The organism is Ruegeria sp. CG8, from assembly GCF_056537165.1.
Genome location: NZ_JBQFRA010000005.1, coordinates 52,445 through 163,967 on the forward strand (window position 1 = coordinate 52,445; position 111,523 = coordinate 163,967).

At 62.0% G+C, this 111,523-nt stretch carries 114 protein-coding genes (2 of these 114 cut by a window edge); 60 read left to right on the forward strand and 54 right to left on the reverse strand.

The features are described 5' to 3' along the window. Positions 1 to 1,964 carry the 3' portion of an ABC transporter permease gene (locus ACR0EF_RS15130; RefSeq protein ID WP_170372159.1) on the forward strand. Its footprint begins 562 nt before the window's first position, so only the last 1,964 of its 2,526 coding nucleotides appear in the window; its start codon lies beyond the left edge, outside the window; the stop codon is at positions 1,962 to 1,964. 2 nt (positions 1,965 to 1,966) lie between these two features. On the opposite strand, the gene ACR0EF_RS15135 is transcribed toward ACR0EF_RS15130, so the two are convergent. Next, on the reverse strand, positions 1,967 to 2,413 hold the full coding sequence (locus tag ACR0EF_RS15135; protein ID WP_093963764.1) for an RrF2 family transcriptional regulator: 447 nt from the start codon (positions 2,411 to 2,413) through the stop codon (positions 1,967 to 1,969). Positions 2,414 to 2,510: 97 nt separating this feature from the next. On the opposite strand from ACR0EF_RS15135, the gene ACR0EF_RS15140 reads away from it, so the two are divergent. Further along, entirely contained in the window at positions 2,511 to 3,080 is a 570-nt protein-coding gene (locus ACR0EF_RS15140; RefSeq protein ID WP_170372161.1) for a gamma-glutamylcyclotransferase family protein, read from the forward strand. Between the two features lie 71 nt (positions 3,081 to 3,151). Here ACR0EF_RS15140 and gltX read toward each other — a convergent pair whose 3' ends face one another. Both gltX and ACR0EF_RS15150 read right to left on the reverse strand, forming a co-directional pair. Continuing rightward, entirely contained in the window at positions 3,152 to 4,477 is a 1,326-nt protein-coding gene (gene gltX / locus ACR0EF_RS15145; RefSeq protein ID WP_170372163.1) for a glutamate--tRNA ligase, read from the reverse strand. 74 nt (positions 4,478 to 4,551) lie between these two features. After that, entirely contained in the window at positions 4,552 to 4,986 is a 435-nt protein-coding gene (locus ACR0EF_RS15150; protein ID WP_170373049.1) for a DUF1801 domain-containing protein, read from the reverse strand. A gap of 115 nt (positions 4,987 to 5,101) precedes the next feature. On the opposite strand from ACR0EF_RS15150, the gene ACR0EF_RS15155 reads away from it, so the two are divergent. Then, a complete protein-coding gene (locus ACR0EF_RS15155; protein ID WP_170372165.1) occupies positions 5,102 to 6,034 on the forward strand; it encodes an MBL fold metallo-hydrolase in 933 nt (310 codons plus the stop codon). On the opposite strand, the gene ACR0EF_RS15160 is transcribed toward ACR0EF_RS15155, so the two are convergent. From ACR0EF_RS15160 to ACR0EF_RS15170, 3 genes are all read right to left on the reverse strand, one after another. After that, positions 6,035 to 7,366, reverse strand: a complete 1,332-nt coding sequence (locus ACR0EF_RS15160) for an NAD(P)/FAD-dependent oxidoreductase (RefSeq protein ID WP_170373050.1) — start codon at positions 7,364 to 7,366, stop codon at positions 6,035 to 6,037. It lies immediately after the preceding gene. A 144-nt stretch (positions 7,367 to 7,510) separates the two neighbouring features. After that, on the reverse strand, positions 7,511 to 7,786 hold the full coding sequence (locus ACR0EF_RS15165; protein WP_170343276.1) for a hypothetical protein: 276 nt from the start codon (positions 7,784 to 7,786) through the stop codon (positions 7,511 to 7,513). A 299-nt stretch (positions 7,787 to 8,085) separates the two neighbouring features. Next, the gene (locus tag ACR0EF_RS15170; RefSeq protein ID WP_170372171.1) at positions 8,086 to 9,744 is read right to left on the reverse strand and encodes an NAD+ synthase; all 1,659 of its coding nucleotides are present in this window, start codon (positions 9,742 to 9,744) and stop codon (positions 8,086 to 8,088) included. A 156-nt stretch (positions 9,745 to 9,900) separates the two neighbouring features. Between ACR0EF_RS15170 and ACR0EF_RS15175 the strand changes: the two genes are divergently transcribed. Next, entirely contained in the window at positions 9,901 to 11,373 is a 1,473-nt protein-coding gene (locus ACR0EF_RS15175) for an MORN repeat-containing protein (protein WP_170373051.1), read from the forward strand. A gap of 4 nt (positions 11,374 to 11,377) precedes the next feature. Here the strand turns inward: ACR0EF_RS15175 and ACR0EF_RS15180 are convergent, their stop codons facing one another. Then, entirely contained in the window at positions 11,378 to 12,043 is a 666-nt protein-coding gene (locus ACR0EF_RS15180) for an SDR family NAD(P)-dependent oxidoreductase (protein ID WP_170372175.1), read from the reverse strand. A gap of 287 nt (positions 12,044 to 12,330) precedes the next feature. Between ACR0EF_RS15180 and ACR0EF_RS15185 the strand changes: the two genes are divergently transcribed. Next, a complete protein-coding gene (locus ACR0EF_RS15185) occupies positions 12,331 to 13,902 on the forward strand; it encodes a 2-isopropylmalate synthase (protein ID WP_170372178.1) in 1,572 nt (523 codons plus the stop codon). A gap of 167 nt (positions 13,903 to 14,069) precedes the next feature. Here the strand turns inward: ACR0EF_RS15185 and ACR0EF_RS15190 are convergent, their stop codons facing one another. After that, positions 14,070 to 14,855: a 23S rRNA (adenine(2030)-N(6))-methyltransferase RlmJ gene (locus ACR0EF_RS15190; protein WP_170373052.1), complete on the reverse strand. Its 786-nt coding sequence runs from the start codon at positions 14,853 to 14,855 to the stop codon at positions 14,070 to 14,072. A gap of 156 nt (positions 14,856 to 15,011) precedes the next feature. On the opposite strand from ACR0EF_RS15190, the gene ACR0EF_RS15195 reads away from it, so the two are divergent. The 6 genes from ACR0EF_RS15195 (at position 15,012) to ACR0EF_RS15220 (ending at position 21,578) form a co-directional block, all read left to right on the forward strand. Beyond that, positions 15,012 to 16,058, forward strand: a complete 1,047-nt coding sequence (locus ACR0EF_RS15195) for a rod shape-determining protein (protein ID WP_093963423.1) — start codon at positions 15,012 to 15,014, stop codon at positions 16,056 to 16,058. Between the two features lie 61 nt (positions 16,059 to 16,119). Beyond that, a complete protein-coding gene (gene mreC, locus ACR0EF_RS15200) occupies positions 16,120 to 17,022 on the forward strand; it encodes a rod shape-determining protein MreC (protein WP_093963424.1) in 903 nt (300 codons plus the stop codon). Then, positions 17,015 to 17,551, forward strand: a complete 537-nt coding sequence (locus tag ACR0EF_RS15205) for a rod shape-determining protein MreD (RefSeq protein WP_170342115.1) — start codon at positions 17,015 to 17,017, stop codon at positions 17,549 to 17,551. The genes mreC and ACR0EF_RS15205 overlap by 8 nt, the downstream gene beginning before the upstream one ends. Then, a complete protein-coding gene (gene mrdA / locus ACR0EF_RS15210) occupies positions 17,548 to 19,494 on the forward strand; it encodes a penicillin-binding protein 2 (RefSeq protein ID WP_170360207.1) in 1,947 nt (648 codons plus the stop codon). Before ACR0EF_RS15205 ends, mrdA begins: the two co-directional genes overlap by 4 nt. Continuing rightward, positions 19,491 to 20,630: a rod shape-determining protein RodA gene (rodA, locus tag ACR0EF_RS15215; RefSeq protein WP_170373053.1), complete on the forward strand. Its 1,140-nt coding sequence runs from the start codon at positions 19,491 to 19,493 to the stop codon at positions 20,628 to 20,630. The genes mrdA and rodA overlap by 4 nt, the downstream gene beginning before the upstream one ends. 15 nt (positions 20,631 to 20,645) lie before the next feature. Continuing rightward, positions 20,646 to 21,578 (forward strand): 2-hydroxyacid dehydrogenase, encoded by a 933-nt coding sequence (locus ACR0EF_RS15220; RefSeq protein ID WP_170373054.1) that lies wholly within the window; start codon positions 20,646 to 20,648, stop codon positions 21,576 to 21,578. Between the two features lie 47 nt (positions 21,579 to 21,625). Here the strand turns inward: ACR0EF_RS15220 and ACR0EF_RS15225 are convergent, their stop codons facing one another. From ACR0EF_RS15225 to ACR0EF_RS15250, 6 genes are all read right to left on the reverse strand, one after another. Then, positions 21,626 to 23,641, reverse strand: coding sequence for a M3 family metallopeptidase (locus ACR0EF_RS15225; RefSeq protein ID WP_170373055.1), 2,016 nt, complete (start codon positions 23,639 to 23,641; stop codon positions 21,626 to 21,628). Between the two features lie 59 nt (positions 23,642 to 23,700). Further along, positions 23,701 to 24,747: a HesA/MoeB/ThiF family protein gene (locus ACR0EF_RS15230; protein ID WP_170373056.1), complete on the reverse strand. Its 1,047-nt coding sequence runs from the start codon at positions 24,745 to 24,747 to the stop codon at positions 23,701 to 23,703. Continuing rightward, positions 24,747 to 25,202 (reverse strand): dUTP diphosphatase, encoded by a 456-nt coding sequence (gene dut, locus ACR0EF_RS15235; RefSeq protein WP_170373125.1) that lies wholly within the window; start codon positions 25,200 to 25,202, stop codon positions 24,747 to 24,749. The genes ACR0EF_RS15230 and dut overlap by 1 nt, the downstream gene beginning before the upstream one ends. 39 nt (positions 25,203 to 25,241) lie before the next feature. Next, the gene (gene coaBC / locus ACR0EF_RS15240) at positions 25,242 to 26,438 is read right to left on the reverse strand and encodes a bifunctional phosphopantothenoylcysteine decarboxylase/phosphopantothenate--cysteine ligase CoaBC (protein WP_170373126.1); all 1,197 of its coding nucleotides are present in this window, start codon (positions 26,436 to 26,438) and stop codon (positions 25,242 to 25,244) included. 64 nt (positions 26,439 to 26,502) lie between these two features. Then, the gene (locus ACR0EF_RS15245) at positions 26,503 to 27,327 is read right to left on the reverse strand and encodes a ChaN family lipoprotein (RefSeq protein WP_170373057.1); all 825 of its coding nucleotides are present in this window, start codon (positions 27,325 to 27,327) and stop codon (positions 26,503 to 26,505) included. Beyond that, a complete protein-coding gene (locus ACR0EF_RS15250) occupies positions 27,324 to 28,202 on the reverse strand; it encodes an RNA polymerase factor sigma-32 (protein WP_170373058.1) in 879 nt (292 codons plus the stop codon). The genes ACR0EF_RS15245 and ACR0EF_RS15250 overlap by 4 nt, the downstream gene beginning before the upstream one ends. A 101-nt stretch (positions 28,203 to 28,303) precedes the next feature. On the opposite strand from ACR0EF_RS15250, the gene cobU reads away from it, so the two are divergent. From cobU to ACR0EF_RS15270, 4 genes are all read left to right on the forward strand, one after another. After that, positions 28,304 to 28,825, forward strand: a complete 522-nt coding sequence (gene cobU / locus ACR0EF_RS15255) for a bifunctional adenosylcobinamide kinase/adenosylcobinamide-phosphate guanylyltransferase (protein ID WP_170373059.1) — start codon at positions 28,304 to 28,306, stop codon at positions 28,823 to 28,825. Next, on the forward strand, positions 28,822 to 29,400 hold the full coding sequence (locus ACR0EF_RS15260; RefSeq protein ID WP_170343290.1) for a histidine phosphatase family protein: 579 nt from the start codon (positions 28,822 to 28,824) through the stop codon (positions 29,398 to 29,400). Before cobU ends, ACR0EF_RS15260 begins: the two co-directional genes overlap by 4 nt. 58 nt (positions 29,401 to 29,458) lie before the next feature. Next, complete coding sequence (locus ACR0EF_RS15265) at positions 29,459 to 30,337, forward strand: glutathione S-transferase (RefSeq protein WP_170343291.1); 879 nt, start codon at positions 29,459 to 29,461, stop codon at positions 30,335 to 30,337. A 64-nt stretch (positions 30,338 to 30,401) separates the two neighbouring features. Beyond that, positions 30,402 to 31,916: a YifB family Mg chelatase-like AAA ATPase gene (locus ACR0EF_RS15270; RefSeq protein ID WP_170373060.1), complete on the forward strand. Its 1,515-nt coding sequence runs from the start codon at positions 30,402 to 30,404 to the stop codon at positions 31,914 to 31,916. On the opposite strand, the gene gshB is transcribed toward ACR0EF_RS15270, so the two are convergent. The 3 genes from gshB to rsmI all read right to left on the reverse strand — a co-directional run bounded on the left by gshB (position 31,913) and on the right by rsmI (position 34,137). Further along, positions 31,913 to 32,845, reverse strand: coding sequence for a glutathione synthase (gshB, locus tag ACR0EF_RS15275; protein ID WP_170343293.1), 933 nt, complete (start codon positions 32,843 to 32,845; stop codon positions 31,913 to 31,915). The two genes, ACR0EF_RS15270 and gshB, sit on opposite strands and share 4 nt — an antisense overlap. 61 nt (positions 32,846 to 32,906) lie before the next feature. Then, positions 32,907 to 33,278 carry a YraN family protein gene (locus ACR0EF_RS15280; RefSeq protein ID WP_170373061.1) on the reverse strand — a complete coding sequence of 124 codons (372 nt, stop codon included), beginning with the start codon at positions 33,276 to 33,278 and terminating at the stop codon, positions 32,907 to 32,909. A gap of 1 nt (position 33,279) precedes the next feature. Beyond that, positions 33,280 to 34,137: a 16S rRNA (cytidine(1402)-2'-O)-methyltransferase gene (rsmI, locus tag ACR0EF_RS15285; RefSeq protein WP_170373062.1), complete on the reverse strand. Its 858-nt coding sequence runs from the start codon at positions 34,135 to 34,137 to the stop codon at positions 33,280 to 33,282. Between the two features lie 88 nt (positions 34,138 to 34,225). Between rsmI and ACR0EF_RS15290 the strand changes: the two genes are divergently transcribed. From ACR0EF_RS15290 to murJ, 3 genes are read left to right on the forward strand one after another with little or no spacing between them, the layout of a single operon-like run. Continuing rightward, on the forward strand, positions 34,226 to 35,386 hold the full coding sequence (locus ACR0EF_RS15290) for a penicillin-binding protein activator (protein ID WP_170372201.1): 1,161 nt from the start codon (positions 34,226 to 34,228) through the stop codon (positions 35,384 to 35,386). Then, on the forward strand, positions 35,346 to 38,165 hold the full coding sequence (locus ACR0EF_RS15295) for a [protein-PII] uridylyltransferase (RefSeq protein WP_170373063.1): 2,820 nt from the start codon (positions 35,346 to 35,348) through the stop codon (positions 38,163 to 38,165). Before ACR0EF_RS15290 ends, ACR0EF_RS15295 begins: the two co-directional genes overlap by 41 nt. Next, positions 38,162 to 39,703 carry a murein biosynthesis integral membrane protein MurJ gene (gene murJ, locus ACR0EF_RS15300; RefSeq protein ID WP_170372205.1) on the forward strand — a complete coding sequence of 514 codons (1,542 nt, stop codon included), beginning with the start codon at positions 38,162 to 38,164 and terminating at the stop codon, positions 39,701 to 39,703. The genes ACR0EF_RS15295 and murJ overlap by 4 nt, the downstream gene beginning before the upstream one ends. A gap of 5 nt (positions 39,704 to 39,708) precedes the next feature. Here the strand turns inward: murJ and ACR0EF_RS15305 are convergent, their stop codons facing one another. Further along, the gene (locus ACR0EF_RS15305) at positions 39,709 to 40,395 is read right to left on the reverse strand and encodes a rhomboid family intramembrane serine protease (RefSeq protein WP_170342144.1); all 687 of its coding nucleotides are present in this window, start codon (positions 40,393 to 40,395) and stop codon (positions 39,709 to 39,711) included. An 86-nt stretch (positions 40,396 to 40,481) separates the two neighbouring features. On the opposite strand from ACR0EF_RS15305, the gene trpS reads away from it, so the two are divergent. Continuing rightward, on the forward strand, positions 40,482 to 41,510 hold the full coding sequence (gene trpS, locus ACR0EF_RS15310) for a tryptophan--tRNA ligase (RefSeq protein ID WP_170373064.1): 1,029 nt from the start codon (positions 40,482 to 40,484) through the stop codon (positions 41,508 to 41,510). 58 nt (positions 41,511 to 41,568) lie between these two features. Here trpS and ACR0EF_RS15315 read toward each other — a convergent pair whose 3' ends face one another. Continuing rightward, positions 41,569 to 42,618: a Glu/Leu/Phe/Val family dehydrogenase gene (locus ACR0EF_RS15315; protein ID WP_170373065.1), complete on the reverse strand. Its 1,050-nt coding sequence runs from the start codon at positions 42,616 to 42,618 to the stop codon at positions 41,569 to 41,571. Between the two features lie 129 nt (positions 42,619 to 42,747). Here ACR0EF_RS15315 and ACR0EF_RS15320 point away from each other — a divergent pair, with 129 nt between their 5' ends. From ACR0EF_RS15320 to ACR0EF_RS15385, 14 genes are all read left to right on the forward strand, one after another. Next, positions 42,748 to 43,209, forward strand: coding sequence for an Lrp/AsnC family transcriptional regulator (locus ACR0EF_RS15320; RefSeq protein WP_170373066.1), 462 nt, complete (start codon positions 42,748 to 42,750; stop codon positions 43,207 to 43,209). Positions 43,210 to 43,267: 58 nt separating this feature from the next. Beyond that, a complete protein-coding gene (locus tag ACR0EF_RS15325) occupies positions 43,268 to 44,131 on the forward strand; it encodes a branched-chain amino acid aminotransferase (RefSeq protein WP_170360171.1) in 864 nt (287 codons plus the stop codon). Positions 44,132 to 44,206: 75 nt separating this feature from the next. Then, the gene (locus ACR0EF_RS15330; RefSeq protein ID WP_170342153.1) at positions 44,207 to 44,662 is read left to right on the forward strand and encodes a universal stress protein; all 456 of its coding nucleotides are present in this window, start codon (positions 44,207 to 44,209) and stop codon (positions 44,660 to 44,662) included. Beyond that, positions 44,662 to 45,255: a 2-hydroxychromene-2-carboxylate isomerase gene (locus ACR0EF_RS15335; protein WP_170373067.1), complete on the forward strand. Its 594-nt coding sequence runs from the start codon at positions 44,662 to 44,664 to the stop codon at positions 45,253 to 45,255. Before ACR0EF_RS15330 ends, ACR0EF_RS15335 begins: the two co-directional genes overlap by 1 nt. Positions 45,256 to 45,323: 68 nt before the next feature. After that, positions 45,324 to 45,887, forward strand: a complete 564-nt coding sequence (locus ACR0EF_RS15340) for a NifU family protein (protein WP_093963451.1) — start codon at positions 45,324 to 45,326, stop codon at positions 45,885 to 45,887. Next, positions 45,877 to 46,467 (forward strand): tRNA (adenosine(37)-N6)-threonylcarbamoyltransferase complex dimerization subunit type 1 TsaB, encoded by a 591-nt coding sequence (gene tsaB, locus ACR0EF_RS15345; protein WP_170373068.1) that lies wholly within the window; start codon positions 45,877 to 45,879, stop codon positions 46,465 to 46,467. The genes ACR0EF_RS15340 and tsaB overlap by 11 nt, the downstream gene beginning before the upstream one ends. Continuing rightward, entirely contained in the window at positions 46,464 to 46,877 is a 414-nt protein-coding gene (rimI, locus tag ACR0EF_RS15350) for a ribosomal protein S18-alanine N-acetyltransferase (protein WP_170360164.1), read from the forward strand. The genes tsaB and rimI overlap by 4 nt, the downstream gene beginning before the upstream one ends. 159 nt (positions 46,878 to 47,036) lie before the next feature. Next, positions 47,037 to 48,035, forward strand: a complete 999-nt coding sequence (locus ACR0EF_RS15355; protein ID WP_093963454.1) for a BMP family lipoprotein — start codon at positions 47,037 to 47,039, stop codon at positions 48,033 to 48,035. A 112-nt stretch (positions 48,036 to 48,147) separates the two neighbouring features. Beyond that, complete coding sequence (locus ACR0EF_RS15360) at positions 48,148 to 49,677, forward strand: ABC transporter ATP-binding protein (RefSeq protein WP_170360163.1); 1,530 nt, start codon at positions 48,148 to 48,150, stop codon at positions 49,675 to 49,677. Position 49,678: 1 nt separating this feature from the next. Then, positions 49,679 to 50,773: an ABC transporter permease gene (locus ACR0EF_RS15365; protein ID WP_170365357.1), complete on the forward strand. Its 1,095-nt coding sequence runs from the start codon at positions 49,679 to 49,681 to the stop codon at positions 50,771 to 50,773. Then, on the forward strand, positions 50,773 to 51,741 hold the full coding sequence (locus ACR0EF_RS15370) for an ABC transporter permease (protein WP_170367643.1): 969 nt from the start codon (positions 50,773 to 50,775) through the stop codon (positions 51,739 to 51,741). Before ACR0EF_RS15365 ends, ACR0EF_RS15370 begins: the two co-directional genes overlap by 1 nt. A gap of 90 nt (positions 51,742 to 51,831) precedes the next feature. Next, complete coding sequence (locus ACR0EF_RS15375) at positions 51,832 to 52,755, forward strand: sulfite exporter TauE/SafE family protein (protein ID WP_170373069.1); 924 nt, start codon at positions 51,832 to 51,834, stop codon at positions 52,753 to 52,755. Positions 52,756 to 52,876: 121 nt separating this feature from the next. Beyond that, a complete protein-coding gene (locus tag ACR0EF_RS15380) occupies positions 52,877 to 53,797 on the forward strand; it encodes a sulfite exporter TauE/SafE family protein (protein ID WP_170343309.1) in 921 nt (306 codons plus the stop codon). Then, on the forward strand, positions 53,784 to 54,563 hold the full coding sequence (locus ACR0EF_RS15385; protein ID WP_174819824.1) for a TIGR02186 family protein: 780 nt from the start codon (positions 53,784 to 53,786) through the stop codon (positions 54,561 to 54,563). Before ACR0EF_RS15380 ends, ACR0EF_RS15385 begins: the two co-directional genes overlap by 14 nt. Positions 54,564 to 54,566: 3 nt before the next feature. Here the strand turns inward: ACR0EF_RS15385 and ACR0EF_RS15390 are convergent, their stop codons facing one another. From ACR0EF_RS15390 to ACR0EF_RS15415, 6 genes are all read right to left on the reverse strand, one after another. Further along, positions 54,567 to 55,295: an SDR family oxidoreductase gene (locus ACR0EF_RS15390; RefSeq protein ID WP_170372221.1), complete on the reverse strand. Its 729-nt coding sequence runs from the start codon at positions 55,293 to 55,295 to the stop codon at positions 54,567 to 54,569. Beyond that, positions 55,292 to 56,824 carry an ATP-dependent DNA helicase gene (locus ACR0EF_RS15395; protein ID WP_170373070.1) on the reverse strand — a complete coding sequence of 511 codons (1,533 nt, stop codon included), beginning with the start codon at positions 56,822 to 56,824 and terminating at the stop codon, positions 55,292 to 55,294. The genes ACR0EF_RS15390 and ACR0EF_RS15395 overlap by 4 nt, the downstream gene beginning before the upstream one ends. A 51-nt stretch (positions 56,825 to 56,875) precedes the next feature. After that, a complete protein-coding gene (locus ACR0EF_RS15400; protein WP_170360153.1) occupies positions 56,876 to 57,514 on the reverse strand; it encodes an acyl-homoserine-lactone synthase in 639 nt (212 codons plus the stop codon). Positions 57,515 to 57,595: 81 nt separating this feature from the next. Beyond that, positions 57,596 to 58,315, reverse strand: a complete 720-nt coding sequence (locus tag ACR0EF_RS15405; protein ID WP_170373071.1) for a helix-turn-helix transcriptional regulator — start codon at positions 58,313 to 58,315, stop codon at positions 57,596 to 57,598. 362 nt (positions 58,316 to 58,677) lie between these two features. Continuing rightward, positions 58,678 to 59,964, reverse strand: a complete 1,287-nt coding sequence (gene ccrA / locus ACR0EF_RS15410) for a crotonyl-CoA carboxylase/reductase (protein WP_170373072.1) — start codon at positions 59,962 to 59,964, stop codon at positions 58,678 to 58,680. Positions 59,965 to 60,076: 112 nt separating this feature from the next. Further along, positions 60,077 to 61,462 carry a 1-acyl-sn-glycerol-3-phosphate acyltransferase gene (locus tag ACR0EF_RS15415; protein WP_170373073.1) on the reverse strand — a complete coding sequence of 462 codons (1,386 nt, stop codon included), beginning with the start codon at positions 61,460 to 61,462 and terminating at the stop codon, positions 60,077 to 60,079. Positions 61,463 to 61,608: 146 nt separating this feature from the next. Here ACR0EF_RS15415 and ACR0EF_RS15420 point away from each other — a divergent pair, with 146 nt between their 5' ends. From ACR0EF_RS15420 to deoD, 3 genes are all read left to right on the forward strand, one after another. After that, positions 61,609 to 63,576, forward strand: coding sequence for a protein meaA (locus tag ACR0EF_RS15420; RefSeq protein WP_170373074.1), 1,968 nt, complete (start codon positions 61,609 to 61,611; stop codon positions 63,574 to 63,576). A 114-nt stretch (positions 63,577 to 63,690) separates the two neighbouring features. Beyond that, entirely contained in the window at positions 63,691 to 64,008 is a 318-nt protein-coding gene (locus ACR0EF_RS15425) for an H-NS histone family protein (protein ID WP_170343317.1), read from the forward strand. Positions 64,009 to 64,025: 17 nt separating this feature from the next. Then, positions 64,026 to 64,736 carry a purine-nucleoside phosphorylase gene (gene deoD / locus ACR0EF_RS15430; RefSeq protein WP_170373075.1) on the forward strand — a complete coding sequence of 237 codons (711 nt, stop codon included), beginning with the start codon at positions 64,026 to 64,028 and terminating at the stop codon, positions 64,734 to 64,736. A 29-nt stretch (positions 64,737 to 64,765) separates the two neighbouring features. On the opposite strand, the gene ACR0EF_RS15435 is transcribed toward deoD, so the two are convergent. The 12 genes from ACR0EF_RS15435 to ACR0EF_RS15490 form a co-directional block, all read right to left on the reverse strand. Then, a complete protein-coding gene (locus ACR0EF_RS15435; RefSeq protein WP_170373076.1) occupies positions 64,766 to 65,611 on the reverse strand; it encodes an urea carboxylase-associated family protein in 846 nt (281 codons plus the stop codon). A 316-nt stretch (positions 65,612 to 65,927) separates the two neighbouring features. Then, a complete protein-coding gene (locus tag ACR0EF_RS15440) occupies positions 65,928 to 66,068 on the reverse strand; it encodes a hypothetical protein (protein ID WP_170343320.1) in 141 nt (46 codons plus the stop codon). 136 nt (positions 66,069 to 66,204) lie between these two features. After that, positions 66,205 to 66,984: a succinate dehydrogenase iron-sulfur subunit gene (locus tag ACR0EF_RS15445; RefSeq protein ID WP_170343321.1), complete on the reverse strand. Its 780-nt coding sequence runs from the start codon at positions 66,982 to 66,984 to the stop codon at positions 66,205 to 66,207. Then, the gene (locus tag ACR0EF_RS15450; protein ID WP_367646418.1) at positions 66,972 to 68,612 is read right to left on the reverse strand and encodes a sulfotransferase; all 1,641 of its coding nucleotides are present in this window, start codon (positions 68,610 to 68,612) and stop codon (positions 66,972 to 66,974) included. The genes ACR0EF_RS15445 and ACR0EF_RS15450 overlap by 13 nt, the downstream gene beginning before the upstream one ends. A gap of 72 nt (positions 68,613 to 68,684) precedes the next feature. Next, positions 68,685 to 70,490 carry a succinate dehydrogenase flavoprotein subunit gene (gene sdhA / locus ACR0EF_RS15455; RefSeq protein ID WP_170343323.1) on the reverse strand — a complete coding sequence of 602 codons (1,806 nt, stop codon included), beginning with the start codon at positions 70,488 to 70,490 and terminating at the stop codon, positions 68,685 to 68,687. Positions 70,491 to 70,509: 19 nt separating this feature from the next. Beyond that, positions 70,510 to 70,881, reverse strand: a complete 372-nt coding sequence (gene sdhD, locus ACR0EF_RS15460; protein WP_093963475.1) for a succinate dehydrogenase, hydrophobic membrane anchor protein — start codon at positions 70,879 to 70,881, stop codon at positions 70,510 to 70,512. Positions 70,882 to 70,892: 11 nt separating this feature from the next. Next, the gene (gene sdhC / locus ACR0EF_RS15465; RefSeq protein WP_170343324.1) at positions 70,893 to 71,279 is read right to left on the reverse strand and encodes a succinate dehydrogenase, cytochrome b556 subunit; all 387 of its coding nucleotides are present in this window, start codon (positions 71,277 to 71,279) and stop codon (positions 70,893 to 70,895) included. A 215-nt stretch (positions 71,280 to 71,494) separates the two neighbouring features. Next, a complete protein-coding gene (locus ACR0EF_RS15470) occupies positions 71,495 to 72,157 on the reverse strand; it encodes a DUF1194 domain-containing protein (RefSeq protein WP_170343325.1) in 663 nt (220 codons plus the stop codon). A gap of 60 nt (positions 72,158 to 72,217) precedes the next feature. Further along, on the reverse strand, positions 72,218 to 73,246 hold the full coding sequence (locus ACR0EF_RS15475) for a MaoC family dehydratase (RefSeq protein WP_170343326.1): 1,029 nt from the start codon (positions 73,244 to 73,246) through the stop codon (positions 72,218 to 72,220). Further along, on the reverse strand, positions 73,246 to 73,452 hold the full coding sequence (locus tag ACR0EF_RS15480) for a DUF1737 domain-containing protein (protein WP_170343327.1): 207 nt from the start codon (positions 73,450 to 73,452) through the stop codon (positions 73,246 to 73,248). The genes ACR0EF_RS15475 and ACR0EF_RS15480 overlap by 1 nt, the downstream gene beginning before the upstream one ends. 12 nt (positions 73,453 to 73,464) lie before the next feature. After that, positions 73,465 to 74,019, reverse strand: a complete 555-nt coding sequence (locus ACR0EF_RS15485) for an NnrU family protein (RefSeq protein WP_170343328.1) — start codon at positions 74,017 to 74,019, stop codon at positions 73,465 to 73,467. A gap of 6 nt (positions 74,020 to 74,025) precedes the next feature. After that, entirely contained in the window at positions 74,026 to 74,883 is an 858-nt protein-coding gene (locus ACR0EF_RS15490; RefSeq protein ID WP_170373078.1) for an HpcH/HpaI aldolase/citrate lyase family protein, read from the reverse strand. Between the two features lie 168 nt (positions 74,884 to 75,051). On the opposite strand from ACR0EF_RS15490, the gene ACR0EF_RS15495 reads away from it, so the two are divergent. Continuing rightward, complete coding sequence (locus ACR0EF_RS15495; RefSeq protein WP_170343330.1) at positions 75,052 to 75,357, forward strand: hypothetical protein; 306 nt, start codon at positions 75,052 to 75,054, stop codon at positions 75,355 to 75,357. A 3-nt stretch (positions 75,358 to 75,360) separates the two neighbouring features. On the opposite strand, the gene ACR0EF_RS15500 is transcribed toward ACR0EF_RS15495, so the two are convergent. Next, positions 75,361 to 76,116 carry a sulfite exporter TauE/SafE family protein gene (locus tag ACR0EF_RS15500; RefSeq protein WP_170342199.1) on the reverse strand — a complete coding sequence of 252 codons (756 nt, stop codon included), beginning with the start codon at positions 76,114 to 76,116 and terminating at the stop codon, positions 75,361 to 75,363. A 160-nt stretch (positions 76,117 to 76,276) separates the two neighbouring features. Between ACR0EF_RS15500 and mdh the strand changes: the two genes are divergently transcribed. Further along, entirely contained in the window at positions 76,277 to 77,239 is a 963-nt protein-coding gene (gene mdh / locus ACR0EF_RS15505; RefSeq protein WP_170342201.1) for a malate dehydrogenase, read from the forward strand. Between the two features lie 105 nt (positions 77,240 to 77,344). Here mdh and ACR0EF_RS15510 read toward each other — a convergent pair whose 3' ends face one another. Continuing rightward, a complete protein-coding gene (locus ACR0EF_RS15510; protein WP_170373079.1) occupies positions 77,345 to 78,337 on the reverse strand; it encodes a zinc transporter ZntB in 993 nt (330 codons plus the stop codon). 372 nt (positions 78,338 to 78,709) lie between these two features. Between ACR0EF_RS15510 and sucC the strand changes: the two genes are divergently transcribed. From sucC to lpdA, 7 genes are all read left to right on the forward strand, one after another. Beyond that, the gene (sucC, locus tag ACR0EF_RS15515; protein ID WP_093963486.1) at positions 78,710 to 79,903 is read left to right on the forward strand and encodes an ADP-forming succinate--CoA ligase subunit beta; all 1,194 of its coding nucleotides are present in this window, start codon (positions 78,710 to 78,712) and stop codon (positions 79,901 to 79,903) included. A gap of 84 nt (positions 79,904 to 79,987) precedes the next feature. Beyond that, entirely contained in the window at positions 79,988 to 80,872 is an 885-nt protein-coding gene (sucD, locus tag ACR0EF_RS15520) for a succinate--CoA ligase subunit alpha (protein ID WP_170360120.1), read from the forward strand. A gap of 44 nt (positions 80,873 to 80,916) precedes the next feature. After that, entirely contained in the window at positions 80,917 to 81,459 is a 543-nt protein-coding gene (locus tag ACR0EF_RS15525) for a DUF805 domain-containing protein (RefSeq protein WP_170373080.1), read from the forward strand. After that, complete coding sequence (locus ACR0EF_RS15530) at positions 81,456 to 84,410, forward strand: 2-oxoglutarate dehydrogenase E1 component (RefSeq protein ID WP_170360118.1); 2,955 nt, start codon at positions 81,456 to 81,458, stop codon at positions 84,408 to 84,410. Before ACR0EF_RS15525 ends, ACR0EF_RS15530 begins: the two co-directional genes overlap by 4 nt. Positions 84,411 to 84,416: 6 nt before the next feature. Next, positions 84,417 to 85,919: a 2-oxoglutarate dehydrogenase complex dihydrolipoyllysine-residue succinyltransferase gene (gene odhB, locus ACR0EF_RS15535; RefSeq protein ID WP_170373081.1), complete on the forward strand. Its 1,503-nt coding sequence runs from the start codon at positions 84,417 to 84,419 to the stop codon at positions 85,917 to 85,919. 2 nt (positions 85,920 to 85,921) lie between these two features. Continuing rightward, positions 85,922 to 86,191, forward strand: coding sequence for a hypothetical protein (locus tag ACR0EF_RS15540; RefSeq protein WP_170342212.1), 270 nt, complete (start codon positions 85,922 to 85,924; stop codon positions 86,189 to 86,191). A gap of 73 nt (positions 86,192 to 86,264) precedes the next feature. Then, complete coding sequence (gene lpdA, locus ACR0EF_RS15545) at positions 86,265 to 87,653, forward strand: dihydrolipoyl dehydrogenase (RefSeq protein WP_170373082.1); 1,389 nt, start codon at positions 86,265 to 86,267, stop codon at positions 87,651 to 87,653. An 18-nt stretch (positions 87,654 to 87,671) separates the two neighbouring features. On the opposite strand, the gene ACR0EF_RS15550 is transcribed toward lpdA, so the two are convergent. Next, entirely contained in the window at positions 87,672 to 88,250 is a 579-nt protein-coding gene (locus tag ACR0EF_RS15550) for a TetR/AcrR family transcriptional regulator (protein WP_170342920.1), read from the reverse strand. 102 nt (positions 88,251 to 88,352) lie between these two features. Here ACR0EF_RS15550 and ACR0EF_RS15555 point away from each other — a divergent pair, with 102 nt between their 5' ends. Further along, positions 88,353 to 88,946 (forward strand): NAD(P)H-dependent oxidoreductase, encoded by a 594-nt coding sequence (locus ACR0EF_RS15555; protein WP_170342923.1) that lies wholly within the window; start codon positions 88,353 to 88,355, stop codon positions 88,944 to 88,946. Here the strand turns inward: ACR0EF_RS15555 and ACR0EF_RS15560 are convergent, their stop codons facing one another. Genes ACR0EF_RS15560 through ACR0EF_RS15575 form a run of 4 tightly spaced genes read right to left on the reverse strand, consistent with a single transcriptional unit; the run spans position 88,947 to position 91,852 of the window. Then, entirely contained in the window at positions 88,947 to 89,552 is a 606-nt protein-coding gene (locus ACR0EF_RS15560; protein WP_170373083.1) for a pyridoxamine 5'-phosphate oxidase family protein, read from the reverse strand. It abuts the gene before it with no gap. Beyond that, positions 89,536 to 90,279, reverse strand: coding sequence for a lysophospholipid acyltransferase family protein (locus tag ACR0EF_RS15565; RefSeq protein ID WP_170373084.1), 744 nt, complete (start codon positions 90,277 to 90,279; stop codon positions 89,536 to 89,538). Before ACR0EF_RS15565 ends, ACR0EF_RS15560 begins: the two co-directional genes overlap by 17 nt. Next, on the reverse strand, positions 90,279 to 91,178 hold the full coding sequence (locus ACR0EF_RS15570; protein WP_170373085.1) for a cell division protein FtsX: 900 nt from the start codon (positions 91,176 to 91,178) through the stop codon (positions 90,279 to 90,281). Before ACR0EF_RS15570 ends, ACR0EF_RS15565 begins: the two co-directional genes overlap by 1 nt. After that, a complete protein-coding gene (locus tag ACR0EF_RS15575; protein ID WP_170342228.1) occupies positions 91,175 to 91,852 on the reverse strand; it encodes a cell division ATP-binding protein FtsE in 678 nt (225 codons plus the stop codon). The genes ACR0EF_RS15570 and ACR0EF_RS15575 overlap by 4 nt, the downstream gene beginning before the upstream one ends. A 181-nt stretch (positions 91,853 to 92,033) precedes the next feature. On the opposite strand from ACR0EF_RS15575, the gene ACR0EF_RS15580 reads away from it, so the two are divergent. Beyond that, positions 92,034 to 92,807, forward strand: a complete 774-nt coding sequence (locus ACR0EF_RS15580) for a zinc-ribbon domain-containing protein (protein ID WP_170373086.1) — start codon at positions 92,034 to 92,036, stop codon at positions 92,805 to 92,807. Positions 92,808 to 92,816: 9 nt separating this feature from the next. Here ACR0EF_RS15580 and ACR0EF_RS15585 read toward each other — a convergent pair whose 3' ends face one another. The 3 genes from ACR0EF_RS15585 to ACR0EF_RS15595 form a co-directional block, all read right to left on the reverse strand. Beyond that, the gene (locus tag ACR0EF_RS15585) at positions 92,817 to 95,360 is read right to left on the reverse strand and encodes a TIGR02302 family protein (protein ID WP_367646419.1); all 2,544 of its coding nucleotides are present in this window, start codon (positions 95,358 to 95,360) and stop codon (positions 92,817 to 92,819) included. A gap of 36 nt (positions 95,361 to 95,396) precedes the next feature. Next, positions 95,397 to 96,662, reverse strand: coding sequence for a diaminopimelate decarboxylase (gene lysA, locus ACR0EF_RS15590; protein WP_170372263.1), 1,266 nt, complete (start codon positions 96,660 to 96,662; stop codon positions 95,397 to 95,399). Positions 96,663 to 96,760: 98 nt separating this feature from the next. Beyond that, positions 96,761 to 97,348, reverse strand: a complete 588-nt coding sequence (locus tag ACR0EF_RS15595; RefSeq protein ID WP_170342937.1) for a TetR/AcrR family transcriptional regulator — start codon at positions 97,346 to 97,348, stop codon at positions 96,761 to 96,763. A gap of 219 nt (positions 97,349 to 97,567) precedes the next feature. On the opposite strand from ACR0EF_RS15595, the gene ACR0EF_RS15600 reads away from it, so the two are divergent. After that, on the forward strand, positions 97,568 to 97,921 hold the full coding sequence (locus ACR0EF_RS15600; RefSeq protein WP_170372265.1) for a DUF8051 family protein: 354 nt from the start codon (positions 97,568 to 97,570) through the stop codon (positions 97,919 to 97,921). 117 nt (positions 97,922 to 98,038) lie between these two features. Beyond that, complete coding sequence (locus ACR0EF_RS15605; RefSeq protein ID WP_254437715.1) at positions 98,039 to 98,401, forward strand: glycine zipper family protein; 363 nt, start codon at positions 98,039 to 98,041, stop codon at positions 98,399 to 98,401. 242 nt (positions 98,402 to 98,643) lie between these two features. On the opposite strand, the gene ACR0EF_RS15610 is transcribed toward ACR0EF_RS15605, so the two are convergent. After that, positions 98,644 to 98,826 carry a hypothetical protein gene (locus tag ACR0EF_RS15610; RefSeq protein WP_170360096.1) on the reverse strand — a complete coding sequence of 61 codons (183 nt, stop codon included), beginning with the start codon at positions 98,824 to 98,826 and terminating at the stop codon, positions 98,644 to 98,646. After that, positions 98,823 to 100,214 (reverse strand): argininosuccinate lyase, encoded by a 1,392-nt coding sequence (gene argH / locus ACR0EF_RS15615; RefSeq protein WP_170373087.1) that lies wholly within the window; start codon positions 100,212 to 100,214, stop codon positions 98,823 to 98,825. The genes ACR0EF_RS15610 and argH overlap by 4 nt, the downstream gene beginning before the upstream one ends. 21 nt (positions 100,215 to 100,235) lie before the next feature. Here argH and ACR0EF_RS15620 point away from each other — a divergent pair, with 21 nt between their 5' ends. The 10 genes from ACR0EF_RS15620 (at position 100,236) to yddG (ending at position 108,236) form a co-directional block, all read left to right on the forward strand. Next, positions 100,236 to 100,802 carry a TlpA disulfide reductase family protein gene (locus tag ACR0EF_RS15620; RefSeq protein WP_170373088.1) on the forward strand — a complete coding sequence of 189 codons (567 nt, stop codon included), beginning with the start codon at positions 100,236 to 100,238 and terminating at the stop codon, positions 100,800 to 100,802. A gap of 81 nt (positions 100,803 to 100,883) precedes the next feature. Beyond that, the gene (locus ACR0EF_RS15625; protein ID WP_170373089.1) at positions 100,884 to 101,213 is read left to right on the forward strand and encodes a hypothetical protein; all 330 of its coding nucleotides are present in this window, start codon (positions 100,884 to 100,886) and stop codon (positions 101,211 to 101,213) included. A 59-nt stretch (positions 101,214 to 101,272) separates the two neighbouring features. Further along, on the forward strand, positions 101,273 to 101,659 hold the full coding sequence (locus ACR0EF_RS15630) for a hypothetical protein (RefSeq protein ID WP_170373090.1): 387 nt from the start codon (positions 101,273 to 101,275) through the stop codon (positions 101,657 to 101,659). Continuing rightward, the gene (locus ACR0EF_RS15635) at positions 101,656 to 102,627 is read left to right on the forward strand and encodes a sterol desaturase family protein (protein ID WP_170373091.1); all 972 of its coding nucleotides are present in this window, start codon (positions 101,656 to 101,658) and stop codon (positions 102,625 to 102,627) included. Before ACR0EF_RS15630 ends, ACR0EF_RS15635 begins: the two co-directional genes overlap by 4 nt. A gap of 92 nt (positions 102,628 to 102,719) precedes the next feature. Next, the gene (locus ACR0EF_RS15640) at positions 102,720 to 102,911 is read left to right on the forward strand and encodes a hypothetical protein (protein WP_093963509.1); all 192 of its coding nucleotides are present in this window, start codon (positions 102,720 to 102,722) and stop codon (positions 102,909 to 102,911) included. 101 nt (positions 102,912 to 103,012) lie between these two features. Further along, the gene (locus tag ACR0EF_RS15645) at positions 103,013 to 103,846 is read left to right on the forward strand and encodes an EAL domain-containing protein (protein ID WP_170360083.1); all 834 of its coding nucleotides are present in this window, start codon (positions 103,013 to 103,015) and stop codon (positions 103,844 to 103,846) included. 196 nt (positions 103,847 to 104,042) lie between these two features. After that, complete coding sequence (locus tag ACR0EF_RS15650; protein WP_093963511.1) at positions 104,043 to 105,218, forward strand: acetyl-CoA C-acetyltransferase; 1,176 nt, start codon at positions 104,043 to 104,045, stop codon at positions 105,216 to 105,218. Between the two features lie 186 nt (positions 105,219 to 105,404). Next, on the forward strand, positions 105,405 to 106,127 hold the full coding sequence (gene phbB, locus ACR0EF_RS15655) for an acetoacetyl-CoA reductase (protein ID WP_170342952.1): 723 nt from the start codon (positions 105,405 to 105,407) through the stop codon (positions 106,125 to 106,127). A 298-nt stretch (positions 106,128 to 106,425) separates the two neighbouring features. Further along, a complete protein-coding gene (locus tag ACR0EF_RS15660) occupies positions 106,426 to 107,373 on the forward strand; it encodes a transcriptional regulator GcvA (protein ID WP_170373092.1) in 948 nt (315 codons plus the stop codon). After that, a complete protein-coding gene (gene yddG, locus ACR0EF_RS15665) occupies positions 107,370 to 108,236 on the forward strand; it encodes an aromatic amino acid exporter YddG (RefSeq protein ID WP_170372283.1) in 867 nt (288 codons plus the stop codon). Before ACR0EF_RS15660 ends, yddG begins: the two co-directional genes overlap by 4 nt. Here the strand turns inward: yddG and ACR0EF_RS15670 are convergent. The 3 genes from ACR0EF_RS15670 to ACR0EF_RS15680 form a co-directional block, all read right to left on the reverse strand. Continuing rightward, the gene (locus tag ACR0EF_RS15670; RefSeq protein ID WP_093963770.1) at positions 108,233 to 108,397 is read right to left on the reverse strand and encodes a YdcH family protein; all 165 of its coding nucleotides are present in this window, start codon (positions 108,395 to 108,397) and stop codon (positions 108,233 to 108,235) included. The two genes, yddG and ACR0EF_RS15670, sit on opposite strands and share 4 nt — an antisense overlap. Before the next feature lie 120 nt (positions 108,398 to 108,517). Then, positions 108,518 to 109,291 carry a tRNA1(Val) (adenine(37)-N6)-methyltransferase gene (locus tag ACR0EF_RS15675; RefSeq protein ID WP_170373093.1) on the reverse strand — a complete coding sequence of 258 codons (774 nt, stop codon included), beginning with the start codon at positions 109,289 to 109,291 and terminating at the stop codon, positions 108,518 to 108,520. After that, on the reverse strand, positions 109,288 to 109,503 hold the full coding sequence (locus tag ACR0EF_RS15680; protein WP_093963516.1) for a putative signal transducing protein: 216 nt from the start codon (positions 109,501 to 109,503) through the stop codon (positions 109,288 to 109,290). Before ACR0EF_RS15680 ends, ACR0EF_RS15675 begins: the two co-directional genes overlap by 4 nt. Before the next feature lie 56 nt (positions 109,504 to 109,559). Between ACR0EF_RS15680 and ACR0EF_RS15685 the strand changes: the two genes are divergently transcribed. Continuing rightward, positions 109,560 to 110,558 (forward strand): polyprenyl synthetase family protein, encoded by a 999-nt coding sequence (locus tag ACR0EF_RS15685; protein WP_170342960.1) that lies wholly within the window; start codon positions 109,560 to 109,562, stop codon positions 110,556 to 110,558. Here ACR0EF_RS15685 and ACR0EF_RS15690 read toward each other — a convergent pair. After that, entirely contained in the window at positions 110,551 to 111,372 is an 822-nt protein-coding gene (locus ACR0EF_RS15690) for a 4-(cytidine 5'-diphospho)-2-C-methyl-D-erythritol kinase (RefSeq protein WP_170373094.1), read from the reverse strand. The genes ACR0EF_RS15685 and ACR0EF_RS15690 overlap by 8 nt on opposite strands. Next, positions 111,362 to 111,523, reverse strand: the 3' end of a protein-coding gene (locus ACR0EF_RS15695) for a tetratricopeptide repeat protein (protein ID WP_170372292.1). Its footprint extends 1,551 nt past the window's final position; 162 of the gene's 1,713 nt are visible here — the last part of the coding sequence; the start codon falls outside the window, past its right edge — the gene reads right to left on this strand; its stop codon occupies positions 111,362 to 111,364. The genes ACR0EF_RS15690 and ACR0EF_RS15695 overlap by 11 nt, the downstream gene beginning before the upstream one ends.

Here is a 111,523-nt window from a genome sequence, read left to right on the forward strand (position 1 = left end):
GCCCGCGCACATTGGTTCGCACAGCCGATCTGAAAGACTCGGGCCTATTGCAGCCCGGCACGCTGTTTTCGACCAAATACCGTATGGACCTGCCGGTCGAGGCCGACCTCGCAGAACTCTCGCAACAGGCCGAGAGCGTTCTGCAAGGCTCAGGGCTGCGCTGGACCGATGCGCGCAACGGCGCACCCGGAATTGCCGAATTCGTCTCGCGCCTCGGCGCGTTCCTGGTGTTGGTGGGTCTCTCGGGTCTGGCAGTGGGCGGCATCGGCGTGTCCGCGGCCGTACGCGCCTATCTCGCCCGAAAGACCGAAACCATCGCCACACTGCGCACCTTGGGCGCAGACCGCGCCACGATCTTTCAGACCTATCTGATCCAGATCGGCGTCCTTTCGGCCGTCGGGATCGCTGCTGGTGTAGCCCTTGGCGGGCTGGCCCCGATTCTCCTGGCACCCCTGATTGAAAGCCGGCTTCCCGTACCGGCCGTTTTCTCTGTATATCCGCAACCGCTGTTCGAGGCGGCATTGTATGGCCTGCTGACCGCCTTGCTTTTCACCCTGTGGCCCCTTGCCCGGGCGGAGGACGTCCGGGCAGCGACCCTGTTCCGCGATGCGCTGAGCAGTGCCCGCAGGTTGCCCCGCGCCGCTTACCTGTTGGCGACGGGCCTTGCCCTGGCGACACTGATCGCCACCGCCGCTTGGTTCAGCGGATCCCCCTGGCTGACCCTCTGGACCGGAGGTGGATTTGTCGGCGCATTGGTGCTGTTGGCGCTGTCGGCCCAAGGCATCCGCTATGTGGCAAAAAGGGCCGCCACACGCGCCCGTGGCCGCCCGACGTTGCGTTGGGCACTTGCCGCAATTTCCGACCCCCGTGAAGGTGCCGCATCGGTGGTCCTGTCTCTGGGATTGGGCCTGTCGGTTCTGGCTGCGGTCGGACAGATCGACGGCACTCTGCGCAATGCGATATCCGGGAACCTGCCAGACGTGGCGCCGTCTTACTTTTTCGTGGACATCCAAAAAGACCAGATGCCCGGCTTCAGCAGCCGGCTTGAAAATGACCCCGGTGTCACACGCGTAGAAAGCGCACCAATGCTGCGCGGAATCATCTCGCAGATCAACGGCCAGCCCGCACATCAGGTTGCGGGCGATCATTGGGTTCTGGAGGGCGATCGCGGCGTGACCTATTCGGACAATGCGCCACAAAACGCCCGCATCACCGCCGGGGAATGGTGGCCAGAGGACTATTCAGGCCCGCCTCAGATCAGCTTTGCTGCGGAAGAGGCCGAGGAAATGGGTCTCAAGCTTGGTGACGAACTGACGGTGAACATTCTCGGGCGTGATATCACCGCGACCATAACATCGCTGCGCGAGGTGGATTTCTCGAACGCGGGCATGGGATTCATCATGTCGATGAACCCGTCCGCACTGGCCGGCGCGCCTCATAGTTTCATTGCAACGGTCTACGCCGAGGAAGAGGCCGAGGCAGCCATCCTTCAAGACCTTGCAACCCAGTTCCCCAACATCACCGCGATCCGGGTTCGGGACGCGATCGACCGTGTCTCGGGGCTGCTTGCCGGCTTGGCCTCGGCCACTTCCTACGGCGCCGGTGTCTCTTTGCTGACCGGTTTTCTGGTCCTGATCGGCGCGGCGGCCGCGGGAGAGCCCGCACGTCGCTACGAGGCCGCAATCCTCAAGACGATCGGCGCAGATCGCCAACGGATACTTCTCAGCTTTGGCTTGCGCTCGGCGCTGCTGGGTGCGGCTGCGGGCTGCGTGGCGCTGCTGGCCGGCATCCTTGGCGGCTGGGCTGTGGCGACATTCATTTTCGATACCAGCTTTGCGGTGATATGGCCTTCGGCATTGGGTATCGTCGCTGCCGGGCTGGCCGTCACGCTGCTGGCGGGGCTGTTCTTCGCCCTCCGCCCCCTATCCGTCAGCCCGGCCCGCGTCTTGCGGGCCAGCGATTGAATTCAACGCGCGCAGGTAACGGGTTGCAGAATTTTCAGCAGCGGATCGTTGTCGCAAACCAAAGCGTCCAGCGATATTTCATCCAGCGACGCAAAGAAGACCTCGGCCGCGTCCTGCAGCGCCAGACGCAGGCGGCAGGCATCGGTCAACGGACAGGTGTTGTCGGCATCCGCAAAACACTCGGCGATCGGCAAACTGCCCTCGACATGGCGGAAGACGGATCCGATCCGGATCTGGTCCGCCGGCCGCCCAAGAGTCATGCCGCCGTTGCGACCGCGCTGCGTACTCAGATACCCCAACTGACCCAGCTGGTTGATGACTTGCGCCAGATGGTTTTCCGAGATGTTGCAGACATCCGCAATCTCGGATTTCGTCACGAGCCGATCCGGATGTGCAGCGCAATACATCAACAGCCGCACGGCGATATTTGTTCGTTTGGTGATCCGCATCAGATCCTCCCCCCGAATTTCAAGATGCAGCCTTATTGCACAGACCGCAAAAAAACGGTTTGACATACATCAATCGTCAAGAAGGACAGCACGCGACATGGCAGAGCCCTATTTCTTTGGCTACGGCAGCCTCGTAAACCTTGCCACGCATGACTTTCCCGACCCGCGCCCGGCGCGACTCAAGGGCTGGCGCCGGGCGTGGCGGCATACCGATCTGCGCCCGGTCGCCTTCTTGACCGCGGTGCCGGATCCCGCCTGCGAGATCGACGGCATGATCGCACATGTCCCCAAAAACGACTGGGCGGCACTGGATGAACGGGAGTGGGCCTATGATCGGATCCCCGCCACCCACGCCATAACTCATTCTCTGAAGACAGAGGTCGAGATTGCGGTCTATGCGGTTCCGGAACAGCACCGCAAGGACCCGACGCACAGCCACCCCGTTTTGCTCAGCTATGTGGACGTTGTGGTGCAGGGGTATTTGCGCGCATTCGGCTTGCCGGGTGTCGAGCGTTACTTCGCCACGACCGACGGGTGGGACGCGCCGATCCTGAATGACCGGAACGCGCCGCGTTATCCGCGCCACCAACAGCTTCACCCCGACGAAACAGCCTTGGTCGATGAGCACCTGTCCCGGGTCTCGGCCCGGATCGTTCAGACCGCGTGAAAAAGGCGGGCGCCTGCAGCACCCGCCTCTGGTTCTTGTTCAGATCGAAGGCGACACCGCTCCGCGGTGTCTTATTTTCGCGCCCGCACGACCTGCAGCAACGGCAGAAAGGTCGCCATCTCGGGGCCACGCTCCATCCCGGTCAGCGCCTTGCGCAACGGCATGAACAGGCCCTTGCCCTTGCGGCCGGTCGCCTCTTTCACTGCCGCGGTCCACTTGCCCCAGGTCTCGCCGTCAAACGGCCCCTCAGGCAGCAGTTCCATCGCCTGCGCAACGAATTCGCGGTCTTCGTCGTCGATCAGCGGCTCGGCCCCGTCGCGGCACAGCTCCCACCAGCCCTTCAGGTCGTTCAGCGTGGTGATGTTCTCGCGCGCCATCATCCAGAACGGCTCGGCCAGTTCATCGGGTACACCTGCCGCGGCCACCGCGTCGGCAACCTTCTCGAGCGGCAGCGTCTGCAGATACCGGGCCGTCAGCGGGAACAGGTCCTGCACGTCGAACTTGGTCGGCGCCGACCCGAACCGGGTCACGTCGAAACCTTCGATCAATTCGGCCATGTCGCTGCGCAGTTCCACCGGGTCGGACGAGCCCAACCGCGCCATCAGGCTCAACAGCGCCATAGGCTGCACACCCTGCTCGCGCAGATCGCGCAGCGCCAGCGTGCCAAGACGCTTGGACAGCGCCTCACCCTGCGGGCCGGTCAGCAACGAGTGATGGGCAAAACGCGGAACGGTTCCGCCCAGCGCCTTGATGATCTGAATCTGGGTCGCTGTGTTGGTGACGTGGTCGGCGCCGCGCACCACGTCGGTCACGCCCATCTCGGTGTCGTCCACGACCGAGGCCAGCGTGTACAGCACCTGCCCGTCGCCACGGATCAGCACCGGATCCGACACCGAGGCCGCGTCGATCGACACGTCACCCAGAATGCCGTCCGTCCACTCGATGCGCTCATGATCCAGCTTGAACCGCCATACACCGTTGCCACGTTCGGCTCGCAGCGCCTCTTTCTCGGCCTCCGACAGGTTCAGGGCGGCCCGATCATAAACCGGCGGCTTGCCCATGTTCAGCTGCTTCTTGCGCTTGAGGTCCAGCTCGGTCGGGGTCTCAAAGGCTTCGTAGAACCTGCCGATCTCGCGCAGCTTGCCGGCGGCTTCCGCATAGCGGTCCAGCCGGTCCGACTGCCGCTCCACCCGGTCCCAGTGCAGACCCAGCCACTCGAGATCCTGCTTGATCGCATCAACATATTCTTCCTTCGACCGTTCGGGGTCGGTGTCGTCGATACGCAGAATGAACGTGCCGCCGGCCTTGCGAGCGATCAGATAGTTCATCAGCGCGGTGCGCAGGTTGCCCACATGAATATAACCGGTGGGCGAAGGGGCGAAACGGGTGGTTGTCATGGATGTCTCCTGTTGGCGCGGCTCATGTCACATGAGCGCATTTTTGTCCAGAAGGCGGTGCGAATGCTTGCCGTTTACTCGGACTTGATCGGCCAACGTGATGACAGGTCATCCAACCCTGCGCGGATCAATTCGGCCAACACGTCCTCGTCAATGTCCGACAGCTTGTTCACGTACAGACATGACTTGCCGGTCTTGTGCTTGCCCAAGCGCGCCAGAATACTGCCGAAATCGGAGTAGCCCGGCATGATATAGATCGAAAACGCGGCCTTGCGTGGGGAAAGTCCGGTGGCAAGAAACGTGCCTTCCCGCCCGGACTTGTAGCGGTAGTCATACCGCCCGTATCCAACGATGGATGGCCCCCACATGACTGGCCGAAACCCGGTGACGGTTTCAAACAGGGTGTTCAGCCTCTGCGCCTCCGTAGCGCGCGCGGCCGGCAGGATCGCCGCCAAGAATTCCTGGACGCTTTGATCCGTCGGAACGGTTTTGTTTCCTGAGCGGGACATGAACAAGATTTAACATGCGATCGGCCAGCGCGCAGCCCATATGGTAGAGTGGAAAGTGGCAATTATCCGAAAGCGTTCTAATTCGTCGCACGTAATCTTACAGGGAGACTTTGAAATGACCATGAAACTGACCCGCCGGGCCGCTTTGGGCACGGCCGTTGCGCTACCTTTTGCATCTATCGCGACACAGTCACTGGCTGCCGGGGCCGAAACCAAGGCCAACTCGACCGTCGCCCGCAGCTTTCAACTGGGCGATTTCACGGTCACGACCCTGTTGGATGGCAGCTTGCCACGAGACGGCGCCCAAGAGATTTTCGGCGGTGGCGCGTCAGACGAGGAGTTTGCCAAGGTATCGGCCGACAATTTCATCTCGCCCGACGTTGCCCAGTTCTTCTTCACGCCAACGCTCGTCAATACCGGATCCGAACTGATCCTGTTTGACACGGGATTGGGCCAAGGCGGTATCCAGAAGGCTCTGGCCGATGCGGGCGTTGGCCCTGAGGCGATCAACGTTGTCGTCCTGACCCACATGCACCCCGACCACATTGGCGGCATGACGACCAACGATGCCGCGACCTTTCCGAACGCACGCTATGTGACCGCCGCGGCCGAGTATGATTTCTGGTCAGCACAGGAGGCCGGCAACCGCGTCGGCGATCTTGTGGCAGCCAAGGTCACTCCGATGGCCGAAAAGATGTCGTTCATCGAAGACGGTGGCGAGGTCGCATCCGGCGTGACCGCCATGGCGGCCTTCGGGCATACGCCCGGCCATATGGTCTATCATCTCGAAAGCAACGGTCAGCGGCTGATCCTGACCGCCGATCTTGCCAATCACTATGTCTGGTCCTTCGCGCATCCGGAATGGGAAGTCCGGTTTGACATGGACAAGGCAGCGGCCACCGCATCGCGTCGGAACGTGTTGGGTATGCTGGCCGCGGACAAGGTCCCGATGATCGGGTACCACATGCCTTTCCCGGCCGCCGGCTATGTCGAGCCGCGTGGCGAAGGCTTCCGCTTTGTACCTGTCAGCTATCAGATGATGGGCTGATCAATACCCCGGGTCCGGCCGTACTTTCGTTCCGTCCGAAAACCGCGACAGTCGAAAGGCGGCCGGGTCCACACAGGGCGCTGTGTTCGTCACCAGATCGGCCACCAGGCGGCCGGCCCCGGGCCCTATGCCAAATCCATGTCCCGAAAATCCGGTTGCGATCACCAGTCCCGGGATTTCCTGCACGTTTGAGATGACCGGGATTGCATCCGGGGTCACATCGATCATCCCTGCCCAGCTCTGCACGATTTCGGCACCAACCAGTGCCGGAAGCGCCTGACGGGCCTTGGCCCATGACTTGCGGAGCGCCCTTTGCGGCGGCTCGGGCTCCAGTATCCGACAGAGTTCGAACGGGGTTACGTCGGTGGGCGCCCATGACCGGCGCTGACGCGCCTCAATGGTCCAGCGGTGCGACAGGCGGAATCTGAGCGATTTCCATTCCTGCGCAAATGCCGGCAGGAATTTCGCGGCCAACCGAAAACTGTCAGGCACGATATCCACCGTGTTTTCATGGCCCGAGGCGATCGTGTACCCGCCGTCGGCGCGTTTGCGAATGGCAAAATCATCCGACCACAGAGCTGTTTCCGGACCCGGTTCCACAGGCGAGGTCCGAAGAACCGTGTTCAGCACCTTCAGCTGTGGCAGGGCAATTCCTTCGTTACCGGCAAACAACCGAGACCAAGCCCCCCCGGCCAGAACCACTTGATCGCAAGCGACCCGCCCCCGTTCCGTGTAAACCCCGGCAACACGACCAGCTTTCAGGTCGAGACAGCGTACCGCGCAATTTGTCATGATGACCGCGCCTTGGTCACGCGCCGCCTCGGCCAACGCCGGAGCAACCCATTGTGGCTCAGCCCGTCCGTCCTGCGGCGTGAAAAGCGCGGCCTTCAACTTGGTCTGGAGGCCGGGCATGTTCTGTTCCAACTCGGAACCGGAAACCATGCGCGCTCCGATCTGGTAGCCCTCGAGGTTTCGCAACCAGCGCTCCATATCAGCTGCGGACCGGTCGGTCCGCGCACCGAACAGAATGCCGGATTGCACATAGCCGGTTTTGCGTCCGATCCGCTCATCAAGCGATTGCCAGATCCTGAGCGACTCGGTCATCAACGGTATTTCGCGCGGGTCGCGCAGCCCCAGGCGAACCCAGCCCCAGTTCCTGGAACTTTGTTCAGCGCCGATCTGGCCCTTTTCACACAAGAGGACGGAATTGCCACGTTCCGCCAGTTCCAGCGCAGTTGAGACACCGATAATCCCTCCGCCGACGATCACGACGTCAACGGATTTGGGCAGGCAAAGATCGGATTCAACAGGGTTGGGCTTGGGGCCGGGCATCAACGGATCTTGTTAGTCAGACACGAGCTTCATCGAGCCTTGGCAAACGTCATCCGGCAATCCTGAATAACGGAAAAAGCATCACTTTGTTCGGCTGTGTGGCGTCGATGCAAACGCCACAATGCAATAAGACCGGCACCCGGTTCAGGCCGCGCCCGAGAACTCGGCCCATTTCTGACGCAACAAAGCTGCGACACCCGAGTTTTGGGTCTCTGTCTCGGTCTCTTCGGGTTGAAGCTCGGGCAATTCCGGGTGTTTGGCTGAAAACTCCTCGGACGGCTCCTCGCTCTCTGCATCAGCCTCGGCCAACACACCGGCGATTGCCGCTTCCAGACGCGCCTCATCCAATTCGCGCGCCGGCGTCTCCATTGTCTTGTACCTCAACGGCGCATGCAGCGGTTTGTCATATCCATCAACCATCGGACCACCTAAACCTTATAACCGGCACCCCACCACGGATGCGTCACCAGAAAACTTGGTCTTCAACTGCGGTTCGGCCGACAAATCAATGCCCGGCCCCCGCGCGCCGATCTTTCAAAATATGTGGCAAGATCGGTCCTAAACTATGGCAAAAAAATGTCCAAAAAACAAGGATTCGGCCAAGCGCCGTCAGCAATTCCGCCCCACCTGCAGAACAGTCAGAGTGGAGTCCCGTCATTGCTACCAATTTGTAAACAAACACCCGGACCCGGGCACGGGGCGCTCAGCCGCAGTTTCCGTCAGCTCGGATCGCGCCAGCGATTCACGATCGGATAGCGCCGGTCCAACCAGAAGGCTCGAGGTGTCAGGCGCGTGCCCGGCGCGGACTGAAAGCGCTTGTATTCGCTGATATAGATCAGATGCTCGACACGTCGGGCATCAGCCTCGTTGTACCCGGCTGCCACACAATCCGCGATCGAGCCGTCCTGATCAACAAGGATGTCGAGAATACCGTCCAGGACCGGGTAATCGGGAAGGCTGTCGCTGTCTTTCTGATCCTCGCGCAGCTCGGCACTGGGTGGTTTGTCGATGACCGAGGGGCGAATGACCTCGCCGGCGGGTCCTTTCATCCAGTCGCGGTGATTGGCATTGCGCCAGCGGCAGGTTTCGAACACCCGGGTCTTGTACAGATCCTTGATCGGGTTGTAGCCGCCATTCATGTCGCCATAGATCGTGGCATACCCGACCGCCACTTCGGATTTGTTGCCGGTGGTCAGCAGCATCTCGCCAAACTTGTTGGACATCGCCATCAACAGCAGACCGCGCAGACGGGACTGGATGTTCTCCTCGGTAATGTCGGCCTGAAGACCATCAAACAGCGGCGCCAGGGTCTCGGTGACGGCGGCGCGGGACTGGCTGATCGGAACATAGTCGTATCGCACACCCAGCGCCTTGGCGACGGCTTCGGCATCCTCCAGCGACTCGGCGCTGGTGTATTCCGACGGCAGCATCACGCAACGCACATTTTCGGCCCCGAGAGCGTCAACCGCGATGGCCGCAACAAGCGCGGAATCGACCCCTCCGGACAGTCCCAGCAGTGCTTTGGAAAATCCGGTCTTGCCCATATAGTCGCGCAACGCCTGCACCATGGCGCGATAGTCCTGCTCCCACGCGTCAGGCTGCTCGGCGATTTCGGCGGGGACGATGGCCCATCCTTCATCACCGCGCCGCAGATCGATCTGCATCACCGCCTCGTCGAAGACTGGCATTCGAAAGGCCAGTTCGCCGCCGGGATTCAGGCCAAATGTCCCGCCATCGAAAACCTGATCATCCTGCCCGCCCACCATGTTGAGGTAGATCACCGGTAGCCCGGTTTCGACCACACGGGCCACCATCTGGTTCAGGCGCACATCGTGCTTGTCGCGGAAATAGGGTGATCCGTTGGGGATCAGAAGAAACTCGGCGCCCGTCTCCTGCAACGTCTCGGCAACATCCTCGTGCCAACCATCCTCGCAGATCGGACTGCCGATGCGTGTGTTGCCCACCGCATAGGGGCCACCCAACGGCCCGGCGTCGAACAACCGAACCTCGTCGAACACAGTTTCGTTGGGCAAATGGTGTTTCAACACCTTGCTGACGATCCGCCCCCGGCTGAGGATCAGATAGGCGTTGTAGAGATTGCCACCTTCGACCCAAGGCCCACCAATGGCCATCGCCGGTCCATCCGCGCAGGATTCCGCCAACTGCTGCACGGCCGCCATGGCAGCCATGTGAAACGACGGCTTCAGAACCAGGTCCTGAGTGTTGTAACCGGTGACGAACATCTCTGGCAGAGCCACCAGATCGGCCCCCGCAGCGCGGCCCTGCTCCCATGCGGAACGGGCTTTTGCGGCGTTGCCTGCAATGTCGCCCACCGTCGGGTTCAGCTGCGCCAGCGTGATGCGGAAATGGTCGGCCATCTTTGCCCTCTTGCCCTCGTCACCTGAAAAGGCATTTAGCAGATCAGGCCGCAAGTGAAAGGCCAATGCGGCAAAACCCGTTGCCCGACCTTCATCAGTGTCATAGTTTTGCACGAACCAATGCACCACGGGACAATCGGGCAGGCAGGGACTACCATGAACGCTTTTCGTACAACGATTGCCGTTGCCGCAATGGGCATCGCCGCACAGAGCGCGTCCGCGCAGCAGAGCCAGATCATCACCGCAGATGACGATGTGGGCGGGGTCTACGAAGGCACCTTTGAAAACGGGCTGCGTCACGGAACCGGCACCTATCGCCTACCCGACGGCTTTGAATACACCGGTGAGTGGGTCGAAGGAGAAATTCAGGGCAAAGGCGTGGCACGTTACGCCAATGGATCGGTCTACGAGGGCGATTTCGTCAAAGGTCGCCCGCACGGCAAAGGCAAGATCACCTTTGCCGATGGCGGCACCTACGAGGGCGACTGGACCGACGGCGCGATAAACGGAACCGGCATCGCGAAATACGCAAACGGAATGCGTTACGAAGGCGGCTTCATGAATGCCCAGCATGACGGCAAAGGCGTCATGACAGACCCCGGCGGCTATGCCTATGATGGCGACTGGGTGGACGGCGTTCGCCAGGGCAAGGCCAAGATCACCTATGCGGACGGCGCGGTATACGAAGGCGACATCGTTGCCGGCCAGCGTCAGGGCAACGGATCGCTGACTTTGCCCGACGGCATGATCTATTCCGGCGAATGGACCGAGGACCGGATCACCGGAACCGGCGTACTGAAACAGGCCAACGGTGACGTTTACGAAGGCGCATTGGTGGACGGGCGCCGGCAGGGCAACGGAAAGGCGACCTACGCGAACGGCGATACCTACGAAGGCGATTTCGTCGACGACCGGCGACACGGCAAGGGAACGTTCACTGGCACCGACGGCTATGTCTACACCGGCGACTGGAAAAACGGTCAGATCGAAGGGTTGGGCGAACTGACCTATCCCGACGGCTCGGTCTATGTCGGTGACTTCAAGGCGGACCTCGCCGATGGCAAAGGCCGGATCACCTATCCCGACGGGTCGTCCTATGACGGCGACTGGGTTGCGGGGGTGATCGAAGGTCAGGGCACCGCGACCTACACGAACGGCACGATCTACAAAGGACAGTTCAAGAATGCCCGAACGCACGGCACCGGCGTTCTGACCCGTGCCGACGGGTCTCGCTACGATGGCGAATGGGTAGACGGCGTGCGTCAAGGCAAGGGCACCGCCACCTACGCGGATGGCACGGTCTACACAGGTGATTTCCAGAACGGTCAGCGCCATGGCGAGGGCGAGGTCGTGATGGCGAATGGCTTCAAGTATTCCGGCCAGTGGACCGACGGCAAAATCACCGGCTCAGGTGTCGCGACATATGCAAATGGCGATGTCTATGAAGGCAACTTCGTGAACGGCAAACGCCAGGGCTCTGGAACAATGCGCTATGCAAATGGCGAAGAGGAAAGCGGCACGTGGGAAAACGGCGCTCTGTCGGAAGCAGGCGCGGCACAACCATCGGGCAACGAGCCGCAGGCGCCGGAGGCCGAACAGGACCCGGAAGTCACCCCATCGGACGGATAGCCCGCTACCAGGGAACCGGTTGTCCGGCCCAGTCGAAGAACTGGCCGGTCTGATCAGCCGTCAGACCATCCACAACCCGCAGAAGGTTTTGGGCGGCGTCACTCGGCTCGACCGCGGGATGGCGGCCCAGGTATTTCTGCGTGAACGGGGTCTTGACCGTTCCGGGGTGCAGGGCGACGCAGATCGCATCCTTGTGGGTTCGGGCCAGTTCAATTGCGGCCGTGTGCACGATCTGGTTCACCGCCGCCTTGGCCGCGCGATAGCTGACCCAGCCGCCCAGACGGTTGTCCCCGATCGAGCCCACGCGCGCCGACAGCACCGCAAACACCGCCCGGCCATTGCGCGGCAACAGGCGATGCGCGTGTTTCAGAACCAGCGCCGGCCCCACTGCGTTCAGGGCGAACTGATCCATCATGGCGTTGGCCGAAACCGCCCGAATGGTCTTTTCCGGTTCCGCCCCGTCGATCTCGAGCGCGCCGGACGCGACCAGAACAAGGTCGAACGGCCCCTTGATCCGGCCCAGCATCTCGTCGGCCAGTTCCGGCTGCATCAGATCCAGCCCGTTTTCCGACCGCGACAGACCAACCACATGGACCGACCGCGACAGAAGCTCGTTGCAGACGGCCCGGCCTATCCCGCCGCTTGCACCTATGACCAAAGCATTTCTCATCGCCCTCCAGCTAGCGGAGTTGCCCACGCAATCAATCCCCGTTTCCGATCCCTTCGCGAAATCAGACGGCCGCGCATTTTCCTTCTTTTCATTCCCGGTTCGGGGTGTATAACCTCGGACCCATGATCAACCGCGCAGATATCCCTTTTGCTTTCGCCGCTTCCGCCGGCGCTGCTCTGCGTGGCCTACTGATCCTAATCCGCCTCTGAGCGTGCCATCCGGCGCGCCCGCTCAGAGGAGGACGCCTGCGCGCCAATGGCTTTAGGACAGACAAGAAAGTGACTCCCATGACCAACGTGACCGACCAAGACCGCGTCTTGATCTTTGACACCACTTTGCGCGACGGCGAGCAAAGCCCCGGCGCCACCATGACCCATGACGAAAAGCTGGAAATCGCCGAGCTTCTGGATGACATGGGCGTCGACATCATCGAGGCCGGCTTTCCGATCGCCTCTGAGGGTGATTTCAAGGCCGTTTCGGAAATCGCGCAGCGGTCCAAGAACGCCCGCATCTGCGGCCTGGCGCGCGCCAATTTCGCCGATATCGACCGCTGCTGGGAGGCGGTGAAACACGCCGAAAAGAACCGGATCCACACCTTCATCGGCACCTCGCCGCTGCACCGCGCCATTCCGAACCTGACGCAGGACGAGATGGCCGAAAAGATCCACGAGACCGTCAGCCACGCCCGCAATCTGTGCGAAGACGTGCAATGGTCGCCGATGGATGCGACCCGGACCGAATGGGACTATCTGTGCCGCGTGATCGAGATTGCGATCAAGGCCGGCGCGACCACGATCAACATTCCCGACACGGTGGGCTATACTGCCCCGATTGAAAGCGCGGACCTGATCAAACGCCTGATCGAAACCGTTCCGGGCGCGGACGAAGTGGTTTTCGCCACCCATTGCCACAACGACCTTGGAATGGCGACTGCCAACTCTCTGGCCGCCGTTGCAGGCGGGGCCCGGCAGATCGAATGCACGATCAATGGGCTGGGCGAACGCGCGGGCAATACCGCGCTGGAAGAGGTCGTGATGGCCCTGCGCACCCGCAACGACATCATGCCATGGAAAACGGGCATCGACACGACCAAGATCATGCACATCTCGCGTCGGGTGGCGACGGTTTCAGGCTTTCCGGTGCAGTTCAACAAGGCGATCGTCGGCAAGAACGCCTTTGCGCATGAAAGCGGCATCCATCAGGATGGCATGCTGAAGAACCGCGAGAATTTCGAGATCATGCGCCCCGAGGATATCGGCCTTTCAGGCACCTCGCTTCCGTTGGGCAAGCATTCCGGCCGGGCCGCGCTGCGCGACAAGCTGGAGACACTCGGCTACGAGGTCGGGGACAACCAGCTCAAGGACATCTTCGTGCGGTTCAAGGATCTGGCCGACCGCAAGAAAGAGGTGTTCGACGACGACCTGATCGCGCTGATGAGTGCAGATGATGAGGCCAACGACCACCTGCAGCTGGTCTCGATGAAAGTCACCTGCGGCACCGGCGGTCAGGCCGAAGCGACGGTCGAACTGGAGGTGGACGGCAAGGATGTCATCGCCACCGAGCACGGCGACGGGCCGGTCGACGCCACCTTCAAGGCGATCCGGGCCATCTACCCGAACAAGGCGCATCTGCAGCTCTACCAGGTGCATGCCGTAACCGAAGGTACCGACGCACAGGCCACGGTTTCTGTCCGCCTCGAGGAAGACGGCATGATCGCCACGGGCCAATCCGCGAACACGGATACCGTGGTGGCGTCGGCCAAGGCCTATATCAGCGCGCTGAACCGTCTGATCATGCGCCGCGAAAAGGCAGGCCCCGGCGCGGATGCGCGCGAGATCAGCTACAAGGATCTGACCTGATCAGACATGGCAGGCAAGGCTCCCTCGCCCGCGGCAGCCCGGCTTCGCCGTGCAACCTGACGGACTTGGGCCCGGCACCGCGCAAAGCGCGGTGCCGGGCCCAACACGTTTGGCGGCATCTTTGATGCTGTCAGACGGGGCGGGAGGCCTTCGCCCCCGAGGCGCCGTCAGATCTTTGCGAACAGGTTGGACAGACGCGCCGCTTCGTCTTCGATCCCGAAGGGCGCGTTGACCACGAACATGCCCGAACCGATCATCCGGTGACCCTCCCGCGCAGGCGGAAACCGAACTTCGTGCACGAACGTTTTGGGCAGGTCCAAGCCCTTCAGCGCCGTCACCATCGGAACCTGCCGATCGTCGGTCAGGATCGGGTACCACAGGGCAATGAGACCCACGTTCCATTTGCGGTGTAACTTGGCGATCAGCCCCGGCAAGCGGCCATAGTCCGCTTTTACCTCGTAGCTGGGGTCAACCAGCATCATCCCGCGCCGAGGCGTGGGCGGCAGAACCGACTGAGCCAGCTCGAACCCGTCCTGTCTGTAGGTCTTGGCACCGCGCCCGGTCAGCGCATTTTTTAACGCTGCGTATTCCTGCGGATGAAGCTCGGCGAAATGCAGACTGTCCTGCGGACGCAGCAGGCTTGCCGCAATCATCGGCGAGCCCGGGTAGGCCGTTTCGCCAAACTGCGCCTGCACCGAGCGCAACGCGCGTGCCAGCGGGTGATCGTCGGCAAACCACCCGTTGCTCAGCGCGCGTCCGATCCCTGCCGCCGCCTCTCCGGTCTGCACGGCCTCGGCCGCATCGAGGTGGTACAGACCGCGCCCCGAATGGGTCTCAAGATAGCTGATCGGCTTGTCCTTGCGGGTCATGTAGTCCAGCATCCATGCCAACAAAGCGTGCTTTTGCACGTCCGCCAGATTTCCCGCGTGGTAAATGTGTTGATATGAGAGCATGTTGCCTTCTAAAGTCCCTGTCAAAGAGGCGGAAAGGTGCTGATTTACGCGGAATCAGGCCTTTAACCGGGCGTCATGGCACCCTATAAGTCATCCGTCCCGGAACCGTCGAGTCGCGGGCAGTAGAAAACATCTGACAGACAGGATCAGGGGAATATGGGGATCTTTGACAGTTTGGGCGGCCTGTTCACAGCGGATATGGCCATCGACCTCGGGACGGCCAACACGCTGGTCTACGTCAAGGGGCGTGGCGTGATCCTGTCTGAACCCTCGGTTGTCGCCTACCATGTCAAGGACGGCGTCAAGAAGGTTCTGGCCGTGGGCGAGGACGCCAAGCTGATGCTGGGCCGCACCCCCGGCTCGATCGAGGCCATCCGCCCCATGCGCGAGGGTGTGATCGCCGATTTCGACACCGCGGAAGAGATGATCAAGCACTTCATCCGCAAGGTGCACAAGCGTTCGACCTTCTCGAAGCCCAAGATCATCGTCTGCGTTCCCCATGGGGCAACGCCGGTTGAAAAACGCGCGATCCGTCAGTCGGTTCTGTCAGCAGGCGCGCGGCGCGCGGGTCTGATCGCCGAGCCGATTGCCGCCGCCATCGGCGCCGGGATGCCGATCACCGATCCCACCGGCAACATGGTCGTGGATATCGGCGGCGGAACCACCGAGGTGGCCGTTCTGTCGCTGGGCGACATCGTCTATGCCCGCTCGGTCCGCGTGGGGGGCGACCGCATGGACGAGGCGATCATCTCGTACCTGCGCCGTCAGCAGAACCTGCTGGTGGGCGAATCCACCGCCGAGCGGATCAAGACCACCATCGGCACCGCCCGGATGCCCGATGACGGGCGCGGGCAGTCGATGCACATCCGCGGACGCGACCTTCTGAACGGCGTCCCCAAAGAAATCGAGATCAGCCAGGCCCAGGTGGCCGAGGCTCTGTCGGAACCCGTCCAGCAGATCTGCGAGGCGGTGATGACCGCGCTGGAAACCACCCCGCCGGATCTGGCCGCGGACATCGTGGACCGGGGCGTGATGCTGACCGGTGGCGGCGCGCTGCTGGGCGATCTGGACCTGGCCCTGCGCGAACAGACCGGATTGGCCGTGTCGATTGCCGACGAAAGCCTGAATTGTGTGGCTTTGGGCACCGGCAAGGCGCTGGAATACGAAAAACAGCTGCGCCACGCGATTGACTACGAAAGCTAAGGCGCGCACCCTCTGATCTGAGGGTTCAAGATCGGGCACGAGCAGCACGGGAAGGAGTCCTGTGGCAAAAGACCGAGCACAGCGCGATGACTACACCACCCCCCTGCGCCGCTTGTTCATGGGGATCGTTGTTCTGTGCCTGCTCGGCATATTCCTGATTTGGCGCATCGACAGCCCGCGGGTCGAAAGGTTCCGGGCCCAAGTGGTTGATGCCGTTGTGCCCTCGATGGAATGGGCGATGGTTCCGGTCACGGCCGCCATAAACCTCGTTCGGGATTTCCAAAGCTACCAAAGGCTGAGCGAGCAGAACCAGGAACTGCGCAGTGAACTGCGCCGCATGCGCGCCTGGAAAGAGGCGGCCCTGCAGCTGGAGCAGGAAAACGCGCGGCTTCTGGACCTGAACAACGTTCGACTGGATCCGCGTCTGACTTATATTACCGGGGTCGTCATGGCCGACAGCGGCTCGCCATTTCGGCAATCTGTCTTGCTGAACGTCGGCGAGCGTGACGGGATCGTCGACGGCTGGGCCGCAATGGACGGCATCGGGCTGGTGGGCCGGATTTCTGGCGTTGGCCCGGATACCGCGCGGGTCATCCTGTTGACCGACGCCTCGAGCGCGATTCCCGCCACGATCCAGCCCTCGGGCCAGACCGCGCTGATTACCGGTGACAATACCCCTGCCCCAGCCGTCGAGTTTCTTGAAAGCCGTGAACTGGTGCGACCCGGCGACCGTGTGGTGACCTCAGGCGACGGCGGCGTATTTCCTGCGGGCCTTCTGATCGGCCAGATCGCCGCCGATCCAGGGGGGCGTCTGCGCGTCCGACTGTCCGCGGATTTCGAGCGTTTGGAATTCCTGCGAGTCCTGCGCTACCACTCGGCCGCCCCGATCCGAGACCCGGGCGGCATCGTCGGACCTCCGCGCCCCGAGGCTCTTCTCCCGACCGAGGAGGCCGCCGATGGATAGCGCCGCGTCACGTCTATGGCTGATGCGGGGCCTGTACCTGTTCCTCGCTCTGACGGTGATGTTCTTTCACCTGTTGCCTCTGAACACGCAACCGGGTCGTCTGCCCTTTCCTGACTTCCTGATCTGCCTGACCTTTGCATGGGTCCTCAGGCGGCCGGAATATGTACCGACACTCAGCATAGCTGCGGTCATGCTGATGGCCGACCTGTTGCTGCAACGGCCGCCGGGGCTGTTGGCGGCATCCGTCGTCATCGGTTCTGCCTATCTGCGATCGGCAGGCCCCGGAATGCGCGACGTCGGCTTCGTGGGCGAGTGGACGACGGTGGGCGTCGTCATCGCGGCGATCTTTGCCTTCAACCGGACGGTTCTGGCCCTGCTGTCCGTCAGTCAGGCCAGCATTGGCCCGGTATTTGTCCAAGTGGTCTTCACGGTCCTGGCCTACCCGCTTGTCGTTGCATTCAGCCAAACCATATTTGGCGTCCGCAGGCCATCTGCGGTAGATGTTGCCACTGTGGGAACACGCTCATGAAACGCACACCCAAAACACAAGGTGCCGCATACAAAAGGCTGACCCGGCGCGCGCTGGTGCTGGGTGGCATGCAATTCGCATTCGTCGGCGGCCTGGCGGCCCGCATGCGTTACATGCAGGTCGATCAGGCCGACCAATATCGCCTGTTGGCCGAAGAAAACCGCATCAACATCCGGCTCATTCCGCCAACCCGAGGGCGCATTTATGACCGCAATGGTCAGATCATCGGGCAGAATGCGCCGTCCTACCGCATCGTGATCGTGCGCGAGGATGCGGGCGACGTCGACAAGGTCATTGCCAAACTGTCACAACTGATTCCGCTGAACGAAGACGAGATCGAGCGGGCCAAAGCCGAGATGAAACGTACAGCGCCGTTTCTGCCGGTTACGCTGGCCGACCAGGTCACCTGGGAAGATATCTCGAAGGTGGCGATCAATGCCCCCGCCCTTCCCGGCGTCACGCCCGAAGTCGGACTGACCCGCCAATATCCCCGCTACGAGGATTTCGCCCATGTGGTCGGGTATGTCGGACCTGTCAGCGACTATGACCTGAGCAAGATGGAAGACCCCGAGCCGGTTCTGATGATCCCGCGCTTTCAGATCGGCAAGGTCGGGCTTGAGGCCAAGAAGGAAGACCTGCTGCGCGGCAAGGCGGGCGCCAAGCGCGTCGAGGTCAACGCGACCGGCCGGGTGATGCGGGAACTTGACCGCCGCGAGGGCCAGCCCGGCGCCGACCTGCAATTGACCATCGACGCCGACCTGCAGGAATACGCACAGGCCCGGCTGGCCGGAGAAAGCGCCGCCGTGGTCGTGATCGACTGTGAGACGGGCGATCTGCGGGCCATCAGCTCGACCCCCAGCTTCGACCCCAATCTGTTCGTGCGAGGGATATCGGTCGCGGATTACCAGGCTCTGACCCAGGACAACCACCGCCCGCTGGCCAACAAGACGGTTCAGGGCACCTACCCGCCAGGTTCGACCTTCAAGATGATCACCGCGCTGGCCGCGCTCGAGGCCGGCGTCGTCGGTCCGGGCAACACCGTCTATTGTCCCGGCTACCTGAAGGTGGGCAGCCGTCGATTCCACTGCTGGAAGCGCGGCGGACACGGGATGGTCGATCTGGAGACCTCGTTGAAGCGCAGTTGCGACGTCTACTATTACGACGTCGCCCTGCGGGTCGGGATCGACAAGATTTCGGACATGGCGCGCAAATTCGGCCTCGGCATCAAACACGACCTGCCGATGTCCGCCGTGGCGGCTGGCCTTGCGCCGAACCAGGAATGGAAACAGACCACCCACGGACAGGACTGGCTGGTCGGCGACACGGCAAATGCCTCGATTGGGCAGGGCTTCATGTTGGCCTCGCCGATGCAACTGGCCGTCATGACTGCACGCATCGCGACCGGCCGATCGGTGACACCGCGTCTGATCCGCAGTGTCGACGGGGTCGAACAGCCTACGGGCGCGGGCGAGCCGCTGGACGTCAATCCGGCCAACTTGGAACAGGTGCGCAACGCGATGTACAAGGTCTCGAACGACCGTCGCGGCACCGCTTATCGCAGCCGGATCATCGCAGACGAATTCCGCATGGCCGGCAAGACGGGCACCAGCCAGGTGCGCAACATCACCAAGGCCGAACGGGCCGCCGGGGTCATCCGCAACGAAGACCTGCCCTGGGAACGGCGGGACCACGCGCTGTATGTCAGCTTTGCCCCTTACGACAATCCGAAATATGCGGTGGCCGTCGTGGTCGAACATGGCGGCGGCGGTTCGAAGGCTGCAGCCCCCGTGGCCCGGGACGTGATGCTGCAGGCTCTGTACAACGGCACCCCGCCGCTGGAAGCATATCCCGTGGCCGACCGCGACCGCATCAAGGAACAGCAGAAACGTCTGGAAGGTGATCGCCGCCCGAAAGCGCGCCCTGACGAAAAGGACCGCGCATGAGCTATCTTGAATATGCGGTCAAGACCACGCCGACGGGGATCCGCAAGGTTCTGTACATGAACTGGCCGCTGACGCTTTTGCTGATCAGCGTCGCAAGTGCCGGTTTTCTGATGCTGTATTCGGTGGCCGGCGGCTCGTGGTCGCCGTGGGCGGAACCACAGATGGAACGGTTTGGCCTGGGCCTGACGGTCATGCTCATCGTCGCATTGGTTCCGATCTGGTTCTGGCGCAACATGTCCGTCGTCGCCTATCTTGTATCTTTGGGGCTTCTGCTGTTCGTCGAACTGTTCGGCACCATCGGCATGGGCGCGCAACGCTGGATCGACCTGGGCTTCATGCGCCTGCAGCCCTCCGAACTGGCAAAGGTGACTTTGGTCATGTTGCTGGCGGCTTATTACGATTGGCTTCCCTCCTACAAAACCTCGCGCCCGGTTTGGGTCTTGGTCCCGGTTGTCCTGATCCTGATCCCGACCTTCATGGTGCTGCGTCAGCCCGACCTGGGAACCGCAATCCTGCTGTTGGCGGCCGGAGGAGGCCTGATGTTTCTGGCGGGCGTGCATTGGGCCTATTTCGCAGCGGTCATCGCGGCGGGTGTCGGCTTGATTTCAACGGTATTCAAAAGCCGTGGCACCGATTGGCAGTTGCTAAAGGACTATCAATTCCGGCGCATCGACACATTCCTTGACCCCTCGACCGATCCGCTGGGCGCGGGGTATCACATCACCCAGTCCAAGATTGCCTTGGGATCCGGCGGCTGGAACGGTCGAGGCTTCATGCAAGGCACCCAGTCGCGCCTGAACTTCCTGCCCGAAAAGCACACCGACTTCATCTTCACGACGCTGGCCGAAGAGTTCGGTTTTGTCGGGGGCACAACCTTGTTGCTGCTTTACGGACTGATCCTGATCTTCTGCCTCGTCACGGCGCTGTCGACCAAGGACAGGTACTCGTCATTGGTGACACTGGGTATTTCGCTGAACTTCTTCCTGTTCTTCGCCGTCAACATGTCGATGGTCATGGGGCTGGCACCGGTGGTCGGTGTCCCGTTGCCGATGGTCAGCTATGGGGGCTCGGCCATGCTGGTTCTGATGGCCGCCTTCGGCATCGTGCAAAGCGCGCATATACACCGTCCTCGTTGATCCGAAAGGCCGACCATGTCCGTGAACGTCCTGTTTTCCGCCCGCCCGGCACTTTGGCTGGTTTACGAGCCCTTGTTGAACACCGGGCTGGCCAATGCAGGGATCAAAGCCACTATCGCCACCGACCTGCCGCCCGATCAGGTGGATTACATCGTCTATGCACCCAATGGCGGGCTGCTTGATTTCACGCCCTATTCGCGCGCGAAGGCCGTGCTCAGCCTATGGGCCGGTGTCGAGAAGATAGCCTCGAACGGCACGCTGACCGTGCCGCTGGCCCGGATGGTCGATTACGGTCTCACCCAGGGCATGACCGAATGGGTCGTGGGGCACGTTCTGCGCTACCATCTGGGCATGGATCGACACATAACGGTCCAGGATGGGGTTTGGGCCCCGGATCCGCCTCCGCTTGCCACGCAGCGATCGGTCTGCGTTCTGGGACTTGGCGCCCTGGGCCGGGCTGCGGCACAGGCGCTGGCCGCGTTGAACTTCAACGTGACAGGGTGGAGCCGTTCGGCCAAGGAACTGTCTGGTGTCACGTGCCTGCACGGACCGGACGGGCTGCGCGTCGCCCTGAGCCAGGCCGAGATACTCGTCCTGCTGCTGCCTGAAACGGCAGCCACGGAGAACACTCTGAACGCGGACACTCTGGCACTTCTGCCAAAAGGTGCGCGAATTCTGAACCCCGGCCGAGGCCCACTGATTGACGACGAAGCGCTGTTGCAGGCGCTGAACACCGGCCAAGTTGGGCATGCCACGCTGGATGTGTTCCGCACCGAGCCGCTGCCCTCCGATCATCCGTACTGGGCGCATCCAAATGTAACCGTCACGCCGCATATCGCGTCGGAAACCCGGCCCGAAACGGCTGCGCAGGTGATCTGCGAAAACATCCAACGCAGCGAATCCGGACGGCCGCTGCTGCATCTCGTCGACCGCGCACTCGGGTACTAAGGCCATCGGGGGCCACCGCCCCCGTCTTGCCGGGCGCTATTCGACCGCTACGCGTCCACCAGTCCCCGACCTTTCAGCAGGGCTTCGACACCCGGCAACCGGCCCCGGAACGCCAGATACAGATCCTCGGCCTCCTTCGAGCCTCCTTTGGACAGAATGTTGTCCTCCAGAGCCTGCGCCCGCTCAGGATCAAACGCGCCTCCTGCCTCTTCGAAGGCAGCAAATGCGTCAGCATCCATCACTTCGGACCACATGTAGCTGTAGTAACCCGAGCTGTAACCATCACCCGCAAATACATGAGCGAAATGCGGCGTCGCGTGGCGCATACCGATGGCATGCGGCATCCCGATCTCGGCCAGAACCTCAGCCTGCTTCGCCATGGGGTCCGCCGGGGCCGGACCGTCGTGAAAGGCCAGGTCGACCAGCGCCGAGGCGACGTATTCGACCGTCTGAAAACCCTGATCGAAATTGGCGGCACCCAGAACTTTGTCCAGCAATTGCGGTGGCATCGGAGTTCCGGTTTCGGCATGAGTTGCAAACTCGGCCAGAACCTCCGGTACTTCCAGCCAATGCTCATACAGTTGGCTGGGCAGTTCCACGAAATCCCGCGCAACGCTGGTCCCCGAGATGCTGTCATAGGTCACATCCGACAGCATCTGGTGCAGTGCGTGCCCGAATTCATGAAACAGGGTCCGTGCGTCGTCATATGACAGCAGCGCCGGATCGCCCTTGGCGAAATTGCAAACATTGATGACGATTGGCGTCTGGACCTTGGGAAACTTGGCCTGCGCGCGCATCGCGCTGCACCACGCACCCGACCGTTTCGATCCACGCGCAAAATAGTCTCCGATGAACACGGCAACGTGTTTGCCACGCCGGGTCACCTCCCAAGCTCGACAATCCGGATGGTACAGCGGAACGTCCAACGGCGCGAACTCCAACCCGAACAAGCGATTGGCGCAGGTAAAGGCGGCTTCGATCATGCGCTCTAGCTGCAGGTAGGGTTTGAGTTCTGCCTCATCCAGATCATGCTCGGCCTTGCGCCGTTTTGCGGCATAGTACCGCCAGTCCCAGGGTTCGAGCGGACCGTTGACGCCATCCTCCTGCATCATTCGCGTCAGGATCTCCGCGTCGGCCTCGGCCCGGGCCTTGGCGGGTGCCCAGACCTGCATCAGCAAGTCGCGTACCCGTTCGGGGGTTCGGGCCATCTCGGTCTCGAGCTTGAAGGCCGCAAAGCTATCATAACCCAGCAACTTGGCCCGTTCCTCGCGTAGCTGAAGGATTTCGGCGGCAATCGCTCGGTTGTCGGTCTCGCCTCCGTTTGCCCCGCGTGACGCCCAGGCGCGGTAAGCCTTTTCGCGCAAGTCGCGACGTGGCGAGAACTGCAGGAACGGCACGATCAGAGACCGCGACAGCGTGACAACCGGCCCCTTGGCCCCTTTTTCCCGACCGGCCGAGTGTGCCGCATCGACAACGAAACCCGGCAGTCCCGCCAGGTCATCTTCAGTCAGCTCCATGAACCAGCCACGCTCGTCCGCCAGCAGGTTTTGCGTGAACGCGGTGCCCAATGACGCCAGACGCGCCTTGATCTCCTGCATCCGGGCATCTTCCGCACCGTGCAGCGCCGCACCCGAGCGGACGAACCCGCGATGGGTGAGCATCAAAACCCGATCCTGTTCCTCGGTCAGCTCCAGCGTATCTCGTTTCGTCCAAAGGTCGTCCACACGCTGGAACAGCCCCTTGTTCGAGGAAATCGCGGCGAAATGGGCTGCAAGCTTGGGCGAAAACTCCCGTTGCAACGCTTCGCGCTCCGGGTTGCTGTCAGCGCCAGCGACCGTGAAGAAAACCGACAGGACCTTGTTCAAGGCCTCGCCCGCCGCTTCCAGCGCTTCGATCGTGTTGGCAAAACTCGCGGGCTGGGTATTCGTCGCGATGGTGTCGATCTCGTCGGCATGGGCCTGCAGAGCAGCTTCCAGTGCCGGGGCAAAATCGTCATCCGAGATTTCGGCAAAGGGCGCGATTTCAAACGGGGTCGTCCAGTCGGACAGGATCGGATTGGTCATTGGGGTCTCCTTCAAGCGTCAAGCTAGGAATGCAGGGCAAGATCGTCCAGTGGCCGCGATCAAACGGATTGCCCGCAAACCGGGCAATCGTCCCGCCGGGACAGGGTGATCTTGCGGCTTTCGCCATAAAGCGCGTCATAGATCAGCATCTCGCCACGCAAGGCCTGACCTGCACCCGTGACTACCTTGACCGCCTCAACCGCCATCATCGCCCCCACCACGCCCGGCAGTGGCCCGACCACCCCGGCCTCGGCACAGGAAGGCGCAAGACCTGGCGCAGGCGCTTCGGGAAAAATGCATTGGTAGCAAGGGGCGTTGTTGGCGGGGTCAAACACGCTCAACTGGCCTTCCCATTGGGACAGCGCGCCTGAGATTAGGGGCTTGCCCAAAGCCACGGCGGTGCGGTTGGCCAGATACCGGGTTTCGAAATTGTCGGTGCCGTCGAGGATAAGGTCATAATCCGCGAACAGGTCGGCCGCAATGTCGTCCGTCAGGCGGCGGTGATAGGGGCGAACGATGACATTAGGGTTCTGCGCCTCCATTGCTTGCTGCGCAGAAAAGACTTTGGGCATTCCGATGTCTGCATCCCGATGGATTACCTGCCGCTGCAGATTGGCATTCTCGACCATGTCATCGTCAATGACGCCAATCGTGCCCACGCCGGCGGCTGCAAGGTACTGCAGCGCCGGTGCGCCCAATCCACCTGCCCCGATCACCAATACCCGAGCAGTCTTCATCCGTTTCTGCCCGGGTCCACCAAGCTCGCGCAGGACGATGTGACGGGCATAGCGCTCCAGTTCGGCTTCGCTGAACTGGTCAGATGGGCTGTTCGGACGAATATCCGACGGTGGATTGGCCCGACGCCGCAGGGCTTTCACCACAGCGCCATAACCCATGGCAAGCAGAACGAAACCACCCAGGATCAGCCACATCGCGGCCGAGCCGCCTGTGGCCTCGCGCAGTGGGTTCCCGTCGGGCAAAACCAGATGAGACAGAACCACCCCTGCCAGCAACACCAATACCGACACCCAACGGGCTGTACGCGAGGCACCAGCGAGGTAGCCAAGCCCCCACAACCCCGCTGCCAGTGCCAGTACCAGAACCATCAGGCGCGCCCCGTGGATCCGAACCCACCGGAACCGCGCTGCGACTCCTGCAGGCTGTCCGCCATCTCGAACCGCGCCTGGATCACCGGGGCCACGACAAGCTGCGCAATTCTGTCGCCATGTCCGATTTCAAAGGCTTCCTGACCCGCATTCAGCACGATCACCCCCAAGGGACCGCGATAGTCGCTGTCGATCGTGCCCGGTGCGTTCGGCAGCGTGATCCCGTGTTTCAACGCAAGTCCCGAGCGCGGACGCACCTGGATCTCATATCCATCCGGAATCTCTACCCGCAGGCCGGTCGGGACCAAGGCGCGCTCACCGGGTTGAACGGTGATCGACCCTCGATCAGGCAGGTTGGCCCGCACATCCGCGCCGGCTGCCCCGGCCGTTTCATAGGACGGCAATGCAATGGCCGGATCGGCCCCGTCTTCTCGGATCACCCGGATTGCCACCATCAGCGCATCCCAACCTTCATCTTCTGTCAAACAACCGCATCACCCCGCCAGCGCGGCCGCGATCTTTTCCGCCAGCCGTACGGCCACTGCGTCCTTGCCCATGCGCGGCCACTCCTCGGCACCCGCATCCGAAATCAGTATGACCGCATTTTCGGCCCCACCCATGATGCCGGTCACCGGACTGACATCATTGGCCAGGATCCAATCGCACCCTTTACGCGCCCGCTTGGCGGTTGCGTGGGCGATCACATCATCCGTCTCGGCGGCGAAACCCACGACCAAGCTAGGTCGGCCGGTCTCCAGATGCGAAATCCGTTTGAGGATGTCCGGGTTTTCGGCAAATTGCAGTGCAGGCATTCCGTCGCGGCTTTTCTTCAACTTGCGGTCTGATGCCCCGTCTACCCGCCAATCGGCCACGGCTGCGGCAAACACGCCCGCATCCACCGGCAGAGCCGCGTCCACCGCATCCGACATTTGTTGCGCAGTCTCAACCTGCACAACCTGGACGCCCTGGGGTGGTGGCACATCCGCGGGGCCGGTTACGAAAACGACTTCGGCCCCCAGGGCCGCCAAAGCGTTGGCAATCGCCGTCCCCTGCGCCCCCGAGGATCGGTTTGCGATGTACCGAACCGGATCAATCGGCTCATGCGTCGGCCCCGACGTCACGAGAATCCGCTTACCCTTCAGTGGGCCATCCGACAAGGCAGACTCGACCGCCGCCACGATTTCGAGAGGTTCTGACATGCGGCCGGGGCCGAACTCGCCACAAGCCATGTCACCGTCATTGGGTCCGACAAACCGGACGCCGTCCGCGATCAACTGCTTGTGGTTCCGGCGCGTTGCCGGATGGTTCCACATCCGCACGTTCATCGCCGGCGCACATAAAACAGGGGTATCCGTGGCCATCAACAGGGTCGATGCCAGATCATTGGCCAGACCCCCGGCCATCTTTCCCATCAAATCCGCAGTCGCCGGGGCCACGACGATCAGATCAGCCGAACGTGACAGCTGGATATGTCCCATCTCGGCCTCGTCCGTCAGGTCGAACAGATCACGATAAGCTTTTTCACCGGCAAGTGCAGACACGGACAAGGGGGTCACGAATTCCTCGGCAGCGCGGGTCAGGACCGGGGTCACCGCCGCCCCGCGCTCCTTCAACCTTCGGATCAGATCCAGCGATTTGTAGGCCGCGATCCCACCGCCAAGGATCAGGAGGATCCGTTTGGATGCCAGCATGTTCAGCCCTTCCCGGTCGTGCTCGGCCTCGACACTATGCAACCCATGCCCCGAGTTCCAGCGCTTAATTCTGGGACTCGAAGGCCTTGCAAGGGTCTTCGCGTTCGGCCGCGGGGCTGTCAATCACCGCGTCAAATTCACCGGTCACGACACCGTCTTCGGCCTGACCGAGAACAAAGACCTTCAGGCCCGGACGCAGGCGCGACAGAAAGGTCGGAATGCCCTGATCCTTGCGCGCGTGCCCGTTTCCGGTAATCACCGCCACCGGACCGCCGGTTTCATCAATTGCACGCAGAATGGCCCGGGTCAGAACAGCATCGCGCAGACGCTGGATCGCCACCAGTTGCGGCAAGGCGTCGGCGGGAAGTGCGTTGCAATGCGCTGCCAATTGCTCGGCCTCGCGCGCCGCCTGATCCTCGGGCGCCAACGGAATGTTCAACCCATATCGCGCCGCATCCGCGCCCAGGGTCGTTGCGGCACCGCGTTCCATCGCAGCTCGCGCTGCCGCGCGCGGCACCATCGCTCCGTATACCGGAGCCTCTGATGCTTGGAAAACAGGGTAATACATGCTGAGCGGCGGCCATCCCGTTTCGGCCCATCTCAGGATGCGTGACAACTCCTCGGGATTCGAGGCGGCAGTCTGCGCCAGTCTCTGAGCCCCTTCCTCGGTTACCATTTCCCAGACCATTGCAGACGGGTCAATGTCCGCAATCGCTTCGGTCTGGACCAGGTGGTGTAGGGGGTTGTCGTGAACCTCACCAAGGATCACTACATCGGCGTCCCTCATCTGCGCCAAAATATCGTCGGGGATAAGCTCCCCGGCCAGAACTGGCCGGGTCAAAAGTGTCAGCGACAGCACGGCCGTCGTCAGAATCGCAAGATGTCTCATGCGAAGAAGTGTTGCACCTCGCGCGATTGAGCTTCAAGGTTCTTGCGCATCTTCACGAACGCCGCTGCCTCAAGCTGTCGCACGCGTTCCTTGGACAAACCCAGTTCCTGACCGAGGCTTTCCAATGTGCGCGCCGGCTCACGCAGCTTGCGCTCGCGCACGATGAAACGTTCCCGGTCGTTGAGCGCTTGCATCGCCGTGATCAACCATTCGCGCAACTGGCGGGTATCGTGGCAGTTCTCGACAGTTTCCGCAGCCTGCTCGCGATCATCCTCCAACGCGTCGATCCACTCGCGACCATCCTCGTCAGCCGATTGAACGGCGTTCAGCGAAAAGTCTGAGCCGGCCAACCGGCCGTGCATCATTTCCACATCGCGCAGCGGTACACCGATCTCGGCCGCGATCATCTGGTGCAGCTGATGACGGTCCAATTCGACACCATCGGTCGCGGCTTCGCGCTCCAGCCGAGCCTGCACGCGACGCATGTTGAAGAAAAGGGATTTCTGGGACGATGTAGAACCTGTCCGTACCATCGACCAGTTGCGCATCACGTAATCCTGAATGCTGGCCTTGATCCACCACACCGCATAGGTCGAAAAGCGGACCCCGCGATCCGGGTCGAATTTGTCAGCGGCCTTCATCAGGCCCAGCCCGGCCTCTTGGATCAGGTCATTCATCGGCGCGCCATAGCGTTTGAACTTGGCCGCCATTGAAATGGCCAGACGCATATAGGCCGTTATCAAACGGTGAAGGGCCTGTTCGTCGCGCTCGTCTCGCCAAGCATAGGCGAGGCGCAATTCGGTTTCCGCATCCAGCAATTCGGCTTTCATAGCCTGCCGGGACATCGAGAAGTCGTTCGGGTTATCCAGTGCCATGCAGCTCTCCCATCTGTCGTAGGCGCCGCCGGTCTTGCCTTGCCGACGTATGGTCGATACGCAAGGGCGCACCGGGTGGATCACTGTAAAGGTAGTAAAAAATGCATCCCGATTTAACCTTTGTGCTGGGTGGCGCGGCATCGGGAAAATCTGCATTTGCCGAGCAACTCGTTGTTTCAACAGGAAAAACCCGCATCTACCTGGCAACATCACAAGTGTTTGATAATGAGATGCGCCTAAAAATCAGGCGCCATGTGGATCAAAGAGGCGACGGCTGGCACACGATCGAAGCCCCGATGGACCTGCGCCCGGCGCTGGCGGGGCTGAGCCGGGATCAGGTCTGTCTTATCGATTGCGCCACGATGTGGCTCAGCAATCACCTGCTGGCCGGCAGCGATCTTGAACAGGAACAGGCCGCCCTTCTGGCCGCGCTACGGACCTGCCCCGCGCAGGTCGTGATCGTCTCGAACGAGGTGGGGCACGGTATCGTCCCCGACAATGCGCTGGCCCGCAAATTCCGCGAGGCGCAGGGGCGGTTGAACATCGCCCTCGCCGCCCAAGCCGACCTTGTGGTTCAGGTCATCGCGGGGCTGCCGCAGATTTTGAAAGGCCAGTTGCCGTGACCCGGTTATATCTTGTCCGCCATGGCCCGACCCATGCCAAAACGATGGTGGGCTGGTCCGATATTCCCGCCGACCTGAGCGACCACGCGGCCATCGCGCGCCTGCATGACCACCTGCCGCAGGATGCGCTGGTCATTTCGTCGGACCTGTCGCGCGCCGCGGATACGGCCACGGCCATTCAGGGCACACGCCGCCGGCTGCCGCACCATCCCGACCTGCGCGAGATCCATTTCGGCACCTGGGAAATGCGCGCATTCGCCGAGATCGAGGCCGAAGACCCCGAGTTGGCCTTTGCATATTGGGACAGCCCCGGCGACGTGCGCCCGCCCAACGGCGAAAGCTGGAACGCGGTCCGCGCGCGGGTCGACGCGGCGATCGACGGGTTGATCGGTATGCATACCGGCGCCGATCTGGTCATCGTGGCCCATTTCGGCGTGATCCTGACCCAGGTACAGCGCACCCTTGACCTGGACGCGCAACAGACCTTTGCCCATCGCATCGATAACCTGTCGGTGACTGAGCTGGCCGTTGACGGCAAAACCTGGTCGGTCGGCCGGATCAATCATCTTCCGTGAACACAACGCGCACAAATCAGCGTTTTACTGATATCGGGCGTTCGACCATCCTCGGGCCATGACATATGACCTTTTCATCGGGGACCGCCTGTTTTCCAGTTGGTCCATGCGCGGCTGGCTTATGCTGGAAAAATTCGGCGTGCCCTACACGACCCACATGATCGGCCTGTATTCGGGCACGATGGCCCGGGACATGCAGCCGCTGGCCCCGGCCCGTCTGGTCCCTGCGCTGCGCCTGCCCGACGGCACGGTGGTCGGCGAAAGCCTCGCCATGGCCGAGACGCTGGCCGAACGACACCCCGATGCCGGGCTGTGGCCCCAAGACGCCGCCGTCCGCGCAACCGCCCGTTGGCTGTGTGCCGAGATGGTCGCCGGGTTCCACGCGCTGCGGTCGGCCTGCCCCATGCAGCTCAAACACCGCTGGAAAGGGTTCGAGCCGTCCGACGAAACCCGCGCCGATCTGACCCGGATCGAGACCCTGTGGGCGCATGCGCGCAAAATCTCAGGCACGGATACCGGCCCATTGTTCGGTAGCTATTCGCTGGCCGATGTGTTCTATACGCCGGTCGCAGCCCGGATCATCGGCTATGGTCTGCCCGTGTCAGTGCAGAGCCGCGATTACTGCATGGAATTGTTGTCAGACCCGGCGGTTCGGCAATGGCGCGCGATGGGGCTGACTGTCGACTACGACCCGTTCCCCTATGACCAGCCGCTCGACGCCGAGCCCTGGCCGATCGGCGGGGCCTCGACGGCCCGCGCGGTTGAGGCGGGGCCTTCGGTCAATGACCGCTGCCCCTATTCCGGCAAGCCAGTGACCGCATTTCTGGAGCTGGATGGAAATCGATGGGGCTTCTGCAACACCTTCTGCCGCGACAAAACCGTGGCCGACCCCGGAGCGTGGCCGAAATTCACGCAAATGATCCGGCAAGCGGTGTGACCGTTAACCATTCCTAAACCGAAGCCATGGCAGCAAGGTCCCGTTAACCAAGAACAGGATCGCCATGGTCGCCCGCGCTCATACCGTTGCCTTTCAGGGGGTCGAGGCCCGCCCGGTCGAGGTGCAATGCGCCGTCTCTCCCGGGCTGCCCGCCTTTTCAATCGTCGGCCTGCCGGACAAGGCCGTGTCCGAGGCCCGCGAACGCGTGCGCAGTGCGCTCAGCGCGATGGCCATTGCGCTGCCCTCCAAACGCATCACGATCAACCTGTCGCCCGCCGACCTGCCCAAGGAAGGCAGCCATTTCGACCTGCCGATCGCGCTGGCCCTGCTCTGTGCGATAGACATCCTGCCCGCCGACGCCGCCGAAGGCACCATGGCTCTGGGCGAACTTTCGCTGGACGGCTCATTGGTGCCCGTGGCCGGCGCCCTGCCCGCCGCGATGACCGCCGCGGCCGAGGGCCGCACGCTGCTGTGTCCGCGCGCGTCAGGTGCCGAGGCGGCCTGGGTCGATGCGACCCAGGTGATCGGGGCTGCGTCCCTCGCCGACGTCGTGCGCCATTTCACCGGCCAGTCGCCCCTGCCGGTCGCCCAGCCCGGCGAGGTCAGGTTGGAGCCCTCGACCCGCGATCTGCGCGACGTCAAAGGGCAGGAACGGGCAAAACGCGCGCTGGAAATCGCAGCGGCCGGCCGTCACCACATGATCATGATCGGCACGCCGGGGTCAGGCAAATCCATGCTGGCCGCCCGGTTGCCCGGCATCCTGCCGCCGTTGACGCCCACCGAGGCGCTCGAGACCTCGATGATCCAATCGCTGTGCGGCATGCTGGACGAAGGCGGCATCAGCCGGACCCGCCCGTTCCGCGAACCGCATCACACGGCGTCGATGGCGGCGATCGTGGGCGGCGGGAAAGGCGCAAAACCCGGCGAAATTTCCCTGGCCCACAACGGCGTGCTGTTCATGGACGAATTCCCCGAGTTTCCGCGAACGGTTCTGGAAACCCTGCGCCAGCCCATCGAGACAGGCGAGGTCATGGTCGCCCGCGCCAACGCCCATGTGAAATACCCCTGCCGGTTCATGCTGGTGGCGGCGGCGAACCCCTGCAAATGCGGATATCTCAGCGACCCGTCGCGCGCCTGCTCGCGCGCACCCGTGTGCGGCGAGGACTATCTGGGCCGCATCTCGGGGCCGCTGATGGACCGATTCGACCTGAGGATCGAGGTGCCGCCCGTGGGCTTTACCGACCTTGACCTGCCGCCATCCGGAGACAGCTCGGCCACCGTCGCCACGAGGGTGCAGCAGGCGCGCGGTGTTCAGGCCAGGCGCTTTCAGGACACGCCCGGCATTCGCCAGAACGCCGATATCGAGGGCAATCTGCTGGAAGAGGTCTCCGCTCCAGATGCCGAGGGCAAGGACCTGTTGGTCAAGGCGGCCGAGCGGTTCGGCCTGTCGGCACGGGCCTACCACCGCATTCTGCGCGTGGCCCGCACCATTGCCGATCTCGAGGGCGCGCCCGATGTGCGTCGCCCCCACGTGGCCGAGGCGCTGAGCTATAGGATCAGCGCCCGCGTTGCGGCTTAGACCTTGGCCTCGATCGCCTGCCAGATCTTTTCGGCGATATTTGTACCGTTGAACCGCTCCAATTCCTGAATTCCAGTGGGCGAGGTCACGTTGATTTCGGTCAGATAGTCTCCGATCACGTCGATACCCACAAAGATCTGGCCCTTTTCCCTCAGCAGCGGTCCGATGGCCGCGCAAATCTCAAGATCGCGGTCGGTCAGGCCAATCTTTTCGGGGCGGCCGCCCACATGCATGTTCGACCGGGTCTCACCCTCGGCCGGAACGCGGTTGATCGCACCGACCGGTTCGCCATCGACCAGGATCACCCGCTTGTCGCCGTTGCGCACATCCGGAAGGAATTTCTGAACGATCAGCGGCTCTCGCGAGAAACCGGTGAACAGCTCGTGCAACGAGGTCAGGTTGCGGTCATCGGCATCCAGCCGGAACACGCCAGCCCCGCCATTGCCATAGAGCGGCTTGAGGATGATGTCGCCGTGCTTTTCCTTGAACGCCTTGATGGTCTGCAGATCGCGGGCGATCGTGGTGGGCGGAGTCAGGTCGGGAAAATCCAGAACCAGCAGTTTTTCCGGGTAGTTGCGCACCCAGAACGGGTCATTCACCACCAGAGCCTGCCCACGCAACCGATCCAGCAGGTGCGTGGACGTGATATAGTGCATGTCAAACGGCGGGTCCTGCCGCAGCCAGACGACATCGAAATCCGCCAGATCAACCTCGCGCTCAGGCCCCAGAACCGCCGGCTGGTCCGCAACCCGCTGCACCGTCATGTCGTGACCGCGGGCGGTGATGCGCCCCTCTTGATAGGCCAGCTGGTCGGGTCCGTAGTAAAACAGTTGGTGCCCACGGGCCTGGGCTTCTTCGGCCAGCCGGAACGAGCTGTCGGCATTGATGTCCACGGCCCCGATCGGGTCCATCTGAAAAGCGATTTTCATGGCGTGTCCCTCGTAGTCACGCCAGATACATGGCCCAGCGGGGACGGGTGTTCAATGGCGATCAGCCCTGACCAAAAGCGTTTTCGACGATTTGCACTGCGCCTGTTGCATCCACCAGAGCCGCATCGAACCGGACATCAGTCAGCTGACCGCCCGGTTCCTGCGCCAAATACTGCGCCGCCGAGGCGCATATCCGGTCGATCTGACGCTTGCTGATCCGCGCGGCGGCGCTGTCGAAGGTTTGGCTCTTCTTGACCTCGACAAACACAAGGCCCTGCGCATCCCGGACGATCAGGTCGATCTCGCCCCCCGCGCCGCGCCAGCGCCTGTGACAGACCTTGAACCCTCGGCTTTCGTAATCGGCAGCGACGCTCTGCTCGGCCGCCTGCCCGGCGTGATAGGAAACCGAGCCCTGGACCGACCGTCGCGCCATATCATCCCTTTCCTATCTTTAGGGCCTTCTGGTAGATCGGCCGCCGTGGCAAATCATACATCCTGGACACCAGATCTGCCGCATCCCGGACCGAGTGCGTTTCCAGAGCCTGTCGCAGCGCCTCTTCTACATCTGAATCGTTAACGGCTTGTGAATGGGCGCGGTCCACCAGCAAGACTATCTCGCCCTTCACAGTGGTACCTCGATACTGTTCGGACAGCTCTGCAAGGCTAGCCCGCCGGACTTCTTCGAACTTCTTGGTCAGCTCACGACAGACCGCGGCCTGACGCTCGCCACCCAGAACCTGCGCCAGATCCGACAAGCACGCCCCCAAACGCTTGGGGGATTCATAGAACACCAGCGTCCCGGGAACATCCCGCAACGCCTCGATCCGTGTTCGGCGGGCGCCGGACGCATTCGGCAGGAATCCGGCGAAAAAAAAGGCGTCCGTTGGCAAGCCCGCCAGGGTCAGCGCCGTCACGACGGCTGACGCTCCGGGGGCGCAGGTCACGCTGAACCCGGCCTCGGCCGCCTGCTTGCCCAGGTCATAGCCCGGGTCGGCGATCAGGGGCATGCCGGCCTCGGACGCGTAGGCCACGGACTTGCCCTGTGACAGTTCGTCAATCAGTTTTTCACGCGCAGCCGTGCCGCTGTGGTCGTGATAGGCCAGGATGCGCCGCCCTTCGAGGGGTACACCGTGAATCTCCATCAATCTGCGCAGGCTGCGTGTATCTTCCGCCGCGATCACATCAGCCGAGGCCAGAACGTCCAGCGCCCTGAGCGTAATGTCGCGCGCCGTTCCGATCGGAGTGGCAACAAAATACAGCCCCCCAGCCAATCTTACCTTTTGGAAATTCAAAGCTGGACCCTCGCAGCGTGACGTTTATTATCGCGGCGTGATAGAACAGCAGCGTTCTTTGCCGCCGGATCAGGGAGTTTTCATTTAGATGTTTACCGTTTGCAAGCCCGTTCGCAAACTGGCGAAATTCGCCATCGGCCTGACCGCGGCGGCATTTTTGGCCGCCTGCGAACCCGGTGCCACCGGGCGCGGACCGTCGATAGACACGTCAGAGCCGATCCCCGTTGCCCTGCTGGTGCCCAAATCGGGCGACGCCGCGTTGGCGCAAAGCCTTGAGAACGCTGCCCGGCTGGCCATGGCCGATCTGAACAACGTCAAGATCGATCTTCGCGTCTATGACACTGCCGGCAATCCGAACACGGCAGCCGCAGTTGCACAACAGGCCGTTGCCGACGGCGCTAAGGTCATTCTGGGACCGGTCTACGCGCAGGCCGCCAATGCTGCGGGCCTTGCGGTTCTGAGCAAGAACGTGAACGTTCTATCCTTCTCGAACAATACAAGCATTGCCGGCGGAAACGTGTTTGTTCTTGGCCCGACCTTCGACAACACGGCCAACCGGCTTGTCAGCTACGCCGGCAAACAGGGAAAGAAAAGCACCGTCATCGTGCACAGCAACGATGCGGCAGGCCAATTGGGCCAGGCGGCGATCTCGAACGCACTTGGCAACAGCCGTGTGACGAATGCGGGTGTGGTCGGTTTTGATCGATCTCAGCAGGGCGTGATCGACGCCATTCCTGCAATCAAGGCAACTGTAGACTCGACGGGGGCGGATTCACTCTTTTTGACCGCCACGACCGCCGGCGCGCTGCCGCTTTTCAGCCAGTTGCTGCCCGAGGCCGGTGTCTCACCGGCAACCGTGCAATATATTGGCCTGACACGCTGGGACATTCCGGCCCAGACGCTGGAACTGCCGGGAGTGCAGGGCGGATGGTTTGCCTTGCCTGACCCTGCCAAGGCCCAGGCCTATCGCGTGCGCTACAACGCGACCTATGGCGAGGCACCGCATCCGATCAGCGGCCTAGCCTATGACGGCATCGCCGCCATTGGCGCTCTGGCCAGCCAAGGGAAGTCCAATGCCCTCTCCGCCGCGGCCCTGACCCAGAATGCCGGGTTCCAGGGTGTTGGCGGTATTTTCCGTCTGCGCCCGAACGGTACGAATGAACGAGGTCTGGCCGTGGCCACGATCCAGAACAAACAGGTAGTTGTGATTGACCCTGCCCCGCAAAGCTTCTCTGGCGCCGGTTTCTGATCAGCTTGTGACGATCCCCGCGCCGGCTGGCGCATTGATCTGCGACGCCAGCGAAATCTTCGATGGCGAAAAGGTCAACGCGCTGCTGTCGAAGGCCCTGAAAGACATTCCGGAAACGGCCGCAGCCCGAAACGAGGCCGTCCGGATCCTGCGGGACGCTCAGAAATCCGGGCGTCAGGCCATCGAAGAGGCGTTCGCCGCCCGGCCCTTTGACGCCCGGCCGTTGACGCGATCCTACACCTATCTGACCGATGGGCTGGTCTGCGCCGCGATGACCGTGGCCGGACAGCATCTGCATCCATTGGCCAACCCGACCCAGGGCGAGAAGATGGCGGTTTTGGCGGTGGGCGGCTATGGGCGCGGCGAGATGGCGCCGTTTTCGGATGTCGATCTGCTGTTTCTGACTCCTTACAAGATCACCGCCTGGGCCGAGAGCGTGATCGAGTCGATGCTGTACATCCTGTGGGATCTACGGCTGAAAGTCGGGCATTCCTCGCGCACGATCCGTGATTGCCTGCGTCTGGGAGACGAGGATTTCACGATCCGGACAGCGATGCTGGAACAGCGCTATCTGGCCGGTGATCGGGACCTTGCGGATGAGCTGGAAAGCCGGCTGAAATCCGAGCTGTTCAAAGGAACCGAACGCGAATTCATCGAAGCCAAACTGCATGAACGCGACGAACGCCACCACAAGCAGGGCGAGCGTTACATGGTCGAACCGAACGTGAAAGAAGGTAAAGGCGGCCTTCGTGACCTGCAGTCGCTGTACTGGATCGCCAAATACATCTATGGCGTTCAGGACGTGGCTGAACTTGTCCCGCTGGGGCTGTTCACCCAGGACGAATTCAACACGTTCGTGCAGGCCGAGGATTTCCTTTGGGCCGTACGTTCGCATCTTCATCTGGTGACACGGCGCGCAACCGAACAGTTGACCTTTGATCTGCAGGTCGAGGTGGCCGACCGCATGGGTTACGAAGACCGAGCCGGCCGCCGGGCCGTCGAAATCTTCATGCAACGCTATTTCCGAGAAGCCACTCAGGTGGGAGAGCTGACACGGATCTTCCTGACCAAGCTTGAAGCGGCACATATGAAGAACGCGCCGTTGCTGGAACGCATCTTCAGCCGCAAGCCACGGGTCAAGCCGGGCTATAGGGTTGTTCATGGCCGACTGGATGTGGCCGACCCAAGAAGCTTTTTGTCCGACAAGCTGAATCTACTGCGTCTGTTCGAGGAAGGCCTGCGCACGGGTATGCTGATCCATCCCGATGCGATGCGGCTGGTCACGGCCAACCTGCACCTGATCGATGACGAAATGCGCAACGACAAAGAGGCGAGGCGCATCTTTCTGGATCTGATGCTGAAACACGGCAATCCCGAACGCGCGCTGCGCCGCATGAACGAGTTGGGCGTTCTGTCGGCCTTCATCCCCGAGTTCGAGCCCATCGTGGCGATGATGCAGTTCAATATGTACCACAGCTACACGGTGGACGAGCACACGATCCAGTGTATCATCAACCTGGCGCAGATCGAACGGGGCGAACTTGTCGAAGCGCTGCCGCTGGCCTCGTCGATCCTCGAGGGCGGAGTGAACCGGCGTGTGCTTTACGTCGCTCTGCTGTTGCACGACATCGCCAAGGGCCGCCCCGAGGATCACTCGATCCTGGGGGCCAAGATCGCACGGACGGTCGCGCCTCGGCTGGGGTTGAACAAGAAAGAATGCGAAACCGTCGAATGGCTGGTGCGGTATCACCTGCTGATGTCGGACATGGCGCAGAAGCGTGACATCTCGGACCCGCGCACGGTGCGCGACTTTGCCAAGGCGGTTCAGACCGTCAAACGGCTGGATCTGCTGACGGTCCTGACAGTCTGCGACATCCGCGGCGTTGGGCCGAACACCTGGAACAACTGGAAGGCCACCCTGCTACGGGCCTTGCACGCGGAAACCAAGCGCGCGCTGGAAACCGGCATGGAGGACCTCAACCGTGCCAATCGTGGCGCCGAGGCCAAGAAAGCGCTGCGTGACGCGTTGTCAGCCTGGTCCAAGGCCGACCTCAAGACGGAAACCGGTCGGCACTACGATCCGTATTGGCAGGGGCTCAACCTCTCGACCCATGTCGAGTTCGCCGAAATGCTGCGCGCGCTGGAAAAAAGTGCGGATCCGGCGGCGATGGAAATCCGGCTGCACCCGGACGAAGACCGGGATGCGACGCGGGCGTGCTTTGCCATGGCCGACCATCCCGGCATCTTTTCCCGGATTGCCGGTGCGCTGGCGCTTGTGGGCGCAAACGTGGTCGATGCCCGCAGCTATACCACCAAGGACGGCTACGTGACTGACGCGTTCTGGATTCAGGACGCTGACGGCCACCCGTTCGAACTGTCGCGTCTGCCGCGCCTGACCCAAATGATCCACCGCACCCTCAAGGGCGAGGTGGTGGCCCGCGAGGCGCTCAAGTCCCGCGACAAGATCAAGAAGCGGGAAAAGGCGTTCAACGTCCCGACGCACATCACCTTCGACAATGAAGGGTCCGAGATCTACACGATCATCGAAGTCGACACCCGCGACCGGCCCGGCCTGCTCTACGATCTGGCCCGGACCCTTGCCGCCGCCAATGTCTATGTCGCCAATGCCGTGATCGCGACCTATGGCGAGCAGGTGGTGGATACCTTCTACGTCAAGGACATGTTCGGGCTCAAATACTACTCGGAGGCCAAGCAGAGGACGCTGGAAGCCAAGCTGCGCACCGCGATCACCGAAGGCGCCGAGCGGGCGGCCTCATGAAGCAGATCCGCCTGTTCTCGGGCCTGTTCACGGTCGGGTTCTGGACCCTTGCCAGCCGTATTCTGGGCTTTCTGCGGGAAATCCTGCTGACAGCCTATATCGGGCCGGGGCCGGTCATGGATGCTTTCGTCGCAGCCTTCCGCCTGCCCAACATGTTCCGCCGGTTCTTCGCCGAGGGCGCTTTCAACGCAGCCTTCGTTCCGATGTTCTCGAAACGGCTGGAAGGCGGCGAAGACGCGCAGGGGTTTGCGCAGGATGCGTTCAACCTGCTGGCGGCGGCCGTTCTGGCGCTGGTCGGGCTGGCCATGGTGTTCATGCCGGGGCTGGTCTGGCTGACGGCCGAAGGGTTTTATGGCGACGAACGTTTCGATCTGGCGGTCGGTTACGGGTATGTCGTCTTTCCCTACATCCTGTTCATGTCTCTGGCCGCGCTGTTTTCCGGGGTTCTCAATGCCACCGGTCGATTCGCCGCCGCTGCAGCGGCTCCGGTCCTGCTGAACATCTTCGCCTGCACGGCACTGATCGTAGGCGCGGCAACCGGAGGCGAGGTCATCCGTTGGCTCATCGCCGTCATACCCATTGCCGGGGTCGCTCAACTGGCGCTGGTTTGGGTCGCCACCGAACGCGCCGGAATTCGCATCCGGTTCGGCCGACCGAAGCTCAGCCCTGAAATGCGCAACATGGTTCGGATCGCGGTACCGGCGGCACTTGCCATGGGTGTGACGCAGGTCAATCTCGTAGTCGGGCAACTGGTCGCGTCAAAGACCGAAAAGGCCATCAGCTGGCTCTTTGCCGCCGACCGGCTGTATCAGCTGCCGCTGGGCGTGGTCGGCATCGCCGTGGGCATCGTGCTGTTACCCGACCTGTCGCGCCGCCTGCGCGCCGGGGACGGCGATGGCGCGCGCAACGCCTTTTCCCGCGCCGGAGAGTTCACCCTGTTGCTGACCATTCCGGCAACCGTGGCTTTCGTGCTCATCCCAATGCCGCTGGTCTCGGTCCTGTTCGAACGTGGACAGTTCACCCCCGAAGACACGGCTGCCACCGCACTGGCCGTGGCGGTCTATGGCATCGGCCTGCCGGCCTTCATGCTGCAAAAGCTGCTGCAACCGCTGTTCTTCGCCCGCGAAGATACCCGCTCGCCCTTCCGGTATGCCGTTGTGGCGATGGTCATCAACGCCGTGCTGGCCTTTGGGCTGTACCCGATCGTCGGCTGGATTGCCCCGGCCATCGCGGCCTCGGCCGCCGGGTGGGGCATGGTGGCGCTGTTGGCACTAGGCGCCCGGCGCATGGGCGAGGAGGCCCGTTTCGACGACCGGTTCAAGCGCCGCGCGCCCAGGATATTGGCCGCTTCAATTGGAATGGGTGTGGTGCTGATCGCGGCGATGCAGCTGTTCGGTTGGACGTTCGAGGTTCCGGGCTGGCGCTATCTGGCCTTGCTGGGCCTGATCGTTGTCGCCGCAGTGTCTTACTTCCTTCTGGGCCACCTGCTGGGCGCATTCCGTCTGTCCGAGTTCCGGTCCACCCTGCGAAGGTCCTGACCGCCTCAGTCCCGCCGGATACGCCCCACCAGCCGCGCCCATCCGCCCGGCGCCACGAAAAACGACAGCCCGAACCCGGTCGCGAACCCACCCAGGTCGGCCACCCAATCCGAGGTGCCGCCGAAGATCAGCCCAAACAGCAGTTGAATGCCCATCAGCACTGCGATCAACTGGAACGCCCGCGCCTGGTTCTCTCCGACCAGCGACAGCCTACGCCACAGCAGCCAGGTGAATGCGCCAATCAGGCCGTAGACCGGCGGAAAGCCCCCGACCAGAGGATAGCGCGGGTCCAGCAGCACCGCATAGGCCAATGCCCCGCCCACGCCGGACAACACGAAGATCACCAGCATCGCAAAACCGCCAAAGACCTCGCCCACCATCTTGCCCATCGCCAAAACGAAGACGCAGACAAAAAGCGCCTGGGTGAAGCTGCCTGACACGAAGGGGTAGGTGAAGAACCGGATCACATGCTCGACCGGCCAACGCCCGTTCATCACCATCCAGTCGAAGATGTCGGCCGAGAAGGAGTAGCGCTGGATCGCCTCCAGCCGCCAGCCCACCGCGCCCGGTCCGCCGACCAGGCCGCGCGTGCCGAGGGTGAAGGCCAGTTCGATCCCCATGATGAACAAGACCAGCGCCACCACCACGGGCGGCAGGGGGTTCACGGGGGGTGTGTAATGCTCGCTGCTCATTGGGCGGGCCTTTCGCGGCTGTTGACGTCCCTTTGCCTCATGGGTAAGCGACGGAGGCTTATTTTTCCAGACGGGAGTTCCCTTCCATGACCGAGACCAAGTTCACGCCGCGCGTGTTTTCCGGCATTCAGCCCTCGGGAAACCTGCATCTTGGCAACTACCTTGGTGCGCTCAAGCGTTTTGTGGATATGCAGGGGCCGAAGATGGAGACCGTGTACTGCATGGTCGATCTTCACGCGATCACCGTCTGGCAGGATCCAAAGGAACTGGCGCATTCCACGCGCGAGCTGTGCGCGGGCTTCATCGCCGCCGGCATCGACCCGGAACAGTCGATCCTGTTCAACCAGTCGCAGGTGCCCGAGCACGCGCAACTGGCCTGGATCTTCAACTGTGTCGCGCGCATGGGCTGGATGCAGCGCATGACCCAGTGGAAGGACAAGGCCGGCAAGAACCAGCAGAACGCCTCGCTGGGCCTGTTCGCCTATCCCTCGCTGATGGCGGCCGACATTCTGGTCTATCACGCGACCCATGTGCCGGTGGGCGACGATCAGAAACAGCATCTCGAGCTGACCCGCGACATCGCCATCAAGTTCAACCACGACTATGGCGTCGATTTCTTCCCGATCACCGAGCCGGTGATCGAGGGCGCGGCGACGCGCGTGATGAGCCTGCGCGACGGGGCCAAGAAGATGTCCAAGTCGGACCCGTCCGACATGAGCCGGATCAACATGACCGACGATGCCGACACCATCGCCAAGAAGATCCGCAAGGCCAAGACCGACCCCGATGCCCTACCCTCGGAGGTGGACGGGCTGGAAGGCCGCCCCGAGGCGCGCAACCTGGTCAACATCTATGCCGCGCTCAGCGATCAGACGGTCGAGCAGGTTCTGGCCGAGGTCGGCGGCAAGCAGTTCGGTGAATTCAAGCCGATGCTGGCCGATCTGGCGGTCGCAAAGCTGTCGCCGATCTCGACCGAGATGGCGCGGCTGATGGGCGATCAGGCCGAGATCGACAGGATTCTGGACCGTGGCGCAGAACGGGCGCGGGAAATCGCGGCTCCGATCCTCAGCCGCACCTACGAGATCGTGGGGATGGTGGGCGCCGGCCGCGCCTGAGACCCAGACAGAAACTTCAGCGCCGCCCCTGATCCGGGGCGGCGTTTTTCGTTGCAGGTCAGGCGGCCTGCGGGTGCAGTTTTTCCTCGACGATGGATTCGGCCACCGCATGAGGGCTGACGCCATCGACCTTGGCGCGGGTCAGGATGCGGTCCATCGTCCGCTCCAGCGCCTCGAGCCGCTGACCGACCCAGGCTTCGCGATCCTTGATCTTCAGGATCTCGGTCGCGACGTTCACGATCCCGCCGCCATTGGCCACGAAATCCGGAGCATAGAGGATGCCGCGGTCATGCAGGCGCTGCGCGTCTGCATCGGTCGCCAATTGGTTGTTGGCCCCTCCGGCCACCGCGCCGACCTTCAGCAGCGGAATGCTGGTTTCGTTCAGAATGCCGCCGATGGCGCAGGGCGCGAAAATATCCGCCTGGGCCGCATAGATCGCATCGGGCGCGACGGCCTGCGCCGCGAACCGGTCCGCCAGCCGGGCGGTCTGATCCGCATCGATGTCGGTGATCACCAGTTTCGCTCCGACGTCGTGCAACAGTGCGCACAGATGTTCGCCCACATGGCCCAGCCCCTGCACCGAGACGGTCTTGCCGCCCAGGTCGTCGGACCCGAACCGATGCCGCGCGGTGACGCGGATGGCGTTGAAGATCCCGCGGGCAGTGACGGGTGACGGGTCGCCGCTGGCGAAGGGGCCATCGGGCAGACCGGCGACATACTCGGTTTCGGTGCCGATCTGGGCCATGTCGGCCGGGGTCATCCCCATGTCCTCGGCCGTCCAGTATTGGCCGCCGAGGCTCTGAACCACGCGCCCGAAGGCCTGCAGCAGCCGGGGCGTCTTGTCCGCACTCGGGTCGCCGATGATCACGGCCTTGCCCCCGCCCAGCGGCAGATCGGCCGCGGCGTTCTTGTAGGTCATGCCCTGCGACAGGCGCAGCGCATCGTCCAGCGCCTCGGACGGGTGGCCATAGGTGCGCATCCGCACGCCACCCGCTGCCGGGCCCAACTGCGTGGAGTGGATCGCCACAAAGCCCGAAAGCCCGCTGGCGGCGTCTTTGAATTCGACCACACGCTCGTGATCTGGCGCGTCAATCGTGGTTATTTCCATTTTGCTCCTCCGGAAAGACAGCCTGAGTCTGCCACATCGGACCGAGCGATTTTCGCCAATACATGCTGGCCAATACATATCTCTTGGCGATAATGGTAAACTGAACCGACATTTTTAGGGATTTTCTCCATGGATCAGATTGACCGCAAGATCGTGCGCGCGCTGCAGCAGGACGGCCGAACGACCGTTCTGGACCTGGCCGAAAAGGTGGGCCTGTCGCCCACACCCTGCGCGCGACGCCTGGACCGCCTGCGCCGCGACGGGGTGATCACCGGGTACTCGGCGCAGGTCGACCCCGAGAAATTGGGCTTTGGCGTCACGATTTTCGTGTCGGTCGAACTTGAGAAACAGGACCGCAACGCCATCGACGCCTTCGAACGCGCCATCCTGCGCTGTGACGAGGTGATGGAGTGTTACCTCATGACCGGCTCGCGCGACATCCTGCTGCGCGTCGTGGCGCGTGACCTGACCGCGTTCGACGCGTTCCTGGAGAACCGGCTGATGCAGATTCCGGGCATCCGCAACCTACGCTCCAACTTCGCCCTGCGCGCGATGGTCAAGCGAGACGTGTTGCCTATGGCCGCCGGATAATCTGCTGGACCTCAGGCGCGCGCGCTCCTACGGTTCGGCGGAATTGACGGAGGGCACTATGGCAGTCGGCAAGAATATCCGCACTTATTTCGATGGCAAATGGCACGATGGTGATGCCCCGATCATGCGGGCTGCGGACCACGGGGCCTGGTTGGGTTCGTCGGTGTTTGACGGGGCCCGCCGCTTTGATGGCATGACCCCGGATTTGGCCGCGCATTGCGACCGGGTGAACCGCTCGGCCGAGGCGCTGATGCTCACTCCGACCGTGACCACCGAACAAATGGTCGAACTGATCCGCGAAGGTCTGGAAGCATACCCGACCGAGGCCGCCGTCTACATTCGCCCGATGTACTGGGGGATCGACGGCGACGCGACCGCGATCGTACCGCAGGGTGACAGCACAGGTTTCGCCATCTGCCTCGAAGAGATCCCAATGGCACCCGAGGCGGCCTCGGTCACTCTGACGACCACCCGCTTCCGCCGCCCGGTTCTGGAAAGCGCGGTCGTCAACGCCAAGGCCGGGTGCCTGTATCCAAATAACGCCCGAATGCTGGCGGAAGCGCGATCCAAGGGGTTTTCAAACGCATTGGTGACCGACGCCATGGGCAACGTGGCAGAAACCGCAACGGCCAACATCTTCATGGCCAAGGATGGAGAGGTGTTTACTCCGGCACCGAACGGCACCTTCCTTGCAGGCATCACCCGTGCGCGGCACATCGACAATCTGCGGCGCGACGGTGTGACGGTTCACGAAACTGTTCTGACCTTCGACGATTTTCACGACGCGGACGAAGTGTTCATGTCCGGCAACATGAACAAGGTCACGCCCGTGACCGCACTGGACGACACGCAATATCAGATTGGCCCTATCACGCGCCGCACGCGCGCGCTCTACTGGGACTGGGCGGCCAGCAACCAATAAGCGAAGGCCCGTCGCGGCCCGAGTTGCCAGACACCGAATGCTCGGGCATGATCCCGAAAACCGAAGAGGACATTCATGCGCAAGTTCCTTGTAGTTCTTGACGATAGCCGCGAGTGCCTGAACGCCATGCGTTTCGCCGCAATGCGTGCTGCGCATACGGGCGGGGGGGTGACCATCCTCTCGGTCATTCCTCCGGACGAGTTCAACCACTGGATCGGCGTGGCCGAAGTGATGCGGGAAGAAGCCCGCGAGCGTATCCATGCGCATTTCGAGGTATTTGCCAAATGGATGCGCGACAAGCAGGGGATCGAGCCGGAACTGGCGATCCGCGAGGGTGAACCCGTTCCGCAGATCATTGAGCATGTCCGCTCGGATCCCGAGATCGGCGTCCTTGTTCTGGGTGCGGGTACCGACAAGAAGGGCCCGGGTCCACTGGTCACTCAGTTGACGCGGAATTCCGGCAGCTTGCCGATTCCGATCACCATCGTTCCGGGCGACCTGAGCAAGGAGAAGCTCGAAGAGATCACCTGATGCCCGCCACCCTGCACTTCTGGTTCGATTTCGCCTCGACCTATTCCTACCTCAGCGCCATGCGGGTCGAACAGGACGCAGCAGCCTGTGGCGTGCAGGTGGACTGGCAGCCATTCCTTCTGGGTCCCATTTTTGCCGAACAGGGGTGGAAAACCTCACCGTTCAACATCTATCCGGCCAAGGGGCGGTACATGTGGCGCGACATGGAACGGCTGTGCCGGCAGCGTGACCTGCCCTTGACCCGACCTGCCGAGTTTCCGCAAAACAGCCTGAAGGCCGCACGCCTTGCGCTCGCCATCCCTCAACGTGAAGCGCGCGCTGCATTCTCCCGCGCCGTTTTTGCCGCGCAGTTTGGCCAAGGCCTGAACATTTCGGTAGAGCCAGTCCTGCGCAGCGCCCTGTCCGCCGCCGGCCTCCCCGAGGACATGATCGACCGAACCGCAGACTCTGACATCAAGAGTGCTCTGTTTGACCAGGTTGCCCGCGCCAAATCGCTGGGGATCTTCGGCGCCCCCAGTTTTGTCGTGGATGAGGAGCTTTACTGGGGCGATGACCGACTGGACATGGCCATCCGACAGGCTGCAGCGATTTAGAACCGTTCCAAATCTTGACTTCCCGGCCGCTGACGCGCATATCAGAGCCAACTGATACGGAGCGCGCCATGTTCATCCAGACCGAATCCACACCCAACCCGGCCACGCTGAAATTCCTGCCCGGTCAGACCGTGCTCGAGGCCGGTACAGCGGATTTCCCGACCGCCGAAGCCGCGCAGAACTCGCCGCTGGCGCAGCGCATCTTTGCGGTCAGCGGTGTGACCGGAGTTTTCTTCGGCAATGATTTCGTAACCGTCACCAAAGACGACGGCGTGCAGTGGGACCACATCAAACCTGCCATCCTGGGCGCCGTGATGGAGCACTACCAGTCCGGCCAGCCGGTGATGGGGGCCGGGGTGGAAACCGCGTCCGGCCATGCTGAACATTCGGGTGAGGACTCGGAAATCGTCAACCAGATCAAGGAATTGCTGGACAGCCGCGTGCGCCCCGCCGTGGCGCAGGACGGCGGCGACATCACCTTCCACGGCTTTGACCGCGGCGTCGTCTACCTGCATATGCAAGGGGCCTGCGCAGGCTGCCCGTCCTCGACGCTGACCCTGAAGATGGGAATCGAGAACCTGCTGCGTCATTACATCCCCGAGGTGACCGAGGTTCGCCCTGTTGCCGTCTGATCAAACAATTCTGGCATTTGACACATCGGCCGCGCATTGCGCGGCCGCTTTGCTGCGCGGGCCAGACATCGTCTTGAGCCGCGCCGAAACCATGACCCGAGGCCAGGCAGAACGCCTGATGCCGCTGCTTCAGGACATCCTGGCAGAAGGCGGGGTTTCTTGGGCGGATATCGACGCGATCGGTGTCGGGACGGGTCCGGGCAATTTCACTGGAATTCGCATCTCGGTCTCTGCCGCCCGGGGGCTGGCGCTTGGATTGAACAAACCGGCAATCGGCGTTTCGGGCCTTGAAGCCCTTGCGGCTTTGGCACCTGAAGGGCGGACCCCAGCCATTCCAGCCCCCCGGGAACATGTTTACCTGCAAGCGCCCGACGGGACGCCGCAGCTGATGACGCAGGAACAGGCAGAATCACTTGGCGCCCTGTTTTTGTGCGACGATGCGAATGCAGTCGTCCGGGCCATCGCCCGGATTGCATCCGAACGTGTTGACCTTGTGTCAGGTCCCCCGGCCCCACTGTACGTTCGTGCCGCAGACGCCGCCCCGTCGCGCGATACGCCGCCGCCATTGCTGGACCCATGACCCCACAGGAAATGGCCGAGACCCACGGCGCGGCTTTCACCCAGTCCCGCCCCTGGACTAATGATGAATTCGCTGATCTGCTTGCCAGCCGCTTCACCCATGTCGTTGGAAACAAAACAGCATTTGCCCTGATCCAGGTCATCGGCGACGAGGCCGAGCTGCTGACCATCGCGACGCATCCCGATCATCAGCGGCAGGGTCTGGGCCGCGCCTGCATGCAGGCTTGGCATGACAAGGCTCACGATCTGGGTGCGCGCCGGGCGTTTCTTGAGGTGGCATCGGACAACGCGGCCGCCATTGCACTCTACCAAAGTTGCGGCTATGCGCGCTGCGGTCTTCGGCCGGGATATTACCGGCGCGGCAAGGCTGACAAAGTAGATGCAATCTTGATGGAGCGCGCGCTACCCTGACGAAAGCCGGGCATTTCTGAGACCAAATGGTCAAAAAGCGGTTGACCATGGCTGTTTCAGACGGCCTTAATTGCCGCTATCACAGCAGTTCTGCTCGCTCTGAGCGGGGCTGGGCAAAAGCCCCTGCCCCGAAGCCAAAAAAAACAACGGGAGTATATGATGACCCTGATGAAATCCTTGATGGGCGCGGCCGCCGCGTTTGCACTGACCGCAGGTGCGGCGCTGGCCGAACCGGCGATCATCTTCGATCTGGGCGGCAAGTTCGACAAATCGTTCAACGAAGCAGCCCATAACGGCGCCAAGCGCTGGGCCGACCAGACCGGCAAATCCTATCGCGAAATCGAGCTGCAGTCGGAAGCGCAGCGCGAACAAGCCCTGCGTCGCTTCGCTGAAGCCGGTGCAAACCCGATCATCACCATGGGCTTTGCCATGGCTGATCCGCTGGCCGCCGTCGCACCTGACTATCCCGACACCAAGTTCGTTGCCGTCGACGTCAGCTGGCTGGACGCGCCTAACATCCGCCAGGTCTCGTTCGCCGAGCATGAAGGTTCGTACCTGGTCGGCATGATGGCCGCGATGGCATCCAAGTCGGGTACGGTCGGATTCATCGGTGGCATGGACATTCCGCTGATCCGGCACTTTGGCTGCGGCTACGCCCAGGGCGCGAAGGCCGTGAACCCTGACATCAACGTCGTAGCCAACATGACCGGCACCACCCCGGCCGCTTGGAACGACCCGGTGAAGGGTTCGGAGCTGACCAAAGCTCAGATCAGCCAAGGCGCTGACGTGATCTACGCTGCCGCAGGCGGTACCGGCGTCGGTGTTCTGCAGACCGCGGCCGACGAAGGCATCCTGTCGATCGGCGTGGACAGCAACCAGAACCACCTGCACCCGGGCAAGGTTCTGACCTCGATGCTCAAGCGCGTGGACGTGGCCGTTTATGACGCCATGAAAGCAGGCGAAGATGTCGAAACCGGCAAGTTCACCATGGGTCTGGCACAGGACGGTGTCGGCGTTGCCATGGATGAAAACAACGCCTCGCTGGTGAGCGACGAGATGAAGGCCGCCGTCGAAAAGGCACGCCGCGACATCATCGACGGCAATGTCACCGTCGTCAGCTACTACGAGAACGACAGCTGCCCGGCACTGCAGTTCTGATATCGCGCGGGGCGGGGGAAACCTCCCGTCCCGCATCCACTCATGCCGCTGTTTCGCCACGACCGAATGATCGCGAAATCAGCGCAGCTTCTACGGCAATCGAGGACAAGACATGACAGTCCCCGCCATCGAGCTCAAAGGGATTTCCAAAGCCTTTGGGCCAGTTCAAGCGAACAAGGACATCTCGATCAGCGTCGCCCCCGGCACGATCCACGGGATCATCGGTGAAAACGGTGCGGGCAAATCCACGCTGATGAGCATTCTGTACGGCTTCTACAAGGCCGACAAAGGTGAAATCTGGATCAACGGCAAAAAGACCGACATCCCCGACAGCCAGGCCGCGATCGCCGCGGGTATCGGCATGGTCTTTCAGCATTTCAAGCTGGTCGAGAATTTCACCGTTCTGGAAAACATCGTTCTGGGCGCCGAAGATGGCGGGCTGCTGGCCCCCTCGCTGGCCAAGGCTCGGAAAGAGCTGAAAGAGCTCGAGGAAGAATACGAGCTGTTCGTGGACCCCGACAAGCGCATCGACGAGATCGGCGTGGGCATGCAGCAGCGGGTCGAAATCCTCAAGGCGCTGTACCGGAAGGCGGAAATCCTGATTCTGGACGAACCCACCGGGGTGCTGACCCCGGCCGAGGCCGACCAGCTGTTCCGCATCCTCGACCGGCTGCGCGCCGAGGGCAAGACCATCATCCTGATCACCCACAAGCTGCGCGAGATCATGGAAGCCACCGACACCGTGTCGGTGATGCGCCGCGGCCAGATGACTGCCACGGTCAAGACCGCCGAGACCAACCCCGAGGAGTTGGCCGAGCTGATGGTCGGGCGCAAGGTTCTGCTGCGCGTCGACAAGGTGCCGGCCAAACCCGGCAAGCCCATTTTGGAAATCGAGAACCTGCGGGTGACGGATTCGGCGGGCGTCGAGCGCGTCAAAGGTATCGACCTGACCGTCCGCGCGGGCGAGATCGTGGGCATCGCGGGCGTCGCCGGCAACGGGCAGTCCGAGCTGCTCGAAGTATTGGGCGGCATGCGCCCGGGATCAGGCGTGATCAAACTTAATGGTACGCCTCTGGCACTCAGCGGACCCGAGGCCGACGGTCAGGCGCGGCGCGCCCAAGGCATCGCCCATGTGCCCGAGGACCGGCAACGCGAAGGTCTGATCATGGACTTCCACGCCTGGGAAAACGTGGCCTTCGGCTATCACCGAGACCCCGCCTATCAGCGCGGGATTTTCATGAACAACGCCGCCCTGCGCGCCGACACAGAACGCAAGATCGAGAAATTCGACGTGCGTCCGCCGAATGGCTGGCTGTCGGCCAAGAATTTCTCGGGCGGGAACCAGCAGAAGATCGTCGTGGCGCGCGAAATCGAGCGGAACCCCGAATTGCTGTTGGTTGGCCAGCCGACCCGCGGCGTGGACATCGGCGCGATCGAATTCATTCACAAGCAGATCGTCGCCCTGCGCGATCAGGGCAAGGCGATCCTGCTGGTCTCGGTCGAGTTGGAAGAGATCTTCTCTCTATCCGACCGGATTGCAGTGATGTTCGACGGACATATCATGGGCGAGCGTCTGCCCCATGAAACGGATGAAAAAGAACTGGGCCTGTTGATGGCCGGTGTTGCGGGGGAGGCCGCGTAACATGGATAAGATGCCCAAATGGGCCGACGTCATTCTGATCCCGCTCATCAGTCTGATCCTGGCCGCAATCCTGTCGACACTGGTCATTCTGGCGATTGGCGAAAACCCGGTCGAGGCGGTGAACCTGATGGTCACCGGCGCGCTGGGGTCGACCTATGGCTGGGGCTACACCCTGTATTATGCCACCAACTTCATGTTCACAGGTCTGGCGGTTGCGGTGGCCTTTCACGCGCGTTTGTTCAACATCGGCGGCGAAGGCCAGGCCATGTTGGGCGGACTGGGCGTTGCCATGGTGTGCCTCTATGTGCCTTGGCCGCATTGGAGCATCGCTCTGCTGGCTGCGATGGCCGCCGGCATGCTGTTCGGCGCGGCCTGGGCTGCGATACCGGCCTATCTGCAGGCCAAGCGCGGCAGCCATATCGTGATCACCACGATCATGTTCAACTTCATCGCCGCGGCGCTGCTGAACTACATGCTGGTCAACGTAATGCGACCGGCCGGCTCGCAAGACCCGGCCACCGCCCGCTTTGCCGAGGCGGTACATCTGCCCACCCTGCACGAGATGCTGGCCCCGATCGGGATCACCTTCTCCAAGGCGGCTCCGGCCAACATCTCGCTGATCATCGCGGTCATCGCCTGCATCGTCGTCTGGGCGCTGATCTGGCGCACCCGCCTGGGCTATGAAATCCGGGCCTATGGGCATTCGGAAACCGGTGCGGTCTATGCCGGTATCTCGCCTGTGCGTATCACCATCGTGGCGATGCTGATCTCGGGCGCTTTGGCGGGCCTGATGGCTATCAACAACGTCATGGGTGAGGCCGAGCGGCTGGTTCTTAACTCGACCGAGGGCGCGGGTTTTATCGGCATCGCGGTGGCCCTGATGGGCCGCTCGCACCCGTTCGGCGTGTTCCTGGCGGCCATCCTGTTTGGTTTCCTCTATCAGGGGGGCGCGGAACTGGCCCTGTGGACGTCGATTCCGCGCGAGCTGATCGTGGTGATCCAGGCGCTGGTAATCCTGTTCACCGGAGCGCTGGACAACATGGTGCGCATGCCGCTTGAAAAGCTGTTCCTGGCTCTGCGGAAGGAGGCGAACTGATGGAGTTGTTCCTGACGATCGTCCAGGTTCTGGACTCGACCATTCGCCTGGCCACGCCGCTGCTTCTGGCCTGTCTGGCCGGCTTGTATTCGGAACGCGCTGGCATTTTCGACATCGGCCTGGAAGGCAAGATGCTGATGGCCGCATTCTTCTCGGCCGCCGTTGCCGCCGTCACCGGGTCGGTATGGCTGGGCCTGCTGGCCGGCATCGCATCGTCCTTGGTGCTGTCTGGCTTACACGGGCTTGCCTCAATCACGTTCCGGGGCAACCAGCTGATTTCCGGTGTCGCCATCAACTTCCTGGCTGCCGGCTTGACCGTGCTGGTGGCCCAGGACTGGTTCCAGCAAGGCGGCCGCACTCCGTCGTTGTTCGGGGGTGGCCGGTTCGAACCGATCAACTTCCCCTTCGCAGAAGCTTTGAGCGGTGTGCCGATCATCGGTCCCATCTACGCCGAACTGCTCTCAGGCCACTCGATTCTTGTCTACGTGGCGTTCCTGATGGTGCCCGCCACCTGGTGGGTGCTGTTCCGCACCCGCTTTGGCCTGCGCCTGCGCGCCGTGGGTGAAAACCCGGCGGCAGTGGACACCGCGGGCGTCTCGGTGGTGGGGCTTCGCTACGCAGCCGTCGCCATCTGTGGCGTGCTGTGTGGCATCGCCGGGGCCTATTTGGCTACTGCGTTGCAGGCAGGGTTCGTCAAAGACATGACGGCCGGCCGGGGCTTCATCGCACTGGCCGCACTGATCTTTGCCAAGTGGCGGCCATGGCACGCCATGTGGGCGTGTTTACTGTTCGGGCTGCTGCAGGCTGTTGCTCTGCGGTTCCAGAATATCGACCTGGGCGGCATCATTATCCCCGTTCAAGTCATGGACGCGCTGCCCTATATCCTGACCGTGGTGATCCTGGCAGGTTTCGTCGGCAAAGCGGTCCCGCCAAGGGCCGGTGGCGAGCCTTATGTGAAAGAGCGTTGATAAGGCCAGTTCAGGACTGCTTTTCAGTCCTGTTTGCTGCAAAGCGGCATGCAGAGTTGATTTTGCATGCCGCAAGCGCTCTAAGAGGGTATGCACGTCTACCTTCCCATAGCCGAAGTATCCGTTAGCCCGTTTGTCCTGCTGGCGATTGGTGTTTCCGTGGGCGTTCTGTCCGGCATGTTCGGAGTGGGAGGCGGCTTTCTGATCACGCCACTGCTGTTCCTGATCGGTATTCCGCCGGCGGTCGCCGTGGCAACATCGGCCAACCAGGTGGTGGCATCCTCGTTTTCGGGGCTGATGGCACATCTCAAGCGCAGGACCGTAGACCTGAAGATGGGATCGGTTCTGCTGGGCGGCGGCCTGCTGGGCGCGACGCTGGGAATGCTCGTCTTCAACTATCTCAAGCATTTGGGGCAGGTCGATCTGGCGGTCCAGCTGTGTTACGTCGTGTTTCTAGGCCTCATCGGCACCTTGATGTTCATTGAGAGCCTGCGTGCAATTCGCCGGTCACGGGCAGCGGGCGGCACCGCACCGACCGCACGCCGCCAACGCACCTGGGTTCATGCACTGCCGTTCAAAATGCGGTTCCGCGAGTCAAACCTGTACATCTCGGTCATTCCACCCATCCTGGTCGGCTTTGGCGTCGGAATCCTGTCGGCCATCATGGGCGTTGGCGGCGGGTTCATCATGGTTCCGGCAATGATCTATATCCTGGGAATGCCGACAAAGGTGGTGATCGGAACCTCGCTGTTTCAGATCATTTTCGTGGCCGGGTTTACGACGATGATCCACGCTTCGACCAACTTCAGCGTGGACATCGTGCTGGCCTTGTTCCTGTTGATCGGAGGTGTCGTTGGGGCCCAGTTCGGCAGCATGGTCGGCGCCCGGCTGAAGGCTGAGCAGCTGCGGGTTTTGCTGGCGGTACTGGTCATGATCGTGGCCGGAAAAGTCGGGCTGGAACTGATCGTGGCTCCGTCAGAATTCTATTCGCTTTCTGAATTGGCGGGGGTTTGATCGTGACCAGTTTATCCTTCGAAACCGCCATGTACCCACCAGTCCGTTTCTTCGCCCAACGCAACGCGCCCGCCTTTGATCGTTTTTACCAGTCCACCGCAGTACGGATCGGCTAGACCACATGCATATCTACCTGCCTATCGCCGAAGTTTCCGTAAACGCCTTTCTGCTGCTTGGCCTCGGCGGCATGGTGGGAATCCTGTCCGGCATGTTCGGTGTCGGTGGCGGCTTTTTGATGACCCCGCTGCTGTTCTTTATCGGCATCCCACCCGCCGTTGCCGTGGCAACCGAGGCGAACCAGATCGTTGCCTCGTCATTCTCGGGAGTGCTCGCGCATTTCCGAAGAAAGACGGTCGACCTTAAGATGGGCACGGTCCTTCTTGTGGGTGGTCTGATCGGCGCCGCCGTGGGCGTTGTCTTCTTCAACTATCTCAAAAGCCTGGGTCAGGTCGATCTGCTGGTCAAGCTCTGCTATGTCGTCTTTCTGGGCGTCATTGGCGGGCTGATGTTCTTTGAAAGCCTCAATGCGCTGCGCAGGTCCCGCAAGGCCGGTGGGGTCCCTGTCAAACGGCGCCAGAGGGGGTGGATCCACGCCCTGCCGTTCAAGATGCGGTTCCGGACCTCGGGGCTGTATATCTCGGTCATTCCGCCGGTGCTTGTCGGGCTGTTCGTCGGCGTGTTGTCGGCGATCATGGGTGTGGGCGGCGGATTCATCATGGTGCCCGCCATGATCTATCTGCTGGGAATGCCAACCAAAGTGGTCGTGGGGACATCCCTTTTCCAGATTATTTTCGTCACGGGCTTCACCACCATGCTGCACGCCACGACCAACTTTACGGTCGATATCGTGCTGGCCGTCCTGCTGTTGGTTGGCGGGGTGATCGGAGCTCAGATCGGAACCGTGCTGGGGGCACGCATCCCGGCCGAGCAGCTGCGCGTTCTGCTGGCGGCTCTTGTCTTGGCGGTTTGCGGAAAGCTGGCCCTGGATCTGTTGTTGCAACCGGCCGAGCTGTACTCGCTTGGCACCGATGGGGGGCATTGACGTGTTGCGCTGGTTCATCGCCCTTGTGTTCCTGACTCTCCCCGTCCATGCCGCGGATGAGCAGGTCGTTCTTGGCCTCAGCCAGGATCGCGTGGCCATCACCGCCGATTTCGACGGATCCGAGATTCTGATCTTTGGCGCCGTCAAGCGCGAAGCGCCGATCCCGCCCGGCCCTCCGCTGGAGGTGATCGTGGCAGTCGCAGGCCCGTCCGAGCCGGTCATGGTGCGGCGCAAGGAAAAGAAATTCGGCATCTGGGTGAATACCGACAGCGTTCTGGTCGATTCCGCACCCAGCTTCTACGCAGTCGCCACAAGCGCACCGTTCACGGACATCATCACCGACACCGAAGATCTGCGCTATCGCATCTCGATCCGGCGCGCGATCCGGTCCGTCGGGGCAGCCATGCATATTCGGGAGGCTCAGGATTTCGCCCGGGCTGTCGTCAGGATCCGCGAGGATGAGGGCCTGTACTCGATCCGGGAGAACACGGTTGCCGTGGATGAGCAAACGCTATTCCGCACCTCCATCAAGATGCCGGCCGACTTGACCGAAGGCGACTACCTGACCCGCATCTTCCTGATGCGGAACGGCGAAGTCATTTCGCAGTTCGAGACGGTTATCGACGTTCGGAAAGTCGGACTCGAGCGGTTTCTCTACAACATGTCGCGTCAACAGCCGGTCTGGTACGGGTTGATGTCCCTCGTCATTGCCATCGCCGCAGGCTGGGGCGCTTCGACGGCTTTCCGACTGTTGCGCGAAAGCTGACCGCTACCCGCGCCCGATATACGGCATCGTCGTTGCCATCACGGTCATGAACTGAACGTTGGCTTCGGGCGGCAGGCTGGCCATGTGCAGGACCGAGCGCGCGGCGTCTTCGACCTCCATCGTCGGATCAGGCTCTCGCCCTTCAGCAACCGCCGTATCGACCAGGTTCTGCACCATCTGGGTTCTTGCATTTCCGATGTCGATCTGCCCACAGGCGATCCCATGAGCGCGGCCGTCAAGCGACAGGCTTCGTGTCAGCCCGGTAATCGCGTGTTTTGTGGCGGTGTAGTGAACCGAATTCGGGCGCGGTACATGCGCCGCGATCGAGCCGTTGTTGATGATGCGGCCCCCCTGGGGTACCTGCCTGCGCATCAAGCCAAAGGCCGCGCGAGCACACAGAAACATCCCGTTCAGGTTCACGTTGACGCTCTGATACCAGTCGTCCAGCGCGATCTCGTCGATCGTCCCGGCAGGGGCAAAGATCCCCGCGTTGTTGAACAGAACGTCCAATCGCCCGGCTTTTGCCTGAAATCCATCGAAGGCCGCTGACACCGCTTGGGGGTCCGTCACGTCGGCCGCCAGTGGAATGGCGTTTTCGCGCGTCGCGGCCATCTGGCTCAGCTTGTCCGCACTGCGTGCCAATAGGCCGACCTTCCAGCCCTGATCCAGAAACAGCTCGGCCGTCGCTCGCCCGATGCCCGAACTGGCCCCGGTCACGATGATCGTCTTCACGTCTCCTCCGCCTCCAGCGTAAGTTTTGCAGCCGGGACCGCGCGCAGATCGTCGACCCGCAACGGGTGGCTTGGTTTGGACAGCCTGTTGCGCACCACCCAGATCAGCCGCTCTTGCGCGCGGGTGATGGCCACATAGGCCAGCCGTTTCCACAGGGGTTGCCCGGCCTCGGTCCGGCCCATGCGGGCGGCGGCGTAAAGGTCAGGTGCAAAGACCTGCACCGTGTCCCATTGCGAGCCTTGCGCCTTGTGAATCGTCACGGCGGCCCCATGCAGAAACGTGGCCCCCATGCGCGCGGCAAAGGGGATGAAGGGCTCTTCCTCGTCCGGTTTTTCGATCTGCACGATCGACGCGGCGCTGACCTGCGGGTCCTCGGCCCCCATGACATGCAGCCGCGAGAACCCAGGCTTGCGCCCCGGCCCCAGATAGATCACCTGCGCGCCCTTGATCAGCCCGCGCGCCTCGAGGTCGAGCCGTTTCTTGCGGTGCTTCAGCGGCAGCTCGATCCCGTCGCAGATCAACGGTTCGCCTTCCAACAGCTCGGTCTCGGGGGCGCCATGCACCTGACGGAAGGCCTGGATCAGCCGGATACGCGTCGCGTTCCGCCAGACCAGAACCGGGCTGCGGGCCATCAGGTCGACCTCGACCCGCTGGCCCCAGACCACACGGTCATCCGTGCGGGCGGTCTGCTCGACAAGACGTTCAAAATCCTCGAACCCCATGGCAGGATCGGCCAGCGCATGGGCCAGGTCCAGAATGGGGTTGTCGGCCTCTTGCCGGTGCACCCGGTGCAGGATCAGCTTGCGCGGTTCGGGCAAAGCATCGAACACCATCGACCCGGACTGATTCACCGGTGCCAACTGTGCCGGATCGCCGAACAGCAACAAGGTAGGAAAAATTTCTTTGAGATCCTCGAACTGGCGGTCGTCCAGCATCGAGGCCTCATCGACGAACCCGATATCCAGCGGCTCGTCGCGCCGTTTCCAGCCGGTGATGAAATCCGATCCGCGCAGGCCAGCGGCGGCCAAGGCACCGGGGATGGATTTGTTGTTGGCGTAAAACGCGGCCGCGCGGTCCAGCGCCTCGTCGGTCAGGCCTTCGATCTCGGGGCGGTCGTCGTTGCCCGCCAGCCACTCGGCGATCCGTTCGTATTCCGGATCATAGACCGGCGTGTACAGAATGCGGTGAATGGTGGTGGCCGGAACACCGCGCAACCGCAACACGCTGGCGGCCTTGTTGGTCGGGGCCAAAATGGCAAGGCTGCGCTTGTCCTTCGATTTGCGACTTTCATAGTCGCCCGAGACGATCTGAACTCCGGTCTCGGCCAGCGCCTTGAAGAGTTCGGCCAACAGCAGGGTCTTGCCCGATCCGGCCTTGCCGATCACCGCCATGATCCCCGATTCGCCCTGGCCGGGCAGTTTGAGCAGCGCATCATCTTCCAGGTCCACGCCTGCGGTTTTCAGCATCTGGGCTATGCTGTCGAACGCGGCGGCCTGATCTTCGGAAAAAGTAACCTTGGGCAGAGACATGGCGCGACCCTACAGGGCCGCGCCAACCTGCGCCAGATGCGGAATTCAACGTCAGGCAGACAGTGCGAACCGATGCCGCGCGGCGGACCCGAACGCTGTCTTGAACCACAATCGCGACAGCTCGCGCGGGATGCCCGCCCGCTCGGCCACGCGGTTGCAATCGTCAGCGGAATAGGGCCAAAGACCGACCGAAATCTGGTCACGGCCCGCCCCCTCCGAGCCCAAGACCACCGGCGAGGAACCGATTAGCCGATAGATACGGATCATCCTTGCATCAAAGACCCCGGCGATGTGGGTCAGACCGAAGCCTTCCATGATCTCCCCCCCGCTCAGCATGATTGCCCCGGCCGTGTGTGGATGAGCGGTGCGGGACAGGCAGAACCGCGTCACTTCCCAGATCAGCGGGCTGCGGATTGGGCTGCCGCCGGTCAGATGCCCGAACACCTCATTTACCATGACAGGGCCAGTCGTGGGCAATACCCGCATCGATCCGCCGTGACTGCCGTCTGGCTCTTCCCAGATGACATACAGCGGGTTCAGATCATCATACTGATCCCGTTCCTCTCCTTTGGAATTGACATGAACATCCCATCCGAGGCGGGTTTTGAATTGATCGGCGCGGTCGCGAAACATCCCCTCGGCCAATTTTGGAAATTTATGAAGCTCGTCAGCGTAAACATAACGCAGCATGACTTTCCCCTTGTCGTCCAGTGCTGGAACGAAGGGGGTACAAAGTCGTGGTTAATTTACCGTGTGGCCCTCGCGCGGGCCTTAAACCACTATTAATCCTCTGCTGAGGGCAGTGGCGATGGCATGGGTTGTATTCAGAGCACCCAGCTTGGACCGGGCGCTTTCGATATAGACACGCAATGTGTGCTCGGAAATAGACAGGGAGTGCGCGACCTGCGCCCGGCTGTAGCCCAAGGCCAGTAGCGTCATCGCGTCGATCTCGCGCGGAGAGAGACCGCGCGCGGATTCAGGTCTGCGGTCCTGCTCGAAATCCAAAGCTTTGCGGTTGAAGTAGTGGGCGAGCAGTATCAACTCGCGGCTGTAGGTCAAGATGAAGGCACCCCAAGCCTCGTCGCTGCAACTGTGGTTGACCGTAAAAAGCGCGAACTGGCCATTCGGCCCACGAATTGGGATCGAATAGCCCTGATTGCCGACACCATGATCCAAAGCATCCTGCAGAAAGGCTTTTGCGACCTTGCCGGACCAGTTCAGAGATTTCCAATTGACCGGATGAAACCGCTGGAAGCAGCCCAGGATTACGGGATCTATTCGGTGATAGTTGCGTTCACGGTATCGGTCGGCCCAAGCATCCGGATAGGTGGTGTAGCCATATTGATCGCCGGCGCCATCGACCCAGTGATAGACGATGTGATCGACCTTCAGTTTGTCCCTGATGCGGACAGCAACCGCACCCAGCTCGTCAAGCGTGCTGGTGTTTTCCAAATCCTCCAGGACCTGGCTCAAATCGAACTGTGTTCCCATTCGACGGCGCTTTTGCCTCATCGTTCAGGGACGCAATTTCGGCCGCGGCGATCAGCCTGGTGTCGTCAAGCTGCTCGGCCAGCGCGGTCAACCCATTCGCAACGGCGAAGGCGTTGAGGTCCGACAATACGTCCAGTATCCACTCATTTCGCGCCATCATGGTCTCTCCGAAACAGTTAACGAAGGGTTAACACAACCATAACATGTACGCTGTTTTCTTGCCTATTCACTGCTTTCTACTCCCCAAAAACAGCGGGTCCCGAATTTGCATGGCATTGAAAAACAATATCCCATCTTCTGAACGCAAAACGCCCGCGAACCGTCTGAACGATTCGCGGGCGCTTGCTTTCAAAGCGCGGTGATCAACCGCGGGCGTCCAGAACCTCTTCCAAGGTCCGCATGCCCGTACGCGGGGCCTGAACCAAGACAGACATGTTGCCCGGCTTGTGCTCGTTCCGCATCATTTTCATGTGCGCCTCGGGCAGTTCTTTCCAAGTGAACACTTCGGACATGCAGGGATCGAGACGCCGCTCCAGCATCAGCCGGTTTGCAGCGGACGCCTGCTTGAGATGCGCGAAATGCGAACCCTGCAGACGCTTCTGGTGCATCCACATGTACCGAACATCAAAGGTCAGGTTGTAGCCGGTGGTCCCGGCGCAGATCACGACCATGCCGCCTTTTTTGACGACAAAGGTCGAGACCGGGAAGGTGCTCTCGCCGGGGTGTTCGAACACCATGTCGACGTTCACGCCCTTGCCCGTGATGTCCCAGATCGCCTTACCGAACTTGCGGGCTTCCTTGAACCACTCGGCATATTCAGGCGTGTTGACCGTGGGCAACTGGCCCCAGCAGTTGAAGTCCTTGCGGTTGATGACGCCCTTGGCGCCCAACCCCATGACGAAGTCGCGCTTGCTTTCGTCCGAGATCACGCCGATCGCGTTGGCTCCGGCTGTATTGATCAGCTGGATCGCATAGGAGCCCAGCCCCCCCGACGCGCCCCAGACCAGAACGTTCTGGCCCGGCTTCAGATCATGCGGCTCGTGTCCGAACAGCATCCGATAGGCAGTGGCCAGCGTAAGCGTATAGCAGGCACTTTCTTCCCAGGTCAGGTGCTTGGGGCGCGGCATCAGCTGTTGCGCCTGCACGTTGGTGAATTGCGCAAATGACCCATCGGGCGTTTCATAGCCCCAGATGCGCTGGCTGGCCGAATACATCGGATCGCCGCCGTTGCACTCTTCATCGTCGCCGTCGTCCTGGTTGCAGTGGATCACGACCTCGTCGCCGACCTTCCAGCGTTTCACCTTGTCGCCCACCGCCCAGACGATGCCCGACGCATCCGAGCCCGCGATGTGATACGGGGCCTTGTGGCCATCAAAGGGGCTGATCGGTTTGCCGAGCGAGGCCCAAACACCGTTGTAGTTGACGCCCGCCGCCATCACCAGAACCAGCACTTCGTGGCTGTCCAGCTTGGGCACATCGACCACCTCCAACTGCATCGCAGTGTCGGGCTCGCCGTGGCGCTCTCTACGGATGGCCCACGCATACATCTGTTTGGGCACATATCCCATCGGAGGGATTTCACCCATCTCATAGAGGTCTTTTTCCGGTGCCTCGTAGGACGCGATGCCGCCGTCGGTGTCCAAAGCCATTGTGGCCTCCTCTGTCAAACGTGTTCGCCGCGACGCAGAATCGCGCGCTTCATAGGCTGGAATATTGGCCTATGAGTAATTTTGCAACCCATTTCGGACCATTATTGAAATTTTATGACCCAGCGGCCGCAGAAATTTCTTTTGCACTCGCAGAACCATCCGGGCCTTCGCTGATGGGCGCTGAGGCCGCATAATACTTCATCAGATCCAGCCGCTCGACCGATGGCGACAGCATACCGTTGTTTCTGCTCAGTATTCGCCGTTCGACCAGTTGTTCGATCGCAGGCGGGATGGCTTTCAGATCTTCGTCCGTAGCGCCCTCCCGCCGCATCAGTTCGTCGATGCGTGACTGAACGTCAGACTCGGAGATGGTGCCGTTTTCGCGAACGAGCCAACACGCGACGGGCGCTGGAACCAAAGGAATCGCCTGGCCAATCCGGCGCATCAGTTCTCGGGCCAGATCCGTCATCAAGTCCGGGCCAGCTTGTTCGCGGAACTCCTGCAGCGAAATGGGCAGGCCGTACCGAACCGAGGCAAGACCGAACCGTTTGTAACGCCCGATGATGCGGCGCCATACCTGTTTCAGGCTCCACCTCGTGATCACGCCGATCCGCGCGCGGAACCGCCGTTCGCTGCCCAGGGCGGCGGCGGTCAGAATCGTATCCTCCAGCACCCGGTCATAGTTCAGCGCAACCGGCACGAACACCACATCCCGCCCATCGGGGCTGGTGCCGTCGATGATGTATTTCAGCAGTCCCAGTTTGGGTCGCCCCAAAGACCCGGTGAGGCTCAGACCGCCCTCGGGGAACATCGCCTGCGTCACACCGGCATTGGTGGCCAGGCGCACATAGCTGGCCAGAACCTGCCGGTAGAGCTCGCTGCCGGACTTGCGTCGGATGAAATAGGCCCCCATCGCGCGGATCAACCGGCTGAGCGGCCACACCCGTGCCCACTCGCCCACCGCATAGGACAGCGCCGACTGTTGCGCGGCCAAATAGGTCACCAGAACATAATCCATGTTGCTCCGGTGATTCATCACAAAGACCACGGTTGCTTTGGGATCGATCTCCTTCAATGCGGCCTCGTCCTCGTGGCTGAGGCGGACATTGTAGAACGCGTTGCTCAACCATCGAGCCACCCGAATGGCAAAGCTGAAATACATGAAGGCCGAAAACGACGGGACGATTTCCCGGGCGTAGCGCCGGGCCTGCTCGAACGCGACCGCTTCGGGGATGCCGTGCTCTTCGGCGTGGTGCTGAACAGCCTGACCAACCTGCGGGTCATAGATCAGGCGTTGGATCATGTCATGACGCTCGGCCAGTTTGAACGGCTGGATCGGCCGTTGCAGGCGCTGGTTCAACCGTTCAACAGCCCGTTCAAGCCGGCGGCGAAAGAACCAGCGCACCGACGGGAACAGGAAATGCGAGGCGAAGGTGACCGCGGCAAACACCACGATCAGAACAAACAGCCAAATCGGTAACTCAACGGTCTGCGTCATGCCCGCACAGTGCCATCAAACCGCCGCCGTCACAATCGGCAGCACGCCGTACATGCCGCAACGCAGCGAATTGACATGTGCTGAAAATTGCGCTTTAGAACCCATGAGAGAAATATTGTTACCCATCGACGCACGAGGCTCTGACCATGACGCAGACGCAGAAAGACCGCCCCTGGCTCATCCGAACCTATGCCGGTCATTCCACGGCCAAGGCCTCGAACGCGCTATACCGGTCCAACCTGGCCAAAGGGCAGACCGGCTTGTCGGTGGCTTTCGATCTGCCGACGCAGACCGGATACGACAGCGATCACACCCTTGCCCGCGGCGAGGTCGGCAAGGTCGGCGTGCCGGTCTGCCACCTGGGCGACATGCGGGTGCTGTTCGACCAGATCCCGCTGGAACAGATGAATACGTCGATGACCATCAACGCCACTGCCCCCTGGCTGCTGGCGCTGTATATCGCGGTGGCCGAGGAACAGGGGGCCGATGTGTCCAAGCTGCAGGGCACGGTGCAGAATGACCTGATCAAGGAATACCTGAGCCGCGGCACTTATGTCTGCCCGCCCAAACCCTCGCTCAAGATGATCGCGGATGTTGCCGAGTACTGTTATTCGAACGTACCGAAATGGAACCCGATGAACGTGTGTTCCTATCACCTGCAAGAGGCCGGCGCGACGCCCGAGCAGGAGCTCGCCTATGCGCTGGCCACCGCCATCGCGGTTTTGGACGAGCTGCGCCCCCGCGTTCCGGCCGAGGATTTTCCGGCGCTGTGCGGCCGCATCTCGTTCTTCGTGAATGCGGGCATCCGGTTTGTCACCGAAATGTGCAAAATGCGGGCTTTCGTCGATCTTTGGGATGAAATCCTGCAACAGCGCTATGGCGTGGAAAACCCCAAGTTCCGCCGATTCCGCTATGGTGTTCAGGTCAACTCTCTGGGCCTGACCGAGCAGCAGCCCGAGAACAACGTCTATCGCATCCTGATCGAGATGCTGGCCGTGACCCTGTCGAAAAAGGCGCGCGCCCGGGCGGTGCAACTGCCAGCGTGGAATGAGGCCTTGGGCCTGCCGCGCCCCTGGGACCAGCAATGGTCGATGCGGATGCAGCAGATCCTGGCTTATGAGACCGACCTGCTGGAATACGACGACCTGTTCGATGGCAACCCGGTGGTCGACGCCAAGGTCGAGGAACTGAAGCAGGGCGCCCGGGCCGAACTGGCCAATCTGGACTCGATGGGTGGTGCGGTTGCGGCGATCGACTACATGAAATCGCGGCTGGTGGATTCCAACGCCGAGCGTCTCAACCGGATCGAGCGCAATGAAACCATCGTCGTCGGCGTGAACCGCTGGACCGAGGGCGAACCCTCGCCCCTGCAGACCGAGGATGGCGGGATCATGGTCGTCGATCCGGCGGTCGAACAGGAACAGATCGCGCGCCTGAACGACTGGCGTGCCGCCCGCGACGAGGCCGCCGTGGCCGCGGCTCTGGCCAATCTGCGCGCCGCCGCGCAATCGGGCGCCAACATCATGGAGCCGTCGATCGCCGCGGCCAAGGCCGGTATCACCACCGGCGAGTGGGCCGAAGAGATGCGCCGCGTCTTTGGCACCTATCGCGGCCCGACGGGCGTTTCGGGCTCGGTCTCGAACAAGACCGAAGGCCTGGACGATCTGCGCGCGGCGGTGGATGCGGTCAGCGACCGCCTGGGGCGTCGTCTGAAATTCCTGGTCGGCAAGCCTGGGCTGGACGGCCATTCCAACGGCGCCGAACAGATCGCGTTCCGCGCCCGCGACTGCGGCATGGACATTACTTATGACGGCATCCGCCTAACCCCCGAGGAAATCGTGAAGTCGGCCATCGAGCAGCAAGCTCATGTGATCGGCCTGTCGATCCTGTCCGGTAGCCACCTGCCGTTGGTACAGGACGTCATGACCCGCCTGCGCGAAGCCGGCTTGGGTGACATTCCGGTTGTTGTCGGAGGCATCATCCCGGACGAAGACGCGGATCGTCTCAGATCAATGGGTGTTGCCAAGGTCTATACACCCAAGAATTTCGAGTTGAATGCCATAATGGGGGATATCGTTTTGCTGGCCGATCCAAAAACGCTGGCCGCGGAATAATCGCCGAGAATTAATTCTATTGCCCATTTCGTTTAAAGAATGGCCATTGATTGGGATTCTCCGTAACGTTGCTTGATGAGTAAAAAATGAATCAGGTGGGTACGGAGAACGACAATGGGCATAAATCTGGACAAGCTGTCGCGTAAGGAATTGCTTGAATTGCGCGATCAGGTCGACAAGGCGCTGGAAAACGCTGAGGCCAGAGAACGTCAGGAAGCATTGTTGGCCGCTGAAAAAGCAGCTGCCGCTTACGGGTTTTCCTTGTCCGACTTGGCGTCTCAGCCCACGCGGTCCGGCAAGGGATCGAAAGCCAAAGCGAAATATCGCAATCCGGCCGATCCGGCGCAAACCTGGACGGGGCGTGGGCGAAAACCGAAATGGGTCCACGAAGCGCTGAAAGCCGGGGCAGATATTTCCGATCTGGAAATCTGAACGGGAAAAGTATCAAAATGACAATTCACATTGGCGCCGAAAAAGGCGAAATCGCCGAGACCGTGCTTTTGCCGGGTGATCCGTATCGTGCGAAATGGGCCGCCGAAACTTTTCTGAACAATGTGCGGCAAATCAACGATGTCCGCGGGATGCTGGGTTTCACCGGCGAATGGAAAGGAAACCCGGTCACCATTCAGGGCAGCGGAATGGGAATGCCGTCGCTGTCCATTTACGTAAATGAACTGATCCGGGACTACGGTGCAAAAACCCTGATCCGCATCGGGTCTTGCGGCGGCATGCAGGAAAACGTGAAGGTCCGGGATGTTATCCTGGCCATGACGTCAACGACGCTCAGCACCCCGTCCCGGGGCATCATGAAAGAGCTCAACTTTGCGCCTTGTGCAGATTGGGGCCTGCTGCAGGCTGCCGCCAAAGCAGCCGAGGCCAAGGGCACGGCAACCCATATCGGCGGCATCTACTCGTCTGACGTTTTCTATGACGAACGCCCCGACCTGAACGAACAGATGGTGCGTCACGGAATCCTGGGTGTCGAAATGGAGGCAGCCGAGTTGTATATCCTGGCCGCGCGGCACAAATGCCAGGCCTTGGCGGTTCTGACCGTGTCCGATCACCTTCTGACCGGCGAGGCCCTGCCCTCGTCCGAGCGCCAGAGCAGCTTTGGTGACATGGTGGAAATTGCGCTGCAGGCCGCCTTCCCGAACGCCTGACACAAACCGGCCCGGGTCACCCCCGGGCCTCAGCGCCCATGCGTACGGTCATAGCCATTGGGCGCTGGACTTTGCCATCCGCTCAGCGTGCCTTCGGCAGGTGCGAAAACCTCGACCAACAGCGGGTGACAGGCGGCGGTATCCGACGAGTGCTCGGACGAGCAATCCCCACCCGGACAGGCGCTGAGGTCTCCCAGAAGGTCGATTTCCGCGAAGAACTCCAAGTAGTCACCCGGTCGAACCGGTGAAGCCTTCATGAAATACTGCCCCGTATCGCGGGTAAAGCCGGTGCACATGAATACGTTCAACACGTCGTGAACCAAACGCTCGGCTACCGGTATTTTCAGACCAGTATGGTCAGCCAGCGCCCGGGTCAGGTTGGAGTGACAGCAATGATGGTACTGAGTTCCCGACAGCAGGTTTCCAGTATAGGGATCGCAACGCGTTCCGATCACGTCATGCACCGACCCGCCGAATTGATCGATTCCATACCAGTCCAAGGTGTCCGCAACAATCGTGGCCAGCGGGCGCAGAAAGGGAAAGCTGGACCATAGCCGCTCGCCGGTCGTGACATGGGTGCCATGCAATGCACGCGTCTTGCCCGAATAGAAACGTTCGTTCAGATCGTGCAGGTTCCACAGGTTCAGGTCGCCGACCTGCGGGCCTTCGACCGAGGTGATCCGAAAGAAGTGTCCGGCCGGCGCCTCAAAGCAGCGTGCATCACGTGGCGGCACCAGAACTTCGGCTGTCTTTCGCGCGCTCTTTCGGGCGTCCAGCAGCAGGTCAAGGTCAACGCTGGGCAGGGTGTCATTTGGGTAGCAAATGACTGGAGCGATCCCGCGGCGGGCGGCGGCATCCGAAGGAGGATTTGGCATTCTGCATCTTTCCGCTGTTTTGCGCAGATTGACCCAGAATGACCTTTGGGAAAACCCCGTTTCCCTCAGGCAAAAAGGCTTATTTCCGTTCGCATCGCGTGGGCTGCGTCTCGGAGACGGAAACCGCTCCGCAATACGCACAACTCCACGTGCCGGCCTGCCTGTGCTGTCGCCACCGGCAGTCCCGGGTCAAAGAAGACGTGCGGGACCGCCAGACAAAATAGGCGAACACGCCGGCGCCGAGCAGAAGCAGAAGAACAGGCATTCCCCTGCTTCGCGCAATATGCGCCGGGACTCAAGACTTGGCTTGGTAAACTCAGGCCGCGTTGGCGTATTCAAACAGCTCAGGCTCTGCATCCTTTGCAGGCTTGACCGGCTCAGGCTCGTAGTAGGCCCAGGCTTGCTCAAGATATTCCAAGGCTTTGGCTGCGTCTGTTTTTTTGGATTCGTTCTTCATCGGAGTGATCCTGTTTCCAATCCGTCACTCCTCCCCGATACCGAACATAGTCTTGGCCGGGGCGGCCCACATCCAATGATTTCGCATGTGGGCCATGCACTTGCCGCAACGCGGCAAGCACGTTGGTCGTAATCGTTCAAACTGCGCGTTCGACCATCATCTTCTTGATCTCGGCAATCGCCTTGGCCGGGTTCAGACCCTTGGGGCAGGTCTTTGCGCAGTTCATGATCGTATGGCACCGATACAGCTTGAACGGATCCTCAAGCTGATCCAGACGCTCGCCGGTGGCCTCGTCGCGGCTGTCGATGATCCAGCGATAGGCGTGCAGCAGCGCGGCGGGGCCAAGGTACCGGTCGCCATTCCACCAATAGCTGGGGCACGAGGTCGAGCAGCTGGCGCACATGACGCATTCGTACAGACCATCCAGTTTTTTCCGGTCTTCGATCGACTGCTTCCATTCCTTTGCAGGGCGGTTGGTCTTGGTCTCCAGCCAGGGCATGATTGAAGCGTGCTGCGCATAGAAATGGGTCAGATCCGGGATCAGGTCCTTGACCACCGGCATGTGCGGCAGCGGGTAGATCTTCACGTCGCCCTTGATCTCGTCCATGCCGTAGATGCAGGCCAACGTGTTGATCCCGTCGATGTTCATCGCGCAGGAGCCGCAGATCCCCTCGCGGCACGACCGGCGGAACGTCAGGGTCGGGTCGACCTTGTTCTTGATGTAGATCAGCGCATCCAGAACCATCGGCCCGCAATCGTCCATGTCGACGAAATAGGTGTCGACCCGAGGATTCTGCCCGTCATCGGGATTCCAGCGGTAGATCTGGAACTTACGCACGTTGCTCGCGCCTTCCGGTTTCGGCCAGGTCTTGCCCGTCGTAATCCGGGAATTCGTAGGGAGGGTCAGTTGGACCATGAGACTACCTCTGTTTTGGCTGCGCGCTGAAGATTGTCTTTTGGAATGCCAGGCGCACCGATTTTCCAATCGGTAACACTGTCCAGCCCTTTGCGCAAAAGGCTGTCTTCTGGCCACATGCTGCCCAGCTTCACGTCGACAGCATGTTCAAATGCCATGTAGCTCGCCGTTGATGGAAGGCGCTGGAATTGATCGACGGCATCTGCACGCCCGGCCGAGCAATAGAGAACCTGGGCATATTCTGCGTCGCCCGCAACTTCCGCCGCTGCCCTGCAAATTGCTTCTCGGTCGACGTCGCGGATTGCGATGCCCTCAGGGAAATGGCTGTCAAAACCCTGTACCGGGCGCAATTGATGATCATAGATGGCCAGCGGAACTCCATCCTGTCCAGAATGCACGGCGAACCCGATCTGGCCTCGGAAAACATGCAAACAGATCCCGTTCGGTAGCTTTTCCGTGGTCTCGGGCAGTTGCTCGCAATCGAAGAGAACACGTTGCAGAAGACAGAACTCGGAATGGCGCTGGGGTATGAGGATGTTCGGCAGCAGCCGGCTTTGAACAACCTCCTGCAAAACCGCCTCCAGCATGTCGGCTTCGACGGCCTTCCAATCGCGCGTTGCCGTTGTTCCATACAGCCCGTAGGACTTAATCGCGTTGACCGAGAAACCTACGTAAGGCGAAATCGCAGCGCGCAGTGCGTCAAGATGCGCTTCTTGGGACGGCACGATCAGAGTCCGCAACAGCGGACTGTAACGATCCGCGCGCGCGATTCGTCTTTGGCGGCGTCTGCTGATCTGATCGGCATCCAGCGCGGTTTTCGCGTGCATGCGGATTGCCTGCCCCTGATAAGAATTTCGGCGCGCCGGCGCCGGAACATTCAACAAGGCCTCGTCCAAGGTCAGTTCGGGCTTTTCCAACCCACGCTGTGCCTGGTTGATCAGGTTTAGATTGTGAAAGACTGTATGCGGTTCCGGCTCTCGGTTTTCACTGCGGTTGCTGTGCTGAAACCCCACACCAGAAGGCTCGTGCTCAAGAAACGCGGTAAAGTCCCGCCAATCATTGTCGGACCCGATGCGAAGATCGAGCAGACAATCCAAAGCGTCCTGCTGCTCAAAAAAGGCGATCACGCTGCGGTTGTGATGCTCGTATTGCGAAATCAGATGTGCCTCATAGCCATGCGGGCATTTCACACCATATACGCTTTGCCTGATCTCGGCTGTCTGTGTCGTAACCGAGTGACGCTTCATCGAGTTTACCCAAACCTCAGCCGAGCTCCGACGGGTCAGGATGTACTTGGCGTCTCGCCCGAAGTCCTGGAACAGATCGACATACATCAGCGACCAAGGCCAGTCCGCAAAGGCATCATGAATGGCGATCATCTCCCTGATCCGTTGAGAATAGCCATTGCTCAAATACTCGTGCAGAGCATCGAGCGAGTAGCCCATCTTTCGGTAGCCCAATGTTTCGAAACCGATCTCCAAAGACGTGGTGGCCGTCTTTGGAAGACCGATCCCAAAAACCTTTGCGACCCGCCCGCCCATCACCATTCCCCGACAATGGCGCCTGCACCAAAAGCACGGCCCAAGTCTGTGGGCACGCAGACAAACGGGTGCTTCGAAGCACCACATTTTTTGTCTATCCGGGTCAGGTTGGCAGGCATGTCAGCTCTTCGGTTTCAACGGGACTGGGTTCGACGCTCCTTAGAAAGTGCGCGCCTTGGGCGCGATCTTTTTAAGGCTGATACCGCCTTCAGCCTCGGTGCTCAGCGGATCGACGATGACCGGGCGATAGCTGAGTTCGACCTTGTTCCCGTCAACCCGGGACACGGTGTGAACACGCCAGTTTTCGTCATCGCGCTCGGTGAAGTCTTCATGTGCATGAGCGCCGCGAGATTCCTTCCGCGCTTCGGCGCCGACGATTGTGGCAAGCGCGTTGGGCATCAGGTTGGTCAGTTCCAGCGTCTCCATCAAGTCGCTGTTCCAGATCAGGCTGCGATCCGTGACCTTGATGTCCTCCATCTTGGCCGCGATTGCAGTCATCTTCTCGACCCCTTCGGCCAGGGTCTTGGCTGTCCGGAACACCGCAGCATCCGCCTGCATGGTTTTCTGCATTTCAAGCCGCAGATCGGCCGTCGGGATTGCACCGCTGGCATTGCGCACCGCATCGAACCGATCAAACGCCTTGTCGACCGAGGCCTGGTTCAGGACCGGGTTGGGCGTTTCGGGGTCGACGACCTTGCCTGCCCGGATCGCCGCCGCACGGCCAAAGACCACAAGGTCGATCAACGAGTTCGACCCCAATCGGTTCGCTCCGTGAACCGACGCGCAACCAGCTTCGCCCACGGCCATCAGGCCGGGCACGACGGCGTTCGGATCGTCGGCGGTCGGGTTCAACACCTCGCCCCAATAGTTGGTCGGAATACCGCCCATGTTGTAGTGCACGGTCGGAAGAACCGGGATCGGTTCCTTGGTGACATCCACGCCGGCGAAGATCTTTGCGCTTTCCGAAATGCCCGGCAAACGCTCGTGCAGGGCTTCGGCCGGAAGATGGCTCAGGTTCAGGTGAATATGGTCGCCTTCGGGACCGACGCCGCGCCCTTCGCGGATTTCCATGGTCATCGAACGCGAGACATAGTCGCGCGGTGCAAGGTCCTTGTATTGGGGCGCGTAGCGCTCCATGAACCGTTCACCTTCCGAGTTGGTCAGATATCCACCTTCGCCGCGGGCGCCTTCGGTGATCAGGCAGCCCGAGCCGTAGATGCCGGTCGGGTGAAACTGCACGAATTCCATGTCCTGCAAGGCCAGGCCGGCACGGGCCACCATGCCGCCGCCGTCGCCGGTGCAAGTGTGGGCCGAGGTCGCGCTGAAATAGGCGCGGCCGTAACCGCCCGTAGCCAGAACCACCATCTTGGCGTTGAAGACATGCATGGTGCCGTCGTCCAGCTTCCAGCAGACGACGCCTTGGCACTGCCCGTCTTCGGACATGATCAGGTCAATGGCGAAATATTCGATGTAGAATTCCGCGTTGTTCTTCAGTGACTGCCCGTACAACGTGTGCAGGATCGCGTGACCGGTCCGGTCGGCAGCGGCACAGGTGCGCTGAACTGCGGGGCCCTCACCGAATTCGGTCGTGTGGCCACCAAAGGGGCGCTGGTAGATCTTGCCTTCTTCGGTGCGCGAGAACGGCACACCGTAATGCTCCAACTCATAGACGGCCTTGGGTGCTTCGCGCGCCAGGTATTCCATCGCGTCGGTGTCACCCAGCCAGTCCGAGCCCTTGACGGTGTCATACATGTGCCACTGCCAATGGTCGGGGCCCATGTTCGACAGCGACGCCGCAATGCCACCCTGCGCCGCAACGGTGTGCGAGCGGGTCGGAAAAACCTTGGTTACGCAAGCGGTGCGCAGACCTTGTTCGGCCATGCCCAGCGTGGCACGCAGACCGGCCCCACCGGCGCCGACCACGACCACGTCATATTCGTGCGTTTCGTATTCGTAAGCAGCCATTTCATTCAGCTCCGGGGTGTTAGAGGGCAATGCGGGCGACGGCGAAGATACCTGCGGCCGCGGCGCCATATGAGAGACACTTCACGAGAATGATCAGAACCTTTTCCATTGTGCCGTGCACGTAGTCCTCGATCATCACTTGGGCACCATCAGCGAAATGCTTGAACCCAACGGCCAGCGTCAGGGCCGCCACGATCGCCGGGAATGGCCGCGAGTAATAGTCCAGCACCACGTCAAAGGGCTGTCCCAGCGTGGGGCCGAAAGTGAAGACAAAAAGCGGGACAAGGATCAGCAGCGCAACCGAGCTGACCTTCATCGCCCAAAAATGTTCGGTACCCGACTTGGCCGATCCCAGGCCTACGGCGCGTTTGCGGTCGGTAAGATAACGCATGTCAGCCTCCCTCAGGCAACGATCAACAGTGTCAGGAAAGTCAGCACAAAAGAGCCGATCACAACCGCCCAGCCCAGCTTGTAGGCTGTCGGGATATCCAGTCCGATCGCGTTGTCCCAGATCAGGTGCCGGATACCGGCCAGCGTGTGGTACCAAAGACCCCAAAGCGACAGTGCCATGACCAAGTCCCCGAGGAGCGACGTGATCACACCATTGGCGCGATCAAAGGCTTCGGGCGACGTGGCCGCGGCCAGGAACCACCAGACGATCAACAGCGCGGCCACCAACATGGCGTTGCCGGTGATCCGGGTCAGGATGGAAGTGACAGAGGTCAACTGCGGACGATAGATCGACAGATGCGGCGATAGCGGGCGGTTCCCCCGATTGACATCGGCCATGGCGGCTCCTTTTGAGGTTGGCTACCGAAGTTTTTACTCCATTTTGCGACCCTGTCACGCGCTGCGCGTGCAAAAAAGATCAAATCACCCGCAATTCGGCCGATAATTCGGAAACGTGATCACACAAAATATTCTCGTGATCACAAAATGCATTCCAACCCTCCAATGTTAGCGTTTTCAAGGGTCAAGCAATGTGATCACGAATCTTTCCGCGCTCAGTGCAGATCGGCAGTCTGCCGCGTGACTTCACGCAGAAGTTTTTTCCGGATCCGTTCGGGATAGTCCTTGAAACCGGCAGCCGATACGACGAAGGCCCCTTCGCCGACTATGACGTTTTCAAAGAAATAGGCCGTCAGGTCTGGTTCGCTCTCCTCGATCGCAATTGCGTTCACCGTAATCCCCTGACGGCGCAAAAGGTCTCGGATCTCGGTGGGTTCAACCCCTTCGTTCGAGACGCCGTCCCCCGAGATGTCGATCAGATGACGCTTGCACTCGGGCACCTCGAGAAAGCTGTTCACGGTCATTTCCAGCGCCTCACCGATCGCGGTCGAAAAGTTCCGCCAGACACGCGGATCGGCAGACACTTTTGCGGCAAACGCATCCAGTGCGTCGAACCCGTCAATTTTGGTCCAGGGGATGGTGATCCGCTGCCGCGAGGTCCCGGTCCATTGTACCAGCATCAGCCGGGCCTGGCCGCGCACCAGCGCCTCGGACACGACCGGGTCGCGCAGTCCGGCCGCCAGGCCATCCATCTGGATGCGGTATTCCGAACTGTCGACCGAGCCGGACACATCAACGGCCAGCGCCAGCGCCAGGTCGCAGGCCAGCGCCGGGCGGGCAAGGCAAAGTGCAGCGGCAAGGATACGCAGAAAAGACATGAGCCGAACCTAGCACGGTTCGGCCCGGTCGGGATCACAAGACTGTGGGGGTCAGCCCGTTCAGATCGGCATCAGCGCCCAATAGTCCAGATCCAGCAGGACGTCGGGGCTGTATTTTCCATCCGGGCCGCGCAGCGCAAAGGGCTCGCCGCCCTTGATCGCCACCAGTCGCAGGCGGATCGCACCCACGCCCGGCACGCCGGTTTCGGCCTTGTCCAGAACTTCGGACCAAGCCTTGATGGTGTCGCCAGCGAAACAGGGGTTGGCATGGGCGCCGCCGTTCAGACCGACGATCATTTGCGCATTGGCCAGCCCGTTGAACGACAGCGCGCGCGCCATCGAGATCACGTGGCCGCCATAGATCAGCCGCCCATCGGGGCGGAAGGTCAGGTCGAAATGCACCTTGGCCGTGTTCTGCCACAGGCGGGTGGCCAGCATGTGCTCGGCCTCCTCCACGGTCACGCCATCGACGTGATCGATCATTTCTCCCGTTTTGTAATCGCCCCAGCGGTGGTTTTCTCCGGATTGTACAAAATCGTAATCCGAGAAATCCAGCCCGTTCGGCACCACGAGGTCACCGGGCGCCAGCGCCTTTTTCAGGTCCGGCACCACGGTTTCGGGCGCCAGCGCATCAAGGTTCGATTTCCGCACCATCACCCAGCGCACATATTCGATCACCACTTCGTCGCGCTGATTCAGGCCGCGCGTGCGCACCCAGACCACGCCGGTCTTGCCGTTCGAGTTCTGTTTCAGCCCGATGACCTCGGTTTCCGACCGCAGGGTGTCACCGGGATAGACCGGCTGCAGCCAGCGCCCCTCGGCATAGCCCAAGTTCGCGACCGCGTTCAGCGAGATGTCCGGGACCGTCTTGCCGAACACCACATGGAACGCCGCCAGATCGTCGATCGGGCTTTGCGGCAGACCGCAGCTCCGGGCGAACTCGTCCGAGGAATAGAGCGCGTGGCGGGCGGGATAGAGCGCATGATAGAGCGCGCGCTCGCCCACCGTCACGGTGCGGGGCACCGCGTGATGCAGCACCTGCCCGATGGAGTAATCCTCGAAAAAGCGGCCCGGATTGGTCTTTGCCATTACTGCTGTCCCAGTTTCATGTCGGGGGAATAGTCGGCCGCGACCTCCTTGGTCACGGCCTGCGCACAGCGCATCTTGCTGGTGGACGGATCGAACGCATAGGCCGGAGAGCCGTGCAGCTCCCACCCTTTGGCCAGCGCCTCGGACACCTTGTGGCAGAAGTCCGAGGTGTCCTCTTCGGTCAGCAGTCGGTAAAGCTTTGCCATCACATCACCTGCCTAGCCCGGGAACGGAGACGGGCCGACCAGCCCATGAATGTAGCCGATGATGCCCAGCAGCACGATCGAGGCCACGAAGAACATCGCGTCCTTGCCCAGCGTTCCGGGCTCGCCCGGGGTCCAGTCGGGCTCGGATTTGTTGATGACGATCACTTCGACCACGGCCCAGGCCAACAGGCCGCCGAACAAGATGATCGACGCCAGATCACCATTGACCAGCAGATGCGCAAAGGCCCAGAGCTTGAACCCGCCCAGCATCGGATGACGCACCTTGTTCAGCAGTCGGCCCTTGGTTCCGGCCGGGCTCATCATCCAGATCGCGATCAGCACCAGCAGGTTGTTGATGTGGATCATGAAGCTGGGCGGCGCCCAGACATGAATGAAATCGGTCATGCGATAGCCGAAGATCATCAACAGGATCGACACGACCAGCGCACCTGCGACGGCGCCCTTTCCGGCATCGCCCATGGCCGCGCGGCGCGCGGGCATCAGGCGTTTGAACAGATGCGCGGCCCACCAAAGCGCCACGCCGAGAATGAGAAGAACGAAGCCCATGCTGGCTTACCCCGCTTGCAAAGCTGATATCGCCTCTGCTTTTGCCAGAATTTCGCGGGCAGTTACAACGTGCAGATTTTCCACGATCTTGCCATCGACCACGGCAACGCCCTGCCCCTTTGCCTCGACCTCTTCGAAAGCGGCGATCTGGCGTCGGGCCAGGTCGATCTCGGCCTCGGACGGGGCAAAGGCGGTGTTGGCGGTCTCGACCTGCGCGGGGTGGATCAGGGTTTTGCCGTCAAAGCCCATGTTGCGGCCCTGCGCGCATTCGGCAGCCAGACCTTCGGTATCCTTGAAGGCGTTGTAGACGCCATCGACGATCACCAGCCCCTCGGCCTTGGCGGCCAGCAGGCACAGGCCAAGCGAGGTCATCAGCGGCAGGCGGTCAGGGCGGAAGCGGGTCTGCAATTCTTTCGCCAGATCATTGGTGCCCAAGACAAAACCCGCCATCAGCGGATGCGCCGCGATCTCGGCCGCGTTCAGCATCCCGCGCGGGGTTTCCATCATCGCCCAGATCGGCAGGTCGCCGGTGATCGCGGCCAGCGCATCCACGTCGGCGGCCGAGTTGACCTTGGGCAGCAGCACCACGTCGGCATCCATCTCGCGCACGGCCTCGGCATCGGCACGGCCCCAGTCGGTGTCCAGACCGTTGATTCGAACGATCTTGACGCGTGGGCCGTATCCGCCCGTCGCCAGCGCGGCCTTGAGCGTTTCGCGTGCGTTCTCTTTTTCATCGGCGGCAACCGCGTCTTCCAGGTCGAAGATAATGGCATCGACCGGCAGCGTGCGCGCCTTGTCGAGCGCCCGTTCCTTGGAGCCGGGAATGTACAGAACAGAGCGGTAGGGGCGCTGGCGCGGGTCCATGGGAACCTCTCGTTGAAATAAAGTTGCGCAGAATGGGGCATTTTTTGCCGGAAACTTCAAGGCCAAAATCGCCGCATTGCAGCATGTGACGCAACGCGCGGTGGTTTTACAGCAATTGCAGAGGGTTCCGGCAGCCTTGGTCCGGTGAACAGGCAAAGGGGGCCGGAAATGAATCAGCGGTTGTTTCAGATGACGATGGGGCTGGGCATCATGGTGCTGGCGGCGCAGCAGGTACAGGCGCAAACACCGAACTGTGCGCCCCGGCCGGACGTGCTGCAGCGGTTGGCCGAGACCTATGGCGAGACCCGGCGCGGCATCGGCATGGCGCGGCAGGGTACGGTGATGGAAGTCTTTGCCTCGGACGACACCGGCACCTGGACGATCACCGTGACCCTGCCCAACGGGCTGACCTGTCTGATGGCCGCGGGCGAAGCTTATGAGACGCTGGCCGAAGCTCTGCCGCCGAACACCTGAGGATCAGGTCAGCGCGTCCCAGATCAGCTTTGATCCGGTCAGGGTCAACAGCACATAGGCGATGCCGAAGAACAGCCGCTCGGACATCATCCAATGGGCGCGCACGCCCAGCCAGGCGCCAAGGATGGCAAAGGGGGTCAGCAGCAGGTCGGCCCAGGCGGTCTGCAGCGTGAACATGCCCAGATAGGCGTAGGGGACGAACTTGGCGATGTTGATGACCCAGAAGACCAGCACGGTGGTGGCCTGGAACTCGGTTTTCGTCAGGCGTTGCGACAGCAGGTAGACGGCGGCGGGCGGGCCGCCGGCGTGGCTGACAAAGCTGGTGAAGCCAGCGACCAGCCCGGCGAACAGCCCGGCCGGAGGCGGCAGGCGGTTGGCGAAACCGCGCACCCAGCCGCGGGATTGCGCCACATGCCAGACCACGAAGCCCACCGAGATGCCCCCGATCAGCAGGCGCAGCAGGTCTTCGTCGGTCGCCCGGTACAGCAGCGCGCCCAGCGCCACACCCGGCACTGCCCCCAGCATCAGCAGACGCGCGTCGGGCCAGTTCCACCGTTTCCAGTAGGGGCGCAGGGTGGCCAGGTCGATCACCATCAGGATCGGCAACATCAGCGCCAGCGCCTGCCCCGGATCAAGGATCAACGCCAGAATCGACGACGACGCAAAAGCCACGCCCGAGCCGAAGCCGCCCTTGGAAATGCCCGCAAAGATCACAGCCGGGATCGCCACGGCAAAAAACATCAGGTTCAATTCAACCATGCGGCGGCCCCGAAACGGCTTGTCCTGCGGGTGGTTTAGCGCAACCGGCAGGGGGCAGGCAAACGGTATGCGGTCGCATGCCGCGCCGCAGAACCCTTGCGCAACGGCGTTTTAGCGACTAGCAAAACCGCGATTTCAAAACCGACCGGAGACAATCCAAATGGCCAGACCCAAGATCGCGCTGATCGGCGCAGGTCAGATCGGGGGCACGCTTGCCCACCTCGCAGCAATGAAGGAACTGGGGGATGTCGTTCTGTTCGACATCGCCGAGGGCATCCCGGAAGGCAAGGCGCTGGACATCGCCGAATCCGGCCCGTCCGAGGGCTTTGACGCCAAGCTGAAAGGCACCCAGTCCTACGAGGACATCGCCGGTGCCGATGTCTGCATCGTGACCGCCGGTGTGCCGCGCAAGCCGGGCATGAGCCGCGATGACCTGCTGGGCATCAACCTGAAGGTCATGAAGTCGGTCGGTGAGGGCATCGCCGCCAATGCACCCGACGCCTTCGTCATCTGCATCACCAACCCGCTGGACGCGATGGTCTGGGCGCTGCGCGAATTCTCGGGCCTGCCCCACAACAAGGTCTGCGGCATGGCCGGCGTGCTGGACTCGGCCCGTTTCCGCCACTTCCTGGCCGAAGAGTTCGACGTATCGATGAAAGACGTCACCGCCTTTGTTCTGGGCGGCCATGGCGACACGATGGTACCGTCGGTGCGTTATTCGACCGTTGCGGGCATCCCGCTGCCCGACCTGGTCAAGATGGGCTGGACCACGCAAGAGAAGCTGGACGCAATCGTACAGCGCACCCGTGACGGCGGCGCCGAGATCGTCGGCCTGCTGAAGACCGGATCGGCCTACTACGCGCCTGCAACCTCGGCGATCGAGATGGCCGAAGCCTATCTGAAGGATCAGAAGCGCGTTCTGCCCTGCGCCGCCTATTGCGATGGCGAGTTGGGCGTGAAGGGCATGTATGTGGGCGTCCCGACCGTGATCGGCGCCGGCGGCATCGAAAAGGTCGTCAACATCCAGCTCAATGAAGAAGAGCAGGCCGGTTTCGACAATTCGGTCAACGCCGTGAAAGGTCTGATCGAGGCCTGCAAGGGCATCGACAGCTCATTGGCCTGATACATTGATCGGATCTTTGGACCCCACCAAAGATCCGGCCAAAGGCATGACACCCTGCCCCGCTGGCTCCAACCGGCGGGGCATTTCTTTTTTGGCCCTCGAGTTCTATCGGAACATCCCAAGCCACCTGGCTACTCCCAGAAGCATCCCGCCAAGTGCGACCAGCAAGGCGCAAACGACCCAGAACGCATTCGGACTTTCGGCGCCGGGAATGCCACCGACATTGATCCCCAGAACACCCGCCACCAGGCCCAGCGGCAGAAAGACCGCGCTGACCACTGACAGAACGAGCATACGGTTGTTCATACGTTCGGCCCGTTCATCCATCAGCTGATCGTGTATGATCTGAACCCGTTCCCGTACAGCCGCCAAATCCTCGCCGATCCGGTAGATGCGCTCCGAGGCTTCGCGCAACCGCGACCGGTCGTGAGCCTGCAGCCACGGCACGTCTTCGATCTCGAGCGTCGTCAGCGCGTCGCGCTGGGGTACCAGATACCGGCGCAGAACGATGGAGGACCTGCGGATCGCCGCCAGCTCAGACCGGGAAATCTCGGCATTCACCTCAAGAAGCGCCTCTTCTAGATCATCCACACGTTCGTTCAGATCAGTGATCGAAGGTTCGGCCCTATCTGCCAGCCGCAAGGCCAAGCGCGCGACGAAGTCACCCGGCGATTTCGGTGCCTGCCCGCGGTCGATTGCCGCCAGCATGTCCGCAACCGCATCCAAGGGGCGGCGCCAGACACCGATGATCTTGTTCTCCGTCAACCACAGCCTGACCGAGATCATGTCTTCGGGCGGTTGCCCTTCTTGCAGGTTCACTCCGCGCAGGTTCAGGATTACACCATCGCCATGGACGGTACAGCGGGGCCGGGTCTCATCCGCCGTCAGAGCGTCGATCACGAACTCATCAAGCCCGCCGGCGCGTAGAAGGGGAACCGTGCCAGACGCTTCCAGCCTCAGGTGTTGCCAAGCGAACTGCCCCTCCGGTCCGGCCGGTATCCAGCTGGCAAATTCATCGGCGTCCAGTGATACGGCTTTGCCGGATCCGTCGAAGATCCAGGTCATGACATCGGGGAAATCTGGGTTCGGCACTGTCATCTGCTCGGAGCTTGTTCATGTTTGACCTGCCCGACCCAACCGGACCCGCACAGGCCCGGTCAGACTAGCCAGCCTGCGAGAATGCGCCAAGCCCCGAAGGCCTGGCAGGTCCGGTCCCGCCGCTTCGAACGCGACCGGAAATGTTGGCGCAAACGGGGTGCGAACACGGTCTTCGAATATGTTTTCAAAGCCTATTCTGACTCGCTCGAATCATTTTTTGGCACCGGTTTGTTTGTGATCACACCCCGAAAATGTGTGATCACAAATGCTGAAAATCTTCGGCAAATAGCGCGATCGCAGCAGAAAACCCTTTAATTTTTACCGCTAGACACCCCTATAACGATCTAATCGCAGTCAGACGGGACAGTTTCGATGAACATTCACGAATATCAGGCCAAGGCTCTTCTTCGCAGCTATGGCGCTCCGGTCTCCGACGGACGTGCAGTTCTGCGCGCCGAGGAAGCCAAAACAGCCGCCGGTGAACTGGACGGCCCCCTTTGGGTGGTCAAGGCACAGATCCACGCGGGCGGCCGCGGCAAAGGTCACTTCAAAGAAGCCGATGCCGGTGAAAAAGGCGGTGTCCGTCTGACCAAATCGGTGGAAGAAGCCGCCGAAGAAGCCAAGAAGATGCTGGGCCGCACGCTGGTCACCCACCAGACCGGCCCCGTAGGCAAGCAGGTCAACCGCGTGTACATCGAGGCCGGTTCGGGCATCGAGCGCGAGCTGTACCTGGCCCTGCTGGTGGACCGCCAGACCAGCCGCATCTCGTTCGTGTGCTCGACCGAAGGCGGCATGGACATCGAAGAAGTAGCCGCAGCGACACCCGAGAAAATCCTGTCCTTCTCGGTTGACCCGGCCACTGGGTACCAGCCGTATCACGGCCGCCGCATCGCGTTCTCGCTGGGTCTGGAAGGGGCGCAGGTCAAGCAATGCGTGCGCCTGATGGGCATCCTGTACAAGGCCTTCGTCGAGAAGGACATGGAGATGCTGGAGATCAACCCGCTGATCGTGGCCGAAGGCGGCGACCTCAAGGTGCTGGACGCCAAGCTGAGCTTTGACGGCAACGCGGTCTACCGCCACCCCGACATCGCCGAACTGCGCGACACCACTGAGGAAGACCCCAAGGAGCTGGAAGCCAGCAAATACGACCTGAACTACATCGCGCTGGACGGCGAGATCGGCTGCATGGTCAACGGCGCGGGTCTGGCGATGGCGACGATGGACATCATCAAGCTGTACGGTGCCGAGCCTGCCAACTTCCTCGACGTCGGCGGCGGCGCCACCAAAGAGAAAGTGACCGAGGCGTTCAAGATCATCACCAGCGACCCGAATGTCAAAGGCATCCTGGTCAACATATTCGGCGGCATCATGCGCTGTGACGTCATCGCCGAGGGCGTAGTCGCCGCAGTGAAAGAGGTTGGCCTGCAGGTTCCGCTGGTCGTGCGTCTGGAAGGCACGAATGTCGAGAAAGGCAAAGAGATCATCAACACCTCTGGCCTGGACGTGATCGCGGCGGACAACCTGAAAGACGGTGCCGAAAAGATCGTGAAGGCAGTCAAAGGCTGAACCCGATAACTCAGGGCGGGTCGCGGCCCGCCATTCCGATGAATGCTGGCGGGTCAGATCCCGCCGAAAACAGGAGAACGCCAAATGGCAGTCCTCATCGACGAAAATACCAAAGTGATCTGTCAGGGCTTTACTGGCTCGCAGGGCACGTTCCACTCTGAACAGGCCATCGCCTATGGCACCAAGATGGTCGGCGGTGTGACCCCGGGCAAAGGCGGGATGGAGCATCTGGGCCTGCCCGTGTTCAACTCGGTCCACGAAGCCAAGCACGTGACCGAAGCCAACGCCACCGTGATCTATGTGCCGCCTCCGTTTGCCGCGGATTCGATCCTCGAAGCCATCGACGCCGAGATGGAAGTGATCGTCTGCATCACCGAGGGCATACCGGTTCTGGACATGATGAAGGTGAAGCGCGCGCTGGAAGGCAGCAAATCGCGCCTGATCGGCCCGAACTGTCCCGGCGTCATCACGCCCGACGCCTGCAAAATCGGCATCATGCCCGGCCACATCCACAAGCGTGGCTCGGTCGGCGTCGTGTCGCGTTCCGGCACCCTGACCTATGAGGCGGTCAAGCAGACCACCGATGTGGGTCTGGGCCAGTCCACCTGCGTGGGCATAGGCGGCGACCCGATCAAAGGCACCGAGCATATCGACGTGCTGGAATGGTTCCTGGCCGATGACGAGACCGAGTCGATCATCATGATCGGCGAGATCGGCGGCTCGGCCGAGGAAGAAGCCGCGCAGTTCCTGGCGGATGAGGCCAAGAGGGGCCGCAAGAAGCCCGTTGCCGGTTTCATCGCCGGCCGCACGGCGCCTCCGGGCCGCCGCATGGGCCACGCGGGCGCGATTGTTGCCGGCGGCAAAGGAGGTGCCGAGGACAAGATCGAAGCCATGCGCAGCGCCGGCATCGTCGTGGCCGAAAGCCCGGCGCAGCTGGGTGAGGCTGTGCTGGAAGCAATCGGCAAGTAAACCGCCGGCCCCTTGCGTGGGCTGGCCTCAGCGGAGCGAAACACATGACCTTCAACGAAGCCGTCAAAACGTGTTTCTCCAAATACTTCACATTCTCGGGGCGGGCCTCTCGCCCCGAGTATTGGTATTTTTTCCTGTTCATTCTGGTCTGGAGCGCAATCGCCACGGTCATCGACTGGCATTTCTTCGGACAGGTCACGACCGTGCAATCCGAAGGCTCGGTCGAGGTGACCGCCACATCCAACCAGCCGGTGCAGAGCATCGTGTCGCTGATCGTGTTCTTTCCGCATCTGGCCGTGGCGTGGCGGCGCATGCATGACACCGGGCGCAACGGTCTCTATGCGCTGCTGCCGATCCTTTTGATCCTTGGGGCTTTTGCCGTTCTGGTCTTCGGCATCGGCCTCGCCTCAAGCTTCCAGCATGGCGGAAGCCTCGACATCCTGTTCACGCGCGCCACGCTGCTGATCGTCATTCCGACACTGCTTGTTCTTCTCGTGTCGCCCCTCCTGGTTCTGTGGTGGCTGTCCCGCCCCAGCCAGCCAGGCACCAACAAATACGGTCCCAACCCATATGAGGTAACCCAATGACCGAACACTCGCCCAATTCTGCCTTCCATGCCTCGAGCTTCATGCAGGGGCACAATGCCGAGTACCTGGAGCAGCTATACGCCCAGTACACCAAGGACCCCGGCGCAATCGATGCGGCCTGGGCCGAGTTTTTCCGGCAGATGGGAGACGCGGCACCGGACGTCCAGAAAGAGGCCGAAGGGCCTTCGTGGGCGCGGCCCGACTGGCCACCGATGCCGAATGATGACCTGACCGGCGCCCTGACCGGCGAGTGGATCGAGGTCGACGCCAAGGCAGCGGGCAACAAGATCAAGGAAAAGGCCGCCAAGGCAGGGGTTGATGTCAGCGACGAACAGATCAAGCGCGCGGTGCTGGATTCGATCCGCGCGCTGATGCTGATCCGGGCCTATCGGATTCGGGGTCACCTGGCCGCTGATCTGGACCCGCTTGGCATGCGCGCCGCGACCAACCATCCCGAGTTGGACCCCAAGACCTATGGCTTTACCGATGCCGACATGGACCGGCCGATCTTTATCGACAACGTGTTGGGTCTGCAGATGGCCAGCATGCGCCAGATCGTCGAGATCGTGAAGCGCACCTATTGCGGCACTTTCGCGCTGCAGTACATGCACATCTCGAACCCCGAGGAGGCCGCCTGGCTGAAAGAGCGGATCGAAGGTTATGGCAAGGAAATCTCGTTCACACGGGAAGGCCGCAAGGCGATCCTTAACAAGATGGTCGAGGCCGAGGGCTTTGAGAAGTTCCTGCATGTGAAATACATGGGCACCAAGCGGTTCGGTCTGGACGGAGGTGAGGCGCTGATCCCGGCGATGGAGCAGATCATCAAGCGTGGCGGCGCCCTGGGCCTGAGCGATATCGTGATCGGCATGCCGCACCGCGGACGTCTGAACATCCTGGCCAACGTGATGGGCAAACCCTACCGCGCCATCTTCAATGAGTTCCAGGGCGGCAGCTTCAAGCCCGAGGATGTGGATGGATCGGGCGACGTGAAATATCACCTCGGTGCGTCCAGCGACCGTGAGTTCGACGGCAACACCGTGCACCTGTCGCTGACGGCGAACCCGTCCCACCTCGAAGCCGTGAACCCGGTTGTTCTTGGCAAGGTCCGGGCCAAGCAGGACCAGCTTGGCGACACCGATCGCAGCAAGGTCATGGGCATTCTCCTCCACGGCGACGCGGCTTTTGCCGGCCAGGGTGTCGTGGCCGAAGGCTTTGGCCTGTCCGGTCTGCGCGGTCACAAGACCGGCGGCACCATGCATATCGTCGTGAACAATCAGATCGGCTTTACCACCGCGCCGCATTTCTCCCGGTCGAGCCCGTACCCGACCGATATCGCGCTGATGGTCGAGGCGCCAATCTTCCACGTGAACGGCGACGACCCCGAGGCGGTGGTGCATGCGGCCAAGGTCGCGACCGAGTTCCGCCAGAAGTTCCACAAGGACGTGGTCATCGACATCTTCTGCTACCGCCGGTTCGGTCACAACGAGGGCGATGAGCCCATGTTCACCAATCCGATCATGTACAAGAAGATCAAGACCCACAAAACCACGCTGTCGCTGTACACCGAGCGGCTGGTCAAGGACGGTCTGATCCCCGAGGGCGAGATCGAGGACATGAAGGCCGCCTTCCAGGCGCATCTGAACGACGAGTTCGAGGCCGGCAAGGATTACAAACCCAACAAGGCCGACTGGCTGGATGGCCGGTGGTCGCATCTGGACAAGAACAAGGAAGAATATGTCCGCGGCGACACTGCAATCACGCCGGACACGCTGGCCGAGGTCGGCAAGGCGCTGGTGACGGTGCCCGAAGGCTTTGCCCTGCACAAGACGGTGGGTCGCCTTCTGGAGCACAAGAAGCAGATGTTCGAAACCGGTGAGGGCTTTGACTGGGCCACCGGCGAGGCGCTGGCCTTCGGGTCGCTGCTGACCGAGGGCTATCCGGTACGCCTGTCGGGGCAGGACGCCACCCGCGGCACATTCAGCCAACGCCATTCGGGTTTCATCAACCAGGAGACCGAGGAACGCTACTATCCTCTGAACCACATCCGCGCCGGGCAGTCGCAGTACGAAGTGATCGACTCGATGCTGTCGGAATACGCGGTGCTGGGCTTCGAATACGGCTATTCGCTGGCCGAGCCCAACGCGCTGGTACTGTGGGAGGCCCAGTTCGGCGATTTCGCCAACGGCGCGCAGATCATGTTCGACCAGTTCATCAGCTCGGGCGAAAGCAAGTGGCTGCGCATGTCCGGTCTGGTCTGCCTGCTGCCGCACGGGTTCGAGGGGCAAGGCCCCGAGCACTCGTCGGCGCGACTAGAGCGGTTCCTGCAGATGTGCGGCCAGGACAACTGGATCGTGGCCAACTGCACCACGCCTGCGAACTATTTCCACATCCTGCGCCGCCAGCTGCACCGCACCTTCCGCAAGCCGCTGATCCTAATGACGCCCAAATCGTTGCTGCGCCACAAGCTGGCGATCAGCAATGCCGAGGACTTCACCACCGGGTCCAGCTTCCACCGGGTGCTGTGGGACGACGCGCAAAAGGGCAATTCGGATACCCAACTGGTGCCTGACGACAAGATCAAGCGCGTGGTGATGTGTTCGGGCAAGGTCTACTACGACCTGCTCGAGGAGCGCGACGCGCGCGGGATCGACGACGTCTATCTGCTGCGGATCGAGCAATACTATCCGTTCCCGGCCCATTCGCTGATCAACGAGCTTGAGCGGTTCAAACAAGCCGAGATGGTCTGGTGCCAGGAAGAGCCCAAGAACCAGGGCGCCTGGGGATTCATCGAACCCAACATCGAATGGGTCCTGTCCCGCATCGGCGCCAAGCATACCCGGCCGATCTATGCCGGCCGCGCCACCTCGGCCTCGCCCGCAACGGGTCTGGCCAGCCAACACAAAGCCCAACAAGAAGCGCTGGTGAACGAAGCGCTGACCATTGAAGGATAATTTACGATGACGATTGAAGTTCGTGTTCCCACGCTGGGCGAGTCCGTCACCGAAGCCACGGTCGCAACCTGGTTCAAGAAACCCGGCGATGCCGTCGCTGTCGATGAGATGCTTTGCGAGCTTGAGACGGACAAGGTCACCGTCGAGGTTCCGTCGCCCGCAGCCGGCGTGATGGGCGAGATCGTAGCCGCCGAAGGTGAGACGGTCGGCGTTGATGCGCTGTTGGCAACGATCCAGGCCGGTGAGGGTGCGGCCCCCGCTCCAAAAGCTGAGGCCGCTCCGGCAGCGGCTCCTGCGGCCTCGGGTGGCAGCGTCGACGTGATGGTTCCGACACTGGGTGAGTCCGTCACCGAAGCGACCGTATCGACCTGGTTCAAGAAGGTCGGCGATACCGTCGCACAGGACGAAATGCTGTGCGAGTTGGAGACCGACAAGGTCTCGGTTGAGGTCCCGGCTCCGGCTGCGGGTGTACTCGCGGAGATCGTGGCCCCCGAGGGCGCGACGGTCGACGCGACCGCCAAGCTGGCCGTGATCTCGGGCGCTGAAGCAGGCACCGCACCGGCTGCGCCAGCCGCGGCAGCCCCTGCCCCCGCAGCAGCTGCGACCGGCAAGGACGTGGCCAATGCGCCCTCGGCCGAAAAGGCCATGGCTGAAGCCGGTCTGTCGGCCGATCAGGTCACCGGCACCGGCCGCAGTGGTCGCATCATGAAGGAAGACGTGGCCCGCGCCGTCGCAACCGCCGCTGCCCCGGCCGCGGCCGCCCCGGCACCGGCAGCAGCCCCGCGCGCGCCCGTGGCCGCCGAGGACGCCGCCCGCGAGGAACGCGTGCGCATGACGCGCCTGCGCCAGACCATCGCCAAGCGTCTGAAGGACGCGCAGAACACCGCCGCGATCCTGACCACCTACAACGAGGTGGACATGACCGAGGTGATGGCCCTCCGCAACCAGTACAAAGACCAGTTCGAGAAGAAGCACGGGGTGCGCCTGGGCTTTATGTCCTTCTTCACCAAGGCCTGCTGCCACGCCCTGAAAGAGGTGCCCGAGGTCAATGCCGAGATCGACGGCAATGACATCGTCTACAAGAACTACGTCCACATGGGCGTGGCCGCCGGTACCCCGCAGGGCCTGGTGGTTCCGGTGATCCGCGACGCCGACCGGATGTCCTTTGCCGAGATCGAGAAAGCCATCGCTGAGAAGGGCAAACGCGCCCGTGACGGCAAGCTGAGCATGGCCGAAATGCAGGGCGGCACCTTCACCATTTCGAATGGCGGCGTCTATGGCTCGCTGATGTCCTCGCCGATCCTGAACCCCCCGCAGTCGGGCATTCTGGGCATGCACAAGATTCAGGAACGTCCGATGGTCATCAATGGCGAGATCAAGATCCGCCCGATGATGTATCTGGCGCTGTCCTATGATCACCGCATCGTCGACGGCAAAGGCGCGGTCACCTTCCTGGTGCGCGTGAAAGAGGCGCTGGAAGACCCGCGCCGTCTGCTGATGGATCTGTGATCATGGCGACGCATGTACTCTGGCAGGCCGACGTGGCCGATTTCGACGCCTGGCTTAAAGTGTTCCGCGAGGACAAGCCGATGCGCAAGGCGGCCGGGATTGTCGATCTGCACGTCTGGAAAGACCCCGAACAGCGCGATCATGCGGTTGCCCTGTTCGAGATTACCGATCTGGACCGGGCCCAGAGCTTCATCGAATCGGAAGAGCTGGCCATGCACCATGAACGTGGCGGCGTCGCGCATATTCAGGTGAAGGTTCTGACACCCGTCTGAACAGGCACCCAGGCGATCCACCCCGTGGGTCGCCTTTTCAAAAAAGAACACTCCGCGGATTTGGGAGAACAAAATGGCTAACTATGACGTCATCGTAATCGGCGCCGGTCCTGGCGGCTATGTCTGCGCCATCCGCTGCGCGCAGCTGGGCCTGAAAACCGCCGTCGTCGAAGGGCGCGAGACGCTGGGCGGCACCTGTCTGAACGTGGGCTGCATTCCGTCCAAGGCGCTACTGCATGCCAGCCATCAGCTGCACGAGGCCGAGCACAATTTTGCCAAGATGGGCCTCAAGGGCAAAAGCCCCTCGGTCGACTGGAAACAGATGCTGGCCTACAAGCAGGACGTGATCGACACCAACACCAAAGGCGTCGAGTTCCTGTTCAAGAAGAACAAGATCGACTGGCTCAAGGGCTGGGGCTCGATCCCGGCGGCGGGCAAGGTCAAGGTCGGTGATGAGGTGCATGAGGCCAAGAACATCATCATCGCCTCCGGCTCCGAGGCGGCGTCGCTGCCCGGCGTCGAGGTCGACGAAAAGGTCGTCGTGACCTCGACCGGCGCGCTGGAGCTGGGCAAGATCCCGAAAAAGCTGGTGGTGATCGGCGCAGGCGTGATCGGGCTGGAACTGGGCTCGGTCTATCAGCGTCTGGGCGCCGAGGTGACGGTGATCGAATATCTGGACGTCATCACCCCGGGCATGGACCCCGAGGTGCAGAAGACCTTCCAGCGCATCCTGAAAAAACAGGGCCTGAACTTCGTCATGGGCGCCGCCGTGCAAAAGACCGAGGCCACCAAGACCAAGGCCAAGGTGACCTACAAACTGCGCAAGGATGACAGCGAGCACGTGATCGAGGCCGACACCGTTCTGGTCGCCACTGGGCGCAAGCCGTTCCATGACGGGCTGGGTCTGGAGGCGCTGGGGGTCGAGCTGACCCCGCGCGGCCAGATCAAGGTCGGCAAGGACTGGCAGACCAACGTGCCGGGCATCTACGCCATCGGCGACGTGATCGAAGGCCCTATGCTGGCCCACAAGGCCGAGGACGAAGGCATGGCCGCTGCCGAAGTGGTCGCCGGCAAGCATGGGCACGTAAACTATGGCGTCATTCCGGGCGTGATCTACACTTGGCCCGAGGTTGCCAATGTCGGCGAGACCGAGGCCACGCTCAAAGAGCAGGACCGCGCCTACAAGGTCGGCAAGTTCAGCTTCATGGGCAATGGCCGCGCCAAGGCGAACTTTGCCGCCGACGGGTTCGTCAAGATCCTGGCCGACAAGGAGACCGACCGCATCCTGGGCTGCCACATCATCGGCCCCGGCGCGGGCGACCTGATCCACGAGGTCTGCGTTGCGATGGAGTTCGGCGCCTCGGCCGAGGATCTGGCGCTGACCTGCCACGCGCACCCGACCTATTCCGAGGCCGTGCGCGAGGCGGCGCTGGCCTGCGGCGACGGGCCGATCCACGCCTGATGAGTTCGGCTCCGGCGGTCAGGCCGCCGGAGTCAGCCACGCCCGCAGATAGGTTTCCAGCCGGTCGGTGAAAGTCGTCGCTGAATGCAGGGCGCAGAATTTCAGTGACATGGCTTGGATGGCAAAGGCCTGCACGCCCTCGGCCAGCAGGTCGGTCGACACGTCCTGTCTAACCTCGGCCTGATCCAGCCACATCATCACGATCCGGAAGTATTTCTCGAAGCAATAGGCAATCGGCCCAATTTCAGAGATCGCGGCCGCCCCGGAATAGCGGATCAGCAGGTCGAACACATAGCGTTCGGACATCATGAAATCATGCACCGGGGCCAGGGCCTCGATGATCTGGGGCACGGTTTTCGGCGGTTCCGCCGCCTGCGCCTGATCCAGACAGGCGTCCAGCTTTTCGCCGATCAGGATCTCCATCAGCGCGTCCTTGTCGTGGAAATGGGCAAAGAAGGTGCCCTTGGCCACACCGGCGGCCTGTACCACCTCTTCCACGCGCAACGCCTGGTATCCGTTCTTCTGCACCACGTCTGCCGCCGCCTGCAGCAGCTTGGCGCGGGTCTTCAGGGTTCGTTTCTGAATCGTCTTCTGCATGAGGCTTGTTCGCATGTTTTTTGACCGTGGTCAAATTTAATATTGACCGTGGTCAATTTTTGATTCTATAAACTGACCGTGGTCAATTTTAGGAGAACCCCGATGCAACCCAAGAAAATCCTCATCCTCGACGGTCACCCCGCCGAAAGCAGCCTGTCGCGCACCTTTGCCGACACCTATGCCGAAGCCGCCCGCGCCAAGGGCCATGACGTGAAGACCGTTCACCTCAGCGATCTGGAGTTCGATTTTGATTTCGGACAGGGCAACTATCATGATTTCAAACCGCTGGAGCCGGTGCTGGAACAGGTTCTGCAGGATTTCGAATGGAGCGATCACCTGGTTCTGACGACGCCCATGTGGTGGGGCGGCCTGCCCGCCAAGCTAAAGGGGCTGATCGACCGGATGTTCATCCCGGGCCGCACGTTTGACACCCGAAATCCGAACAAACTGGGATTCCCGGCACCGATGCTCGACGGCCGAACGGCGCGGGTCATCATCACCTCGGACACGCCGGGCTGGTTCATGCGGCTGGTTTACCGCCGGGCATTGATTCACCAGATGCGCGGTCAGGTTCTGGGGTTCGTCGGGTTCAAGCCGACGCGGTTCACCTGGTTTTCCGGTGCCAGCTACCCCAAGCAGGACAGTGTCCAGAAATGGATCACGCGGGTCACCCGACTGGGCGCAGCGGCAGCGTGATCACCACATCGTTTTTGCGGCGCGCGCACCCCATTCGCGATCATAGCGTGCGCCGCCTTCCTCGCCCTGCGACACCTCGGCCAGGATCTCGCCCACCGTCGGCAATCCGGCGCTTAGGTCGCCGCCGGCCCAGGTTTGCGCCCGCATCAGCGCGCGGGCGCATTGCGTGTAGATTTCCCCGATTTCGATGACGATTACCGTGGCTGGTTGCTTGCCCTTTTTCTCGAACCGGGCGCGCAGGTCGGCATCGGCCGTCAACTGGGCGGTACCGTTCACCCGCACCACGTTGTTCGAGCCGGGCACCATGAACATCAACGCCACACGCGGATCGCGCACGATGTTGCGCAGGCTGTCCAGGCGGTTGTTGCCGCGCCAGTCGGGCAAGGCCAGGGTGCCTGGGTCCAGTTCTATCACCACCGGGCCGTCATCGCCCCGGGGGCTGCCATCCACCCCTTCGGGCCCTACCGTGGACAGTACGCACAGACGCGACGCCATGATCCACTTGCGATAGAGCGGCGTCAGTTGCCGCGCAACCTTCCGCATCGAGGCCGCGCCCGGGGTGCCGTACAGCGCCTCGAGCACGGTGATGTCATTGATGAACTGCATCCGGATCAAACCCCACTTCGCGCATCAGCGCGTTCGAGCGCGTCTCGATCACCTCTTCCAGCCGGGCCAGGAACGAGTCGCGATTGACGCCCGGTTCGATCGGATCAAGGAATTCGACGATCGCGTGGCCCGGTTTGCGCAAAATCCCCGACCGGGGCCAGAAGACACCGACATTGGTGGCCGCCGGCACGCAGGGGAACCCCAGCCCCTCGTACAAAACGGCGGTGCCGACCTTGTAGGGCTTGTAGACCCCCGGCGCCACGCGGGTGCCCTGCGGATAGATCACCAGTTGCCCGGGCTCGGTAAACTCTTTGGAAACGTCCTTGACCATCTTGGCCACTGCCGCGCCACGCTTGCCGCGATTGACCGGAATACAACCCAGTCGACGGGCATACATACCGATGATCGGGGTCCACAGCAGTTCGCGCTTCATGATGAATTTGCCATGGGGGATCGCGTCGAAGATCAGGATGATGTCGAAGAAGGACTGGTGCTTGGCGGCGATGACCACCTCACCCGTGGGCACGTTGCCGCGCACCTCTCCGCGAATGCCCACCATCCAGCGCGCCAGCCATATGATCGTGCGCGCATAGGTCTTGCAGGCGCGCAGCGCCCCGCGCTTGGAGAACAGCGCATAGGGCGCGAAGACCAGACCCAGAACCGCCATCCACGCGTAGATCGTGACCATGAAGATCAGCGAGCGCCCCCATTGGACCGCTATTGCCATCACGAAAGCTCCTTCAATTTGCGACGGGCCGCCGACCATGTGGCGGCAAAGGCCACGGCCGCGCCCAAAACGGGGATTACGGCGGGCAGCAGCCAGTCAGCACCCTGAAATCCAAGGCCGGTCAGGAAACCGCCTGCATCCGAGGCCTCGGGCAGCAGCAACACCCCGGTCAGGCCCAGAACCGTCCCCACCACGGCACCGAAAAACGCGCGCCAGGTGAACCGACGCACGAAGGCACCGGCGATGAAACGGTCGCGTGCACCGACCTGGCGCAGCACCTCGATGATCTGGGCGTTGGCCGCAAGCGAGGCATTGGCCGCAAGCGTGATCATCGCCGCCGTGGCCCCGCCGATCAGCAGGATCGAGATCCAGCCCAACCGTCGCAGCGAGGTGGCCGCGTCGACCAGCGGCTTGCGCCAGCGAGAATGGTCGTCCAGAACCGCGCCTGGCACCTCGGCCGCCAGCCGCAGGCGCAGGCCCATCGTGTCCAACCCCGGCTCTCCCTCGATGATTTCGATGAGCTGAGGCACCGGCAGCGTGTCCAGCGGCAGATCGGGCCCGAACCAGGGGGCCAGCAGCGCGGCCTGTTCTTCGGCGCTGAGCGCGCGGGCCGAGGCCACGCCCGAGGTCTGTTTCAGAACCTCCAGAGCGGCCTCGGTCTGCGCGGCACGCTGTTCAGCAGGCGCATTGATCCGCAGAGTGGCTGCTCCGGCCAGCTCCGAGGCCCAGCGATCGGCCAACCGGCCCGAGGCCAGCGACAGCGCAAGCGCGAATACTGTCAAAAAGGCCATCGCACCAGACACGAAAAGGGTCAGGTGCGCCGTGAATCCCGTTGGCGGCACGACGCGATCGGCCCGGGCGTCCCGGCGCAGCAGGGCGCGAATGTCATCGGCAATCATAGATCCGCCCCCGCCAGTTGCAGCCGCCGCTGCGAGATCCGAAGAACCCGGGCCTGCACCTGGCTTTTGGCCGCCCGGATCAAGCTCAGATCATGGGTGGCGATCACCACGGTCTTTCCCATGTGGTTCAGCTCGATCAGCAGACGCAGAAGACGCTGGGACATCTCCCAGTCGACGTTGCCGGTGGGTTCGTCGGCCAACACCACGTCCGGTGACAGGATGACCGCCCGCGCCAGTGCGGCCCGTTGCCGCTCGCCGCCCGAAAGCTCCGGCGGAAGTGCGTCCAGGCGGCCACCAAGACCGACCCAGGACAGGAGTTCGGTCAGATCTTCCTGCTCGGACTCGACAGAGCGTCCCGACACCATCAGTGGCAGGGCGACATTCTCTGCCAGAGTCATGTGGTCCAGAAACCGGCAGTCCTGATGCACGACACCGATGCGACGGCGCAGCAGGGCCATCTGGTCCCGGTCCAGTCGGGCAATGTCCTGATCAAAAGCGCTGATCCGCCCCGAACTGGCCAGCAGCGCGCCATAGCAGAGTTTCAACAGGGTCGTTTTGCCCGCTCCGGACGGGCCGGTCAGGAAATGGAACGACCCCGGCTGCAACTGGACCGAGACATTGCTCAGCAGTTCGCCGCCGCCATAGCTGTAGCTGACATTTTCAAGCTCGATCACGCCTGCCCTCAATATTGCTTGCGCCCTTCTTGCCCGAGCACGACCACGGTTTCAATGCCTGCACCGAGTCCATTTGGCGACACTTGATCCACCGGGCCGAAAACGCGCTTTGCTGTTTCGCCTTAACGGATTATCATTCTTGGAAAAACGACGACAGGCCGCTGGCGGCCGGGGAGGCAGTATGCGACTAACATGCCCGAACTGTAATGCCCAGTACGAGGTTCCGGATGAGGTCATTCCGGAAGAAGGCCGAGACGTGCAATGCTCGAGCTGCGAGCAGACCTGGTTCCAACCCAAACACCCGGAGGCTGAGCTTGTCGCGGCCGAAACCGATGACGGACCGGCCGAGAGCGCGCCCTCGGATGCGTCTGAGCCGCCAGCCGCCGAAGCTGCTGCGCCGGAGCCGGAGCAGGCAGAAGACGAACAGGTCGAAGCCGAACAGCCCGATCCCGAACCCGAGGACGAAGCCCGGCCAGCCGCTCCGACCGGCAACGTCGATCCGGCCGTTGCGACAATCCTGAGAGAGGAAGCCGCGCGTGAGGCCGAACTGCGCGCCAAGGAAGGGTCCGGCCTGGAAAGTCAGCCGGATCTGGGCCTGGATCAGCAGCCGGAACCGGCCCCCAAGCCGACACCTCCTGCGGCGACCGAAACCGCCTCAGGAACCGGTCAGAAAGAGGCGCTGCCGGATGTGGACAGCATCAATTCGACTTTGCGCAGCGACGACGCACCCGCCGAGGCAGAGCCCGCCGAGGCCCCGCCGCGGAAATCGGGCGGGTTCCTGCGCGGCTTTGCGCTGATCCTGATCATCGGGGTCATCCTGTTCCTGATCTATGGCAACGCCCGCCAGATCAGCGAGGCGGTTCCCCAAGCCGAGCCTGTGTTGCAGTCGTATGTCTCGATGGTCGATCAGGCCCGGGTTTGGCTGGAATCGCAGGCTGGCTCCGCGACCGAGTAACTCTGCCGGTCAGAACCGCTCGAGCAACCTTTTGAGGTATTCCAGTTCGATTCTGGGCCTGTCGGTTTCGCCCGTGCGGCGACGGATTTCATCCAGCAACTCGCGGGCACGGCGGTACACATCATCTCCTTGCAGCAGGTTCTCCTCGGTCGAGATCGAGCCCGCAGCGCCCGGATTTCGACCCAGAGGATCGCGGTTGTTGGCCTGCATGTCGCCTTCCTGCGTACCCTGACCGGGCTGGTTCTGCTGGTTCTGGGCCATAGCCTCACCCAGCTCGCGCATCCCTTCGCGCAACGCTTCCATTGCTTCGGACTGGCGGTCGATCGCTTCGGCAAGGTCGTCGTTCCGCAGGGCATCTTCGGCCTCATCCATGGCACGACCTGCACGCCCCAGCGACTCGCGTGCGGCGTCACCTTCGGGTGTTCCTGCGCCCGGCAGGTTCTGCTGCTGGCGGTTCAGTTCATCCCGCAGCGCCTGTTGGCGGTCGGCCAGAGTCCCCTGTCCTTGCTGGCCTTCGCCCGCCTGATCCGATCCTTGGCCCTGACCGCCCTGACCCTCATGGCTCTGGCCGCGTCCCCGACCGCCCGAGCGGCCTTCATTGCCCTGGCTTTCACCGGCTTGCGCGCCGGGGTTGAATTGCTCCTGCAAGTCACGGAAGGCCTCGTCGCTCAGGCCCTGCTGCTCACGCAAGGTTTCGGCCAATCCTTCCATGGCCTGCTGGCCTTCGGATTGTTGCCCCTGTCCCTGGCCCTGGGTCACCCGCATGTTTTCCATCATCTGCTGGAACTCCTCCAGCGCCTGCTGGGCCTCGGCCATGCGGCCCTGCTCCATCAGTTCCTGGATCCGGTCCATCATCCGCTGCAGGTCATCCTGCGTCATCTGCATGGATTCACCGGATTGGTTCTGCTGGCCCTGCTGGCCGTCCGGGTTTTCCTGCGCCAGTCGCTGCAGCTGACGAAGATACTCGTCGGTCGCTTCACGCAGCTCCTGCATCAACTCGGCGATTTCCTCGTCGCTGGCACCGTTCTGCATCGCTTCGGTCAGACGTTCCTGAGCGCGACGCATCCGCTCCAGCGCGTCGGCGAGCGTGCCTTCTTCGATCAGGATGGCCAGATCCCACAAGGCTTGCGCGATCTCGGTCTGCTGTTCGGGGCCCAGGCCGAATTCCGTAAAGGTTTCCAACCGGCGCAGAATGTAGCGCAGTCGCAGATATGCGGTTTCCGAACGGAAGACATCCTCGGGCCGGTGCGAAACAGCCCGCAACAGCTGAGCCACCCTTTTGGCATTGTCGCGCGACCACAGCAGATCGCGGCGCTGTTCAATCACCGCCGCAGCCAGCGGATCAAAGAACCGGCGGGCAGGAAGGTCGGTTCGGTAGACATCCGACTCCGACACCTGATCAGCGGCATCGACGGCCGAAAGGGTAATCTTGACCGGCAGGTGCGCCCAAGGGTGTTCCGAAAAGTCCTCGATCAGATCTTCCGTAAAATCGCTCCGGTCACCAGCGATCGGCATGGGCAGGTCGACGGTGACCGCGTCGCGAGGTTCGGGCTCAACGGCCAGACCATGGCGACGATCGACCGCAGACAGGTCCAACTCGATCAACGCGGTGCCTGACAGGATGCCATAATCGTCACGCGCCGAGAACGGCAGTTTCATCTGGCCACCAGCCTCGGCGGTGGCGGGTTCGGCCACGGCGATTACCGGCGGCGCGTCCGCAATGACCTCGACACCCCAGTCACGTCCTGCAGGGCCCTCGATCGACAATCGGCCCGAACGCTCGACGACAAACTCCTGATCCGGATCGGTTGCTGTCGTGGTGGAAGCGGAGGAACTGGTTTCGGTCAAGCTGTGCGCGCCGACCTCGCCATAGAAGCGCAAAGTGACGCGGCTGCCTTGTGGCACTCTCAGCGTCGGACCGGATTGATCGGCCAGATACAGCGTCGGCAGGCCGGTATAGCGAGGTGGCTCGACCCAGCCTTCCCAGCTGGGACCCTGGCCGGCTGCGGCCGTGCCAGGTGTCATCTGGGCGACCGATCCAACTTTCCAGAACGATCCGAACAGCAATCCGACCACCAGCGCCAAAAGCGCCGCATAGCGCAGCGCGTAGGGGTCACGAGCGGCAAGGTTCAGGTCAGGCTTGACCGCTCCTGCCTGCGCGGCGCGGGCGGCCATGCGCGCCTGATGGGCCTGCCACAAAGCGCGCGAATCTTGGTCCATCGCCCCGATGGCCTGATCGTCCAGCAACGCCTGAATGGGACGGCCCGGCAGTGTCTCGTCCAGTCGGACAAGCGCCTGCGTGCGGGTAGGGAACCGAAACCTCCGCGCGCCCCAGACCAATGCAACCGCCAACGCCAGAATGGATGCGGCTCCGATGATCCAGACGGTTTCAACGCCGACGAGGTCGTGGAGGCCCAGCAGCAAGGCCGCCATGATCAGGGCCGCAATCGACAGGAACGGCCAAAAAGCGCGCATCACCTGCTCGGCCAGCATCCCCGTGCGCGTCAGCAACAGGGACAGTCTGGGGATCGGCAGGTTGCGAGTGTCGGTCACGTCAGGCCTCCGGGTCGGGCCCGCGCGGTTATCGCGTCACAGCCACTCAGGTATGGTATCGCGGTTTATGATTTCGTCAAAGGTTGGCCGTTCACGAATAACCGCGAATTGATCGCCATGAACCAGAACTTCGGGGATCAGGGGCCGGGTGTTGTATTCACTGGACATAACCGCGCCATAGGCGCCGGCGCTGCGAAATGCGACCAGATCCCCCGGGTTCAGCGGTGGCATCGCCCTTTGTTTCGCAAAGGTATCCCCGGTCTCGCAGACCGGCCCGACAATGTCATAGGGGCGTTGTTCGACCCCCGGCGCGGGCTCGATGACGGGAACGATGTCATGATAGGCGTCGTACATGGCCGGGCGGATCAGATCGTTCATCGCCCCGTCGAGGATCAGGAAATCGCGCCCTTCGCCCGACTTCACATAGATCACCTTTGACACCATCAGCCCCGCGTTGCCCGCGATCAGACGGCCCGGCTCGATCTCGATCTCGCAGCCCAGATGGCCCAGTGTTTCCTTGATCATTGCACCGTATTCCAACGGCAGCGGCGGTGCTTCGTTCGAGCGGGCATAGGGGATGCCCAGCCCACCGCCCAGGTCCAGACGGTGAATGTCGTGGCCCTGTGCGCGCAGCTGTTCGGTCAGCTCGGCGACTTTGGAGTAGGCCAGGCGGAACGGCTCCAGATCGGTCAGTTGAGAGCCGATATGCACGTCGATGCCCACCACTTTCAGGCCGGGCAGGCTGGCCGCATGGGCATAGACCTCGGGTGCGCGGGCGATCGGGATGCCGAATTTGTTTTCGGATTTGCCCGTTGCGATCTTGGCGTGCGTCTTGGCGTCGACGTCCGGATTCACGCGAACGGTGATCGGCGCGATCACGCGCAGTTCCTGCGCGACGGCGTTTATCACCTCCATCTCGGGCTCGGATTCGACGTTGAACTGGCGAATCCCGCCTGTCAGTGCGATGCGGATTTCCTCGACCGTTTTGCCGACACCCGAGAACACGATCTTTTCGCCCGGCACACCCGCTGCCTTGGCCCGCAGGTACTCGCCGCCCGAAACCACGTCCATCCCCGCGCCGGCTTGCGCCAGCGTTTTCAGAATGGCCTGGTTGCTGGCGGCCTTCATCGCATAACAGACCACGTGGTCGGTACCTGCCAACGCCTCGTCGAACAGGTTGTAGTGCCGCAGCAGCGTCGCCGTGGAATAGACATAGAACGGCGTGCCGACCGCAGCAGCGATCTCGGCGACCGGGACGTCCTCGGCGCACAACACGCCATCGCGGTAAAGAAAGTGATCCATATCTGCGCGCTTAGACCAAAACAGGCCTGTGGATCAACGGGATTTGCGACGTGGGCACGCAATCCGGTGCGAACCGCACAGAAGTCGGGCGCAACGGCTTATCCGCGCAGGCCGGCCTCAAGCAACGAAAGGGTCGCGTCGCGCCGCGCTTCAAAGTCGCTTTCATCGCCCCCGAAGATCGCCAGATGGATAACTAATCCATCCAGCATCGCCGTCACCGCCTGCGCGGCGGCCAGCGCACTGAGATCGCCGCGGATTTCACCCGCGCGGATCAATGGGGCGAACTGAGCAGCATAATGATCGGCAAGCCAGGCGAAGAACCCGCCGATGATCTCGGCCGCGCGCGGGTCCTGAAATCCGGGGCCCAGCACGTCAAAGAACAGCCGCGTCGCCGCCAGACGGTCAGCGGGCATGGACAGACGTAGCCCGGTCATGAACTGGTCCAGCGTCTGCGGGGCCGGGATGTCGTTGATGCGAGCGCGGATATCCTCGAAATACCGCTGCAGCAAAGCCAGAAGCAAAGCCTCCTTGCTTTGGAAATACAGATACAACGTGCCCTTGGCCATCCCGGCCTGATGGGCCACGTCCTGCATCTTGGTGGCGTGATAGCCCTGATCCAGAAAGCAGGCCATGGCGGCATCCAATATCCGCCCCTGCATCTCTTCGCGATCGACGATCTTCGGCATCTTGCCCCCCCGATTTTCTTCCGGCGCGCCTCTATTGACGCAGATTGGACGCGGCGTCACGCAAATTCAATCTTTTAATGACTTGACGGTCATTAACGCCATCTCCATTTATGACCCGCAAGTCATTAAAAGGATTCTGTCATGGCGCATTCGTCACAAATCAACGCCGGCCCAACACGGCCTATGGCGTCGCAACCCACGGCGACAGGCGCCAAACTCATGCTTGTCCTCGTTGCCAGCTTTTTCACGCTGGTCCCCGGCGGCCCGATCGAGACCCGGGACTTTTCCGGACTGGGCGGAACGGTGTTCTGGGGTTTCAACGCCTTTCTGATCGCGCTTGCCTTACTGGCCGTGGGGTCGGCGGTGGCCATGCTGCGCGGTTCGGCAACGGCAAGCTGGGGCGCCATCGTGGCGGCCTGGGGATACATCTTCGTGGTCCTGCTGGACCTGGGTCATGTCTTCCCCACTTCACCCGACCCGATTCCGCTGATGCTTGGACTGATTGAGATTCTGGATTTCATCCTGGCTTTCTACATCCTGGCCTTGGCTCATCGTGGCCTGGGCCACATCTGAACCCGCCCGGCGCGCACTCGCATACGGCCCGAAGCCACAGCAACAGGAAGTGGCTCCGGGTTCCTCCAGAATACCTACAAAGAAAGACAACTCATGCTGTTCAAGGAGCGATTCACATTGACCGTCTTGCCGCTGGCCCTGATCACAGCCGCATGCAGCGGCACCGGTGCCCAACACCAACCCGTCCTGTCTGCCGAGCCGGGCCCGGCTTACGCCGCTGATCTGAACCAGTGCCGCGCATTGGCCAAGTCCCAGGACCTGTGGAACCCGGAAACCCAGACACAGGCCTTGATCGGCGCCGGGGTCGGCGCACTGGCAGGCATTTCGGACGACACGGTTGGAAACGCAGAAGGCGCCATAGCCGGCGCAGCAGTGGGATCAGCGGCAGGTGCCGTCGCCGGAGCCGCCGAGATGCGCAACACCCGGCGTGACATTCTGATCGAGTGTCTGCGGCAGCGCGGGCACCCAGTGGCCGGCTGAACGCATCAACGGCTCATTCAGAAATTCGTCGACACCCCGGCCCGCGCGTATCCGGATACGGACACCCCAGCCCCCGAGCGCGCGGGCTCTTCTACTGGCTGCGAACGCGGCGGATTCGTGGTCTCGCACGCCGCCAGCACGGCAAGCGACAGGATAAGGCCGAGTGGTTTCATTTCGCTGCCTTCATTTGTTGGATCACTTGCTAAATGGCGACTGGCACGTCGCTTTCAACCGCAGAGCGTTCAGATCCCCAGAAACACGCTGAGGGGGCCTCGGTGCAGGCCGACGCCCCCGCTCACATATGTGCCACTGGTCGAAACGCCCACATTGGCGTTCAGGGTCGGCTGGACGGGCTCTCCGTCAGCGCCGCAGGCCGCCAAGGTGAAGGCGGCCCCGATCAGGGCAATCACACGCAAGATTGTCATTCCAGCATCTCCTTCCAGCGGGCGATCTGCGCCCGGACCTGGTCCGGGGCCGTACCGCCATAGGACTGGCGCGAGTTTACCGAATTATCCACGCCAAGGACAGAATAGACATCCTGCGTGATGCCCGCGTGGACCGATTGCATGTCCTCGAGCGTCAGATCGGGCAGGTCGCAGCCCTTCTTTTCGGCCATGGCGACCAGCGATCCGGTGACGTGGTGCGCATCGCGGAAGGGCAGGCCCAGCACCCGCACCAGCCAGTCGGCCAGATCGGTCGCGGTGGAAAAGCCCGAGCCGGCGGCAGCGGCCAGGCTGTCGCGGTTGGCGGTCATGTCCTTGACCATGCCCTCCATCGCGGCCAGCGCCAGCATCCAGTTGTCGGCGGCGTCAAAGACCTGTTCCTTGTCTTCCTGCATGTCCTTGGAATAGGCCAGCGGCAGGCCCTTCATCACCATCATCAGCGCCGTGTTGGCGCCAAAGATCCGACCCACCTTGGCGCGGATCAGCTCGGCGGCGTCGGGGTTCTTTTTCTGCGGCATGATCGACGATCCGGTCGAGAACCGGTCGGACAGGGTGACAAAGCGGAACTGGGCCGAGGACCAGATCACCAGTTCTTCGGCGAACCGCGACAGATGCACCGCGCAGATCGAGGCCACCGACAAAAATTCCAGCGCGAAATCGCGATCGCTGACCGCATCCAGCGAGTTGGCGGCGGGCCGGTCAAAGCCCAGCGCCTGCGCCGTCATGTGCCGGTCGATCGGGAAGGACGTGCCGGCCAGCGCCGCAGCACCCAGCGGGCATTCGTTCATCCGCGCCCGCGCGTCGCGCACGCGGCTGAGGTCGCGGCCGAACATCTCGACATAGGCCATCATGTGGTGGCCCCAGGTCACCGGCTGCGCGGTCTGCAGGTGGGTGAATCCGGGCATGACCCAATCGGCCCCGGCCTCGGCCTGCGCCAAAAGCGCGCGGATCAGGGCCAGCAACCCGGATTCGGCGGCGTCCAGCTGATCGCGGACCCACAGTTTGAAATCGGTCGCCACCTGGTCATTGCGGCTGCGGCCGGTGTGCAGGCGGCCTGCGGGCTCGCCGATGATCTCTTTCAGCCGCGCCTCGACATTCATGTGGATGTCTTCCAGCGCGGTCGAGAACTGGAACTCACCACGTTCAATCTCTGACAAAACGGTGAGCAGCCCTTCCCGAATGGCCTCGGCATCACTATCACTAATCACGCCCGTGGCGGCCAGCATGGCGGCATGGGCACGCGAGCCCGCGATGTCCTGGGCCGCCATCCGTCGGTCGAACCCGATCGAGGCATTGATCGCCTCCATGATCGCGTCTGGTCCGGCGGCAAAGCGGCCGCCCCACATCTGGTTCGAGGATTGTTCGGTCATGCTGGAAAACCCGGAGTTGATATGCGCCTGTTTCGTCTGATCCCCCTTTATATGGCCCTTGCGCTGGGTGCAAATGCCGCTTTGGCCGCCGACACGCAGGCCCTGGCCGACCTGCGCGACGGCAGCCTGAAACGCCTGATCCTGCATTCCGAGCCGAAACCGGTCTCGGACGCGGAATTCCAGCTGGAAGATGACGGCGGCACCGCCACGCTGGCGGATTATCGCGGCAAATACGTTCTGCTGAACTTCTGGGCCACCTGGTGCGCGCCCTGCCGCAAGGAGATGCCCCAGATCGCCGAGTTGCAGGAGGAGTTCGGCGGAGACCAGTTCGAGGTTCTGACGCTGGCCACCGGGCGCAACTCGCCCGCAGGGATCAAGAAGTTCTTTGATGAAAACGGCATCACCAACCTGCCCCGCCACCAAGACCCGAAGCAGGCCGTCGCCCGCGAGATGGGCATCGTCGGCCTTCCGATCACCGTGATCATTGACCCCGACGGCCAGGAAATCGCGCGGCTGATCGGCGATGCCGAATGGAACTCGGACAGTGCCAAGGCGATCATCGCGGCCCTGCTGAACCCCGAAAGCTGACCACCTGACGGGCCTTTTGTGCTAGACTGGAACCGGCCTGAACAGGGCCGGTTTTTCATTGGCAACAGACAGGAGGCTGAGATGAAACCGGTGGTTTTGCTGATCGGCCGGCTGCCCAACGTGATCGGCGACGTGGCGCGGCAACTGGACCATCTTCCGATCCGGTGGCTGGGCGCGCATGATCCCGACGAGGTGCGGCGGCAACTGGACGCCGAACCGCGCATCGCCTGCGCGATTATGGGCGCGGGCCTCGATGACAAGGTGCGCGGCGAACTGGTGGGCATCATCGCGGCGCGGCGACCGGATATCTGCATTCACCTCAAGGATCGCGCCTCGGGGCCCGAGGGGCTGGTGCCCTTCGTTGAGCGTGTTGTCCGGCACGAAGTGCTTGAGCCACACGACACCCCCTGACGCAACGCCACCTTTGACAGGGCCTGACCCCGCTTGCACTCTGTCCGCGGGAGGACATCATGCCGCTGGAAATCCTGCTGGTTCTGGTGGTCGGTGGCATTGCCGGCATCACCATACTGCTGCATCTGACGGGCAAATCGCGCCAGCGCGTGCTGAGCGCCGATACCGCGCGCGCCGAATGGGTGCGCCATTTCCCCGACGACACCATCATCGACGTCACCCTGGCCCATGATGGACACGCCGCTTTGCTGCGCACCGAAACCGGGCCGGGCCTGTTGTGGTCCCTTGGCGCCGACACGGTGGCCCGCCACCTGCGCGATTTCGACTGGATCGACCACCCCGAGGGAATCGAGGTCCAGTTCCACGACTTCGCCACCCCCGGCGTCACTGTCCGCCTTGACGAAACCGAGCGCCGCCACTGGCGCCACCTGCTGGAGCCCGCATGACCGACCAGATCAGCTTTCCCGATGTCGTCCAATGGGCCGTACCGTTCTTCATCGCCGCCATCCTGGCAGAGTTTCTGTGGATCGCCATGAAGGGCCGCGGCGGGCGGTACGAAACGCGCGACGCCGTGACCTCGCTGATCATGGGGGCGGGAAACATCGCGTCCGGGTTCCTGCTGGGCTTTATCGCCTACGCGTTCTTCATGTGGCTGTGGAAGACCACGCCCTTGGATCTGGGCACATCGATCCCGGTGATCATCCTGTGCTTTGTGCTGGATGATCTGCGATACTATTGGGTGCACCGGTTCGGGCATCGCATCCGCTGGGTCTGGGCCAGCCATGTGAACCACCACAGCTCGCAGCACTATAACCTGACAACCGCCCTGCGGCAGACCTGGACCTATACCTTCACCTTCATGATGGTTGTGCGCGCGCCGCTGATCCTGCTGGGCTTCCACCCGGCGATGGTGCTGTTCTGCGGCGGCTTGAACCTGATCTACCAGTTCTGGATCCACACCGAGGCCATCGGCAGGATGCCGCGCTGGTTCGAGGCGGTCATGAACACCCCCAGCCATCACCGCGCCCACCACGGCCGCAACGCGCGCTATCTGGATTGCAACTATGCCGGGGTGTTCATCATCTGGGACAAGCTGTTCGGCACCTTTGTCCCCGAGCAAGAGGATGACCGGGTCGACTATGGCCTGGTGCACAATATCGGCACCTTCAACCCGCTGCGGGTGGCCTTTCACGAATGGGTGGCCATCTGGCGCGACGCGACCCAGCCGGGCCTGACCCTGAAACAGCGGCTGGCCTATTGCTTTGCCCCGCCGGGCTACAGCCATGACGGCAGCCGCGACAGCTCCGAGCAGATCAAGGCCAAGCACCTGGCCCGCCATCCCGAAGATTTCGGAACGCCCGGTTTCGAGCAATTCGACGAAAACCTGCCCAACCAACAGGCAAAACAGGCCTGAGACTGGCGGCGTCTGCCGGGCGGGCGCTTGAATTCCGGCGCGCGTGCTCCATATCCGAACAAGTGACAAGTTTGTTCGGTCGGAGTTCCACCATGTCCCGCGTTACAGCCATCTTCACCGCAACCGGCCTGTTGGGCCTGGTAATCGCGATGCTCAGCGCCCTTGGCCAGCAGCCTGCCCCGGCGGTAATGATGCTTGGAGTGGCTATGGTGGGCACAGGCTTCCTGGGCGCCGTGATTGGCGCCGTGGTCGAATTGCGCCACGCAGCCCAGACGACCCGCTGATCCCAGCGACTGATTCCCGGCGCGCATTAACCGCAAATTCACCGGCACGACCCGAAACTACGTGCTGACCGGTTTCGGAAACGTACGGGGATTCGGCGTCGATGCGGAAAAAGGACTTTGCAGATCTGCCAGAAGGTGGGGACAGCCCGTTGAATTCGGCCGTCGCCGCGCGGGACACTTCGACCGTTCAAATGGCGACCGAGGCTGTCAAGCATCAGCAATGCCGCCTGGCGTTCCAGCCCGTCATGCAAGCACGAGACCCGCACGGCGTAGCCTTCTATGAGGCATTCATCCGCGTGCTGGACGAAACCGGCCGTGTGATCCCCGCGCGGGAGTTCATGCCGCAGGTGGAAAACACACCAATCGGCCGGGAACTGGACTGCATAGCATTGGAAAAAGGATTGCGCGCCCTGTCGCGCAATCCGGAAATCCGGCTTTCTGTCAACATGTCCGCACGCTCGATCGGATACGCGCGCTGGTCGCGGATCCTGGACCGGTTTCTCAAGCGGGACAAAACGCTGGGCGAGCGGCTTATCCTCGAAATCTCCGAAAGCTCGGCAATGCAGGTTCCCGAACTGGTGATCGATTTCATGGACCGGCTTCAGGACCGCGGGATCGCTTTTGCGCTGGATGACTTCGGTGCCAGCAACTTCAGCTTCAGATATTTTCGCGAGTTCTTCTTTGACGCGGCGAAGATCGACGGGCAGTTCGTACGGGGTGTCAGCACCAACCCGGACAATCAGGCGCTGGTGCGCGCGCTGATCGCCGTCGCCCGTGAATTCGAGATTCTGGTCATCGCCGAATCGGTCGAAACGCGTGAAGATGCCGAGTTTCTGGTGGCCAGCGGTGTGGACTGTCTGCAGGGCTACCTATTCGGCGCTCCGACGGTGAAAGCCCCGTGGCAACCGGAAAAAGAAGCCAAAACAGGAAGTTGAACCCAATTCCCTTGGGCGCTATCCAGCCGAGGCTTTCTCATGAGACAAGCTGTCCGTTGCTGCACGTGCAGCATTGCGCTATGGCAGAAAGTGCTGGAGCGGGGGATCACGAGGCGCTCTTGCATCGCCAGAGAGGCTCTGTGCGACCTGCGCCGTCAGATTTCCCACAGGACCTTGACGGTAAAGGATTGACTGTATGACCAACGTAGTAATCGCATCCGCCGCACGCACGGGCGTCGGCAGCTTTGGCGGTTCCTTTGCGAACACCCCCGCACATGATCTGGGCGCTGCCGTCCTCGAAGCCGTCGTGGAACGCGCCGGGATCGACAAGTCCGAGGTGAGCGAAACCATCATGGGTCAGGTTCTGACGGCCGCCCAAGGCCAGAACCCCGCACGCCAGGCGCACATCAACGCCGGCCTGCCGCAGGAAAGCGCGGCCTGGGGCATCAACCAGGTCTGTGGTTCGGGCCTGCGTGCCGTCGCACTGGGCGCTCAGCATATCCAGCTGGGCGATGCCGAGATCGTCTGCGCAGGCGGTCAGGAAAACATGACCCTGTCGCCCCACGCCGCATCTCTGCGCGCGGGCCACAAGATGGGCGACATGAAATACATCGACACCATGATCCGCGACGGCCTGTGGGATGCGTTCAACGGCTACCACATGGGCCAGACCGCCGAGAACGTGGCCGAGAAGTGGCAGATCAGCCGCGATATGCAGGATGAGTTCGCGGTGGCCAGCCAGAACAAGGCTGAGGCCGCGCAGAAGGCCGGCAAGTTCAAGGACGAGATCGTGCCCTTCACCATCAAGACTCGCAAGGGCGACATCGTGATGGATAGTGACGAGTACATCCGTCACGGCGCGACCATGGAGGCGATGGCCAAGCTGCGTCCAGCCTTCACGAAGGATGGCTCGGTGACTGCGGCCAACGCCTCGGGTCTGAATGACGGCGCGGCGGCAACCCTGCTGATGTCAGCCGACAACGCCGAAAAGCGCGGGATCGAACCGCTGGCCCGCATCGCGTCTTATGCGACCGCCGGGCTGGACCCGTCGATCATGGGTGTCGGACCGATCTATGCCTCGCGCAAGGCGCTGGAAAAGGCCGGCTGGTCGGTTGACGATCTGGATCTGGTCGAAGCCAACGAGGCCTTCGCGGCACAGGCTTGCGCCGTGAACAAGGACATGGGTTGGGATCCCTCGATCGTGAACGTGAACGGCGGCGCGATCGCCATCGGCCATCCGATCGGAGCATCCGGCTGCCGGGTTCTGAACACGCTGCTGTTCGAAATGAAGCGCCGGAACGCGAAAAAGGGCCTGGCAACCCTCTGCATCGGAGGCGGCATGGGCGTCGCCCTGTGCGTGGAGCGCGTCTAAGTGCTTTGACAAGTCACGAATAAGGGCGTCCAATGGGCGCCCTTTTTTGTTACACTCCGGGAATATCCCTAGGATGCGACAATATCACCAAACGGAAAGAGCCATCTCGCGACGAAACGATATTGCGCAACTCAATCTCTCAGAGTAACAGAATTACCAACACGATTAAATTTGGAGGAGTCCTAAATGGCACGTACAGCACTCGTAACCGGCGGCACCCGCGGCATCGGCGCAGCAATTTCCAAAGCGCTCAAGGCCGAAGGATACAATGTAGCCGCCTCGTATGCGGGGAATGACGAAGCCGCGGCCAAGTTCACCGAGGAAACCGGCATTGCGACCTATAAATGGAACGTGGCCGACTATGACGAGTCCAAGGCGGGCATCGAAAAGGTCGAAGCCGAGCTCGGCCCGATCGACATCGTTGTCGCCAATGCCGGCATCACCCGCGACGCGCCGTTCCACAAGATGACACCGGAACAGTGGCATCAGGTGATCGACACCAACCTGACCGGGGTGTTCAACACCGTACACCCCGTCTGGCCCGGCATGCGCGAGCGCAAGTTCGGTCGGGTGATCGTGATCAGCTCGATCAACGGGCAAAAGGGCCAGTTCGCCCAGGTGAACTATGCCGCCACCAAGGCCGGTGATCTGGGCATCGTCAAATCCCTGGCGCAGGAAGGCGCGCGCGCCGGCATCACCGCAAACGCCATCTGCCCCGGATACATCGCGACCGAGATGGTCATGGCCGTTCCGGAAAAGGTGCGTGAAGCCATCATCGGTCAGATCCCCGCAGGCCGTTTGGGCGAACCCGAGGAAATTGCCCGCTGCGTCGCATTCCTGGCCTCGGAAGAGTCGCAGTTCATCAACGGGTCGACGATTTCGGCCAACGGCGCGCAGTTTTTCGTCTGATCGCGGCTCAAATGAAAACGGGCCGACCCAACGGGTCGGCCCTTCTTTGATCCCGTAAGAACGCGCGCGCAGCGTTCAGCGGGAACCCAGAACCCACTTCCAGAAACTCCGGATCGCCTTGCCGCGCTCTTGATGAGCGCGCAGAATTGCCTTTTGTGCGGCAGGATTGGTCGTCATCTCGATCATGGCTTTTCCCTTCTACTAAAGGTGAACTTGACTTGCATTCAACATGCCTGTTGTTTTTAATAGGCACAAACGAGAGTTTTTCCGCCTTCAGTTTAGAAAATCTTATGTGACGATGAGCGACCGACTTCCCCCACTCACCGCCCTCAGGGCCTTTGACGCCGCCGCCCGCCATATGTCCTTTGCCAAGGCCGCAGACGAGTTGAACGTGACACCAGCCGCGCTGTCGTTTCAGATCAAGTCTCTGGAAGAGCATCTGGGCCAGCCGCTGTTCCGCCGATTGAACCGTGCGGTCGAGCTGACCGAGGCCGGACGAACCCTGGCCCCGGGCACGGAAAAAGGGTTTGCTGCGCTGCAGGCGGCCTGGTCGGCCACCCGCCGCCTGCAGGACAACACGACACTGACAGTGACCGCAGGGCCGGCCCTGACAGCCAAATGGCTGGCCCCCCGCCTTTACGAGTTCGCCCGCGCCCATCCCGAGATCGACCTGAGATTCTCAGCCACGCTGCGCAATCTCGATTTCGAGCGCGACGACGTGGATGTCGCGATCCGGTTCGGGTATGGGCAAGATGACGGGCTGTATTCAGTTCCCGTGCGGCAAGAATGGCTGACGCCGGTCATGACGCCCGAGCTTTCGGCCCGGTTTCCGACGCCGCAGGATCTGACCAAAGCGCCGCTGATCCACGATGACTCGATCAACTTCCTGAATCCGCCCTGTGACTGGCCCGCCTGGTTTCGCGCGGTCGGGGTTGACTTCACGCCGACTCATGGCGCGCATTTCTCGAACGCGGATCACGCCATAGATGCCGCGGTGGCGGGTGTCGGCGTCGCGTTGGGACGGCGCCCGATGATCATCAAGGATGTGATCGAGGGTCGACTGGTCATGCCCTTCAAAACCGCCATCGAAACCAAGGCCCGCTTCCGGTTCCTGTGCCGTTCGGGAGAAGAGACGCGCCCTCAGATTGCCGCCTTCAGGGATTGGTTCCTTGCAGAGATCGAAAAAACCGCGCACATATCCGACGGTCTTGAAATCATACCCGTCGAGGATATCCCCCACGCATGACAAAGAACCGCGCCACCGCCATCGGCTTTGTCGCCGTCCTTTTGTGGGCACTGCTGGCGCTGTTCACGGTTGGCTCGGCGCCGACCCCGCCGCTTTTGCTGAACGCCATCTGCTTCACGATCGGCGGAACCCTTGGCTTGATCTGGACATGGCACAGCGGTGGGCTTGCGCAACTGAAACAGGTCAGTTGGAAGGTATTCGCGTTCGGCACGGTTGGCTTGTTCGGATACCACGCCCTGTATTTCTCGGCCCTGCGCATGGCACCTGCGGCCGAGGCCGGATTGATCGCCTACCTCTGGCCCTTGCTGATCGTTCTTTTCTCAGGGTTGCTTCCCGGCGAAACCCTACGTCTGGGCCATCTGCTCGGGGCTTGTCTGGGCTTCTCCGGGGCCGCGCTGATCATCACCGGTGGCGGAACCGCAGGGTTTCAGGCCGAACACCTGCCGGGCTATGCGCTGGCGTTTTTGTGCGCCCTTACGTGGTCGGGGTATTCCGTATTGTCGCGCAGGCTGGGTCAAACGCCGACCAGCTCGGTAGCAGTGTTCTGCGTGCTGACCGCCATCGCCTCGTGGATCCTGCATTTCAGCCTTGAGCAGACAGTCTGGCCGCCCGACGCACTGGCCTGGATGTCGACCGTTGCCCTGGGGTTGGGGCCCGTTGGGCTGGCGTTCTATGTCTGGGATATCGGGGTCAAGCACGGTGACATCCAGATGCTGGGCACCAGCTCGTACGCGGCACCCCTGCTGTCAACTCTGGTGCTTGTGGTCGCCGGGATCGCCACGCCGTCCTGGACGCTGGCGATCGCGGCATTGCTTGTTACCGGCGGCGCTGCAATCGCGGCACGCGCCAGCCTGCGACATTAAGCCGACAGGCGTTCAATCTCTTCCTTCAGCTTCAGCTTCTTCTTTTTGAGTTGAGCAATGTGGAGATCGTCGATACCGGGCGAGCGCTGGGCTTGTTCCACTTCGAGACTGAGGGTTTCGTGCTTCTTCTTCAGTTCCGTCAGATGTGCGCTTACGCTCATGGCGATCCTCCTTCTCTGTTTCTGAATATCACATGGGAAGTTGATCACATCATTTCCAGCCTGTCACGCCGCAGACGCTCGGATTCTTGTTCAAATCCGACAATTTCGGCTGGTCATTGCCTATCGGGCGTCCGGCCAGGGCATTGGTCGGCCCTCGCGCAGGATGCCGGATACCGTGTCGGTATAGCTGTCGCCGTCCCTTTCATGGCGGTCACCGCTGTGGAGAATCAGCGGCGCATGCAACCGAAAATCCGCGCGTCCGCCCTTGCGCGCCCGCAGAATCAGCAACTCGGCCCCTCGCCCCATGCGCGGCGCGATGGGCAGAACTTCTACCGAGCCCAACCGACCCGCGCAGGCCGACAGCATGTCGGGCAAGCGTTCCGCGCGTTGGATCATGTGCAGGTACCCGCGCGGTGCCAGCCTGCGCGCCGCCGCATCAAACCAGTCGGACAGCGGCGTCTGCTCGCTCAGCGCCGTTCGCCGACCAGCATCGACGGCCGCGCTATGTGCACCGGGCCGATAATAGGGGGGGTTTGCGATCACGTGGTCGAAGTGCTGCTGACGCAGATCAGTCGGCATATTGGACAGGTCGGCCACGTGAACGGACAAATCGATCTCGTTGCATTGCGCGTTTCTTGCGGCCAGATCGGCATAGTCGGCCTGAAGCTCGACCCCAGTCGGCCGCAGACCGGGCACGCGGGTCGCGAGACAAAGAACCGCAGCGCCCGCCCCGCAGCCCAGCTCCAGCACCGACTGCCCGGCTTTGGCCGGAACCGCGGCAGCAAGCAGCACCGGATCGACACCGGCGCGATAACCGTCTCGCGGCTGCCACAGCTTTAGTCGGCCACCCAGAAAGTCGTTGCAAGTCAGCGCGCTGTCAGGAAACCCGATCATCTTCCCAGCGGAATGTCATTGTCACGCATCACCCGCTCCGCCCGCTCGAGGTCATCGGTCCGAACCATGAGGCGGCGCGGAAATATTCCGATGCCTCCCTCGAGGACGCTCATATTTACGTCCATCTCAAAGCAGTCTATATCCTCGCCCTCAAGAAGAGCGGATGCAAAGGCGATGATGGTCGGATCGGTGCTGCGCAGAAGTTCTTTCATGGGGATGGATGTAAGGGCAAGGCAGGACGAAAGTCGAGGCTTGTATCAGGAGTGTGATGACGATCAGCACGATCTCGAAACCGCATGAGCGACTGGCCGAGATTTTGGCCGGGGAAATGGAGGCGGTAAACACTCTGATCCGCACCCGCATGGCCTCGGAACACGCGCCCCGCATCCCCGAAGTCACCGCGCATCTGGTCGAAGCCGGCGGCAAACGCCTGCGCCCGATGCTGACATTGGCCGCCGCGCGCCTGTTCGGCTATGGCGGTGACCATCACATCCGCCTGGCCGCCACGGTCGAGTTCATCCACACCGCCACGCTGTTGCACGACGACGTCGTGGATGAAAGCGCCCAGCGGCGCGGCCGGCCCACCGCCAACCTGCTGTGGGACAACAAGTCCAGCGTGCTGGTCGGCGACTATCTATTTTCGCGCAGCTTCCAGTTGATGGTGGAAACCGGGTCTTTGCGGGTTCTGGACATCTTGGCCAATGCCTCGGCCACCATCGCCGAAGGCGAGGTGCTGCAGATGACCGCAGCCACCGACCTGCGCACGGATGAGGCCGTCTACCTGCAGGTGGTGCGCGGCAAGACCGCCGCGCTGTTCTCCGCGGCAACTGAGGTGGGCGGTGTGATCGCCGGTGCGTCCGAGGAACAGGTCCGGGCACTGTTCAGCTATGGCGACGCCTTGGGCATCGCCTTCCAGATCGCCGACGACCTGCTGGACTATCAGGGCGACAGCAAGGCCACCGGCAAGAACGTGGGCGACGACTTCCGCGAGCGCAAACTGACCCTCCCGGTGATCAAGGCCGTGGCCCAGGCCACACCCGACGAGCGTGCGTTCTGGGAGCGCACGATCGAGAAGGGCCGGCAACAGGATGGAGACCTGGACCTGGCCCTGAACCTCATGCGCAAATACGGCACCCTGGAGGAGACCCGGACAGACGCTCTGGCATGGGCAGCAAAGGCCAAAACCGCTCTGACCGCGCTGCCCGATCACGAGTTGCGCGACCTGCTCGGTGATCTGGCCGATTACGTCGTATCCCGCCTCAACTGAGGACGCTTGCGCGACACCACCAGTCCGGCTGGGAAACACCAATCTCGTAGGCCGCAAAATGTGCGGCCTTCATGGACGGGTACAGCGCAAAGCAGGTCGAACCCGACCCCGACATGCGCACCAGCAGAACGTCCCGCGTTTCACCCAGCGCCTGTAACACGTCTGAAATCTGGGGCGCCAAGCCTATTGCCGCTTCCTGCAAATCATTCCGTTGCCCGGCCAGCCAATCAGCACACGCCTCGGGCGTTTCGAATGCCGGGATCTCATCCGGCATCCCCGGATTGTCGCGCGAATCCAGCGCATTGAACACCGGCCCCGTCGGAACCGGCACACCCGGATTGACCAGCAGCGCGGGCAAATCGGGCAATGCAACCGGGGCGACCCGGTCACCAATGCCCTGCATCCGTGCTGCTCTGCCCAGTACACAAACAGGAACATCCGCGCCCAGGGCCAAAGCCGTTTCCAGCGGAACTTCCGCGTCTTCCCCTGCGATGGCCCGCAAAGTCGCAGCCGCATCCGATGAGCCGCCGCCGATTCCCCCGCCATGCGGCAGAACCTTGTCCAACTGGATTTGCCCGATCCATCCCATCGCCCGAGCGGCCCGCCAGACGAGGTTGCGGTCGTCGGTCGGCACCCCGGCGGAATGGGGGCCGGTCACGGTCAGGCGATTCTCGGGCCCGGGTGACAGGATCAACGTGTCTCCCACATCGGCAAAGGCGACCAGCGAATCCAGCAGATGGTATCCGTCGGCCCGCCGTCCGGTCACATGCAGGGAAAGGTTGATCTTCGCGGGCGCAAAGGCCTCAGTCGCCATTGGCGACCTTCAGGGGGGCCGCGCCTTCCTCGGCCAGCACCGCGTCCAGCCCGACCTCGAGTTTGCGTCGGATCCGATCGGGGTCGGCCTCGCCATCGGTATCTTCGGGATCGATGAAGGACAACGCGCGCCGCCATTGGAAATCGGCCTC

Bases quoted from the DNA above. Each gene is read 5' to 3' on its own strand.
- ACR0EF_RS15620 (WP_170373088.1), top strand. From the start codon at position 100,236: ATGCGCCTGTTTCGTCTGATCCCCCTTTATATGGCCCTTGCGCTGGGT.
- sdhD (WP_093963475.1), bottom strand. From the start codon at position 70,881: ATGCGTTATCTTACCGACCGCAAACGCGCCGTAGGCCTGGGATCGGCC.
- ACR0EF_RS15675 (WP_170373093.1), bottom strand. From the start codon at position 109,291: ATGATCGGGTTTCCTGACAGCGCGCTGACTTGCAACGACTTTCTGGGT.
- ACR0EF_RS15265 (WP_170343291.1), top strand. From the start codon at position 29,459: ATGACATATGACCTTTTCATCGGGGACCGCCTGTTTTCCAGTTGGTCC.
- rodA (WP_170373053.1), top strand. From the start codon at position 19,491: ATGAGCTATCTTGAATATGCGGTCAAGACCACGCCGACGGGGATCCGC.
- sdhA (WP_170343323.1), bottom strand. From the start codon at position 70,490: ATGGCTGCTTACGAATACGAAACGCACGAATATGACGTGGTCGTGGTC.
- ACR0EF_RS15245 (WP_170373057.1), bottom strand. From the start codon at position 27,327: ATGAGACATCTTGCGATTCTGACGACGGCCGTGCTGTCGCTGACACTT.
- ACR0EF_RS15475 (WP_170343326.1), bottom strand. From the start codon at position 73,246: ATGGCAAAGACCAATCCGGGCCGCTTTTTCGAGGATTACTCCATCGGG.
- coaBC (WP_170373126.1), bottom strand. From the start codon at position 26,438: ATGCTGGCATCCAAACGGATCCTCCTGATCCTTGGCGGTGGGATCGCG.
- ACR0EF_RS15365 (WP_170365357.1), top strand. From the start codon at position 49,679: ATGGATAAGATGCCCAAATGGGCCGACGTCATTCTGATCCCGCTCATC.
- ACR0EF_RS15375 (WP_170373069.1), top strand. From the start codon at position 51,832: ATGCACGTCTACCTTCCCATAGCCGAAGTATCCGTTAGCCCGTTTGTC.
- ACR0EF_RS15600 (WP_170372265.1), top strand. From the start codon at position 97,568: ATGCTTGTCCTCGTTGCCAGCTTTTTCACGCTGGTCCCCGGCGGCCCG.
- ACR0EF_RS15360 (WP_170360163.1), top strand. From the start codon at position 48,148: ATGACAGTCCCCGCCATCGAGCTCAAAGGGATTTCCAAAGCCTTTGGG.
- ACR0EF_RS15490 (WP_170373078.1), bottom strand. From the start codon at position 74,883: ATGGACCCGCGCCAGCGCCCCTACCGCTCTGTTCTGTACATTCCCGGC.
- ACR0EF_RS15160 (WP_170373050.1), bottom strand. From the start codon at position 7,366: ATGCCCGGCCCCAAGCCCAACCCTGTTGAATCCGATCTTTGCCTGCCC.
- ACR0EF_RS15370 (WP_170367643.1), top strand. From the start codon at position 50,773: ATGGAGTTGTTCCTGACGATCGTCCAGGTTCTGGACTCGACCATTCGC.
- ACR0EF_RS15140 (WP_170372161.1), top strand. From the start codon at position 2,511: ATGGCAGAGCCCTATTTCTTTGGCTACGGCAGCCTCGTAAACCTTGCC.
- ACR0EF_RS15625 (WP_170373089.1), top strand. From the start codon at position 100,884: ATGAAACCGGTGGTTTTGCTGATCGGCCGGCTGCCCAACGTGATCGGC.
- ACR0EF_RS15550 (WP_170342920.1), bottom strand. From the start codon at position 88,250: ATGCAGAAGACGATTCAGAAACGAACCCTGAAGACCCGCGCCAAGCTG.
- ACR0EF_RS15330 (WP_170342153.1), top strand. From the start codon at position 44,207: ATGCGCAAGTTCCTTGTAGTTCTTGACGATAGCCGCGAGTGCCTGAAC.
- ACR0EF_RS15690 (WP_170373094.1), bottom strand. From the start codon at position 111,372: ATGGCGACTGAGGCCTTTGCGCCCGCGAAGATCAACCTTTCCCTGCAT.
- ACR0EF_RS15400 (WP_170360153.1), bottom strand. From the start codon at position 57,514: ATGCTGCGTTATGTTTACGCTGACGAGCTTCATAAATTTCCAAAATTG.
- ACR0EF_RS15470 (WP_170343325.1), bottom strand. From the start codon at position 72,157: ATGTCTTTTCTGCGTATCCTTGCCGCTGCACTTTGCCTTGCCCGCCCG.
- ACR0EF_RS15485 (WP_170343328.1), bottom strand. From the start codon at position 74,019: ATGGGCTTCGTTCTTCTCATTCTCGGCGTGGCGCTTTGGTGGGCCGCG.
- lpdA (WP_170373082.1), top strand. From the start codon at position 86,265: ATGGCTAACTATGACGTCATCGTAATCGGCGCCGGTCCTGGCGGCTAT.
- ACR0EF_RS15480 (WP_170343327.1), bottom strand. From the start codon at position 73,452: ATGGCAAAGCTTTACCGACTGCTGACCGAAGAGGACACCTCGGACTTC.
- ACR0EF_RS15205 (WP_170342115.1), top strand. From the start codon at position 17,015: ATGGATAGCGCCGCGTCACGTCTATGGCTGATGCGGGGCCTGTACCTG.
- ACR0EF_RS15415 (WP_170373073.1), bottom strand. From the start codon at position 61,462: ATGACGCAGACCGTTGAGTTACCGATTTGGCTGTTTGTTCTGATCGTG.
- ACR0EF_RS15450 (WP_367646418.1), bottom strand. From the start codon at position 68,612: ATGTGGTGCTTCGAAGCACCCGTTTGTCTGCGTGCCCACAGACTTGGG.
- ACR0EF_RS15640 (WP_093963509.1), top strand. From the start codon at position 102,720: ATGTCCCGCGTTACAGCCATCTTCACCGCAACCGGCCTGTTGGGCCTG.
- ACR0EF_RS15175 (WP_170373051.1), top strand. From the start codon at position 9,901: ATGAACGCTTTTCGTACAACGATTGCCGTTGCCGCAATGGGCATCGCC.
- ACR0EF_RS15155 (WP_170372165.1), top strand. From the start codon at position 5,102: ATGACCATGAAACTGACCCGCCGGGCCGCTTTGGGCACGGCCGTTGCG.
- odhB (WP_170373081.1), top strand. From the start codon at position 84,417: ATGACGATTGAAGTTCGTGTTCCCACGCTGGGCGAGTCCGTCACCGAA.
- ACR0EF_RS15660 (WP_170373092.1), top strand. From the start codon at position 106,426: ATGAGCGACCGACTTCCCCCACTCACCGCCCTCAGGGCCTTTGACGCC.
- ACR0EF_RS15380 (WP_170343309.1), top strand. From the start codon at position 52,877: ATGCATATCTACCTGCCTATCGCCGAAGTTTCCGTAAACGCCTTTCTG.
- phbB (WP_170342952.1), top strand. From the start codon at position 105,405: ATGGCACGTACAGCACTCGTAACCGGCGGCACCCGCGGCATCGGCGCA.
- ACR0EF_RS15220 (WP_170373054.1), top strand. From the start codon at position 20,646: ATGTCCGTGAACGTCCTGTTTTCCGCCCGCCCGGCACTTTGGCTGGTT.
- ACR0EF_RS15135 (WP_093963764.1), bottom strand. From the start codon at position 2,413: ATGCGGATCACCAAACGAACAAATATCGCCGTGCGGCTGTTGATGTAT.
- ACR0EF_RS15635 (WP_170373091.1), top strand. From the start codon at position 101,656: ATGACCGACCAGATCAGCTTTCCCGATGTCGTCCAATGGGCCGTACCG.
- lysA (WP_170372263.1), bottom strand. From the start codon at position 96,662: ATGGATCACTTTCTTTACCGCGATGGCGTGTTGTGCGCCGAGGACGTC.
- ACR0EF_RS15165 (WP_170343276.1), bottom strand. From the start codon at position 7,786: ATGGTTGATGGATATGACAAACCGCTGCATGCGCCGTTGAGGTACAAG.
- mdh (WP_170342201.1), top strand. From the start codon at position 76,277: ATGGCCAGACCCAAGATCGCGCTGATCGGCGCAGGTCAGATCGGGGGC.
- cobU (WP_170373059.1), top strand. From the start codon at position 28,304: ATGCATCCCGATTTAACCTTTGTGCTGGGTGGCGCGGCATCGGGAAAA.
- ACR0EF_RS15170 (WP_170372171.1), bottom strand. From the start codon at position 9,744: ATGGCCGACCATTTCCGCATCACGCTGGCGCAGCTGAACCCGACGGTG.
- ACR0EF_RS15150 (WP_170373049.1), bottom strand. From the start codon at position 4,986: ATGTCCCGCTCAGGAAACAAAACCGTTCCGACGGATCAAAGCGTCCAG.
- ACR0EF_RS15525 (WP_170373080.1), top strand. From the start codon at position 80,917: ATGACCTTCAACGAAGCCGTCAAAACGTGTTTCTCCAAATACTTCACA.
- ACR0EF_RS15290 (WP_170372201.1), top strand. From the start codon at position 34,226: ATGTTTACCGTTTGCAAGCCCGTTCGCAAACTGGCGAAATTCGCCATC.
- ACR0EF_RS15555 (WP_170342923.1), top strand. From the start codon at position 88,353: ATGCAACCCAAGAAAATCCTCATCCTCGACGGTCACCCCGCCGAAAGC.
- sucC (WP_093963486.1), top strand. From the start codon at position 78,710: ATGAACATTCACGAATATCAGGCCAAGGCTCTTCTTCGCAGCTATGGC.
- ACR0EF_RS15560 (WP_170373083.1), bottom strand. From the start codon at position 89,552: ATGCAGTTCATCAATGACATCACCGTGCTCGAGGCGCTGTACGGCACC.
- sdhC (WP_170343324.1), bottom strand. From the start codon at position 71,279: ATGGCCGATGTCAATCGGGGGAACCGCCCGCTATCGCCGCATCTGTCG.
- ACR0EF_RS15395 (WP_170373070.1), bottom strand. From the start codon at position 56,824: ATGTCTCTGCCCAAGGTTACTTTTTCCGAAGATCAGGCCGCCGCGTTC.
- ACR0EF_RS15685 (WP_170342960.1), top strand. From the start codon at position 109,560: ATGACGATCAGCACGATCTCGAAACCGCATGAGCGACTGGCCGAGATT.
- ACR0EF_RS15180 (WP_170372175.1), bottom strand. From the start codon at position 12,043: ATGAGAAATGCTTTGGTCATAGGTGCAAGCGGCGGGATAGGCCGGGCC.
- dut (WP_170373125.1), bottom strand. From the start codon at position 25,202: ATGGTGGCAATCCGGGTGATCCGAGAAGACGGGGCCGATCCGGCCATT.
- argH (WP_170373087.1), bottom strand. From the start codon at position 100,214: ATGACCGAACAATCCTCGAACCAGATGTGGGGCGGCCGCTTTGCCGCC.
- ACR0EF_RS15230 (WP_170373056.1), bottom strand. From the start codon at position 24,747: ATGGTTCTGGTACTGGCACTGGCAGCGGGGTTGTGGGGGCTTGGCTAC.
- ACR0EF_RS15440 (WP_170343320.1), bottom strand. From the start codon at position 66,068: ATGAAGAACGAATCCAAAAAAACAGACGCAGCCAAAGCCTTGGAATAT.
- ACR0EF_RS15630 (WP_170373090.1), top strand. From the start codon at position 101,273: ATGCCGCTGGAAATCCTGCTGGTTCTGGTGGTCGGTGGCATTGCCGGC.
- ACR0EF_RS15510 (WP_170373079.1), bottom strand. From the start codon at position 78,337: ATGACAGTGCCGAACCCAGATTTCCCCGATGTCATGACCTGGATCTTC.
- ACR0EF_RS15495 (WP_170343330.1), top strand. From the start codon at position 75,052: ATGAATCAGCGGTTGTTTCAGATGACGATGGGGCTGGGCATCATGGTG.
- ccrA (WP_170373072.1), bottom strand. From the start codon at position 59,964: ATGGCTTTGGACACCGACGGCGGCATCGCGTCCTACGAGGCACCGGAA.
- gltX (WP_170372163.1), bottom strand. From the start codon at position 4,477: ATGACAACCACCCGTTTCGCCCCTTCGCCCACCGGTTATATTCATGTG.
- ACR0EF_RS15580 (WP_170373086.1), top strand. From the start codon at position 92,034: ATGCGACTAACATGCCCGAACTGTAATGCCCAGTACGAGGTTCCGGAT.
- ACR0EF_RS15185 (WP_170372178.1), top strand. From the start codon at position 12,331: ATGACCAACGTGACCGACCAAGACCGCGTCTTGATCTTTGACACCACT.
- deoD (WP_170373075.1), top strand. From the start codon at position 64,026: ATGACAATTCACATTGGCGCCGAAAAAGGCGAAATCGCCGAGACCGTG.
- yddG (WP_170372283.1), top strand. From the start codon at position 107,370: ATGACAAAGAACCGCGCCACCGCCATCGGCTTTGTCGCCGTCCTTTTG.
- ACR0EF_RS15405 (WP_170373071.1), bottom strand. From the start codon at position 58,315: ATGGGAACACAGTTCGATTTGAGCCAGGTCCTGGAGGATTTGGAAAAC.
- ACR0EF_RS15325 (WP_170360171.1), top strand. From the start codon at position 43,268: ATGGCAGTCGGCAAGAATATCCGCACTTATTTCGATGGCAAATGGCAC.
- ACR0EF_RS15435 (WP_170373076.1), bottom strand. From the start codon at position 65,611: ATGCCAAATCCTCCTTCGGATGCCGCCGCCCGCCGCGGGATCGCTCCA.
- ACR0EF_RS15340 (WP_093963451.1), top strand. From the start codon at position 45,324: ATGTTCATCCAGACCGAATCCACACCCAACCCGGCCACGCTGAAATTC.
- ACR0EF_RS15225 (WP_170373055.1), bottom strand. From the start codon at position 23,641: ATGACCAATCCGATCCTGTCCGACTGGACGACCCCGTTTGAAATCGCG.
- ACR0EF_RS15610 (WP_170360096.1), bottom strand. From the start codon at position 98,826: ATGACAATCTTGCGTGTGATTGCCCTGATCGGGGCCGCCTTCACCTTG.
- ACR0EF_RS15280 (WP_170373061.1), bottom strand. From the start codon at position 33,278: ATGGCGCGACGGTCGGTCCAGGGCTCGGTTTCCTATCACGCCGGGCAG.
- ACR0EF_RS15335 (WP_170373067.1), top strand. From the start codon at position 44,662: ATGCCCGCCACCCTGCACTTCTGGTTCGATTTCGCCTCGACCTATTCC.
- ACR0EF_RS15645 (WP_170360083.1), top strand. From the start codon at position 103,013: ATGCGGAAAAAGGACTTTGCAGATCTGCCAGAAGGTGGGGACAGCCCG.
- ACR0EF_RS15570 (WP_170373085.1), bottom strand. From the start codon at position 91,178: ATGATTGCCGATGACATTCGCGCCCTGCTGCGCCGGGACGCCCGGGCC.
- ACR0EF_RS15680 (WP_093963516.1), bottom strand. From the start codon at position 109,503: ATGAAAGAACTTCTGCGCAGCACCGATCCGACCATCATCGCCTTTGCA.
- ACR0EF_RS15355 (WP_093963454.1), top strand. From the start codon at position 47,037: ATGACCCTGATGAAATCCTTGATGGGCGCGGCCGCCGCGTTTGCACTG.
- ACR0EF_RS15190 (WP_170373052.1), bottom strand. From the start codon at position 14,855: ATGCTCTCATATCAACACATTTACCACGCGGGAAATCTGGCGGACGTG.
- ACR0EF_RS15650 (WP_093963511.1), top strand. From the start codon at position 104,043: ATGACCAACGTAGTAATCGCATCCGCCGCACGCACGGGCGTCGGCAGC.
- ACR0EF_RS15270 (WP_170373060.1), top strand. From the start codon at position 30,402: ATGGTCGCCCGCGCTCATACCGTTGCCTTTCAGGGGGTCGAGGCCCGC.
- ACR0EF_RS15445 (WP_170343321.1), bottom strand. From the start codon at position 66,984: ATGGTCCAACTGACCCTCCCTACGAATTCCCGGATTACGACGGGCAAG.
- ACR0EF_RS15420 (WP_170373074.1), top strand. From the start codon at position 61,609: ATGACGCAGACGCAGAAAGACCGCCCCTGGCTCATCCGAACCTATGCC.
- ACR0EF_RS15305 (WP_170342144.1), bottom strand. From the start codon at position 40,395: ATGAGCAGCGAGCATTACACACCCCCCGTGAACCCCCTGCCGCCCGTG.
- rimI (WP_170360164.1), top strand. From the start codon at position 46,464: ATGACCCCACAGGAAATGGCCGAGACCCACGGCGCGGCTTTCACCCAG.
- murJ (WP_170372205.1), top strand. From the start codon at position 38,162: ATGAAGCAGATCCGCCTGTTCTCGGGCCTGTTCACGGTCGGGTTCTGG.
- gshB (WP_170343293.1), bottom strand. From the start codon at position 32,845: ATGAAAATCGCTTTTCAGATGGACCCGATCGGGGCCGTGGACATCAAT.
- ACR0EF_RS15530 (WP_170360118.1), top strand. From the start codon at position 81,456: ATGACCGAACACTCGCCCAATTCTGCCTTCCATGCCTCGAGCTTCATG.
- ACR0EF_RS15425 (WP_170343317.1), top strand. From the start codon at position 63,691: ATGGGCATAAATCTGGACAAGCTGTCGCGTAAGGAATTGCTTGAATTG.
- ACR0EF_RS15195 (WP_093963423.1), top strand. From the start codon at position 15,012: ATGGGGATCTTTGACAGTTTGGGCGGCCTGTTCACAGCGGATATGGCC.
- trpS (WP_170373064.1), top strand. From the start codon at position 40,482: ATGACCGAGACCAAGTTCACGCCGCGCGTGTTTTCCGGCATTCAGCCC.
- ACR0EF_RS15540 (WP_170342212.1), top strand. From the start codon at position 85,922: ATGGCGACGCATGTACTCTGGCAGGCCGACGTGGCCGATTTCGACGCC.
- ACR0EF_RS15565 (WP_170373084.1), bottom strand. From the start codon at position 90,279: ATGGCAATAGCGGTCCAATGGGGGCGCTCGCTGATCTTCATGGTCACG.
- ACR0EF_RS15385 (WP_174819824.1), top strand. From the start codon at position 53,784: ATGGGGGGCATTGACGTGTTGCGCTGGTTCATCGCCCTTGTGTTCCTG.
- ACR0EF_RS15500 (WP_170342199.1), bottom strand. From the start codon at position 76,116: ATGGTTGAATTGAACCTGATGTTTTTTGCCGTGGCGATCCCGGCTGTG.
- sucD (WP_170360120.1), top strand. From the start codon at position 79,988: ATGGCAGTCCTCATCGACGAAAATACCAAAGTGATCTGTCAGGGCTTT.
- ACR0EF_RS15670 (WP_093963770.1), bottom strand. From the start codon at position 108,397: ATGAGCGTAAGCGCACATCTGACGGAACTGAAGAAGAAGCACGAAACC.
- ACR0EF_RS15595 (WP_170342937.1), bottom strand. From the start codon at position 97,348: ATGCCGAAGATCGTCGATCGCGAAGAGATGCAGGGGCGGATATTGGAT.
- ACR0EF_RS15250 (WP_170373058.1), bottom strand. From the start codon at position 28,202: ATGGCACTGGATAACCCGAACGACTTCTCGATGTCCCGGCAGGCTATG.
- ACR0EF_RS15320 (WP_170373066.1), top strand. From the start codon at position 42,748: ATGGATCAGATTGACCGCAAGATCGTGCGCGCGCTGCAGCAGGACGGC.
- mrdA (WP_170360207.1), top strand. From the start codon at position 17,548: ATGAAACGCACACCCAAAACACAAGGTGCCGCATACAAAAGGCTGACC.
- ACR0EF_RS15315 (WP_170373065.1), bottom strand. From the start codon at position 42,618: ATGGAAATAACCACGATTGACGCGCCAGATCACGAGCGTGTGGTCGAA.